This is a genomic window from Thermodesulfobacteriota bacterium (assembly GCA_026415035.1).
Taxonomy (GTDB): Bacteria; Desulfobacterota; BSN033; order BSN033; family UBA1163; genus RBG-16-49-23.
The window spans coordinates 115343-222263 of record JAOAHX010000003.1; the positions used below are offsets into that span (position 1 = coordinate 115343).

Here is a 106921-nt window from a genome sequence, read left to right on the forward strand (position 1 = left end):
GCAACCGAAGAGGTTTTTGACCCCCAAGGTGAGAAGCATCTGGCCATGGGTCTTCCATTTCGGAAGGTTGATCACGACGTCCGCCTCGAAGACGGCCTGGTCGATCTCGATCTTCTTGAAGATCCTTCCGATCCTTTTCGAAGGGGGAACAGGCCGGTTGAATTCGATGATGGGACACCCCATCTCTTCTGCAACCCTTTGGATCCCTGCCTTCTCGGCCACGCTTTTGGCACTGCCGATGGCCGGGCTGTCCCCGAGGAAGGGGAGTCCTCCTGCCTCCTGGACCAGTTGGATGACGGCCTTGATGATCGAGGGGTGGGTCGTCACGGCACATTCGGGCCGCTTCCCGTAGAGGAGATTGGGTTTGAGGAGGACCCGGTCTCCCCTATGGACGAACGTCCCCATCCCTCCCAGAAGGTCGATGGATCGCCTGAGAGCCTTTAGGACCTCGGCCTCCTCATAACGATGACATCGAACGATCGATACCCTGGCCATGGCCTAATCGAGCTTCTCTTTTCCCGTCATCTCCTCGATCGATATTTCGACGATCGCCGTCTTTTTCAACTCCGCCGGTGGGATGGGACCATATCCGCCCTCCGGTTGATACTTTTCCATCAACCGTTGAAGGACCCTCTGCTTCTGGGCAGGGTCCTTCAAGAGTTTGGCCTTCCCCTTGACGAAGACGCTTCGATAAAAATATCCTGCCCAACAGGCATGGCCTGAGGCGGGGGCGTAGGCGATCGGTTCGTCCAGTTCGAAACAGACAGGACTCCCCCTCCGGAGGTCTGCTATCTTCTCCCCCCGGGGAGAGGAGTGGAGATAGAGCTTCCCCTCCATATAAATGAAGTTCACCGGTTTGATGACCGGATAGCCCGCCCGGTTGATCGTGGCCAGCCTTCCGACCGAGGATCGTCTTAAAAGGGATTGGAGGACCTTCTGGTCCATCCTTCTCTCCGGTCTTCGCATCGGCTTCTCCTGTTCCCTTCGTCCCTCACCCAAGGGGCCGTATCGCCCCTTCTCGAAAGACGGGGACGACTTCGGTCACGTCGATCCGGGCGCAAAAGGGAAGGTCCTCTTCGAAACCCCGGCCGATCAGATCCCGACCATGGATGGAAAGGCGGAAGGCCTCGGTCAAGTCGGCCTCGAACCTCCGGTAGAGGATGAGGGCCGCTTGACCGGCATCCGTGAGCTCGGCCTTCTCCCCGAGGGAGAGGATTCGGTGGATCAACATCCCCCCACAGACGACATCCTCGAGGGAGAACCGTCCTGTGTCGCCGGAGGGATAGATCAGGAGATCGTCTCCGGTGGCGACACAGCGTCTGGCCACCGCCCCGATATTGAAGAAGGCGCCGGCCAAGACCTCCTTCGCTGACATGACCGAATAAAAGGCCCGCGTCCCGTTGGTGGTCGTGAGGACAATCCTCTTGCCCCGGACCTTCTCCGGAAGATACTCCTTGGGCGAGTTTCCCAAGTCGAACCCATCGATCTTCCGGCTCCCCCGTTCCCCTCCCAAGAGGACGGTCCCTTCGGGAAACGTGCTCCCGCGCCGAAAGGCCTCCTCCACGGTGATCACAGGGAGGATCTCAAGGGCCCCCTGGGAGATCGCCTGGACGATCACGGAGGTGGCCCGGAGGACGTCGATGACGACCACGGTCTTTCGGCTCAGGGAGGAGGCAGGAACCGGGATGGGGAGGAGCTGGACATCGATCTGCATAGGACAAAAGGGGCTCAAAGGGCGAAGATCGATGGGCCGGAGGGTCCGATCAAAATCATCCCTGAAGAGACCAAAGCCTGAAGATCTGATCCAGGATCTCCTTCTTCCTCTTCAGCATCTCCTGTTTCGACCTGCACCGGACCTGACCGGCTGCGGCCCCGGGGTGACCATCCCCGATGTTGAGGGTCCGCATGATCTCGCCGATGTTCTTCTTCCCGTCTCGATTGCCGTGGATGGAGAGGGACATCGAAAACCCCAAGTGGTTCGTCTTCACCCTCTGTTCGATCAGGTTGTAAACCTCCAGGATCCCCTTGGCCTCTGGATAGAGCAGGAGGGCGAGGTTCTTGATCAAATGGGGCCTCCGTTGATAGGGCGTGAGATCGATGACCACGATCTCCTTCTTTGCATCCTGATCGAGGAACGAGGAGGAGTCTCGAATGATCTTGAGCATCCTCTCCTCCTCCTCCCGATACTGGACGAGCCTCTTTTGGACCACCTCGAGCCGGGAGACCGCTTCGATGGGACGGTCTCGGAGTTCCCGCACCAAGAGTCTCAGATAACCATTCTGATCTTCAACGGAAGGGAATTGGGCCTTCAAGCTCCAATCGATCCTTTTGCCAGGGGTCTCCCTCCTCCAGTCTTCGACGGAGGCATAGGTGAACCCATCGATGACATCGGCCTCCTCCACCGCCTGGAGAAAGTAAGAGGGAAGCTCCATCCTCTCGGAGAAGTACTCGAAGACGACCCGGCTGCAGCTCAAGGCCGGGGCGAACCGGCCCGGGATGGAGCGTGGATCGATCTTTCGGTATTCCAGCTCTTGGAGGTTTCCCTCATGGTGGTCGAACCAGAGCCCGCATTCGAGGGGGTAAGGGAGGTCGCAGACCACGTCCCTATCGGTGATGGTGATCTGGGAGCGTTGGATCGCCAGGGGCCCAGCGAAAAGGACCTTGCCCACGCCGAGGGCTCGGGCGCAGAGGGCCGCGCTCACGATGCCGTCAAAATCGTTGTGGGTGACGATCTTTTCAAAGGACTTCGTCCCGTCCCGATCCGGTCCGTTTCCCATAGATCCAAATCTAACAGAGTTGACAGGAGGGGTCAATGGCCTGCGGTCTTGACAACCCCCCGGGGGGGCCTTAAAATGAAATTGAAATTCAATTTCAATTGGGAAGCCGGCCAAGCCGTTCCCTTAGGAAGCGAAGGTGGGGATGAAGTCCAACCGATGGAGGGCCCTGATTTCGGGAGAGGGGTTGAAGTCCACCCATCAACGGGCGGAGATCTTCGAGGTCTTCCTAAACTCGGAAGGGCATAAAAACCTGGCCGAGATCCATGCCCTGGTGGTGAAACGCAATCCGAAGATCGGCTACACCACGGTCTACCGCACCCTCAAACTCCTCACCCGACTCGGATTGGCCGCAGAGCGAAAATTCGAGGGAGGGGAGACCCGATACGAGCCCATCCAACGAGGGGGACACCACGACCACCTGATCTGTCTCCGGTGCGGAAAGATCGTCGAATTCAGAGACGAGGGCCTTGAGGCGATCCAGAACCGGATCGCCAAAGGCCATGGATTCAAGATCTTCCACCATCGGATGGAACTCTACGGGTATTGCAAGCCCTGTCTGGCCCATCGAAGTTCTCTCAAACACCCCGGAGAAGCGCCCTGATTATGAAGAAGAACCCAGCTCCCAACCCCTTGGAAGGCCGGATCATCCTGATCGGCAATCCCAATGTGGGGAAATCGGTCATCTTCAACTACCTCACCGGGAAATATGTCACCGTCTCCAACTACCCCGGGACGACCGTAGAGGTGGCCACGGGAACGCTCTCGCTCAGGGGGAAGAAATTCCAGGTCATCGACACCCCCGGGATCAATTCCCTCATCCCGACCTCCGAGGACGAGAAGGTGACGCGGGACATCCTCCTCCAGGACGTCCAGGAAGGGCCCTGCCATCTCGTTCAGGTCATCGACACCAAAAACCTTCGAAGGGGGCTTCTCATCTCCCTCCAGTTGCTCGAGATGGGGCTCCCCTTTACGGTCGTCCTCAATATGTGGGATGAGGCCAAAAGCAGGGGGATCGAGATCGACCTGAAGACGCTCTCCAGAGAGTTAGGCCTGCCGGTCCTGAGGGCCGTGGCCACCCGGAAAAAAGGGCTGGAGAAGATCAAGGAGCATGTCCAACAACCTGGGCCGGTCAACACCCCCTCCCTGAGTTACACGGATCTTATCGAAGAGGGCATCTGCCGGATCCTTCCCCTTCTGCCCGAAACCCCGATCGCGAAAAGGTCGTTGGCCTTGATGCTCCTCTCCGGAGATGAGAGCCTTGTGCAATGGCTCCATCGCCACCTCTCCCCGGAGGAGATCGCCAAGATCGAGAGGATCCGACAGGAAGTTCAGGCCTCATATCAGGACCCCATCGGATACCTCGTCAACCAGGTTCGCCTCAAAAAGGTGGACGAGATGCTTTCCCGGGTCCAGACCTCCTCCGAGGTCGTTCCGAAAACCCTCTCCCTCTTCCTCGGAAGGTTGACCATCCACCCCCTCTGGGGCATCCCCGTCCTCCTCGTCGTCCTCTTCCTCCTCTATCAATTCGTGGGGGTATTTGGGGCAAAGATCAGCGTCGACTTCCTGGAGGAGACGCTCTTTGGGGAGTGGTTGCTCCCGCCCTTGATCGAGTTCGTCCGACGAACCCTGCCCATCCAGTGGGTCCAGGACCTGCTGGTGGGGCCCTATGGTATCTTCACCATGGCCCTCACCTATGCGATCGCCATCGTCCTTCCGATCGTGGGCTGTTTCTTCCTCTTCTTCGGCCTGATGGAGGACTCCGGTTATCTGCCGAGGCTGGCGGTCATGACAAACCGCCTCTTCAAGAAGATGGGGCTCAACGGCAAGGCTGTCCTTCCCATGGTCCTGGGCCTCGGTTGCGATACGATGGCGACCATGACCACCCGGATCCTCGATACCGAAAAGGATCGGACGATCGTCACCCTTTTGCTGGCCCTCGGGGTCCCCTGTTCCGCCCAGCTGGGCGTCATCCTCGGAATGTTCACGGGCCTTCCGGCCTTTTATGTCCTCCTCTGGGGGGGGCTGATCGCCACGGTCATAATCGTGGTGGGATATTTAGCGGCCAAGGTTCTCCCTGGAGAGGGCTCCGATTTTATCTTGGAGCTCCCTCCCCTTCGTCTTCCCACCCTCTCCAACATCCTCGTCAAGACCCTCGCCCGGATCGAATGGTATCTGAAAGAGGCTGTCCCTCTCTTCGTCTTGGGGACGCTCCTCCTCTTTCTCCTCCATCAAACCGGTGGGCTGACCTTTCTCGAAAAGGTCTCCACCCCCCTGGTCGTCCACCTGCTGGGCCTCCCAGCCAAGGCGACCGAGGCCTTCATCGTCGGCTTCCTCCGGAGAGACTATGGCGCGGCCGGCCTCTACATGCTGGCCCGAGAGGGACTTCTCAATCCCCGCCAAATCCTCGTCAGCCTGGTGACGATCACCCTCTTCATCCCCTGCGTCGCCCAGTTCTTCATGATGATCAAAGAGAGGGGGCTGAAAACGTCTCTCTTCATCACGGGCTTCATCCTCCCCGTTGCCTTCGGGGTGGGTGCCCTGCTAAACTTCGTGATGGCCCTGGTGGGGCGATGAAAATGAAAGGTACCCCCTCCACACGCTGTCCCCTTTGCGCTCAGCCCTTCACCCCGGGAGAAGGCCCCTGTAGAGGGTGCCTCTTCTCGAAGGGCTGTGACCTTCTCTGCTGCCCCCACTGCGGCTACTCCTATCGAGAACGCTCCGCTCTGTTGGAGCTGTTCAAATCTCTGTGGAGGAAGGTGAAGCAATGAAGCACGACGAATCCCATCGAAGCAAAGGGCCCCATCGAAGGGGACAGGGAGATCCGCAGGCCTTCCATCCTGACCGGATCGATGAGGTCCTCGAACTCATCTGGACGTTGAGGGAGAAAGGGATCTCCGGCCTCGATCAGCTTCTGGCAGAGGTCAACGACCTCGAAGCCCGATCGATCCTCCGACAGATGGTCAAAGATGACCTCTTTGAACTCAAAGACAACCGGGTCCTCTTAAAGGACCGGGGAGAGGAAAAGGCGAGGGAGATCATCCGCCGCCATCGTCTGACCGAACGACTCCTCTCGGAGATCTTCGAGATGTCGGAGGAAGAGGTGGAGATGGAGGCCTGCAAATTGGAGCATATCCTCAGTCCCGGGGTGACCGACAGCGTCTGTACCTTTCTCGGCCACCCTCCCACCTGTATCCATGGCAAGCCAATTCCGAGGGGGGAGTGTTGTGCCAAATTTAAGAAGGAGGTGCCTCCCCTGGTCATCCCCCTCTTAGACCTGGGGTTGGGCGAGGAGGGGCGGATCGTCTTCATCGCACCCAGGTCCCACCCGCGGCTCCACCGATTGAGCGCCCTGGGCATCGTTCCGGGAAGCGTGGTGCGGATGCATCAGAAGAACCCTTCTTATGTGCTCCAGATTGGAGAGACGACCCTGGCCCTCGATGAGGAGGTGATTAAGGACATCTATGTGAAGAGGGGTTCTAAAGGGGTGGGTTAAAATGGGGGGTCAGCTTTGGGATCCCCCTTCTTTTTTGCCCTCGCCCTCCAGGCGGCGGCGTTCCATCTCTTCCTGGATGAGCGCGCCGAGGCTGTTCAAGCTCCCACTCTGATTCGATAGGTACCGTTCGACCTCCGACTTCTCCATCCTCTCCTTCAGGCCCTTCAGGCTCAGCCCGATCCTCCGCTCTTGGGGATCGACGTGGAGGACGAGGGCGGTGACCGAATCGCCCGATTTGAGGACATCGGAAGGCCTCTCCACCTTCTCTCGACTGATCTCGGAGACATGGATCAGCCCCTCGATCCCTTCTTCGAGTTCGACAAAGGCGCCGAAATCGGTTACGTTCGTCACCCTTCCATGGACGATCTCGCCCTTCCGATAACGCCGGCTCACCTCTTTCCATGGATCTGGGGCCAACTGTTTGATGCTCAGGGAGAGGCGCTCGTTTTTCGGATCGACGCTCAGGATGACGGCCTCGACTTCCTGTCCCTTCTTAAAGAGTTCGGAGGGGTGTTTGACCTTCTTTGTCCAAGACATTTCCGAGACGTGGACCAAACCATCCACTCCCTCTTCCACGCCGACGAAGATCCCGAAGTCGGTGATCGTCTTCACCTTGCCTGAGATGCGCATGCCCGGGGGGTATTTCTCTGCGATCACCTCCCAGGGATTGGGGGTGACCTGCTTCATCCCGAGAGAGATCCGGCGCTTCACCGGATCGCAGTCGAGCACCATCACCTCCACCCGATCGCCTTGGCGGACGACCTTGGAGGGATGCTTCATCTTCTTCCCCCAGCTCATCTCCGAGATATGGACCAGGCCCTCGAGGCCTTCCTCGAGTTCGACGAAGACCCCGTAATCCGTGATATTGACGACCTTCCCCTGGACCCGTGTGCCCGGAGGATACTTCTCCAGGGCCGTATTCCAAGGATCCGGAAGGGTCTGTTTCAGACCCAACGAAACCTTCCCTTTCTCCCGATCGAAGTGGAGGACCTTCAAGGTCAGCCGGTCTCCAACCGAAAGTTTCTCTGAGGGATGTCCCACCCTTCCCCAGCTGATGTCGGTGATATGGAGGAGGCCATCCAATCCGCCCAGATCGACGAAGGCGCCGTAATCGGTCAGGTTTTTAACGACCCCCTCCACAAGCTCTCCCTCCTGGAGTCGATTCAGGGTCTCCTCTCTCAGGATCCTCCGCTCCTCCTCCAAGAGGACCCGCCGGGAGAGGACGATGTTATTTCGCTTCCGGTTGAACTTGATCACCTTGAAGGGGAACCTCTGGCCGATCAGTTCGTCCAAGTTTGGGACCGGTTTCAGGTCGATCTGGGACCCGGGCAGAAAGGCGTGGATCCCGCCGATGTCGACCGAGAGCCCTCCTTTGACCTTGGAGACCACCTCGCCCTCGATCACCTCGCCCTCTCGGAAGGACCGCGTCACATCCTTCCAGATGTTGATCCGGTCCGCCTTCTCCTTAGAGAGGATGAGAAATCCTCCCTCTTCATCCTTCTTCTCTAAATAGACATCCACGGAATCGCCCACCTTGAGGTCCACCTTTTTGTTCCTCTTTCGAAACTCCTCCATCGGGATCTGGCCTTCGCATTTGTACCCCACGTCCACGGTCACATGGTCGGGCGTGATCTCGATCACCGTCCCTCTCAAGATCTGGCCTTCCGTGATCTCCTTGAAGCTCTCCTCATAAAGGGTTTTAAAGTTTTCCGTCTCCTCCCTGCGATGGTATGGGGTCGCTCCTTCCTCTGGTCCCTTCTCCTCCTGAGGACCCTCTTTCAAAGCTTCCATTGCAGGTGCCGATCCATTCTTCTCCATTCAAAAAAACCCCCTTCTCGCCAAAGTTCAGTTGTTTATACCACACCTATAAAAAAAAGACAAATCGTCTATCTCCCTTTCCGATGGAGATTCCTTAAGGCCCTCACCACCTCCTCGATCACCCAGGAGGGGGTGGAGGCCCCTGCCGTCACCCCGATCTTCTCTTTTTTATAGAGCCATTCGGGGCGGATCTCGTCCGCGGTCTCGATGGCGTAGGTGGCGGGTTGAACTTCGCGGCAGATCTCTCCCAGCCTTCGGGTGTTGGCGCTGTTGTATCCCCCGATGACGATCATACAGTCGGCCTTTCGGGCGATCTCCACCGCCTCCTTCTGCCGGAGGGTTGTGGCATGACAGATCGTATTGAAGACCCTGACCTCCTTGGCCCTCGATAGGCTTGCCCGGACGACGTCTCGAAATCGGTCGAAGGACTGGGTGGTCTGGGCGATGACGCCCAGCTTCTTCCAGGGCCCCATCCGGCTCACTTCTTCGGAGCCCCTGACGACGACGACCTCCCCATCGAGGTAGCTCTGGATGGCCTCGACCTCCGGATGGTCGGGGTCCCCAACGATCATGAGGGCATAACGATTCCTGCAGAGAAATTTCGCATGGAGGTGGGCCTCCTTCACGATAGGGCAGGTGGCATCGACGATCCGGATCTTCCTTTTGGCCTTCAGGCGTTGAAGATCGGTCAAGGAAACCCCATGGGATCGGAGGATGACGGTCCCCTGGGCGATCTCTTCGACTCGATCCCTGACCTCGATTCCGAAGGTCTCCAGATAGGAGACGGCTTGTGGATTGTGGATCAAAGGCCCGAGGGTATAAAGGGGAGGGCGATGTCTCCGGGTGGCCTCCAGGGCCATCTCCATCGCCCGCTTGACACCGAAACAGAACCCCGCCGACTTAGCGATGAGCAGCTTCACCCGACCCTCGCTTTTCGTGAATCACGCGGACCATCACCTCCACAACCTCCTCTACCGAACGGTCGGTGGAGTCGATCAGGTAGGCATCATCGGCTTTTCGAAGGGGTGAATGGGATCGGCTCATATCGCTCCGGTCCCTCTCGGTCACTTCCCGCAGGGTCTCCTCGAAACCGACCGAGAGGCCTTTCCCGACAAGCTCCTGGTGTCGCCTCCTCGCCCTCTCCTCCGGGAGGGCGTCGAGGTAGAATTTCACATCCGCATCGGGAAAGACGACCGTCCCGATGTCCCTGCCCTCCAAGACCACGCCCCCCATCTGCCCCATCTCCCTCTGAATTCGGACCAGGGCCTCCCTCACCATTGGGCTTCGAGAGATCTCCGAGGCAAACCGGCTGATCTCCGGGGTGCGGATGGCCTCGGTGACATCCTCCCCGTTACAGAGGAGACGATTCCCCTTCCCGTCGTTCAGAAAGGAGAGACGGATCGAAGCGAGCAGCTGGGAGAGGCCTCTTGTGTCCTCCGTCCCGATGGCCCTTTTTCTCATCTCGAGGGCGACGGCCCGGTACATGGCACCCGTATCGATGTAGAGGTAGCCCAACCGTTCTGCCAGCGCTTTGGCGGCCGTGCTCTTGCCCGCTCCGGAAGGCCCGTCGATGGCGATGATCATTCGCTTCTCCGCACACATGTCCAGCCAAACCTGAGGAGGGAAGAAGGGATGTCAGGTGCTCTCAAAACAAATCGGGTTTACCACATCGCGGAACAATTTTCAAGGATGGGGCGCCAAGGGATCGGACCCGCAGGTCCGCCCGAAACCCTGGGCGAAGGCCTCTCAGAGGCTCTCTCCCTGAATCCGGTTGAGGCCCTTGCTCAAGGCCTCGTCCGTCTCAAGGGCCAGCTCGCAACCAAGATCCGCGATCTGCAGGAGGTAGGGGAAAGGGGCATTGGGGTCCACTAACGTTGACGTCCTGGGCAACCCCCCTGGAATATCGGCCGTACGGTAGTAGATCACCCCTCTTTCAACCCATGAGGGAGGAGCCTTCTCTGCTCAGGAGGCGCCTTCCCACCCATTCGACCATCTCTTCGGTGGCCTTGGAGAATTCCCTCGCCGTGGCGATCATGGCCGGATGGGAGATAAATTGGTCCGGCGTGTAACCCTCTTCGTCATATGCCCTCTCGAAATACGGGATCCTACGGAGTTTATCGAGGACCGCCCGAGGCACCTCCGCATCGATCTGGGGGGTGAAGGTCACGCCCTCGAGGTTATCGAAGACGGCCTCGATGAAAGGAGGCGGACAGGTGAAGACGATGTCCCCGCCGGCCAGCTTCTCGAGGTGCCAGCAGTGCTTTCTTCCGTCGACCACCGGACCGATCCTCATCGAACAGATCAGCATTTTGCTCGGGTAACCCCTCTCTTTGAGGAGCCAGTAGGCCTTCTTGAAGATGGCGATCTCTGCCCACCGGACATCGGCCTCGGTGAGATCGATCTTCAAGGCCTCCGCCTCCCTGCGAAGGTCTCCGAGATCTCCGTAACGAGCCGTCATGTGGGTGATGACGGATCGCCACCGGGACAGATCGACGCCGTTTTTTTTAGCTATCTCCAGGCCCTCCTGGACCGCCTTCGCACAGGCCATCAACTGGGGAAGCACGAAGGTGAGGGTATTGTTGGTGGGGATGCCCAGGGATGTGAGAAAACGGATCACCTCATAGCCTTCCTTGGTCCCCGGCACCTTGATCATCACATTGGGCCCGAGGCTTGCCAAGTCGAGGGCCTCCTCGATCATCCTCTTCGCATCGGTGAGATGCCTCGGATCGACCTGGCCGGAGAGGTAACCGTATCGAAAGCCCGAGCGTCTGAACACCTCTAAAAACATCTCGGCCCCTCTCCGGATGATCTCCTTGTAGGTCATCCAGAAGAGCGACTCCCGATCAAGGGTCCCGTAGGTTTCCAGGAGGCGATCCACGATCTCGTCGACGTAGGGGCCCCTCGCCTTCATCACGTTTAACGAAAGGGGCGGATTCGTGGTCACCCCACGAAAAAGGGTATCGCCTGGACGATCGGAATCGAAAAGCCGCTTCAGGCTCTTTTGCAGGGCTTCAGCCCTCTCCGGGCCGACCCGCTGCAGAAATCCCTCGGCCCAGCGGTCATAAATCAGCGGCGAGGAATCCCACCAGATCTCCGCCCCGGGGTGGGTCTCCATCAATCTTTCAAAAGGCGTTGGCTGGGTCATGCCTCCTTCTCCCCACGCCTCTGCTGGATGAAACGCCGGAGGGCCTGGACACAGAGGGCGTTCTCTTCCTGCGTCCCGACACTGATGCGGAAAAGCCCCCCCCTGCCGCGGAAGGGCCCAAAGGGTTTGAGGAGGATTCCTGCCTCTTCCAGCAGGTGCTCCACCACTTCTTTCCCCGTGACCCCAGCCTCCGTCGCATCGACGAGGACATAATTGCCGTGAGAGAAATAGGGCCTCACCCCCGGGATTTTTGAAAGCTCCTCGCAAAGGTATTGGACACCGGCATTATTATAGGCGGCCTTCCGCCTCATCTCCTCCATATCATCCAGGACGGCTTCGGCCGCGGCCAAGGCGAGGAGGCTCGTGTTCCAGGGGAGCTGCATCTTCCGAAAATACCCGATCAGGGCCTCGTCGGCTAAGGCATAGCCCAACCGGATTCCCGCGATGCCGTAGGCCTTCGAAAGGGTATGGGAGACAACGAGATGGGCATATTCCCGGACCAGGGGGGCCTTCGATTCATGCTCTGGATGATATTCGAGGTAGGCCTCATCGATCAGGAGGGGAATCCCGAGTTCCACGAGCTTCATGAGGTCCTCGTCCGGGATGAAATGGCCGGTCGGGTTATTGGGCCTGCAGACCACCATCAATTTGGTCTTGGGGGTCACCGCTCGGAGCATCGCCTCCACATCGTATTGAAAATCCGGGGTCAGGTCGACGGAGACGACCTGACCTCCCACCGCCCGGGTCCGGAGGGCATAGAGGGAGAAAGTGGGAGAGGGAAGGACCACTTCATCCCCCGGGGCGACGAAGAGGCGAACCACCATGTCGATGATCTCGGATGACCCGGAACCGAGATAGACATTTTCCGGACCGAGGTCATAAAGTTTCGCGATCTTTGCCCGGAGGCGGGGTCCGTTATCGGGATAACGATTTCCCATCTTGGCTGCCTCAAGAATCGCCTGAAGAACCCTCTCGGAGGGGGGGATCGGGTTCTCGTTGACCATCATCCGTTTGAGTTCAGGTCTCGACCAGGCGAGCGTCAGGTCCTCGGTATCGTAGGGGTTCACCTGGTCCATCCAAGGAACGAGATAGCGCTTGAAGTCACCCATGCGTCCTCCTGTCCGTTCGGTCCGTTTCCATAGAAACAGAAACTCGCCCTTCCGATTTGAGGCCGGCAGGCCTCCTCGCGGGGGTCAACCCTTCTACCTGTCTACACAGGTAACCAGAGGAAAAGCTCTTTGTCAAGAGGGCCTGTCCTCGAGATCGCACCGGTACCTCCCCGATTCCACCTCGAAGACATATTTGTCCCCCCGGTGATAGGCGTGGAGGACCTCCACCGGTATGTTCTTCGAATCATAGATCACGCTTTCGAGGAAAATGGCGGGCGAGTGGGGCGGGACCTCGAGCCATCGGGCATCCTCCGGGGAGAGGAGGACCGCCCGGAAGGTCTGGATCGAACGGTGGAGGTCGACGCCGAACCTTTTGGTCAGGAGATGGTAGAGGGAACCCGTTAAGCGCATTTTGAGTAGGGGCCGGTACTCCTGATAGGGCAGGTAACTCCGTTCGATCACCAGGGGGAGCCGATTGCCCAACCGGAGCCTCTCGGTGAGGATCACCCGCCTCTCCCGACCCAGCATCAATTTTTCGGCCACGTTGGGAGGCGCCTCGATCACGGCCTTGTGAATCAACCTCGTCTTTGGGGTGATCCCCATGCGGATCATATCGTCGGTAAAGCTGGAGATGTTCTGGAGGGAATATTTGACCGGTTGGACCGCCCGGCCGAGGACGAAGGTTCCCACGCCGTTCTTTTTCTTGACGATCCCCTTGGCCACCAAATCCGCGATCGCCTGCCGGACGGTATTCCGGTTCACCTGGAACCACTCCGCCAGTTTCGATTCCGAGGGTAATTTGTCGCCGGGCTTAAAACGGCTCTTCTGGATCATCTCCATCAACCAGTGGCTGATCTGGAGATATTTGGGAACGCCCGATTCGAGCGAAAAGGTCTCGGCCATCCCCCCTCCTTTTTTCATTTCGGGGAAACCATCCCTCCCAAGGAAGACCGCCCGGTCACCAGCCGAATCGTGAGCAGGGCGAGGACCACGATCCCCACGACCACCGTGCACATGGCGTTGGCACTGGCCGTTCGGCCGTCCACATCGAGAAAGATGATCTCAATGGCCGCCAGCTTGATGGTGGCGGAGACTAGGAAGATGACCGCACTGATGGTGGTCATCGCCCTCATGAAGAAGAAGGTGGCGGTGGAGAGAAAGGCCACCTTCGACAGGGGAAACACCACCCGGGTGAACGTGGAGATAGGGCCAGCCCCCAGGCTGACGGCCGCCTCCTCCACCGATCGATCGATCTGTTTCAGGTTGGCGATGCTGGTGAGCACGCCCAGTGTGAAATTGCAGACGATGATATTGATGATGATGAGCCAGATCGTCCCGTAGAGGAAGAAGTAGGGTTTGTTGAAGGCCAGGACATACCCCAGTCCCATCACCACCCCGGGGATGGCGGCGGGCAAGACGCAGAGGGTATACAACATCTGCTCCCCTCGGGGTCGTTTCTTTTCGAGGAGGTAGCCTGCCAGGAGCGTCAGAAACCCGCCTGCGATGGCCACGACGATTGCCACCAGGAAGCTCGTCCAGATCGGAGCATATTTATAACTGATCATGGTCCGGAGGGTTCCCTCCGGCAGGATCGAGGCCCAGAAGTCCGTCCAGAGAGGGGCATGGGCGCCGAGGGAGGGAAAATCGAAATGTTTCAGGGTAAGGGAAAAATCGTAGGGCCACGTCCGAACGAAGGAGCCGAGAAAGACCGTGGCGAAGACGAGCAGGATGCAGAGACTGATCAGGCTGCAATAGAGGGTAAACCCCCATTTCTTCAAAGGCCTGGAGGGGGGCAGAAAAGGACGGGCCTGTCCGCTGATGAGGGCATAACTCTTTCTCGACAGGTAGTAATTGAGGGCGAAGGCCGTGATGGAGGGAACGAGGAGGATGACGCTGATGGTCGCCCCCAAGTCGAAACGCTGAAGCCCAAAGACCTGAGAGACGATCTCGGTCGCCAGGACGGAGTAATTCCCTCCGATGACGACCGGGATACCAAAATCCGTGATCGTGAGATTGAAGGTCAAGGCCGCCGCACTGGCGATCCCGTACTTGGCCGAAGGAAGCGTCACTTTATAGAAGGTCTTCCATGCCGATGCCCCCAGGCTTTGAGCCGCCTCGTCCAGCCGGGTATCGACCGCGGACAGGGTCGTGTAAAGGATGAAAAGGGCATTGGGAAAACAGTAGAGGCACTCCCCAACCACAATCCCCGTGGCCCCATAGATATTCCAGCCGGTGTCGAGGAGGTGACGGGTGATCAGACCATTTCGGCCGAAAAGGAGGATCAGGGCGAGGGCCTGAATGATCGTGGGGGCGATGAGCGGGAAGGTGGAGATCGTATAGAAGATGCCCTTACAGGGGATGGTCGTCCGGGTCAAACCATAGGCGAAGCCGAAGGCGGCGACGGTCGTGATGGCCATGGTCAGGAGGGAGACGTAGAGGCTATTGGTCAACGATCGGAAGATCCTCGGGTTTGAGAAATAGGTGACGTAGTGTTCGAGGGTCAGTCTCCCCTCTTTGAAGAAGCTGAGCCGGCAGATATCCACAAGGGGGTAGAGCAGAAAGAGGATGAGGAAGCCCGTGAAGAAGGCAAAGGCGATTCCGGTAAAGGCCCGATCGGCCGTGATCCGACCCGGAGACAGGGACGCCACCAGGGAAACGGGACGGAGGGGTCCAGCCCGATTCACCGCTCTTCCTCTGGATAGATCAGAAAGGACTCGGGAGGGAAATGGAGAAGCACCTCCTCCCCCTGCCTCAATCCTTTCTGCTCGAAGACCTTCTCGATCACGTCGGCGATCACTTCCTCTCCTCCCGTCTCGATCACGAGTCGAACCGCTGCCCCCAGGAAGGTGATCACGTCGATCTTTCCGGGGAGGAGATTAAAGGGGATCGCAGAAAGCATCGGGTCGCCGGGCCTGAAGATCTCGATCTTCTCCGGACGGATGGCCAGGATCACCTCTCCCTGGGCTGGCCCCCCTGTCGGACTGACCTTCAAGCTCCATCTTCCGGTATCGACCACATCACCGATGCGACGCCCTTTGAAAAAGTTGGAGGTCCCGATGAAATCGGCCACGAAATTGGAATTTGGAAATTTATAAATCTCGATGGGCCTTCCCACCTGCCGGACCTGGCCGCCTTCCATCACGACCACGCGATCGGCAATCGAAAGGGCCTCCTCCTGATCGTGGGTGACATAGATCATCGTCTTCCGGAGCTCCTGTTGGAGCCGTTTGATCTCGGCTCGCAGCTTGACCCGGATCTTGGCGTCGAGGGCGCTCAGGGGTTCGTCCAGGAGGAGAACCTGCGGATTGGGTGCCAAGGCCCGGACCAGGGCCACCCGTTGCTGCTGACCCCCGCTGAGCTGGGCAGGGTAGAGGTTTTTCCAGTCCCGGAGGCCTACAAGGTCCAGCATCTCGTCGACCCGCTGGGCGATGGCCTGCCGGCTCATCTTTCTCATCTTCAGTCCGAAGGCGATGTTCTCCTCCACCGTCATGTTGGGAAAGAGGGCATACGACTGGAAGACGATGCCGAACTCCCGCTTCTGGGGGACGAGGTGGTTGATCACTTTTCCCTCGAACAAGATCCTTCCTTCGGTTACGGTTTCGAACCCCGTGATCATCCTCAGGATCGTCGTCTTCCCACACCCACTCGGACCGACGAGGCAAACCAACTCTCCTTCCTCGATCTCCAAGTTGACCCGATCCACCGCGGTCAGGGCGCCAAACCGCTTGGTCAGGTCTTCCAGCTTGAGGTTTCTTCCCATGCCTCCAGGTCACCTTTCCCCAATGCGATTTAATGAATTTTTCGACCGATGTCAATAAAAAAGGGCATCCCACCCTAAAGCAGGATGCCCTTTCAAACCCTCTTCCCTTTCATCGCAAGAAGAGGCTCTCCCATTTCTTCAAAATCTCATCCCGGTGTTTGGCCTGCCAGGCAAAGTCCATCGGATAGAGTCTGATCTCGGACAATTTGGGAAGATCGGGTCGGGTGGGAATTCCCGGAAGGGTGACGCCATACTTATATTTTGCATACTCCCTCATGGCGCTTTCGCTGATCGCCCAATCCAAGAACTTCTTGGCGGCGGCTACGTTTTTGGCCCCTTTGAGCAGGGCGTTGGCCTCCACTTCGTAGCCAGCCCCTTCGATCGGGAAGACGAACTCGACCGGAAAGCCCTGCTTCTTCTGTTCGGCCACCACATAATCGAAGGAAGCGCCCACCGCGAATTCACCCTGGGCCGCCATTTTGGCCGGTCTCGAACCGCTCTTGATATACTGGCCGATATTCTTATCGAGTTTTTTCAAAAATTCCCAGCCGTCTTCCTTCCCTTCCTTGGCCCCGTACATCTGGAGGATGCTCGAGACCTGAAGGAATCCCGTTCCGGAGGCCACCGGATTGGGCATGGCGATCAGTCCCTTGAACCTCGGATCGAGCAGGTCGTTCCAGCCTCGCGGCATGGGCAACCCCTTCTCCTTCAAGACCTTCGTATTGACGCAGAAGGCCGCGATGTACATATCGATGCCGACATATTGAAATTCAGGATGGACAAATCGCTTCTCCAGCTTCTCGACCCCCCTGGGTTTATAGGGTTCCAGCATCCCTTTGAGGATAAAATCCTCCATATTGGTTACGGCCCATCCCCAGATGAGGTCGGCCTGGGGGTTGGCCCTTTCGGCCAGCATCCTGGCCCCTAACTCCCCTGTGGAGAGTCGAATGATGTGGATGTCCAAGCCGGGGAGTTCCTTTCGGGCCAGTTTCAGGTACTCGGCCACCTCATCGGTCTCAAGGGAGGTGTAGACCACCACCCTCTCCTGCGCCAGGCCGGCACCGATGAAAAAGGTCAGGACGATCCATACCGCTCCTCCAATCCACCCGATTCGTTTCATAAGCTTCTCCTCCTTGCTCCCCCTTGAATTTCAGGTGACCTTGATATGTCCCGAAGGGGACCTTTTCTCCTTCTTCCTTCGCGTCGCCTCCCGTCTTCTTCTATATCTATCGAAACCCACCCCTTTTGTCAATTCCCCTTTTTCGGGGTTCTCCTCAAATCCCGAAGCTTCTCGGATTCAGGCATGAGGGAGGAAGGCTCTTCCGAAAAGGCCTTGGCCGATCTCGATCTTCAAGGTTGCACTGGCGATCTGCATCGCTTTTACATCCCGGAGGTAGCGCTCGAGGGGGAGTTCCCTTGAGTATCCCATCCCCCCGAAGACATCCATCGCATGATCCACAACCCTATAGGCCACCTCCCCGCCCAGCAAATTGGCCATCGCCGCCCACACCGAGGCCTCCTCAGTCCCCCTCTCGATCATTGAGAGGGCTTGAAAACATAAGAGCCGTGCCGCTTCGAGGGAGGTTCGATCCTCGGCCAACCTGAATTGAATCCCCTCAAACTTGCCCAGAGGTTTCCCGAAGACCTTCCGGACCTTGGCGTAGTTGACCGCATCCTCCAGGGCTTGTCTTGCTGTCCCAAGGGCGATTAATCCTGTAAGAGACCTCTGCTCCTGGACGGTTCTCTTCAACATCAGGAGGGCACTCCCTTCCTCCCCGATGAGATTCCCGTGAGGGATCTCTACCTGCTGGAAGGCCACATTGCCCCACTGGGTTCCCCTCCATCCAAAACCCTCAAGCCTCTGAATATCGATCCGGTTCCGGTCCCTTTCAATAAAAAAGCAACTGATGCCCTCTTTCGCCTCCGTTTTGGCCAACACGATGAATCCCTGGGCGACTCCGGCAAAAGTGACCATCGACTTTTCGCCCTCGATCACCCAAAGACCCTGGTGCCTCCTCGCCTCTGTCCGGAGGGCACCGAGATCGGACCCCGCCTCCGGTTCCGTAGCCCCGAAGGCCAAGACATATTTCCCTTTCACCAATTCCGGGAGAATCGTCTTTCGGATCGATTCTGAGGCATTAAGGAGGACCCGGCCGGTGATGTTCGAACTGCAGAGGACGATGGCGCAATTGTGGTCGAACCGGGCAACCTCCTCAAAGGCGAGGCCACAAGTGACCAGATCCACCTCCGAGCCTCCGTAAATTTTAGGCAACCGCAATCCGGTCAACCCGATTCCGGCCATCTTCTCCAGGCTCTCCCAAGGAAACGCCTCGGAAGCATCCCAGTGAGCGGCCAGGGGGGCAAGCTCCTTGCTTGCAAATTGATGGATACTCTGCTGGATGAGCTTCTGCTCCTCATTCAACTCGAACATCCGTCTCCTCTCCCGACGCCTTTCTGCAAAAAGATGTGGAAGGGATCCCAATCGGGCTGGAACGGGCAAAGCCGACCCATGGCGGCTTCATTGGATGAGGCCATGTTACGTGGAATCGCTCCCCTTGTCAAGCAACCCGCAAGGGGAGGAAGCGGACCCTAAAGTAATACAACCAAAAAAGCGATAGACCTCCTGTTGAAAACCTTGCTATTTTTCTGACATAATTCGTCCATAAAAGTGCCTTTTTTTGGTAGGGGAGGGTTGCTTTTTTCAGATATTTTATGAAATTAGGAGTCAAAGTTTTTTTGGCATTTTAATTGCTAAAATCACAAAAAGGGACCAATCTCTTGATCCAAAGGGCAACCCTTGGTGAGGGGAAGGTCTGAGTTTAGGTCTTATGAAATATAGCAAAGGGCTATCTCCGCAGGCTAAGAAGGTAGAGAACTTCGCGATTACCCTTTTGCAACTGATTCGGGGCGTCCGCGTCTACCCGGCAAAGCATCCGACCATCATCGAGGCAGCCCAGAGGGTCCTTCGGTCCATACCCTGGGAGGCTACCGGTACGCTCACGATCGGGGTCACCCCAAAAGAGTTGATCGTTTCGGGAGAATTTATCGGCCATAAGGCCAGCGAGCTCGCTTCCTTCCTCCATGAGAAGAAGATCCTTCAGGTGAGCTGGACGCATGGAGTGACCCTCGACGATCTCTGGGCCTTTGCCCGGGTCGTTTCCACTCCAAAGCTTGAAGGCGAGTTGTTACGAGAAAAACTCCGAAACGAAGTCCCTACGATCGACATCCTCCCCCTAAACCTCCGCGAGATTCATCGGGAGACGATGGACACACCGCAGGATCCCCAGGCCACCTCAGAGGAGAGAAGGCGCCGGGCCTGGCTCGTCCTGATGAGTCAGGATTCGTCGGCGGACCAGTTGGCGTCGGTGATCACCACGGAAGAATTCTGGAATGCCGCAAAGGAGGAGTGGACCCGAACAGGCCTCGGAGACTCCGAGGGGTTTACGGAGTTTCTTCTGAGGCTGGGCGAACGCCTTGAAGAGGCCCTGGCCCTTCTGCCTCCCTCTCAACGCGAGGTGATCCTCAATTACCTGGCCCAAATGGGCAGGTGCCTCGCCATCCGGGACCTCGTTCGGATCGTCGGAAGGGAGGGCGAAGAGTCGAAAAGGCTCGGCCTCGTGAGATCGTCTTTGTTGAGGGATCTCGATCTGGAGCGTTTCGTCGACCTCCTCGCAGGCCTGGCCGCGATGGGAGAACGGGGAACCCAGCGATTCGTCGAGATCTATCGCCGTTTCCTCCCGGTGACGGACCCCCAAGAAGTCCTTGCCCTTGTGCGTTCCAAGATGGCCCAATCCGAGGCGAGCGGGATCTCCCCAGAGGTCTGGAAGACCGTTGAAACCTTGATCCTGAATCTGACCGAAAACCCCTTCATGGACTCGGAATATTCCGATTCTCTCAGATCCTTTATGGAGGCCTCCAAATCGTCTTCGATGGACGAAAAAACAGACCTCCCCTTAGAATCTCCGGATTATTTTTTGGATTTTCTCTATCTGGCGTTGGGCCTCGAGGAGGAGCAACTGTTCCAGACCAAGCTGATCGAAAGGATCAAAGCCAGGACCGAGCAGCTCGGTCCCTTCGGCGTCTTAAGCTTTGTGGCGGCTGTCGATCGCACCTTTCCGAGGCTTCTTGACTCCCACGCCTACCTCGTTCGGTCCCTCTTCGAGAAAGGGCTCTCGGCCATCGGAAAGGCCACCTTCAAGGAAAGACAGAGTTTCATTCGCTTCGCCCTCACCCACGAAAAATGCCTCCTCGACACCGCCCTCAAGGCCTTGGCGGAGGAGAGGAAGATCTCCACCCGTTTCTTCCTCGTCAATCTCCTCTCCTGCTTCTCCTTTTCCTCGACCCCCGTATTCATCTCCAAATCGAGGACCGGGCCTTGGTATCTCGCTCGGAATCTCGCGATCGTCCTCGGCCAGCAGGGCTTTCCCCAGGTGCTTCCTCACCTGCGCGCCTTGACCCACCATCCCCATCCCAAGGTGAAAAAAGAGGCGGTCCACGTCCTGAAGAGGTTTGAATCTACGGGTGAGGAGACCCTCGCCCTCGAAATGGATCCGCTCCCCCGGTCTCCGATGAGATCCTGAAAGGGCTCCCGAAAGATGTTTCAGGACGTGCTCACATATTTCCTCAACAATCTCGGCAGCCTCTATCGAATGCGCCGCATCTATCCTCAGGGCAGCAAACAGGTCTTGCAGACAGCCAAGCAGGCCCACCAGAGGCTCTCCGAATGGGGAAAACCGGTAAGGATCACCCTTCTCGGACAGGATCTGATCCTCGAGGACCGGAGGATCGATCCCATCCCCGCCACCTTCCAAGCGCTCTTTCAGGCCCTTCAGCAACTGGGATTCGAGAGAATCCAGATCGATGCCGAGGCCCAGGTGGAGGATCTTCTGGATTGGATCGAGCATATCTTCTCGAAACAACGGACCCCCTACCAGAGTTCCAAGATCTTAACGGGATGGATGAATCTTCAACACCGGACGTCCCCGCAATCCCTCTTCACCCGTTCCATCATGGGCTATCTGGGATTCCTCGCTGAAACCCAGGGAATCCTCACGGATCTCGAGGCCAGAAAACCCGAAGGGATCGTCCGAGCCCGGGAGGTCGTCTGCACGATCGTCTCCCGATTGACCATTGTGCGGGAGTTGTTTGAACCGATTCGGGAGCTCAAAAATTTTGATGACTATACCTACACCCACGCCCTCAACGTCTGCATCCTCTCCTCGGCCCTGGCCAGGGCCCTCCGCTTCAACGAGGAGGTGGTCAACACCGTGGCCATGGCGGGTCTCTGCCACGACCTCGGGAAGAAGGAGGTTCCCAAAGAGATTCTGAATCAGAAAGGGACCCTTCGGTCAGAGGATTGGAAGCTGATGGAAAAACATCCCTACTGGGGGGCGAAACTCCTTCTCGAGATTCCGAATGTGGAAGCGAACCATCCCCTTCTTCCCGTGGTGGCCTTTCAGCACCATATGGGGTATGACCAGTCCGGATACCCGAAGGTTCAGCCGAGGATGCCCTTTTATCCCCTCCACATCGCGAGCCAGCTGGTCGCCATCTCGGATGTCTACGATGCCCTGAGGACCGTCCGGCCCTACCGGCCCGCCCTTTCGGTCGAGAAGGCGGCAACCTTCCTCATCCGGGATGCCTGGTCCGGAAAACTGAACCGGGAATTCGTCTCCGCTTTTCTCCTCCTTCTGAACGTCCTTTCGGCGGGGAGGAGAGTCGTCCTCTCCGATGGGACGCGAGGAAGGATCGTCGAAGCCCACTCGGACCGCCCCCTCTGTCCCATGATAGGGGATGAGCAAGGCCGGATCTTCGATCTTTCGGATCCCGCAGCCCCCCGGATCTGGGAGATCGAAGAGGAGGTGGCCGAAGGCGATCAGCCAAATTAGATTGAGGGAGTTGATCTGAAAAATAAATGACGAGGCCCGGAAGAGCAACGCCCCGGGCCTCATTCTTTATCTTTGGGTCGAGGGTTTCCGCGCGTAGAGGTGCCTCACCTCACGTCGGACCATTTCCCGTACCTTTCTCTGAGGATGCGGTGGAGGATCTTTCCGGTGGGGGTCATGGGCATCTCCTCATCCTTGATGAAATCGACCGACTTCGGGATCTTGTAGCCTGCGATCTTTCCCCGGCAATAGTCGATCAGTTCCTTCTCCGATACCGTCTGCCCCTGATGGAGGGTTACCACGGCCTTCACCGCCTCTCCCCATTTGGGGTCGGGAACGCCGATGACCGCCACATACTTCACGGCAGGGTGGGAACCGATCACGTTCTCGACTTCCGACGGGAAGACGTTCTCGCCACCCGTGATGATCATATTGGCCTTCCGATCGACGAGGACGTAATAACCATCCTCATCCTGATAGGCCATATCGCCCGCGGAGAACCACTCTCCCCGGAAGACCGATTTCGTCTTCTCCGGGTCCTTCCAGTATTCCTTGAAGATGTGGGGTGTTCGGGAGTAGAGCTCTCCCACCTGACCTCGCGGCACCTCATTTCCGTTCTCATCAAGGATCTTGATGCGGTCGGTCCCCCAGATCTCTCTTCCGATCGAACCTAACTTTTTGAACTGTTCCTCCGGACGGAGCAAGGTCACCAGGCCCGCCTCCGTCGACCCATAGGCTTCCCAGAGCTCGGCATTTTTGAAGTATTCCATGATGGCCAGTTTGGTGTCCCTTCGGGCCGGGGCCGAAGAGATGAGGAGCTGGCGGATGGAGCTGACATCGATGCTCTTCTTCACCTCGTCTGGCAGCGAGAGCATCATGATGTAGTGGGTGGGAACGAGGGAGGTGAAGGTGATCCTCTCTTTTTCGATCGTCTTGAGAAGATCGAGGGGATCGAAGCTGATCATATTATAGACGAAGACCCTGGCGCTCACATAGGTATAGGTGAAGGAATAATAAATGGAATTGATATGGCACATGGGCATGACCAGCATCACGCAATCATCCGGCCTAAGCCCCATGTTGATGGCATTCAAAATGTATTGAGAGACGTTCCCCTCATGGGTCCTGACCACCCCCTTCGGCTTTCCTGTGGTGCCGGAGGTGTACATGATGTTCCACATATCCTCCGCATCCACGATCACATCGGGCTCCTCGGGGGAGGCCTTCGCCAGGAGTTCTTCATAGGATTGGTAGCCTTCCGGGGTCTTATCGTCCCCGAAGTAGATATAATTTTCAGGGGGAATATTGGGGAGCTTGCTCCGAATCGAGTTGACCAAGGGGACGAATTCTTTGGCCACGATGAAGGCCTTTGAGTCGGAGTGGTTCACCACGTATTCGATCTCAGGAGGAGCGAGCCTGAACATGACGGGGACCGTCACTTGGCCCCCTTTGGCGGACCCCGCATAAAATTCCATCCATTCCACACAGTTATAGGCGAGAATGGCGAACCGGTCTCCTTTCCGAATGCCCAATTGATTCAGGGCGTTGGCAAAGCGACAACTCCGTTCATTCCACTCCTTAAAGGTCATTTTCCGGAATTTGTCCCCCGCTCCTGGTTTGTCGGGGTAATGCATGGCCATCATCTTGAGGACGGTTCCCGCGGTCATCCATTTACTGATCGTCATAGGTACTCCTCCTTTTCCCTTTGATTCACCCCTTGAGGCAACACATGAAGCTTGTGATTTTTTTTACATCCTTTATCATCCTTGGAAGGTTTTGTCAAGCATTTGTTTTTCTGTTAAATATTTCAAAAGGTTAGGTGACGTTCCTGTGCCAAGGGTAAACGCGTCCCCAGCTCCAGGTCCGTCTCAGGACCCCTCTTCTAACTCTCGTAAACAAGGGTGAGTCGGAACGTATTCGCCTGAAATCCTGTTCCAAGCGATCGGCCTTCTTCTTATCCGGCCTGGTGTTGTTTGACCCTATCGGCGATGACGGTGATCGATGAGGTGAAGATATGGAGAAATTTCGAATGGGGGATATAGACAAACCATACGAGGCAAGGGATGACGTGGGCATACCATAAGAAGTGGGGATTGATCGTGATGTCTCTCAGAAAAAAGGACAAAAAATATCCGAAGAAGGAGATCCAGTTGTTGGCGCTCGGCGGAGTAAAATCGGCCATGTAGACCCGTTCGGCCACCACCTCTGGGTGAGCGATCCGGTATCCCTCGATGAAAAATCCCGAGGCCACCATATAAAAGATGAAGACGAGGGTGACAATATCCTCCTCTTCCGTCTTCAATTGATCGGGCTTGAGGAAGAATCTCCGGATCATAGCTAGCACACAGCCGACGAGGATCAAAAAACTGAAGAATTCGAGAAAAAAGTCGAGAAACGGCCGGATGGGTCCGGTCTTAAAGGCATGGGCAAAGGAGAGGATGGGAAAGGAAGGGCTCCATGCGGCGAGGTAACCGGTGGTGAATCCCTTGATCATATCCACGACGAAGGTCGCGACAAAACCGAACACGAGAAGGGTGTGGGCGAGCCATCGGTAGAAAGATTGAGCGTAAAGCTTCTTATGGAAGATCACATCGGTCAGGACCGTCTTGATATACCAGCGAGGTCTCTTCCGGAAGCCCTTCCAGCCTCTTTTGGCCAGGGTGACGAATTTCTCCCAGGAGGTCGCCTGTTCCATTCCCTTCAAGGTCCCCTGAAGATAGAAACCCGCCCGAAACCACATCCCCCAGAGGAAGAGGATCATCGTGGGAATGAACATCAGATAGAAGATGAGGTGCTTCTCCATTCCGATATCCTCCCCGTCGCCGAGGACCGGGGATCCTTAGGCCAAATATTTCAGGACGAACTCAGAGATATACATCACCTTTAACGGAACCTTCATCCTCCTGGCGGTGGACTGAATCGTCCGGACACACTGCTGGCAGGCCGAGACAACGACGTCCGCGCCGGTCGCCTGAATCGACTTGATCTTCTCCTTGGCCAGGGCGATGGAGAGCTCTGGATCCACCATCTCCAAAAGTCCCCCTCCCCCACAACATTTGCTCTGTTCCCTGTGGGTGGCCAACTCCACCAACTCCACCCCTGGGATCGATCGCAGAACCTCTCTCGGTTCCTCGTATATGCCGCTATGGCGGCCGAGGTCGCAGGGGTCGTGATAGGTCACCCTCACCTTCTCTCCCTTAAATCTGAGCTTCCCCTCTCGGAGGAGGTGGAGAAGAAACTGGGTGGAATCGTAGAGGTGGAAATCGGTGTGGTACTCCTCGTGCCAGGTATGGTAACAGGAGGGACAGGAGAAGACGACGCTGTGCGCCCCTCTCTCTTTCACCCCTTCGATATGGTGACGGATGAAACCCTCGACCTCTTTTCTAAACCCAGCCCCGATGAGCGGAAATCCGCAACACCACTCCTCTCCGCCCAAGAGGGTGAAATCCACCCCTGCCCTGTCCAGGATTTGGGTGAAGCTCTGGGGCACTTTATAAGCCATCGGAAAATAGGCTGAGACGCAGCCCACGAAATAGACCACCTCTGCCCGCTCCTTTTGATATCGGTGTGCGGGGAGCCCCTCCAAGCCGTCAAGCCAGTTCGTCCTCGAGCTGTTGGCCTCCCCCGATATGTTATACTTCCCGAGGACGTTCTTCCTCATCATCCCAACATTCTTGGGAAAATGGCCAAGATCGACCAGCACCTCTTTTAAGGCCAGCCAAAGGGTTCGGGAATCGATGGAGACCGGACATTGAACCGCACACTCTCCGCAGAGGGTGCAGCGATAGACCATCTCCGAAAAGCGCTCCAGTTCCGCCTCGTCCAATTTGGGTTTGCCAAAGATCCTCGCCCAGAGACCGTACTGTTTCTGGAGGAACTTCTTCAGGGCCTGGATCTTGCCACGGGGGGTGATCCCCTCCTCGGCCCTCTGACCATAAACCGGGCAGAACCGGAGGCAGTCTCCACACCGGGTGCAGGCATCGATTTCAAGGAGTTGTTTGGGAGAGAATCGTGAAAGGTCCACCTTCCTCAGGATCGCTTTGCCCTGGAGGCCCCCAAGGGTCTTTCGGCCCCCGTTTGGCTCACCTTTTGAGATTTTTATAACCGAAGTTTCCTGGGTTGTCAACAAATTTATATTGGTCTGACCATTTAACTTTAAAATTTCACCCATTTTTCGATAATAAAAAGAGAGGGCGTTTTTCCCAACGCCCTCTCTTCACATTGGTCATGCCTTTAGACTATTCCTTCGTCTTCTTCACCCGCTCGATCTCCGACTGGATGAACTCCCCTAACGTGTCGACCCTCATCAGGTTCTTCAGCTCCGCCTCTAAATTGGAAGGGCTCACCTTGAAGATCCATCCCTTGTCGTAAGGGCTTGCATTGATCAACTCAGGCGAGTCCTCAAGCTCCTCATTTGCCGAGACGACTTTTCCTGAGACGGGCGCATAGATCCTCCCGACCCATTTCCCCGATTCAAGGGAACCGCAGGGTTTCCCTTGTTCGACCGCTTTACCTGGGGAGGGAAGCTCGACATAGACGATGTCGCCCGCCAGTTTCTGGGCAAAGTCAGTTGTTCCGACCGTCACAATCTCTCCCTCCACCCTGGCCCAGAAATGTTCTTTGTGATAGTAGAGATCGTCCGGAAATTGGTACCCTTCGATTTCCATGAAAATGGCCTCCTTTCTTTTTTTCCAGGCTTTATACTACAAAATTCGTTCCTTCACAAGTCACCCAGCCCTTCTACCCCTTGACCGCCCAGAGGAAATCTTTTATATTTCTGCCATATTTAAGAAAAATTTCACAAAACGGCTCAGAAGCAGGGGCCAATTATACACTAACTTATTGATTCCAAAAGCATAATTGGTTTTTGACTTTTTAGCTTTTCTATTGCATCTTTAAAGTATGATCCACGCGAAAGATCTCGACCCCGGGTTTAAAGACCTCATAGCAAGAGAACCGGGGGGGCAGCACATCAAGAAATGCTTTGCCTGCGGGACCTGCACGGCAGGTTGTCCGGTCAGGCAGATTACGGAACGTTATAACCCGAGGAAGATCATCCGGATGGCCCTCCTGGGGATGAAGAAGGACGTCCTCTCCAGCCCGTTCATCTGGCTCTGCTCTTCCTGCTACACCTGCTACGAACGATGCCCCCAAGACGTGAGAATCCCCGAGCTCATGAACGCCATCAAGAACATTGCGGTGCGAGAAGGGCATATCCCTCCTCCGATTAAAACCCAATTGGAACTCCTCTCCACCTTCGGTCGCCTCCTGGAGATCTCCGATTTTGAAAATGAGAAGCGAAGGGAATTCGGCCTCCCCCTGGTTCAAGGCCGGACCGAAGAGATCCAAAAGATTTTGAAAGGACTCGGGCTCTGTCATGAAGAAGAAAGAGGACCGGTCTAAGGAAAGCTCCTATACCCTATTTCTTGGTTGTACGGTTCCGGTCAGGGCCTTAAATTACGAATTGGCCTCGAGGAAGGTTGCCGGTGCCCTCGGTCTAACCCTTCATGACATCCCTGAGTTTACATGTTGCGGCTATCCCGTCAAATCGATCAGCCACCATGCCTATCTCCTGATGGCGGCCAGGAATCTGGCCCTCGCTGAGGCCAAAGGGCATCCCATTTGCACCCTCTGCAGTTCCTGCTGTGGCTCTCTGGCGGAGGCCAACCGAGAACTTCTCGAGGATCCGAGCCTCCGGAAAAGGATCAACGAAGAGCTCTACCGCTGGGTGGGATTCCGTTACGAGGGCGAGGTGAAAGTCAGCCACCTGACCAGAATCCTTCACCGGGAGGTCGGAACGAAGAAGATCGAAAAGGAAGTCCGCGCCGACCTCTCCTCCCTTAGGGTTGCGGCCCATTATGGCTGCCACTTTACCAAACCCTCGGACCTCTACCGAAGGGCCGATGATCCCGAAAATCCCAAAAGTCTCGATGAGCTGATCGAAGCGACAGGGGCCCAATCCCTTGCTTACGAAGAGAAACTCTCCTGTTGCGGTGGCGGGGTGCTGGCGATCGACGAACAGGTCGCCTTGGGGATGGCCCAGAGGAAGCTCGATCATATCCACGCCCAAAAAGCGGATGCCATCGTCCTGATCTGTCCTTTTTGCAGCGTGATGTACGAATCGAACCAGAAGAAGATCGAAAAGGCCTTCGAGAAGGATTATAAACTTCCCGTCCTTTATTATCCCCAACTCCTCGGCCTGGCCCTTGGGATCGATCCGGACGAGCTGGGCCTGAAGATGAACCGCATCAGGACCTCAGACCTCTTGAAGAAGATAAGGAGGCCGGCCTGAGATGACGACTTCCGACAAACCGACCGGTGCAGTCCTCGTGGTGGGAGGCGGGATCGGAGGCATCCAGACCTCCCTCGACCTGGCGGAATCCGGGTTGAAGGTCTACCTCCTCGAAAAGAGGATGAGCATCGGCGGGACGATGGCCCAGCTCGACAAGACCTTTCCCACCAACGACTGCTCCATGTGCATCATGTCTCCCAAGCTGGTGGATGCTGGCCGCCACCGGAACATCGAAATCCTGACCAATGCACGCGTGGAGAGGGTGGAGGGGGGCCCCGGCCATTTCAGGGTTCACATCCATAAAAAGGCTCGCTATGTCACCCTTGAAGATTGCAAGGCCTGTGGGGAGTGTGCCAAGGTCTGCCCGATCAAGATCCCGAACGACTATGAACAGGGCCTGGTCACCCGTGCGGCCATCTACCAGCTCTTTGCCCAGGCCATGCCCAGTGCGTACGGGATCGAGAAGAGGGGCGAACCGCCCTGCAGGGCCGCCTGTCCGATCCACGTCAATGCCCAAGGTTACATCGCCCTGATCTCCGCAGGGAAGTTCGAGGAGGCCCTCGCTTTGGTGAGGGCGAAGAATCCCTTTCCCGGGATCACCGGCCGGATCTGCACCCACCCCTGTGAAACGGCCTGCCGAAGAGGAGAGGTTGAACAGCCGATCGCCATCGATGGCTTGAAACGGTTCGTCGCCGACCTCGAAATCGAGGACAAAACCGATCTCTCCGTGCCGCCCGAAAACGGAAAGAAGGTGGCGATCGTCGGCTCTGGCCCTGCAGGCCTTCTGGCCGCATGGGATTTGAGAAAGAAGGGTTATGGGGTCACCATCTTCGAGGCCCTTCCTGTGGCCGGGGGTATGCTCGCTGTGGGGATCCCGGAGTACCGTCTGCCCCGGGCGGTGTTGAACAAAGAGATCGATTACCTCAGGCGGATGGGCGTCGAAATCAGGCTCAACACACCCGTTGGGAAAAATCTCACCCTCCGAGGCCTTAAGGAACAGGGCTACGAGGCCATCTTCATCGCCACAGGCGCCCATGTGAGCCGGAAACTGGGGCTCCCGGGAGAGGAGGCCTCGGGCGTCCTCCATGCCGTGGACTTTTTGAGAAAAGTGGCCCTTGGCCAACCCGTCCAGGTGGGCGAGAGGGTCGTCGTCATCGGGGGAGGAAACGCAGCGATCGATGCGGCCAGGACCGTTTACAGGCTCGGGGCCAAAGAGGTGACCATCGCCTATCGGAGGACCCGAAACGAGATGCCCGCCCAGGCCGAGGAGATCGAAGAGGCGGAGCATGAGGGCATCCGGATCGAGTACCTCACGGCACCCGTCAGCCTCCTGGTCGAAAACGGAAGGATCAAGGGAGTCCAATGCCAGCGGATGACCCTTGGAGAGCCCGATGAATCCGGAAGGGCAAGGCCCGTGCCCGTCCCAGGCTCGGAGTTTGTCCTACCGGCCGACACCCTCATCCCTGCCATCAGCCAGGAACCTGACCTCTCCTTCCTCGACCCGGAGGACGGGATCAAAACCAGTCGATGGGGGACGATCGAAGCCGATCCCCTCACCCTCCAGACCTCGGTGGAGTGGGTCTTCGCTGGAGGTGATGCGGTCACGGGTCCGCAGACTTACATCGATGCCATGGCTGCAGGACGGAAGGCCGCCCTCTCCATCGATCGGTATTTAAAAGGGGAGGACCTGAGAAAGGATCGAGAGGGTGAAGGGCCTCAGAAGGATTACATCCTCGTCGACATCGACGGGGTCGAGTACCGGCCGAGGGCGCCCATGCGCTCGATCCCGCTCGGGGAGCGGAGAAGCTTTGCCGAGGTCAACCTCGGACTGGCCGATGCAGAGGCCGCCATCGAAGAGGCCAAACGCTGTCTCCAGTGCGCAGGGTGTTCGGAGTGTCTCGAATGCCTCAAGGCGTGCGAGGCCAAGGCCATCGATCACCGGATGAGAGACGAACGCCTCGAGATCGAGGTCGGGGCCATCGTCCTCTCCCCCGGCTTTGAGGAGTTCGATCCCTCGATCAAGAGCGAATACGGCTACAAGCGGTTTCCCAACGTGGTCACGAGCATCGAATTCGAACGCTTCCTCTCCGCCTCAGGCCCTTTCAAAGGCGAGGTACGCCGGCCTTCCGACGGAAAACATCCCAAAAAGGTGGCCTGGATCCAGTGCGTGGGATCGAGAGATCCCCATATCGGAAAGGGCTACTGCTCCTCGGTCTGCTGCATGTATGCCACCAAAGAGGCGGTCATCGCCAAGGAACATGCCCCGGAGCTCGAGGCCACCATCTTCTTCATGGACATGCGGGCCTATGGAAAGGACTTCGACAAATATATCGAGAGGGCCAAGAGGGACTACGGGGTCCGCTATATCCGCTCCAGAATCTCCCATCTTCGGGAAGCGCCCGAGACCCGAAACCTGATCCTCCAGTATGAGACGGAGGATGGGGCGATGGCCTCCGAGGAATTCGACCTCGTCGTCCTCTCGGTCGGGCTCGAACCGGCAAGGGAGCATCGGGAGCTCGCCGAGGTCTTCGGGGTGGAGCTCGATCCCTTCGGATTCGTGAAGACCGACGCCTATTCTCCTCTCCTGACCTCCAGGCCCGGCATCTACGTGAGCGGGGCCTTCTCGGGCCCGAAGGACGTCCCCGAAACCGTGGCCCAGGCCTCCGGAGCGGCTGCCGAGGCCTCCTCACTCCTTGCCCCTGCAAGGGGCGAGCTGGTCACGGAAAAGGAGTTCGTCCCTGAGAGAAATGTCAACTACGAAGGACCCCGAATCGGGGTCTTCATCTGCCATTGCGGGATCAATATCGGGGGCGTGGTCGATGTCCCTGCAGTTGTCCAATATGCCAGGACCCTGCCCCATGTGGTCTATGTGGCTGAAAACCTCTACACTTGCTCGCAGGACACCCAGGAGGCCATCAAGAAGGCGATCGAGGAGCATCGCCTCAACCGGATCGTCGTCGCCTCCTGCACGCCGAGGACCCACGAGCCCCTTTTCCAGGACACGATCCGGCAGGCCGGGCTGAACCGTTATCTCTTCGAGATGGCCAACATCCGGGACCAGTGCAGCTGGGTCCACATGCACCAACCCGAGGAGGCCACTGAGAAGGCCAAAGACTTGGTCCGGATGGCCGTGGCCAAGGCCGCCCTCCTCGAACCCCTCTCCACCCAGATGGTGGAGATGAACCAGAAGGCCCTGGTCATCGGAGGGGGCCTATCGGGGATGGCGGCCGCCTTGAAGATCGCCGAATCGGGGTTCGAGGTCTACCTCGTCGAAAAAGAACCGCAACTGGGGGGGAAGGCGACAAAGATCCACTACCTCCTCGACCGGGATGACCTACAGTCCTTCCTCGAACGGATGATCCGTCAGGTCGAGAAGAACCCCAAAATCCACCTCTACAAAGGAACCACCATCGAGAAGGTCGAAGGGTTCGTGGGAAACTTCAAGACGACGGTCCGAAACGGCGAGGGGACGAGCGTGATCGATCACGGGGTCGTCATCGTCGCCACCGGGGCGGACGAACACCGGCCTCGATCCTATCTCTACGGCCAGGATCCCAGGGTGATCACGCAGAAGGAGCTCGAAGAGAGGATCGCCCTCTCTCCCGGGTCGTTACGATCTCTCAAGAACGTCGTCATGATCCAGTGCGTCGAGTCGAGAAACGAGGAGAGGCCCTTCTGTAGTCGGGTCTGCTGTTCCGAGGCGATCAAAAATGCCCTGAAGCTCAAATCGATCTGCCCGGAGGTCAACCTCTACATCCTCTACAGGGATATCCGAACCTATGGCCTGAAGGAAACCTACTACGAAAAGGCAAGGGAGGAAGGGGTCCTCTTCATCCGTTACGAGCCCGAAAGACCGCCCAAGGTGGAAAAGGGCGATGAAGGAGTTTCGGTCACCGTCCACGAGGCCATCCTACACGACGACCTCCTCATCGAGGCCGACCTCCTCGTGTTGAGCCCGGGCATGGAGGCCCCCCGGGAAGAAAACGAGCGCCTCTCCAAGATGCTCAAAGTCCCCCTCAATCCGGATGGCTTCTTCCTCGAGGCCCACATGAAATTGAGGCCGGTCGACTTTGCGACGGAGGGCGTCTATCTCGCAGGCCTGGCCCATGGCCCCAAATCGATCGAAGAGAGCCTCGCCCAGGCCAATGCCGCGGTCTCGAGGGCCCTCACTCTCCTGACGAAGAAGCAGCTCGAGACGATCGGCACCGTTTCGGAGGTGAACGAAAGGACCTGTGTGGGCTGCGGCCTCTGTGAAAGTCTCTGCCCTTACCAGGCCATCGAGGTCGTGTCGAAGCGGACCATCGTGGGCGAAAAACGGGTCGCCCAGGTCAACAAGGTCCTCTGCAAAGGATGCGGCGTCTGCACGGCTTCCTGCCGTTCCGGGTCGATCGATTTAAAAGGCTTCAGCACCGAAGAGATCTTTTCCCAGATCGTTCAGTTGGCCGCGAGTTAGAGCATGGAAAAGCATTGGGAACCGAAGATTCTCGCCTTCCTTTGTAACTGGTGCTCCTATGCGGGAGCCGACCTCGCAGGCACCTCGAGGATCCAGTACCCCCCGAACATCCGGGTCATCCGGGTCCCTTGTTCGGGACGGATCAATCCCCTCTTCATCCTCAAGGCGCTCCAAAGCGGGGCCGACGGCGTCTTGGTCTCGGGATGTCACCCTGGAGACTGCCACTATCTGTCCGGAAACTATGTGGGAAGGAGGAAGTCCGCGACCTTAAAGCGATTCCTTGAATACCTCGGATTGGAGGAAGGCCGGGTGCAGTTTTCTTGGGTCTCTGCGGCCGAAGGCGTGAAGTTTTCCCAGGTCATCCATGAGGTGACCGAGGACGTGAGGCGATTGGGGCCCCTGAGGAAATTTAGAAGGTCGATGGGATCCGACGGCCAGCCTCTGCACCCATGAAGAGCCAAACGATGGATCAGCTCAAGATTCAAGAAAAGCTTAAAGCCGTGGCAAGGGACCTCCTGGCCAAGAAGGAGGTCGACCTGATCATCGGATACCGGACCTGGACCCTGCCTTTGAGGACGACACCGGTCTTCATCCGGACGCCGGAGGGCACCGAGAGCCTGGTCTGGAACTCCTTCTGCGAGAACAACCTCTCGACCTACCTCCACAAGTTCCGAGGGGTCAGGGTGGGATTGATCGTCAAAGGGTGCGATGCCCGTTCTGTCGTCGCCCTGGGCCTCGAAAAGAGATATGTGGATCATCCTCCTATCCTCATCGGCGTCCCCTGCCACCGGATGGTCGATCGAAAGAAGGTGAAAAAGGCGGTCAAAGGCGAGATCCGGGAGGCGATCGAGAAGGGAGACCATCTCGTCGTCAAGGGGGATGGCTTCGAAGTCACTCTCAAACGGGACGACTACCTCTACGCCTCCTGTTTAACCTGCACCCATCGAACACCCACCCAGGCCCATCTCCTCGTAGGAGATCCGGTGGAGGAAGCCCCCCTGGTCGAGGTCCATCCCGAGGTGGCCGATTTTGAGAGGAGGCCTGCCGAGGAACGGTGGAAGTTCTTCGAGCAGGAGACGAGCCGCTGTATCCGCTGTTACGCCTGTAGAGAGGCCTGCCCGATGTGCTACTGCTCCGAATGTTTCGTGGACTCCAGCCGTCCCAGGTGGCTCGGCAAAAGCCTCTCGTCCCAGGACCTCACCTTCTACCACATGGTTCGGGCCTATCATCAGACCGGAAGATGTTCGGGGTGCGGCGCCTGTGAGCGGGCCTGCCCCATGGAGATCCGCCTCACCTATCTCACACAGAAATTGAACCAGGAGGTGAAGGAGCTCTACGGATTTGAGACGGGAGTGAGGCCGGAGGTCCCTCCGCCCCTTTCGACCTTCAACCTGGATGATGAACAGGGATTTATCAAATGAAGTTCAGGCTGAAAAAGAAGGATTTCGAAACCTTTCTGAAGGGATTGATCGAGACCTACGACCTTTTCGCACCGGTGAAGCTGGCCGAAGGGGTCTCCGTCTTCAAAAGGGTTGAAGATCCCAGGGAAGTGAACCTCGACCAGTTGGTTCCTCAAAAGCCAGCCAAAGAGGCCTTCTTCCCCCAAACCGAGGTGATGTTCCGCTTCGACCGGGCGGAGGGTCATGGCCAGGTGCGATCGACCGAACGGCTCGAGAGGGACAGGGTCCTTCTGGGCGCCCGACCCTGCGATATGGCGGCGCTCTCCATCGTCGAAAAGGTCTTCGACTCTCCCGAATATACCGATGTCTACTTCGCCGAGAAGAGGCGAAAGACGACCCTCGTGGGCCTGGGCTGCAATCGCCCCCTCTCCACCTGCTTCTGCGTCTCCACAGGAGGCGGCCCTTTCGAGAAGAACGGGTTCGATCTCTTCCTCACCGATTTAGGCGAGGCCTATCTCGTCGAACCGCTAACCGAGAAAGGGACGGTCCTCACCCGGAGTCCGATCTTCCAAGAGGCCTCTCCGGAAGAGGAGGAGCGGGCGGGGGAGCTGGCGCAACAGGCGACGAAGAGCGTGGACGGATCGCTCCCCGTGGAGGGGATCGAAAAACGGCTCGACCTGATGATGGAAAGTCCCTTCTGGGACCGGGTCCACGAAAAGTGCCTCGGATGCGGGGTCTGTACCTTTCTCTGCCCCACCTGCCACTGTTTCGACATCTCCGACGAGGCGACCAATACCCGGGGGGAGCGGGTCCGGTGCTGGGACTCCTGCCTCTTCCCCATCTATTCCTTGGAGCCCTCCGGCCATAACCCCCGCCCCACCTGCAGGGAACGGACCCGGCAGCGGTTGATGCACAAATTGAATTACTATCCGAAAAACTTCGGCAGGGTCGCCTGTGTGGGCTGCGGCCGTTGCATCCAATTCTGCCCGGTTCAATTCGACATTCGGGAGGTCTTGGTCTACACCTCCGCCAAGCAACGAAAAGAGTCGAAAGAGAGGTCCGGATAACCGATCTATGAAGAACCCGTACCTTCCCATCCCCATGATCCTGAAGAGGGCCAGGATCGAGACGACGGATCGAATGCTCCGAACCCTCGAACTGGCCTTCAAGAACAAAGAGGACGAAGAATCGTTTCGATTCATCCCTGGCCAGTTCTGCGAGCTCTCCGTTTTGGGAAAGGGGGAGGCGCCCTTTGGAATCGCCTCCTCCCCCCTCGAGAAGGGCACCCTCACCTTCACGATCAATAAGGCCGGCCTTGTGACGACGGCGCTTCACCATCTGGAAGAAGGCGCCGAGATCGGCATCCGGGGTCCCCTCGGCAATGGTTATCCCATCGACCTCTTTGAGGGCAAAAACCTCCTCGTCATCGGCGGGGGGTTTGCCTTTACCACCTTACGCTCCCTCGTCGCCTACTACCTTCACCCCGAGAACCGACCGAAGGTGAAGAAGATCACCGTCCTTTACGGGGCGAGGATGCCCGGCCTGCTCCTCTATAAGGAGGAGCTCGAGGCCTGGCAAAAAAGGGACGACCTCACCCTGGTCATGACCGTCGATTGGGGAGACAAGGACTGGAAGGGGAAGGTGGGGCTTGTCCCCAACGTCCTCGAAGAGATGGCCCCTTCTTCTGACGAGACCTACGCCGTCATCTGCGGCCCGCCGATCATGATCAAATTCACCTTTCCCAAGCTGGTCGCCCTTCGCTTTCCCAACGAGCGGATCTTCACCTCCCTCGAAAAGCGGATGAAGTGCGGCATCGGCAAATGCGGTCGGTGCAACATCGGCCATCTCTACGTCTGTAAAGATGGGCCGGTCTTCAGTTATGCCCAGTTGGAGAAACTGCCCAAAGATTATTGATGGAGGAGGACCCCATGGACATCGTCAAGGAATTGAGACAGATCGTCGGCGAAAAGAACGTGAGGACGGATCAGATCGAGCGGCTCTGCCACTCCCGGGACATGTCCGTCCATGAAGGCATTCCCGATGCCGTCGTCTTCGCCTCATCGACCGAAGAGGTCTCCAAGATCCTGAAGTTGGCTTACGAGAACGATATTAAGGTGATCCCCCGGGGGTCCGGAACGAGCACCACGGGCGCGGTCCTGGCTTGCTTCGGGGGCATCATCCTCGACGTGAGCCGGATGAACAAGATCAAAGAGATCCAGAAGAAGGACGGCTATGCGGTCGTCGAGCCCGGGGTCATCTGCGCCCAGCTCAATGCCGCCCTCGCCCCCACCCATTTCTTCCCCCCGGACCCTGGAAGCGCTACGATCGCCTCGATCGGCGGGATGGTCGCCACCAATGCGAGCGGAAACCGCGCCATCAAATACGGGACGACCAAGGACTACGTCATGGCCATGGAGGTCGTCCTGGCCGATGGCCGGGTCTTCCGCACCGGCTCCACCGCACCGAAGACCTCCTCCGGATACGACCTGGTCCATCTCTTCGCCCGTTCCGAGGGGACCCTCGGGGTGATGACGGAGATCACGGTGAAGATCCTTCCGATGCCGGAATATATCGCCTTTGCCCAGCTCTGGTTCCCCGAGGTGGAGGACGCCGGAAAGGCAGCGGAGGGCATCCTCGGCTCCGGCATCCCTCTCTCCTCCTGTGAAATTTTGGACCGGGTCTCCATCGAGGTCGTCAATAAGGCGATGGGGCTCAACATCCCGGAAAACGTCGGCTGTATCCTCTTCATCGAGATCGACGGCAACCGGCAGGCCGTCAAGGAGAACATCGAAAAGATCAACCGGATCTCGAAGGAGTGTAACAGCCTGGGCGAGCAGTGGGACGACGATCCGGCCAGACGGTTGAAAATGTGGGCAGGCCGTCAGGGCCTCGTCCCCTCCCTCTCCAAATTGCGAAGAGGGGCCAAGCTGGTCCCCCTCGTCGAGGACTTCGGCGTGCCCATCTCCAAGATTCCCGAGACGATTCGGAAACTCCAGGCCATCCGGGACAAGCACAACTTTCCCATCCCGATCTTCGGCCATATCGGCGATGGCAACCTCCATGCCGTTCTGATCATCGATGGGAGGAAGAAAGAGGAATGGGAGGTCGCCAAAAAGATCGCCCAGGACTTCATCGACCTCACGATGGAGCTGAAGGGCACGCTGACCGCGGAACACGGGATCGGCATCGCCAAGGCCCCCTACATCCACCATGAACTGGGCATCGGCCAGGAAGTGATGCGTGCAATCAAGAAGGCCCTCGATCCCAAGAACATCCTCAATCCAGGGAAACTAGGGCTCGACGATGAAACCAAGGACATCTATGCCTTCTTCACCTACAAGGAATTCGTCGAGACGCCGGAGAAGATCAAAAGTTTCGGCCCCGAGGTGGATAACGAGATCTTCGCCTGCATCAACTGTGGCTTCTGCCGGGCCGGTTGCACGGTCTACGCCCGCACGGGCCTCGAATCGGAAAATGCCAGGGGCAGGGTGATCCAGGCCTACTACATGATGAAGGGCTTGCTTGAGCCCTCCAAGGAGGTGGCCGACAAGTTCTACCTCTGCACCACCTGCCTCAACTGCAAGGCCACGTGTCCCGCTGGCGTGGTCGTCTCCGAGATCGTGGAGGCCGGACGCCGAAAACTGGTCGAGGCAGGTTTCCTCCCGGAGATTCACAAAACCCTGATGGAGAACCTGAGGGCGACGGGAAATCCCTTTGGAGAACCGAGAGAGAAAAGGACCGACGTCTATCCCTCTACCTTCAAGCCCAAGGAGGGGCCGGTCGATGCCCTCTTCTTCCCGGGATGCGTCGCCTCGTTCCAAGACGTGAACATCGTCCCCAACCTGATGAACATCTTTGAGAAGGCCGGCATCTCCTATACCGCGCTGGGAAAGGACGAGAACTGCTGCGGCTACATCTCCTATCTCGTGGGGACCGAGGAGTTCAAGGAGGTGGGGAAGAAGAACGTCGAGGCCATCTCAAAGGTTCAACCGAAGCAGATCGTCACCACCTGTGCCGGCTGTTATAAAACCTTTAAAGAGCTCTACCCCAAGTACCTCGCCTTTCAGACGCCGGTCGTCAATGCCATCGAATACCTTGACCAACTGCTCCAGAACGGGCAGTTGAAGTTCAAAGAGATCCCGCCGGTCAAAGTCGCCTACCACGACCCCTGCGACCTGGGACGCCACCTCAACATCTTCGAGCCCCCGAGGGACCTCCTGAAAAAGATCCCAGGGGTGACCCTCATCGAATTCAAAAACAACCGACTCCTCGCCAAATGCTGCGGGGGCGGCGGGGGCATGAAGGCCTTCAACACGGAGCTCTCCGGCGAGATCGCCTATCAGCGGATGCTCGAAGCCCTCGAGGTGGGAGCCGAGACCGTCGTCTCGGCCTGCCCGGCCTGCAAGGCCAACCTCCAGGTCGCTGCGGCCAGGCTGCGAAAAGAGAAGAAAGGGAAGATCAAGGTGATGGACATCACCGAACTGGTCGCCGAGGCCCTCGCCTGATCGACCCGGCCTCGATCGAACCCCGATCCTGCCCTTGTCCTCCTCAGGGGCAGGATTTTTTATTTCAAGAAGTAGTCCTGCCAGAGCTCCTCGATCTGCTCGATCTTCTCTCGGAACTCGTAAAGGAGACAGAGCTCGTCAAGGTAATCTTCGAGGGAGGTGGTGCTCACCTCGACAAAACGTTCGCATTTGGTCAAAAGGGTGGGTTGAGGTTGATCGCATCCGAAGGACTGAGCCCGGTCCTCCTCAAGGGGAAGGATGCGATAGGCCCGCTCTGACCGATCGTAGAACCGCCCGTGAATGCAGCGGAAGCACCGTTTTCTCCTCAACTCGATCGCCCGTTCCACCTCTTCCTCCACCGCCTCCTCGATCGCCTTGCGGAGGATGGCATTCCGCTCCTTAGGATCAAGGGATCGGATCAGGCGAACGATGCTCCTCTTCGTCTCTTCGACCGACTGGGCGATCCCTTCGCGAAGGATCTCGGGAGAGCAAACCTGCCTCAGCTTGAGGGAACGCACCTCCTGGCAGACCAGCGTCCCGATCTCCCGCTTCAGATGCCTATGCAACTCTTTGTCCATGGCCACGGTTCTCTTTTACACCAAAAAGGGAGAGATGGCAATATCTCCCGTCCTTCTCTTGAAAAAGGGTTTCTTCGGGTGTTACGCTCGATTTTTAAGATGAGACTACGGGTTGGGACCAACTGGGATTTCGGTCTTCTGGATGCCCTTCAGGGGACAGCGGTCGATGCCCTCTTTGGGAAACTCCCTTTCGATATCATCGGCGGGGCCCGGCCGGGATTCGTCCTCCCACAGGTCGATCGAAAGTATGTGGAACGGTACATCCGGGCCTGTCACGAAAAGGGAATCGAGTTCAGCTACCTCCTCAACGCCCCCTGCCTCGGAAACCTTCAATATTCGAAGAAGGGGTATAGGCAGATCGTCGATTTGATCGAATGGATCGACGAAGCCGGAGCCGATTCGGTCGTGGTCGGGGTCCCTTACCTCATCGACCTGATCCGGAAACGATTTCCGAGGTTGAAGGTGAAGGCCTCCACCACGGCGAGGGTCAACACGGTGAGGAAGGCCCTCCAGTATGAGGACATGGGGGTCGAAGAGATCATCATCGACGAGCACATCAACCGGGACTTCAAAACCCTCGAGGCGATCCGGAAAGCGGTCAAATGCAACCTCGAAATTCTGGTCAATAACATCTGCCTCTGGCAGTGTCCTTATAATTACGAACACGTCAACCACGATGGCCATGCCTCACGGGAGGGAGAAGAAGAGTCCCATTGCTACCTCCAATATCCTGGCTATCTCTGTCTCCACCGAAAGTTGACCGAGCCGGTGGAGCTCCTCAAATCGCCCTGGATCCGGCCGGAAGACCTGCCCCATTACGAAGCCCTCGGCTATGACCGGTTTAAGATCACTGAGCGCTTTAAGCGAACCCCCCTTCTCGTGGAGCATGTGAAGGCTTATGAAAACCGGCGGTACGAGGGAAATCTCCTCGACCTCTTCACCCTTCCGAGAAAAGGGGCCTTCACCCCCCTTCACCTCGAATACTTCATCAAACCCGAGCATGTGAACATCCTGAAGATCTCGGAACTCGAAAAGGTCTTCGATCTCGAGGTCCGGCAGCTCATCCAGATCGAAAACCGAAAACTCGATGGATTCATCGAGCACTTTAAAAACGTGGACTGCAATCAGACCCCCTGTTCCCAATGCCTTTATTGTGAACAGATCTTCGAGAAAGTGGCCGTCGTGGATCGCGAAGGCATTGCCCAGGCCTCGAAGAAGGTGAAGGACTTCGCCGACAAACTCCTCACGGGAGAGATCTTCGAAATCCCCCGGTCCCATCTCCTCTTTCGGATCCCCCTCGCCAGACCTCTTTTAAAGCGCCTCGTCCGGTGGCGTGTCAAGAGAGGACAGCCCATCCATTCCTGAGGGACCCGAAGCGATGCGTTTTCTCCTCATCGATCCCCCCCATAAGATCTGGACGATCCTCCGGGCCTGGGTCCCCTCACCGGGTTGCCTCCAGCTGCTGGCCTATCTCGAACGGGAAGGGTTCGAGGTCGAATTCATGGATTGCACCCTGAACGAGAACCCCTGGAGGGATCTCGAGGAGAAGATCCGGAGGGAGAGGCCCGAGGTGGTGGGCATCTCGGTCATCTGCACGGCCTTCATCTACGACGGGATGAACGCAGCCAACCTCATCAAAGCGGTCAGTCCCAAAACGACGATCATCATGGGCGGAGAACACCCCTCCTTCATGGCCGAAGAGACTTTAAGGGATTGTCCGGCCGTCGATTACATCTGCGTGGGCGAAGGGGAGGTGACCCTGACCGAATTCCTGAGGGCCTTCGAAAAGAAGGAGGATCTCTCCAAGGTCTTGGGCCTGGCCTATCTCGACGAAGAGGGAAAGTTCATCTATACGGGTGATCGACCTTTCATCGAAGATCTCGATACCCTTCCCATGCCGGCCTACCACCTGGCCAAGATGGAGCATCCCTTTGTGGGGCTGCCTTCCGAGGGCGAGCGGGGATTGGTTGTCAATTTCTCGAGGGGTTGCACCTTCGACTGCTCCTTCTGCTCGGAATCGGTCTTCTATAAAAGGCGGTGGCGGAGGAAAAGCCCGAAATGGATCGCCGACGAACTCCAGCTTTTGAAGGAGAAATACAACCGGACCATCTTCTATGTCGGAGACAACACCTTCAATGTGACCCGGGAGCAGGGGATCGGCTTCATCGAGGAGATGCTGAAACGGAAGACGAATCAGCGTTTCTGGCTCCAATCGAGGGCCGATCTCATCCTCCGGGACGAAGACCTGCTCGATGGTTTTCGGGAGGCGGGGGTCTATCAATTCATGCTCGGCCTCGAATACCACACGGACCAGGTCCTGAAGGACATCCGCAAGCGCCATTCCGTAGAACAGGCGGTTCAGGCGATGAAGCTCTTAAAGAAACATAAATTGATGGTGATGGCCACCCTCCTCATCGGCCACTGGGAGGAGACCGAGGAGGATCGCGACGCCTTCCTGAAGTTCTTCGGAAAGTATGTGGACCACTTCGGCCTCAACATCCTCACCCCTCTTCCCGGCACTCCGCTCTTTAACCAGATGAAGGAAATGGGCAGGATCAAGGACTGGGAATACCGGAACTACGACTACCTCCATGCCGTCATGCCCACCCGGGAGGTGGACGACCTCGAACAGCTCAACTTCATCTACAAGAACCTGATGCGGCGCTACTACTGGAGGCCCCGGGAACTTCTCAAACTCTTCTCCCGAAACCCGATCCTCCGGCACCACCATCGCTACTACATCACCAAGGTGGCCTTTAACATCATGATGCACGAGATCTTCGGGACGCCGATGTGGGTCCAGCCCAATTACCAGGAGTACCGGGATTATTTGGTGGAGAGGGGAGAGGCGTTACCTGCCGAATTGATGCGGCTGGCCAAATAATCGTACCAGACTTTTTGAAGGGCGATCCTCCGGCGGGGGATGATGGCCACCGGGGCAAACCTGAGGGTAAAGGTTTTTTCATCCTCGTCTCGAAAGGTCAAGTTGAAGAGCACCGTATCCGATCCATAGTAATTATCCCGGGTGAGAAAGACCTTCTCCATTCGGCTAAAGGGGATCCGTAAGTCGATCCTTTCCCCGTCCTTCCCAGCGGGTACATGGAAATAGATCCCCTTTTCCTCCAGCCGGAGCCGGCCCTTTCTCCTGGCCCCCCTGACCGGAAGCCCTCCGTAGTAATAGGCTTTACAGGGTTTGGGAATCGTTTCCATTCCATCCATTCCTTTGGCTACCATCCCTTCCACCCAAATCTACCAGATCGTATCGTTTTGATTCTATTTTACTCCATCTTACAGGGTTTTTAAAGCAACCCGGTCAAATCCTCTTCTATAAAGATGCCAACGGGAATAAATCCGTCAAGAAAATCCTAACCGCAGGTTCCATCCTATAGGTGTCTATTTTAGATTGAGAACCAGGGGGTTGGAAGGAATCGATGGGGCAAAATCGCTTGAAGGTTTCCACGAGAAAAGACTGCCGATTCCTGCAGGCGCCTAAAGATTCAGGAGGAAATGCTTAGTATTTTGGGTCGGGAGGTTGATCTGGTGAGTAGCCGAGGGATTGAGTCGAGTCAGAACTTTTTACGTCGAAAGGCCATGCTGTTCTCTGGGAAGGTCATCTATGTCTCGTGAAAGCGCCTTCTTAGTCGACCTATTCAGGCCCCCTAAGATAGCTATAAGTTATCTGGAAGGTAAAACAAAGATGAATTTAATGGGGACATCTAATGCCATGATGCTGTGGGTCGGAGGTTGGAGATTATTGGCGAGGCGGCAAAGGGAGTTTCTTCAGGGATCATGGCTGAACTTCCTGATTTACCCTGGAAGAGAATGGTCGGCATGCGTGACATGATGATCCGCGAATACGACGATGTCGATTCGGCTATTGTATGGGATACGGTGAAAATCGATGGACCCCTCTGATTGCCCTGCTTGAACCAAGCACCCCCCAAGAAGAATAAATGATGAAACAATGATTCTCTTTCGTCTTCCACCCATTCTTGACCGGAGAGGAAGGTTGTCCGTATAATGCCTTGGGAGGTTCAAATGAAATCTGTCAGGGTCCCTAAAGAGCTTCTCTGGGACTACAAGTCTTTGGCTCAGGTGAATCTAAGAAAGTCTCCGAGGGAGCCAATCGCCTTCCTTTAAAAATGAAGACGGATAAAGGAGAGATCGAATCTCTATTCAGCAGGCAGATAAAGAAGATGGTCGAGAAAGAAGTATAAAAGGCTCCGGATGAAACCTCTGGTCATCGTCTCAAAAGGGAGAGAGCCCTACGACACGGCGCGAAGGGCGCTGAGGCTTCTTCCGCTCCCCGATCTCAAAGATAAGCAGATTCTCCTCAAACCTAACGCCGCCCGTGTGGCCTTGGCCGGAAGCGGGGTCACCACCCACCCCCTTGTGGTGGCAGCCACCATCGATCATCTGAGGGAGAAAGGGGCAAGGAATATTTCAATTGGCGAGGGCTGTTTGGTGGGTGTGAACGCTCAGGCCGCTTTTGAAAAGACGGGGCTCAGGGAGATTTCGGCGTTGAAGAAGGTGCCTTTGATCGATCTGGACCGATTCGACCCGATGGAGAAAACGATTCACGAAGGGAAACTCCTGAAGAAGGTGAAGGTCTCATCCGCCCTGTCCAAATTCAACTGGATCGTCTCCCTCCCGGTGATGAAGACGCACATGCATACCCGGGTTACCCTCGGCATCAAAAATATGAAAGGACTCCTCTGGCGTAGAGAAAAAGCCAAGCTCCATCAACTCCCTTCTGACGCTAACGGGAACCAAGGCCATAAAACCCTCGACCTCGCCATTTCGGAGGTAGCTGAGGTCTTGAGGCCCGATCTCTCGATTATTGATGGCACAGTAGGCATGGAGGGAATGGGACCCTCTTATGGAAGGCCGAAGACGTCTGGGATCATCGTCGCCAGTCTCCATGCCCTCTCGGCGGATGCGGTGGCCTCCCGGCTGATGGGATTTGACCCAGAAAGCATTCCCCACCTCAAACTCTGCTCGGAAAAAGGCTTAGGGGAGATTCACCTCCAAAACCTATCTGTCCAACCCCAAAATTACCTCCGATGGGAAGACCCTTTCGAACCTCCCCCTACAAAGTTCTCCATTCCCTATCCCGATGTCATCGTCTACGATGAAGGGGCCTGCAGTGCCTGCCTTTCCACCCTCATCGTCTTTCTTCAAAAATACCATCCCGAGCTCAACCCCTACCGCCTCGAAGACCGAAAGGTCCATATCGGCATAGGGAAAAAACTGGACCGGTGCCCGAAAGGGGCTCTCTTCATCGGAAATTGCACTTCAAGGAGAAAGAAGGAAGGCCTCTTTATTCAGGGGTGCCCTCCGGTGGCCTCCCATATCGCCAGAAGACTATTCGGAGAAACCAAAGGGAGGGGAGGCTCTCCCAGAACGCTCCCCTAAGGATGCGTTTAAACACAGGATGTTTTATGATTGGCTTTAATGTTTCAATGCCTATCGAGGAGGAGACATGCTTATGATCCGGAGAATCTTTTTATATCTCTTCGTCGTCTTTGCCTTCGGTCTCTTCGGGGACAATGACGTTCAATCTCAGACCCGGCTGGTGGTGAAGTCCGCCCGGGCCGGGACCTCCTACTACTCTTTTGCCATGGGAATGGCGAAGGCCATGATGACCGTCCCGGGCCTCGAGGTTTCGGTCGAAGAAAGCCTCGGCTCGGTGGCCAACGTGAAAGAGGCAAGGACTCGAAGCCAGTTCATCTTCACCTCGACCTCGGACCTCATCGCCCAGNCCTTGAAGAAGGCCAAACCCTTCGAGGAAGGGGGCTACGAGAGGATCCGAACGCTCTGGGCCATCCCTGGTGTCACGGTTCACTGGGTCGTGAGGGAGGATAGCGGGGTGAAGACGATTCGAGACCTCGAGGGCAAGAGGTTCATCCCCGGAGGGATCGGCACGGCCACGGAACGATTGACCAAACTCATTCTAAAGATTTACGACCTCGAAGGGAAGGTCGATCTCCCCGCGGTCGATCTGAAGGAGGGCGTCGATGCCGTGGTCAACCGCAGGGCCGTGGGTTTCACCACGGGAAGCCCCTTTCCGACTCCCATGGTGATGGAGATCACGGCGACCACCCCGATCCGCCTCTTAGAGATGGGGGAGGCGGAGTTCAAGAGGCTTTCGGAGATCGATCCCACCTACTCCCTGACGACGATTCCGGCCGGAACCTACAAAGGGGTCGACTACACGGTGAGGACCGTCTCCTCCCCTGTGCTCACCTATACCACGGATGACCTCCCCGAGGAGATCGCCTACAAAATCACGAAGGCCTTCTGGGAGAACGGAAAGATCCTCGCTGAGGCTCACCCCATCGGCAAGGTCCTCGACATCAAAGGGGTGAGATACGGCGTGGCCAGGGTCCATCCCGGAGCCCTTAAATACTACAGAGAAGTCGGGGTGGAGATCCCGGCCTCGATGAGGTAGGGCGATGGCAAAGCTCTATGACGCTGATTGATAAACTCACCTCTATCTTTGTTTTAATTTTTTCCGTCCTTCTTGCCCTCTTCTCCCTTCTCCTGCCGGTTTACGCCTTTCTTCCCAATCTGATCGAGAGATCGGTCCATCTGGGGCTCGTCCTCCCGATCATCTTCCTGGCACGAAGAGATACCGAGAAGGGATGGAGGTTCTTTTTAAATCTGCTCATCACGCTCACAGGGATCTCTCTCTGTCTCTATATCATCCTCGACTTCGAAGCCATTCTCAACCAGTTCGGAATCGTCAAACACCCGGTTCAGACCTACATGGGACTGGTCATGGTCCTGATCATCCTGGAGTCTGCCCGGAGGATGATCAAACCCGTACTCCCAGCCATTACGCTCCTCTTCTTGCTCTACGGCCTCTACGGCCATCACATCCCGGGCTACTTCGGCCATGTCAAATATGACTTCTCCCAGATCATGGGCATGCTCTATCTCACGACCGGAGGCATCTGGGGCCAGCTGGCCGGCATCTCCGCAAACATCATCGCCATCTTCGTCTTTTTGGGTGCCCTCATTGGGGCAACAGGCGGGGGGACAGGGTTTACAAAAATCGCTTTGAGAGTGGCGGGAAGATTGCGAGGAGGCCCTGGCAAGATGGCAGCGGTCTCGAGCGCCCTGTTCGGGACCATCTCAGGGAGTGCCTCGGCCAATGTAGTGGTGGACGGGCCTTTCACGATCCCATTGATGAAGAGGGCGGGATTTAAGCCTCCCTTCGCTGCGGCAGTGGAGGCGGTCGCCTCTACAGGGGGTCAGATCATGCCTCCGATCATGGGAGCAGGGGCCTTCGTCATGGCCGAATTGACCCAAACCCCCTATGTCAACATAGCGATTGCCGCCACCCTTCCGGCCCTCATCTACTTCTTCACGGTCTGGATGGGCATCCACTTCTTCGCCAAAAGGGATGGGCTTAGGGGCCTGGAGCCAGAAGAGATCCCTCCCTGGCGGGAGACCTTCAGGGCAAGCAGTTTCTTCGTCCTTCCTCTGGGCGTCCTTATCTTTCTCCTCCTCCGGCACTATACCCCCCAGTACGCGGCCTTCTGGGCAGCCCTGAGCGCCCTTCCCCTGGCCTTCTTCACGCCGGATTGGAGGTGGGACCCATCCTTTTTAAGGAAGATCAAGGAGGCCACCCTCGAAGGGGCCTCACAGGTGGCCATGATCGCCAGCATCTGCATCTGCGCCCAGATCATCATCGCCATCCTCTCCTATACCGGTCTCGGGGTGAAGATCTCCACCTTCCTCATCGACCTGAGCCAAGGCGCCCTCTTCCTCACCCTCGTCCTCACGATGCTGACCTGCATCGTCCTCGGCATGGAGGTCCCGACCACCGCGGCCTACATCATGGCCGCAGTCGTGGCCGGTCCGGTCCTCATCAAATTGGGCATCCATCCTGTGGCTGCCCACCTCTTCATCTTCTATTTCGCCATCCTCTCCGCCATCACCCCGCCGGTCTGCGGCGCGGTCTTCATCGCCTCCGGAATCGCCCGGACCGACTGGGTCGAGACGGCGCGGTATAGCCTCAGGCTGAGCTATGCAGCTTTTCTACTCCCCTTCGTCTTCATCTACGACCACTCCCTCCTATTCCTTCAAGGAAATCTCTTCACCACGATCCTCTGCCTCTTCCGTACGACGATGGCGATGATCCTTCTGAGCGCCGGATTCATCGGACACTTCCGCAAAGAGCTCAACCTCTTGGGACGGCTCATTATGCTCGGCCTGGGGATCCTCTGGATCGTGAATCACTGGCTCTGGGACTTGGGAGGTTTGATCGGGACGATCCTCATCCTCCTGGACCGGAAGTGGATCTACAAAAACAAGAGAGGATTTTGAGAAGGGTTCCGGACAAGCCATCTCGACAGGTCAAGCAACGGGTTCGTTCCCTTCCCTCGGGTCGCGGTATCGAGAAAAGGTTCGAGAAAAAAAGAGATCAAAAAGGGGAAGGCGGATAAAACGGGGCACTTCCTCCGGGAAGAAGAGAAAGCGAAGAGGGATTCGTGTAGTTTGGATGGGAGGGAGAAGGCAAGAAGAACCTCAGCGTGCCACACGGACTACCGTTAGGTTCAATAATCTCACAAGGTCCTTAGGGGACATCTCACATAGAAGCCCTCTTTTCCCGCCATTGATATAGATCACGGGAAGGCTGAGGATGGTCTCTTCGACATAGACCGGAAGTCTCTTCTTCGTCCCGAAGGGAGAGATTCCTCCCACCACATAGCCCGTATGTCTGTGAGCCGTCTCGGGAGAGCAGGGGGTGATCGACTTCACCCCGAGGATCCTCGCCAGCTCTTTCGTGGAGACTTCTCTGTCTCCGTGCATGAGGACGATGAGAGGCGACTTCTTTTCATCTTCCATCACGAGGGTCTTGACGGTCAGGTGTTCATCCACGCCCAGGGCCCTCGCCGCGACTTCCGTGCCGCCTCCCTCCTCGTATCGATAGGGTCGCTCGACGAATTCGACCTGATGTTGCCTCAAAAAACGGATGGCATGGGTGGCCGAAGATCTCTCTTTGGTCACGCTTCTCCCCTCAAAGAAGATACTTCTTTTTGGCCCTCCTCCTTCTCTTCGCCTTCTGCTTTCGGATCCTCTGGATCTCCCGGTCCTCTTCTCCTCCTTTGCCCGTCAACTTCTCGATCTTCCTCACGAGTTCCCGCCTCGCCAGAAAGCGATTAAGGGCCTGGCTCCGCTCGGTCATCCACTTCACCTCGATCCCCGTGGGGAGGTGTTTGAGGTAGACGCAGCTGGAGGACTTGTTTACTTTCTGGCCCCCTCCCCCCGCCGATCGGACGAACTTCTCCTCGATATCCTTCTCCAAAATCCCGAGGGCCTCCATCCTCTCGGCAAGGGCTTTTCGTTTCTCCTCGCTTACCGGGAACGTCACCGAGGCCTTCATTTCCCCTCCGGATCCTCACACCAGCAAAGCAACCCGCCGTCGATGTTCTTCACGTTCTCGAATCCCTGACGCTGGAGTTTGAGACAGGCCATATAGGAACGAAGGCCCGACGCACAGTGGACGGCGATCTCTTTGGTCCTGTCCAGTTCGCCCATCTCCTTCTCAATCCTCCAGAGCGGAATCCAGGTCGACCCCGGAATCCGCCTCGCCTTGACCTCTTCTTCCTCCCTGACATCGAGGACCTGAAAGGATTCTCCGGCCGTCTTCAGTTTCTGCTTCACCTCTTCGATCGGGATCCCCTGGACCCTCCCTTCAATCTTGTTCGTGAGCACATTGGCCGCCACGATGACAGGGGAAAGGGCCGGACTGTAGGGAGGGGCATAGGCCAGATCCACATTGGCCAGCTCCCAGCAGGTCATCTTGCCGTGAAGGGCCATGGCCAGGATGTCGATGAACTTATCCGAAGGGCCCTCGCCGATGGCCTGGCCGCCGAGGATACGGCCTGTGGCCTGATCGGCGATCACCTTGAGCACCGACTCCCTTCCCCCGGGATAATAATGGGCCCGGTCATACCCCCTGACGATCGCCTGAACAGGCCGGAACCCCTCCTTCTCGGCCTCCCTCATGCTCAACCCCGTTTTGGCCACATTGAATTCGAAGGCCTTGAAGACCGTCGTCCCCATCACCCCGGGAAAGACGGCCTTTCCTCCGCAGACGTTGATTCCGACCACCCGGCCCTGCTTGTTGGCGGTGGAGCCAAGGGGGATCCACACCCTTTTTCCCGTGACGAGATGGGTCGTTTCGGCACAATCGCCTGCGGCATAAATCCCCTCGACACTGGTCTCCATCCTCTCGTTTACCCAGATCGCTCCGGTCTCGCCGATCCGAAGCCCTGCCTTTCTTGCAAGCTCCACCTGGGGCCGGATCCCGAGGCTCATCAGGACCATATCCGTCTCGAGCTCCCGGCCGGTGGTCCGGAGGTGTGTCACCCTCCCGTCCTTTCCTCTCAGACTTTCCACGCCCTCCGAAGTGAAGATCCTCACCCCTTTCTTCTCCAGGTATTGGCGAAGGATATTGGCAAAATCCCCGTCGAAGAGGGTGAGAATCTGGGGCGCCAATTCAACGATCGTCACCTCTTTTTTCAACTGGACGAGGGACTCGGCCATCTCCAGTCCGATATAACCTCCTCCCACGATGACGACCCGCTGAACCTGGTCGGACCTCGCCCTCTCCACAAGGCGATCGGCATCGAAGATCGAGCGAAGGTAGAAGATGTTGCCGAGATCGAGGCCTTCAATCTTCGGTTTAATGGGCTGGGCCCCTGTGGCGATCACCAGCCGGTCGAAACGGTCAGAGAAGACCTCTCCCGAGGCCATTCTCCTCCCCCGGATCGTCCTGTTTCCGGGATCGATCTCTTCGATGAGGTGGTTCTTCAGGACCTTAATGCCGTCCTGGGCAAATCTGCCCGGGGTTCGAGAGATCAACTCCTCCCGGTTTTTTATCACGCCACTGATGAAATAGGGAAGCCCGCAACCCGCATAAGAGATCTCCTCCTCTGCCTGATAGATTACGATCTCCATCTCGGGATCGCACCTTCTCGCCTTGGCAGCCGCCTTCGGCCCGGCGGCCACCCCTCCGATGACCAGTAGCCTTTTTGCCATCCTCTTCTCCTTTAAAATTTTTGTCTCTTCGTTTCACCGGTCCTTGAGGAGAAGGATCGACCATCTCCCCATGTCTTCGATCTTTTCCAGCCCCCTGACCTCCTCTACAATCCGCCGGCGCCTCTCCCTGGACAGGAGGGGTCCGCTCAGATCATCAAACTTCTCGATCAACTCTTCCCAGGAGAGGGGATTCTCGGGATCACCCTTTGGATATTCGATCTTTCTAAGATATCGCCTTCCATCGCGAGTGAGGATCTCTGCCGTGGCCCCCCATTGCCGGGGATAGGCCCGATCCAGCTCGGGGTCGACCGTGCACTCCACCTTCCTCATCAGGGCCCTAACCCTGTCGGACTTCATCTTCGAAGGTTGAAATTCCCTCAACCCGGCCCTCCGGTAGAGGATGGCCACGGCCGCCCCGAAGGGCATGCTGAACTGGGCATCGACGGGGGTCTGAGGAGCGTACTTTCTATCAGGCGGCTCTGCGATGAGTCGGAAGCCCGCGCTTAAAAGCCCCAGTTTCACCCTCTCGATCTCCTCGGGCACGAGGTCCTCCTCCGCCATAATTTTCAGAAGACCGTCGATCGGGGGCTGCATATATCGACAGCAGGCATGAGGTTTGACGGAGGTTCGGAGGATTTCGAATCCCGATCCGAGGCCTTCCAACACCCGATGGGAATCGGAATGATCGGAGTAGGCATGGAGGAACCCATCCCTGCCCTCGATGATCGAGGCCGGCCCTCGAAATCCTTTTTGCGAAAGCATAGCTGCTATCATCCCGCTGTGAGCCGCCCATCCCGCATGGAAACGCTTTGTCCACGCCCCTTCTGCGAGAAACTCCATCGAGCCCGCCGCCTGGCTACCGGAGATCCCCATGGCGCTCGCCATCCGACTGGCTCCCAGGCCCAGGAGTTTCGAGGCCGTCACACTCGATCCGAAGGTTCCACAGATGGCAGTGGGATGAAACCCCCGGCGGTAACAGCCGGAGGGGCCAAGGCCCTTCCCCAGACGGACCATCACCTCGTAGCCCGCCACGACCGCCTCGATCAATCTCCGACCGCTCGCCCCGGTCATCTCGGCGGTGGCCAGGGCCGTCGGAAAGATGACCACGCCCGGATGGAGGGAGGACTCGTTGTTCACATCGTCCATTTCGATGGCATGTCCGGCCGTTCCGTTGGCGAGGCAGGCGTAGGTAAAGGGAGCCCGGTCTTTCGTTCCGATGAGGACCCCTCTTCCTTTCCCCCTCTCCCTGATAAAACGGTAGATCGATTTTGAAGAGGTTGCCAACGACCCCCGGCTGGCGACGCCGATGAAGTCGAGAAAGAGGGATTTGGCCCGATCAACGACTTCGGGAGGAAGCTGAGGAAACTTCAATCCCGTGCAGAAGGAGGCAAGCTCCAGGGCGATGGCCATTCAGGAACCTTCCTTGGATCCTCAACAGCATCCTGTTTTTTCAGGGCCACAACAGGCACCCGATCCACCTTCGGAGGGTTCGAGACAACAGCAGGAGGCATTCCTCCTCCCCAGCACGGAGTTGATGACGGCAGCGGCACAACCCACCCCGGATCGTACGCTGATGGCCTCCACGGGACAGTTTCGGGCGCAGGCCCCGCACTCCATGCAGGCATCCCGGTTAAGGATCTCCGCTGTCCCGTTCGGCAAATGAAAAACACCATGGGGGCAGACGATCAGGCACATGCCGCAGCCCACGCATCTTTCGGTATCCAATTTGAGCGTCACCACATCTCGAAGATAGACCAACGGATTCATGAGCAACTCCCAGCGCTAAATCCATTGCGACCCCAGCCAGAGGGAAAACCCGATGAGGCCGGCCGCGACCTGGAAGGGGACAGCCCACCGCATCTCCTTTTTGACCCCGGAAAGGGAGGTGAAGGTCGAGGCGCCCGTGAAGTTCATCGCCAGAAAGGCAGAAAGGGCGGGGATGATAAGAAGCCATGCGACCTTCTCCATCGAACCGGACCACGCCGCCGTATGGCCCCATCGAAGCCAAAGGAAGGGGAATGCGGTTACCCCCCCCATCAGAGCCCCTTTTACGGAAAAGGCCCTGCCCGGAAGCCAGGGCAGGAGAACCGGTGTCAAGACCGCCCCCGAAAGGATAGCGACCAGTATCGCCTGGGCCGAGGAATAGACCTGGTCCAAGGCTTCAAACCAACCTTCGGCCCCCCTGACTAAAAATGAAATGATCGAGAGGAGGATTAGGAGCAGGGCTCCACCCTTCATCGCTGCAACCAGTTCGATGGGGATTAGGACGATCCTCTCCCGGATCGAAAAGGTTTTGATCCTCATCTCCGGTGTGGCCTTAAAGCCCGAATCGAGGAAGGCCGGAAGGTCCTCCGCCCGGATTGGGCCATAGATGACTTTAAACCCCGACCTTTTCTTCACCTCATGGGCGGCCACCCCCGGTCCTGCCAGCTGGGGCAGGATCAACTCCCGATGGGATACGAGGCCAGAAAGCCCGCTCGATGCGATCCGGCTGACAAGTTCCTCCGTGCCGAAAGTCCCCTTCCCCGCAGCGCACCAGACATTGATCCCCTTCGTCTCGAGGACAAGGATCCACGCATTCCTTCCATGAAGGGCCTGCCGGAGCCTATCGAAACTCATCTTGTAATTGGCCGTGACCATGACGGGAGATCCACCATCTGGCCTTCCAACGGCATAGAGGCCGGGTTCTACGGTGTAACTCATCCGGCCGATCCCCCAACGGACCTTGAAGGTCCCCAGATGGTCTTTCAAGGTCAGGGAGGAGGAGACTTGAGGAACCGGGCCCATCGGGGTTTGAAGGATACCGACTATAAAAGGCCTTTTTAAATCTGGAAGGCTCCCCTGAGCCTTAGCTTTAGGAGGTCAACAGCTTTGGGTCTGTGCCGTATTGCAACTCGAGGTCATTACGGATCGATCCCTTCCATCCATTCCCTTCTCCTAAACCTCTCCCATCATGGGGCCAAGGATATCCTTCACCCGTTCGCCGAGGGAGTCCGCTTTGATCAGATAGAGACAGCAGACCTCTCCCTCTCTGGACCAACTGAGAAGGGCCAGTTTTTGTCCTGGCCGGATCTTGGCCCTCTCCCTCAACTCCTTGGGAAGAACCATCTGGCCCCGTTCATCCACGCTGACGATGGATTCGACCCTACAACAGGACATACCCCTTTCCGTGGGCGAACAGGTCAGCTCCCCTTTTTTCCGCCTTGCCAATGGCCGGCCTCCTTGGGAGGGTTTTCCGATTATGCTGATAAATCAGAATTTTCTGAACAATCCCTTTTTAACGCATTTCTCCCTTTTTTTCAAGTCCATTTTCGATCCAAGAAACTTGACAAATTGTACATTTTTGGTAAAAAAGGGTTATAAGAAGGGGGGAATTAGGCTGGGCCGTTTAAATTTCATTTTTAATTTCAAAAGGTTAGCTTTTTAAAAATCGGCATGCAAATTGCTTTTTAACCCCGTTTGAAAATAGAAAATCATATAAACCACCCTTTATGGAAGAAACCCCTGGTCGTCTTTTAAAAAGAGAAAGGGAAGAGAGGAAAATCTCCTTAGAAAAGGTCTCCTTTCTCACCAAAATTAGGCGTGAATACCTTCACGCCCTCGAGGAAGACCGATATGATCAGCTGCCACCGCCTCTATATATCAGAGGGTATCTCAGGAGTTATGCAAGATGCCTCTCCCTTGATGAGAAAAAGGTATTGCTTCTTTACGAAGATCATTTGAAGAACCTTCTCCCTCCTCAACCCCTTCCTCCAGAACCTCCTTCTCCTCGTAGAAAGATTTCTTCCTTTCCCCTTGCCCTCTTCGGCCTTGCCGTCTTCCTCTCCTCTTCGCTAATCCTTCTCCACATCCTGTTTTGGAATTCGAGTGAAGAGCAGACAGCCCCCCCTCCCTTACCCTTCAAGCCTGTGACCGCAATCCACCGGGTAACACAGGAAAAGCCCCATGAAATTGCCCCTCCCATAGAGGAGGTCCCATTGAAAACCATGGAGAAGGTCAATCCCTTTCTTACGCAAACCCTCTTCGAAATAGTCGAGGCGGCCCTCGGAACGGAGATCGAAAGAAGGGACGAACACCAGTTCATCAAGGGGAAGGTCTCGGAATTTGCCTCGAACCATCAGAGGGGCTACTTCTTCACCAGGGTGAGGACCCCTTCCTCCGGAAAGATTGCCCATGTCTGGCTTTTTGAGGGGAAAGAATATCACCGGATTGAAATGGAGGTCCAACCTCCCACCTGGTCGGTCTTCAGTTATCTGACCTTCCGGCCCCAGCACGTCGGAAGCTGGACCGCGGAGGTGAGGGACGGAGATATCGTCCTGGCCAGCCTCAACTTCAAGGTCGTTCAGTAACCATTCCTTCCGAGGGATTCGACTCAGGTCTCCAAAAGGATGAGGTCGGGGTCTTCGAGACGGGCGATGACGGTATTGAGGAATCGCGCGGCCTCCGCCCCATCCACAACCCTGTGATCGAAGGAGAGGGAAAGAGGAAGGAGCTTCCGGACGATTATTTTCCCATTCCTCACCACCGGCACCTCCCTCATCTTCCCCACGCCGAGGATCGCCACTTCGGGGTGGTTGATGATGGGGGTTCCAAAAATCCCGCCCAAGGCACCGAAATTGGTGATGGTGAAGCTCCCCCCTTTAAGGTCGGCAAGGTCGATCGTCCGGTTCCTCGCTTTCTCCACGAGCTGGGTCAGCTCCTGGGCAATCTGAAGGATCGACTTGTCCTTTGCATTCTTCACCACGGGGACCATCAGACCTTCCGGAGTATCGGTCGCGACCCCGATGTTGTAGTATTTCTTCAGGACGATCTCCTCTTTTTCGTCGTCGAGGGTCGCATTGAGATAGGGGTGCTCCATCAAACCGGCGATCACCGCCTTTACGATAAAGGGAAGGAGGGTCAGTTTAATCCCTTTTTTGTCGGCAACCTTTTTCTCCTTCTCCTTGATCTTCCACAGTTCGGTGATATCGGCCTCGTCGACCGTGGTGACGTGGGGGGCCGTATATTTCGATCTCACCATCGCCTTTGCGATGGAGCGTCGCACCCCCCTCAGGGGGATGCGCTCCACGTATCCGTAAAGGTCGTACTTCTTGACCTTGGTGACCTTTGGGATCTCTTCGGCGGGTTTGCCCAATCTGGCCGCATACTCGCGGACGTCCTTTTCGAGCACCCTTCCCTCAGGACCGGATCCCTTCACCTGATCGATATCGATGCCTAACTCCTTTGCCAGCCCCCGAACCGCAGGCGTGGCCAGGGCATGTCCGCTCACGAAGGGCTTGGCGGGTTCAACCTTTGCAAGGGGTACAGCCGGCTCTTCAGGGGCCTCCTCAAGCTCGCCCACCACGCCCACAGACCTGGGCCTCTCAGGAGGCGCGGCAAGGGACTCCCCCTTCTCCCCGATGATGACGATGACCTGTCCGACCTTCACGATCTCTTTCTCTCTGGCCAATATTTTGAGGATCACCCCTGTTCGGGGAGAAGGGAGTTCGGCGAGAGCCTTATCCGTTTCGACCTCCACCAAGGGCTGTCCCTCCACCACCTCATCTCCCTCCTTGACCAGCCAGCGGACGATTTCGCCCTCGGTCAAGCCTTCACCAATGTCGGGAAATTTAAATTCGAAAGCCATCTCAGACCCCCTTTGGTCGATTCGAGGTTCAGTTTCGGTCTCCCCTTATTAAAACGCCATCACCTTCTTCACGGCCATCACGATCCTTTGGGGATTGGGAAGGTAGAAATGTTCGGCCTTGAGCAATGGAACGGGAATATCGAATCCGGTCACCCTTTCGATGGGGGCCTGGAGCGAGAGAAACGCCTTTTCGTTGATCAGGGCGATGATCTCTGCGCCAAGCCCGCAGGTCCTGGGCGCCTCGTGGACGATGACCGCCCTGCCTGTCTTCTTCACCGAGGTAATGATCGCCTCCACGTCCATGGGTGAAATCGTTCTGAGATCGATGATCTCGGGGTCGATGTGATCGCTTTTCAACACCTCCGAAGCGGTTACGACCTCCCGGACCATCGCCCCCCATGCCACGACCGTCACATCCCTGCCCTCCTGAACCAATCGGGCCTTCCCCAGGGGAATGGCATAATCCCCTTCGGGCACCTCCTCCCGAATCGCCCGATAGATTCGTTTCGGTTCAAGAAAGATGACAGGATCCGGATCACGAATCGACGAGAGGAGCAGGCCTTTGGCTTCGTAAGGGGTTGAGGGGATCACCACCTTGATCCCCGGCGTATGCGCCAGGATCGCCTCTGGGCTTTCCGAGTGATGCTCGGGCGCATGGATACCTGCACCATAGGGCACCCGGATGACAAGGGGACAGGAGAAACGCCCCCTCGAACGGTTACGAATCCTACCGATGTGGTTGGTGATCTGATCGAGACAGGGGTAGAGAAAGCCATCGAACTGGATCTCGGCGATCGGCCTCAATCCATAAAGGGCCATTCCCATGGCGACGCCCACAATTCCAGACTCTGCCAGGGGTGTATCCACGACTCGCTCTTCGCCGAATCGTGCCTGAAGCCCGTCGGTCACCCGGAAGACCCCTCCCTCCCGGCCGACGTCTTCTCCAAGGATGACAATTCGATCATCCCTCTCCATCTCTTCCCGTAGGGCCAGGTTGATCGCCTCTACCATATTGAGTCTCGCCATACCCGCACCTCTTCCTAAATTCACCTCGTTTGGCCACGTTGCCAAAAATTCAAGTCCTTCGTTTGGATCGATCTTTCCTTAAAAAGAAGGCCCCTCCCTCCTCCCCGCCTAAAAGGGGGATGAGGAAACAATTTACCCTCACGAAATTTGTAGGGCGGTTCTGAGGGGGAGCGATCCAGCTTCACAGAGTTCCTTTCAAATACGCCATCTGTTCTTTCAAAGCGGGCGTCATTTCGGCATAAACATATTTAAAAATGTCCTCCACCTCGGGCGCTGGAATGGCCTCGGCCTCCTTGACGGCCTCATCGATCTCCTTCTTGGCCTCCTCGGTGATCCGGTTCTCAACCTCCTCGGTCCACAACCCCCTCTCCCTCAGATAGGACCGCAGCCTCACCAAAGGGTCGAGGGGCCTCCAGGGTTCGATCTCCTCTTCGCTCCGATATTTGGTCGGATCGTCTGCCGTGGTGTGGGGGCCGAACCGATAGGTGACGGCCTCGATCAGCGTCGGCCCTCCCCCTGAGCGGGCCTTCTCGACCGCCTCCTTCGTCACCGCATAGACTGCGAAGAGGTCGTTTCCGTCCACCTGGATGCCATCCATCCCATAAGCGATCGCTTTCTGGGCGATCGTCTCAGAGGCGGTCTGAATTCTTCTCGGAACCGAAATGGCAAACTGGTTGTTCTGACAGAAGAAGAGGGTCGGCGTCTTGAAGACCCCTGCGAAGTTCATGGCCTCGTGAAAGTCGCCTTTTGACGTCGCCCCGTCTCCAAAATAGGCGATGGTCACGACCTTCTCTCGCCGGATCTTGGCCGCCCAGGCCGTTCCGACCGCGTGGAGGGGATGGGTCCCCACAGGGATGGAGACGGGTAAGACGTTGACCCCCTCCGGGGCCTGGCTTCCCAACTCGTTCCCCATCCAGTAGAGGTAAATGGTTTTAAGAGGGACGCCCATCATCAAGGTCGCCCCGAGCTCTCTGAAGGCGGGAAAGACCCAGTCCTCTTTTTGAAAGAGGATTGCGCTTCCCACCTGGCAGGCCTCCTGGCCCCAGATGGGCGCGTAGGTCCCCATCCTCCCCTGCCGTTGAAGCATCAGCGCCCTCTGATCGGCCAGCCGTATGAAGACCATCTTCTGATACAGGGCGAAGACCTTCTCGTCGCTCAGAGGAGGTTCGGCGCCCGGCCGGAGGGTCCCATCCGGTTTAAGAATCTGAAACATCTCCCCCTTCAAAGGGTGGAACTCCTCGAAAAGCCCCATCTTCGACTCCCATCTTCTTTTTTCTAAAGCGGAATTTGCATTTTCAATCTGAAATTTTGAATTTGAGATGCTTCGTTTTCGTCATTCGGTCGCCCATCTCTTGAGCCGTTCGTAGTCCGCAGAGCCGCAGATCCACTTGCCCGTCTTTGTATTGTAAAAGAAGGGAACCCCGCCACAGCGGCCCTGATCGTACTGCTGCATCAGCCGGGCATTGGCCTCGTTGTGCCAGACCTCAAGCCTTGCCACCTTCACCCCTTCTTCTGCCTCCAGCCTCTCCACGAGAGGCTCCATCCGATGGCAATGGGGTCACTCCGCGCCGGTGAACTCTAAAAGATAGAACTCCTGCTTTGTCATACCAACTCCTCCTTTCTCAAAGAGAATAAGGCGTCCAAGACCAATTTTGCAATGGGAAGGTAGAGGACCGCCAAGGTCAAACACGGAAGCAACGATGAGACGGGATCCTCCCTTTGGAAACCCACGACGGTATAGGCGACGATGAGGAGGATCGCCGTAAAATTGTGGGTACAGATCATCCCGAGGTTGGCAGGGGCCATCCTGGAAGGGTCCTGATAGGATCTCCTCAAAATAAAGATGGTCTTGAGGGCGATGGGAAGGGTCGATCCCGAGATCAGTCCCACCGGGGGGATCCACCCCAAAAGGATTCCCAGGAGGATAGCCCCGTAAGCCGAAAGAAGGCTCACGATAAAGAGCTTGACCCCAACCTCCCGCCCGTACCTGGCAACCAGGTTCAACTTCCCAGCCCGCCGGTCATCGAGATAATCGGGGATCTCGTTGATCGTAATCATCGAAAAGAGCATGATCCCGAGGGGAAGCGTCCCCCAGAAGGCCTCCCAGGAGATTTTCTGGGCCTGGACGTAGTAGGCGCCCAGGCCGATCCCAGGGCCGAAGCAGAGGAGCTGGGCGATCTCCCCAACCCCCCTGTATCCGAACCGTATCGGGGGAGCGGTGTAGAAGAAGGCACAGAAGAAGCCGAAGGCCAGAAGGAGATGGACGAAGGGGCCTCTTAAAAACCCAAGTAAAATTCCGATCCCGATGGCGAGAACATAGAAGGTGGCGAAGACATTGCGCATCCGATCGGGCAGGATGAGCCCCTTCGAGAGGGCCCCGCTCCCTCCGGAATAGGGGTTTCCATGGGTATCGAAGGCATCGACCAGGTGTTTGAAGTCGTAATAGTCATCGGTGAGGTTGAGGGCCAGATGATTCAGGAGGAGGCCGAGAAGGACCAAAAAGAAGTATTCGAGATAGAATTGGCGCTCGTAGACCCAGGCGATCAGGCTGCCTAAAATCCCGGGCATGAAGCTGGCCGACGTGTAATGAAAACGGAAGGCCTTCCACCAGACCTGCCAGCGACCAGGCCTCATCTCAATTCCGCTTCTTTCGAAGGAAGTAGTCGAGGCTCAATCTCCCCGGCCCCATGGAGAGAAGGAGAAGGCAGCCTCCGAACATGCTCACGTTCTTCATGAACATGATCATCTGGATCCGGTCGCTGAAATTGGTATGAAAGATGAGGGTGGTGGGAACGAGAAAGATGAGGAGAAGAAGGGCTCCCAACCGGGTATAATAGCCTAAAATGGCGCAGAGGCTTCCCACCAATTCGAAGACGATGGCCCCGAAGAGGAAGAAATGGGGATAGGGCATGCCGAATTTGGCCATATACTGGGCCGTCCCCTCAAAATTTCCGATCTTTCCGATCCCCGAGTTTAAAAAGATGACCACGAGGAGGATCCGCCCAGCCAGAGTGCCGAACGCCTTCAGCCATTCCATGGGCCAACTCCTTTCCTCAAAAACCCGCCTGGGCTTCCTGAAACAGAAGGAGAATGGAAGGGGAGATGACGGTCAGAGGTCCAACCTCAAATCTCCGTGCTTCTTCACGTGTTCGACGAGCCCCCCGTCCTCTAAGATCCGCTTCATCACCGGAGGAATCGGGACGAAGGAGAGAGTTTGGTTCCGGGTGTGGTTAACGATCTTTCCCTCTTCAAGGATCAGCTCGATCTCGTCTCCTTCGCTCAACCCTTCCGTGTCGCAGATCACGGCAGGAAGCCCGTTGTTGAAACAGTTCCGATAAAAGATCCGGGCGAAGCTTTTGGCAAGGACGGCCTGAATGCCGTTCATCTTGATGACGATGGCCGCATGTTCCCGGCTCGACCCCTGGCCAAAGTTCCGACCCGCGACGAGGAAATCGCCTGGCCTCACCTTTTCCACGAATCCTGGCCGTTCGTATTCGAAGAGATGTTTGGCCAGCTCGGGAAGGTTGGAACGGAGATAGAAATATCGTCCGGGGATGATGTGGTCAGTGCTGATGCCATCGCCGAATTTCCAGACCCTTCCCCTCATGCTCTCCTCTCCTATAGGTACTTTCTCGGGTCGGCGATCTTCCCCTCGATCGCGGTCGCTGCAGCCACGGCAGGTGATCCTAAATAGATGAAGGAATTCGGGCTCCCCATCCTCCCCTGAAAATTCCTCGGCTGGGTCGCCAGACAGACCTCCCCGTCTCCCAGGACCCCTTCATGCAAACCCACGCAGGCCCCGCACCCGGCGGGCAGGACCATGGCCCCGGCCTCGAGCAGGGCCTGAAGGGTTCCGTCCTGGAGGGCCTCCATATAAACCCTTCTGGAGCCCGGAGTGACGATCATCCTCACCTTCGGGTGGATTCTCTTCCCCCTTAAAATCTTGGCCGCAATCTGGAGATCCTCCAGCCTTCCGTTGCAGGAGGTCCCGAGATAGACCTGGTCTACCTTCACCTCCCCGATCTCATCGATGGTCAGGGTATTGTCCACCTGATGGGGACAGGCGATGGTGGGCTTCAACCGTTGCCCATCGATCTCGATGACCCGTTCATAATTGGCGTCTGGATCGGACGAAAGGGGTTTGAAATCTCCGGGCCTGCCCATCCTTAACAGCCAATCCCGGGTGACCTCGTCGGAAGGGAAGAGGCCGACCTTGGCTCCGGCCTCCACGGCCATGTTGGCGATGGTCATCCTTCCGGCCATGTCCAGTTGCCTGATCACATCGCCCTCAAATTCGAGGGCCTTATAGGTGGCACCGGCCGCTCCGATTTTGCCGATGAGGTGGAGGATGATATCCTTGCCAAAGACCCCTTCGGGAAGCTTCCCCGTCACCACCACTCGAAACGTTTCAGGCACCCTCAACCACACCTTTCCCGTCGCCATCGCCACGGCTGCATCGGTCGAACCGACGCCGGTGGCAAACGCTCCCAAGGCCCCACCGGTGCAGGTGTGCGAATCGGCCCCGATCACAACATCCCCTGGCTTCACCTCCGTCTCCGCAACGACCTGGTGGGAAATCCCGTTTCCCACCTCGGAGATGCGGCAACCTGTCTTTTCTGCGAATCCTCTCAGGAAATTATGATCGTTGCTCAGCTCGAACCTCGGGCTGGGGGCGGCGTGGTCCAGAAAGAAAAAGGTTTTGGGAGGGTTGAACACCCTTTGGAAGCCCATCTCCTCGATCTTTCGTACGGCGAGAGGACCGGTTCCGTCCTGGGCATAGACGAGATCGGCCCGGACGATCACGATCTGGCCGGGCTTGACTTCCCGACCCGCATGCTCGCTAAGAATCTTCTCCGCCAAGGTCCTTCCCATAGCAATCGCCTCTACCCATCGCTTTTAAAATCTATAGCATAAAACCGGAAGGGTTTCACCTTGAATTTTCGTGATGCCGTTTCTATATTTAAGGTGTAGAGAAAGGAGGTGCTCTTATGAACGAGAAAAGACAATTTACACCCTGCGCCTGCTTCTCTCACGACGACAAAGCCGGTCGTCTTAAGATTGAACTGGAACTTCCGGGGGCGAGAAAGGAGAGTATCTCCCTGGATATGCGAAAGGATAGTTTCTGCGTCACGGCCCCCAGAGGCGATGACGTCGAGTACGCAGGTTGCTACATGCTGGCCCATGAGATCCACCCGGATAAGGCCGAAGCCAAATTCGAAAACGGCCTCCTGAGGATCTATGCCCCTCTGAAGGACTGGGAGTACAAGGTGAGCATCCCGGTTCAATAACCTCGGGGGTTTTCCGTTGAAAAAGCCCTCCCCCGTGGGAGGGCTTTTTAATTTCAGTAGGGACAGAGGCCAGCCGGACATCCCCCTGAATATTCGGTCTCCACGAGGAAGGGCCCTCCCAGAGGTTGATCCGCATCCCCTATCACGGTGTCGAAAGAAAGGACTTGCCCTTTCTTCGACCCATAACGGTAGACCGTGATCCCCTTGCATCTTAGCCGATAGGCCTGAAGGTAGATCTTCTTGATATCCTCTACGGTTGCCTCCGGAGGGAGGTTGATCGTCTTGGAGACCGAATTGTCCGTATGGCGCTGAAAGGCCGCTTGAAGCTTGAGGTGCTGGTCGGGTTGAAGATCGAAGGCAGTCACAAAGAGCCTCCTCACATCGGAAGGTATCTTTTTCATACCTTGGATGGATCCCCGGCCCGCAATCTCCGCCAGAAGTTCCCGGGTGAAAAATCCTTTCTCCCGGGCCATGGCCTCGAAGATCGGATGGACCTCAAAGAGTCTCGTCCCCGAAAGGACGTTCCTCACATAGGTCACGGCGAAGAGGGGTTCGATCCCGCTCGAACAGCCGGCGATGATGCTGATCGTCCCAGTAGGAGCCACGGTATTGACCGTAGCATTTCTCAACCGAAGTCCCTTCCCGGGATAAATGGACCTTTCGTAATTCGGGAAAACCCCCCGCTCTTCGGCAAGGGCTTGAGACGCCTTCAAGGACTCCTGGTGGAAGAAACGCATCAATTTCGATCCGAAGGCATAGGCCTCTTCCGATCCATAAGGAATCCCGAGGAGAATGAGGAGGTCGGCAAACCCCATCACCCCCAACCCCACCTTTCGATTTCCCATCGTTATCTCCCGGATCTCCGGAAGAGGGAAACGATTGACCTCGATCACGTCGTCGAGGAATCTTATCCCCCAGACGATGGTCTCTTTTAATTTCTCCCAATCCATCCGATTTCCCCTGACCATCTTGGCGAGATTGATCGAGGCCAGGTTGCAACTCTCGTAAGGGAGCAAAGGCAGCTCCCCGCAGGGGTTGACCGATTCTATTTTGCCGATCTCCGGTGTGGGGTTTCTTCGGTTGATCTCGTCCAAAAAGATCACCCCTGGATCGCCCGTATGCCAAGCGGAATAGGCGAGGAGGTCGAAGACGGGCTTGGCCTTGATCCTTTTCTTCTGGCCAGTTCTCGGATGGACGAGGTCATAGGAACCGTCTTTAATCACGGCCTCCATAAATCGATCGGTGATCCCAACGGAGAGATTGAAGTTGGAAAACCTCTCCCCCTTCAGCTTGCATTCGATGAATTCCACGATATCCGGATGATCGCACCGAAGCACGCCCATGTTTGCTCCCCGTCGCCTTCCACCCTGGACGATCACTCCGGTGGCATGGTCAAAAATGGACATAAAAGAGACCGGGCCTGAGGCCTCACCCTTGGTCGTCAAGACCAAATCTCCCCTTGGACGCAACCTCGAAAAATCGAACCCCGTTCCCCCACCCGTTTGATGGATGATCGCCATCTGGCTGAGGGCCTTGAAGATGCCCTCGATGGAGTCCTCCACGGGGATCACGAAACAGGCAGAGAGCTGGCCGAAGGAGGTCCCGGCGTTCATGAGGGTAGGAGAGTTGGGAAGAAACTCGAGACCCCTCATCATCAGATAGAATCGATCCTCTACCTCTTGAACCTTATCCAACGAGTTAAACTCCCCTTCTGCCCGGGCGACATGGGAGGCCACCCTGCGAAACATCTCGCTCGGGGTTTCGATGACCTTCCTCTGGTCGTCTTTCAGGAGGTATCGCCTCCGTAGGACCTCCATGGCGGGAATGGAGAGCTTAAGGTCGTCAACGACCCTCAGCGCCCGTTTTGTCATCCGGATATCACTTCGCCTCTCTCGATAGAGGATGTAGGCCCGTGCGATTTGGATATACCCCTCCTCCATCAAGACGGTTTCTACAAGGTCCTGAATCGCCTCCACGCTTGGAACGCGATCTCCCGTGGGGGCCTCAAGCCTTTTTACCACCTTTTCCGATATCGAAGAGGCGACCCGCTTCGATCGTTCCCCGTCCTTGAGCACCTCCAGAGCCGCCTTCTCAATAGCGGCCTCGATCCTGCTCGGATCAAACGGGGCCAAAGAACCGTCTCTCTTTTTGACCTGCTCAGGTCTCATAGGGTTCACCTTCTTGCCCGGGGTTTCGCTCCACGGTCAGTAATCGATGCCAGGCTGTGGCTCTATCCCTTGCCGGTAGGCATGTTTTACCTCAAGAATTTCGCTGACGGTATCCGCCAGCTCAATCACCCGGGGATGGGCATCCCTCCCCGTAAGCACCAGGTGCATATGAGGGGGTTTTTTCCGGATTATCTCCAGAACCTGATCCAGGTCCACCAAATGGAGTCGAAGGGCATTGTTGATCTCATCGAGGATGAGTAGATCGATCTCTTCGGAATCGAGCTTCTGGTGAACAAGCTGTATTGCCTCCTGGGCACTTCGCCGATGCTCTTTAAAGGGGTAGGGATTTCCCTGAATCCCGCAAAATCCCTTTCCCGTCGGAATCAATTCGACGGGGCAATCCATCTTTTTGACGCCATCCCACTCCCCGGTGTAGAGATCGCCCTTCATGAACTGGATGATCACCACCTTCATCCCGTGCCCGCAGGCCCTTATCGCCATTCCTAAGGCCGCAGTCGTCTTTCCCTTCCCCTGGCCTGTAATGACGACCACCAGGCCCTTTCTCTCCTTCGGAGTCAACCGGTTCACGTTCATATTTCGTTTCCCTAAACTTAAAATAATGCTTTTTTGGGCAGGGGTCAAACAGAGAGGGACCATGCCATATTCCACTTGAAAGATGCCTTGGGATGCTTATTTTTAGATTGAAAGGAGTGATGAAAGATGAAACAAAGGGTCAAAAAGAGGGAACATAAAACGAAAAGTCCGGTGTTGACCTACTACGACTGCTGTTGGTTCGGCCCTGCCCAACATAGGGTCTGTTGCGGAGGTTTTTGTGGTCCCCAATGGGGTAGATAATTGGTAAATCTACCCGCGGAGAGGAGGCCCAAATCAAAAGGGGTTGGGTTTAAAATCAGATAAGGTAGGGAAAAAGGCAATCACTTCACCCTAACAAAAGGAAAGGCTTCTTTCATCGCCTTGGTGATCAGACTCACGCCTGCCCAGTTGGCGATCGTCTCGATCACGACAATCATTTCGGGATCTCGGAAGCTCACGTGGGCTTCCTTCCCGAATTTTTCAAGGTTTTCGATCAGAAATTCGGCGATTCCCTTCTCGACTTCCTGGCTGGAAAAATCTCCTTTGTGTCCCCTCCTTCTCACTCTCACATAGAACCTCTGCTCCCCTATCCTCTCGACATAGGGAAGGAGGACCTCTTTCAATCGATCCATAAATTGAGGAAGCTCGAAATAGAAGGTTCGCTCTAACGGCACGATCTGACTGATAAAGTTAATCCGTTCGGGCTCCTCCTGCCTCATCCTCTCCATCTTTTCGAGAAAGAGGTTCACATCTTCCACATGGCCAAGGAGGACATCCTTGAACCCGGATCTCTTGAATTCACCGTGTTGGCTCAAGAAATGGAGGGCCTTCTTTTCTTGTCCCCAATAGGTAGAAATGAGAAGGTTCGATTCTTTCACCGACTTTTGCACCCCCTTTTCCTTCGACTCCGGTTTTCACCGCCTTGGGCTCTTCAGTCAATCCCCGTCCCTTCGCTCCAACGATCAATGCAGGGAGATGACGTACCTTTCGGTCAGCATCACCCTCACCCCGAATCTCTCGCCCTCCCTGTTCAAAAGATGGGTCAACCAAACCCTTTCCTCCTGAGTAGTTAGATTGACCCGGAGGGATCGGATCCGGGTGGGAACCATCTCAAGACGGAGCAACTTTCCCGTGGAGGGATCTAATCTCGGAAGATAGATGAGGCCCAGATCGGCCCGGTAAGAGGCGTACCCACCGATCCCTTCATAATCGTTTAAAAAATCGCCGCAACCATAGAGGATGAGCTTTCCTTTATAGACCTCGAATCCCTTTACGTGGTGGGAGGAATGGCCATGGATGAGGTCCACGGCCGCCTCATCGATCAGTCGATGGGCAAAATCGATCTCCCTAAGAGGAATCGAATACCCCCAGTTTCCACCCCAATGGATCGAGGCCACGACAATATCGCCCTTCTCCTTCACCCACCTGACCTCTTCCCCGATCCGTTCAAGAATCTCCTCCGAATAGGATGGGAGCAGATTGACACCAGGGCTTTTATCAGAGGCGGCCCACTCCAAGGGGATCCCGCTCGTGGTCGACCCGAAAGAGAAGACGATCACCTTCCCCCTTCCTTCGATCTCGATAATAGCCGGCCTTTGGGCCTCTTTAAGGTCCATCCCTGCACCGGCGGTCTTTATCCCTGCCTTCCGAAGCGTCTCAAGGGTCTCTTTGAGCCCTGTGTAACCCCAATCGAGGACATGATTGTTGGCAAGGACGCAGAGGTCGATCTTGGCCGTGGTGAGGACCCCGATATTTTCTGGGTGCATTCGATAATGGACCTCCTTTCCCCGCCAACAATCGTCGCTTTGGGTGATGCTCGTTTCGAGGTTGATCACCCTCAGATCGGGGCCCATCCGCTGAACCACCTCCAAGATGTCTCCCCAAATATATCGGGGTGAAACGGGACGGGGGATCGGGCCGCTTGCCTCCTCAGCGAGGGCCACATAGACCCTTGCGTCTTTGACATAACCCTCGTGTAACGTCGGATCGCTCGGATGGGGAAGGATCTGGTCGATTCCCCTTCCGGTCATGACATCCCCTGTTAGAAAAAGGGTGATGGAGTCGGACATCTAATCCCTCCCAATTTTATTTTAAATAGGCTCTTCGGATTAGGGCAATATCCGATCTTCTATTAGGAGGAGATGAGAGGTGGACAAAGAAGCCCTAAAACGGTATGATGAGTTGAGGGCTTTCGAAAAAGTTCCGGTTTGTAGGTCTGAGGCTCAAGAGGATGCCCAAGGCTTCCAAGGTGATTGTCCGTTTGAGGGTCAATGGGGAAGATCACCGGATCGCCATCGACCCCCGCCGGACCCTTCTCGACCTGCTCAGAGACGATCTCGAATTGACCGGGGCCAAGAGGGGATGCAACGAAGGGACATGCGGGGCCTGCACCGTCCTCCTCGATGGCCAGGCCATCTATGCCTGCATGACCCTTGCGATCGATTGCGAAGGGAAGTCCATCGAGACCATCGAGGGGCTCGAAAAGAACGGGAGGCTCCACCCGGTCCAGCAGGCCTTCCTCGACCACGATGCCCTTCAGTGCGGTTTCTGCACCCCGGGTCAGATCATGTCTGCTGTGGCCCTGCTCCGGAAATATCCCGTGCCCACCGTGGAGCAAATCGAAGGCCACCTCTCGGGAAACCTTTGCCGTTGCGGCTCGTATCCTAAAATCCTCAAAGCCGTCCTTCAGGCTGGTGAGGTCCTTCGGAGGGAGAAAAGGAGAGATGGCCAAGGTCATTAAAGTGGAAAGGGAGTTCGAAGGCCACCGCTTCGAAGAGTATGCGGTGTTCGAAAGAGAGGAGCTCCGACCCTGGGGATCTGAAAGCGATCTCAAAATCGTCAGCAAGCAGCAGAGGCGGATCGACGGTAGGAAACGGGTCACCGGCCGCGCGATCTATACGGCTGACATGAAGCTTCCCCGGATGCTTTACGGAAAGATCCTCCGAAGCCCTCTTCCACACGCAAAGATCAAAAAGATCGAGACCCGGAAGGCCGAGAGCCTTCCGGGCGTCCGCCTCGTCCTCACCTTCAAAAATGCCCCCAAAATCCCATTTTACGACGGACAGTCCTTCCTTTTCGATAGGACGCTCCGGTATGCCGGCGACGAGATCGCCTGCGTCATCGCGGAGGAAGAGGAGATCTGCGAGGAGGCCCTCGGGCTTATCGAGGTCGATTACCTCCCCCTCCCCTTCGTCCTCGACCCCGAGGAGGCCCTCAAACCGGGCGCTCCAAAGATTCATCCCAATGGAAATCTCTTCAGGGGCGAGCCCGAAATTTATGAACGCGGGGACGTAGAAAAGGGGTTGAAGGAGGCGAGCATCGTCGTCGAGGACGTCTTCAGGACCCAGACCGCCCTCCACAACTCCCTTGAGACGCACGGAAGCCTCGCCCTCTGGGAGGGGGACCGTCTCACGGTCTGGGATTCCACCCAACACATCTTCGGGGTCCGGGAAGCCCTCTCGGAACTTCTCCAACTACCTCTCCACAAAGTTCGGGTCATTCAGAACCATATGGGAGGCGGTTTCGGAAGCAAGACGCGGCTCGGAAAGTATACCCTCCTTGCGGCCATCGCAAGCCGGATGACCGACCGGCCCGTGAGGATCCTCCTCGACCGCCATGAAGAGAATCTTTCCACGGGCAACCGGCCCTCGAGCCTCCAATACCTAAGGATCGGCGCCAAAGAGGACGGAACCCTGACCGCCATCGATCTCAAGGTGATTTCAGCAGGAGGGGCCTACATCGTCTGGCCTCCTGCCGTGGGTGGGCCGGTGAGGCAGCTCTATGCCTGCCCCAATGTGAGGACCGTTCAGTATACCGTCTTTACCAATACGGGACCCATGTCGGCTTTCAGGGCTCCAGGTTATGTAGAAGGGACCTTCGCCCTCGAATCCTTAATGGACGAGTTGGCAAAGAGGTTGGGGATCGATCCCCTCGACCTCCGATTGAAAAATTACGCCGATCATGATCAAGTGACCGGAAGGCCCTACTCCTCCAAAAACCTGAGGGAGGCCTACCGGATCGGTGCAGAGAGGATCGGATGGCAGAGGCGAGAAAGGACGATGGAAGGGCCCAAAAGAAAGGGCTTCGGAATGGCCTCGCAGATCTGGGGGGGAAGCGGAGGGCCTCCTGCCCATGCCCTGATCAAGATAAATCCTGACGGAACAGCCACCGTCATTGCCGGCACACAGGAGATCGGAACCGGCACCCTGACGGCCTTGGCCCAGATCGCTGCAGAAGAACTGGGCTTTCCCATCGAAAACATTTCGGTGGAGATCGGCGATACCCAAACCGGCCCCTACGCTCCGGTGAGCGCAGGGAGCATGAGCCTCGCAAGCGTTGGGCCAGCCGTCCGTCAGGCGGCCCACGACGCTCGCAACCAAATACTCGACCTCTTCTCCCAATTGCTTAACATCCCTCCGGAGTCCCTCACCATCCAGAATTCCAGGATCCATAGCCCTTTCCTCAAGGAACCGATCCAGGTGAAGGACCTCCTCTCTCCCCTGGGGGACTACATGATCATCGGCCGCGGAAGCCGCAGCCCAAATCCCCAGGACGTTAACGTCAATACCTTCGGGGCCCAGTTTGCCGAGGTCGAGGTGGATATCGAGATGGGAGAAGTAGAGGTGAAGAAGATCGTGGCCGTCCACGATTCTGGAAGGATCGTCAACCCCTTGACCTGTTCGAGTCAGATCGAAGGGGGAGTCCTTCAGGGAATTGGATTCGCCCTGACGGAGAATCGCATCGTCGATCGGGTCACAGGTTCGGTGCTTACCGGAGATCTCGAAAATTATAAGATCCCAACCCTATCCGATTGTCCTGAATTGGTGGTGGAGATGATCGATTCACCAGATGCTCGCGCAAATAATCTGGCTTCAAAAGGGGTGGGAGAACCCCCGATCATTCCAACCGCGGCCGCGATCGGAAATGCCGTCGCAGACGCCCTCGGCTGCCGGATCAAGGAACTTCCCATTACGAGGGGAAAAGTGCTCTCTATAATTCAAAAGGGTCGGAGATGAGGCCCTTCGAATTCTTCACCCCTTCCACGATCTCCGAAGCGATAAGGCTCTTAAACAAGCCGCACTCCTATCCTCTCGCAGGGGGGACCGACCTTTTGGGAGAATTGAAGAGGGGAATTCGGAGGGTCGATCGGATGGTCAATCTCAAGGCCATCCCTCGATTGAAGAAAATCGTTGAAGGGAAAATGGTGCGAATCGGTGGCCTCGTTACCCTCGCAGAGATCGAGGAGGCCCCCCTTTTTGCCAAAAGCTTTCCTTTGCTTTCCCAGGCCGCCTCCCTCGTTGCGTCTAAGCAGCTTCGAAACCTGGGCACCCTGGCGGGTAATCTTCTCCAGCGCCCCCGATGCTGGTATTACCGGAACGCCCCCTTCCATTGCTGGCTTAAAGGGGGAAGGGCCTGTTTCGCCATCGGAGGCGAGAATGCTTACCATGCCATCTTAGGAGCCGGTCATTGCCAGGCGGTCCATCCCTCGGACCTGGCCCCAGCGCTGATCGCTTTGGATTCCGAGGTGGAGATCGTGGGACCGAAAGGGAGGCGGAGAATCCCCCTCGAAGCGCTCTACCGGAATCCAACTGAAAGGGATCGTCAGGTGACCCTCCTGAAACGGAACGAGATCATCACCGCCGTCCTCTTGAACCGGCCTTTTAAGGGTTCTAAGGGGATCTTTCTCAAGGCCGGTGATCGAAAGGCCTGGTCCTTTGCCCTTGTGAGCGTCGCGGCCTTCCTCATCCTCAAGGGTGGGAAGGTTTCGAGCCTTCGCCTCGTTTTGGGCGGGGTCGCACCCTATCCTTGGAGGGTAAAGGAGGTGGAAGGGTTCCTCGAAGGAAAGCAGCCCTCGGAGGAACGGATCAGGAGGGCGAGCGAAATGGCCTTGGCGAAGGCGAGGCCCTTGAAGGAGAATGGCTATAAGATCCCTCTGGCCAAGGCCTTGATCGAGAAGGCCTTGACCTCCCTTCTCTGAGCGAACCCAAAGAAAATTTTCCCTCGAGGCCTTAGCCCCCGATCTTTGACAGGAGGAAAGGAGGCTCCACCTCCTGAAGAAGCCTTCTGGCGATGATGAGCCGCATGATCTGGGCCGTTCCCTCGTAGATCTGGATCACCTTCGCATCCCTCATCAATTTCTCGACGGGGTGCCACTTCGTATATCCCATCCCCCCATAGATCTGAACCGCGTCGGTTGTCACCTTCATAGCCATGTCCGAGGCAAAGGCCTTCGCCATGGCCGCCTCCTTTGAGTTGGGCATCCCTCGATCGGCGAGCCATGCGGCCTTGTAGACCAGAAGCCTTGCCGCCTCGATCCCCATCGCCATCTCCGCGAGCATGAATTGAACGGCCTGGTGCTGGGCGATCGGGACTCCGAATTGAACCCTCTTTTTGGCATAACGGGTGGCCAATTCCAAGGCGGTCCTGGCAAGCCCGACCGCTCCCGAGGCGATCATGGGCCGGGTGAGGTCGAGGGCGATCATCGCCTTCTTAAAGCCATCCTCTTCCCCTCCCAAAAGGTTCTCCCTGGGGACCCTCACCTCCCGAAAGAAGACGGGCGTCGTGTTCGAGGCCCGCTGCCCCATCTTGTCGATGGGCTTTCCAGGGCTCACCCCTTTAAGTTCGGATGGGACGATGAGGCAGATGATCCCCTTATGCCTCTTGCTCGGATCGGTCGTTGCGAAGACGAGGTAGAGGTTGGCCACGCCCCCATTGGTAATCCACATCTTGTTCCCGTTGAGGAGGTAGTGATCCCCAGCGTTAACGGCCGTGGTCTTCATGGAGGCCGGGTCGGAGCCGACCGTCACCTCGCTCAGGCAGTAGGAGGCCAGGCTGAATCGGGAGCAGAAGGGCCTGAGAAACCTCTCCTTCTGGTCAGGGGTTCCGAACCGGATGATGGGGTAGAGGGCCAACGTGCTGACGAAGATCGAGACATAGATCCCCATGCAACCCGCGGCCAACTCCTCCGACATGATGCAGGTATCGAGCACGCCCAATCCCTGTCCCCCATACTCCCTCGGAACGAGGGGAGTGAGATAGCCCTCCTGGTGGGCCTGTCTCATGACATCGATGGGAAAGGTGCCCTCCCGATCGTGTCGTTCGGCCACGGGAAGGATGACCTCCTCAGCGAAGCGCCTCGCCTTCGCCTGGAGCTCCTTCTGTTCCTCGCTCAGTTCGAAGCCGATCATCGTCTCCCTCCCTCGTAGCGGTAGAATCCCCTTCCGGTCTTGACGCCTAAATATCCTGCATCCACATACTGCTGGAGGAGCGGACAGGGCCGGTACTTATCCCCAAAGCCCTCCTGGAGGACCTTCATCACGGAGAGAACCGTATCGAGCCCCACGAAGTCTGCCAGCTCCAGCGGCCCCATCGGATGGTTGGCGCCCATCTTCATGATGGCGTCGATCTCCTCGGCCTTCCCCAGGCCTTCGTAGAGGGCGTAGATGGCCTCGTTCATGTAGCTGAAGATCAGACGGCTCGAGACGAAGCCCGGAAAATCGGCCGCCTCCAGGGGGGTCTTTCCCAGCTTCAGGCTCAACTCCTTCGTGATCTGAAAGGTCTCTTCCGAGGTCGCAAGCCCCCGGATGATCTCGATCAGCTTCATCACCGGCGCTGGGTTGAAGAAGTGCATCCCGATGACCCGATCGGGATGATGGGTCACCGAGGCGATCTTCGTAATCGGGATCGAGGAGGTGTTGCTCGCCAGGATGGCCTGGCGCGGGATCACCTCTTCGAGCCTTTTAAAAATCTCCCACTTTAAAGGGAGATGTTCCGTGGCCGCCTCGATGACGAAATCGCATCGAGAAAGATCCCCGATCTCCACCGTCGTGGAAAGTCTCTGAAGACACCTCTCCTTCTCCTCCTGGGCCATCTTTCCCTTCTCGACCCTCCTTGCCAGGTCGGCCACGATCCTCCCCTTTCCCTTCTCGAGTGCCTCCTGGGTGACATCCCGCATCACGACCTCATATCCCGAGGTGAGCGCCACCACGGCGATGCCGCTGCCCATCTGGCCTGCTCCGACCACTCCGATCCTCTTGATCTCCATCTCCATCACCCCTTTTTACGTTTTTTAGGAATTATAACCCGGCTACAACGAATTCAAAACCGTCCGCTTTGGAAGGTTGCGGAAGAGGCCCCTCTTTGTTATATTGATTTCATTTATTGGGGGGAAAAATCTGTAAAGAAAGAGGGAAAAGAAGATGAGAAAAAGGATGGTGGGGTTATTATTCATTTTTTTGTTCCTTGGAACCCTCGGGGTCTACGCCCAGGAAAAGGCGAAAGTGGCCTATCCGGAAGGTTACCGGGATTGGACCCACGTGAAGTCGATGCTCATCTTCGACCCCAAACACCCTCTCTTCAACTCCTTCGGCGGGATCCATCACATCTATGTCAACAAAAAAGGGCTGGAAGCTTATAAGAAGGGCGGGGCCTTCCCGGATGGCGCCGTCATCGTCTTCGATCTCTTGGAGGCAACGGTCGATCAAGGAGCCTATGTGGAAGGGCCAAGGAAATTCATCGGCGTCATGCAGAAGGACTCGAAAAAATTCAAAGAGACCGGCGGTTGGGGATTCGAGGCCTTCGAAAAGGATACGAAAAAATCCTTCGTGAAAGACGGGGGCAAGAGCTGCTACGACTGCCACCTCGGCCAGAAGGAAAAGGATTACGTCTTTTCGAAGTATCGTCCCTGAAGGGCCTTCATTCTTCGACAAGGGGAGATTGAATCCTTAAGGGAGCGGGAGTCGTTTAAATCGTATGTCTGTTCAAGGGGGAGGTGGCCTCTTTTTTGCGATACTCTTGGGGTTCGTTTTCATCCTCCCTCCCTCCCTCCTTTTTTCTCATACCGACCATCCCCCACAAACGCCTGTGGCCCCACCGGGGGTAGGGATCGACGAAAAACTGGGTCAGGCGCTCCCTCTCCATCTCGCCTTTAATGACGAAACAGGAAGGCCCGTCACCCTGAAAGAGGTGATCCATAAACCCACGATCTTTACGCCCGTCTTTTACGCCTGCCCTGACGTCTGTAACTTCCTCCTCTCCAACCTCGCCAGCGCCCTCAACCGTCTGCCTTCCACTCCGGGCGAGGACTACCTCGTCCTCTCCGTAAGTTTCGATGAGACCGAAACGCCCCAGCTCGCCTCCGAGAAGAAGGGGCTCTATCTCAAGATGATCGAAAGGCCCTTTCCGGAGACGGCCTGGAGGTTTTTGACGGGCGAGAAGGAGAACATCCTTCGGTTGACCGATGCCGCGGGGTTCCATTTCAGACGGGAAGGGAAGAATTTCCTCCACCCTGTTGCCGTGATCGTCCTCTCTCCTGAAGGGAAGATCACCCGGTATCTTTACGGTACCGAAATCCTTCCCTTCGATTTGAGGATGGCCCTCCTCGAGGCCTCTGAGGGAAGGACCGGCCCGACCATCGCCAAGGTCCTGAGGTTCTGTTTCAGTTACGATCCGAAGGGTCGCCGGTATGTCTTCAATACTTTAAAAATCACGGGGATCGTCACGTTGACCTTTGCTCTGTCCTTCGTCCTCTTCCTCTTCTGGAGAGGGAGGAAGAGAAGGGCCTCGAAGGCGGATTAATTTTATGAAGAGTTTTTACGAAGAGGAAGGGAGATTTAAAGGGATCGGGGCCTGGATCTTCTCCACTGACCATAAGCGGATCGGATTGCTCTACCTCGTCTCGATCCTCTCCTTCTACGGGGTCGGAGTCCTCTTGGGCTTTCTCATGCGGCTCGAACTGATCGCGCCCGGTCCCACGGTGATGAGGCCCCAGACCTACAATGCCATCTTCACCCTCCACGGCGTCATCATGATCTTTCTCTTCGTCATCCCGGGGATTCCGGCCATCTTCGGGAACTTCTTCCTTCCCATCCAGATCGGCGCAAGGGATGTGGCCTTTCCGAAAATCAACCTCCTCTCCTGGTGGGTCTACATGCTCGGGGCTGCCTTAGCCCTCCTCTCCCTTTTTACGGGCGGGGGTCCCATCGACACCGGCTGGACCTTCTATGTCCCTTACAGTCTGAGGACACCCGTCAACGTCCCCCTGGCCGTCCTTGGCGTCTTCGTCCTCGGATTCTCGTCGATCCTGACCGGGATCAACTTCGTGACCACGACCCATCAGCTCCGGGCACCCGGGATGAGTTGGTTCCGCCTTCCCCTCTTCGTCTGGGGGATCTATGCCACGGCTTGGATCCAGATCCTCGTCACGCCCGTGGTGGGGATCACCCTCCTCCTCACCCTGATGGAGCGGTTGATGGGCGTGGGCGTCTTCGACCCGACCAAGGGAGGGGATCCCCTTCTCTACCAGCACCTCTTCTGGATCTACTCTCATCCAGCGGTCTACATCATGATCCTTCCGGCCATGGGGATCATCTCGGAGATCCTTCCGGTCTTCGCCCGGAGGACGATCTTCGGGTACAAGGCCATCGCCTTCTCCAGCCTCGCCATCGCCCTTGTGGGCTCCTTCGTCTGGGGACACCACATGTTCGTGAGCGGCCAGAGCGACGTGGCCTCCGTCGTCTTCTCGCTCTTGACCTTCTTGGTGGCCGTCCCGAGTGGCGTGAAGGTCTTCAACTGGGTCGCCACGCTCTACAAGGGTTCGATCGAGGTCGCCCCGCCCTTCCTCTTCGCCCTCAGTTTCATCTTCCTCTTCGCCATTGGCGGTCTGACCGGCCTCTTCCAGGGAGCCCTCGCCACGGACGTCCACCTCCACGACACCTACTGGGTGGTGGGACACTTCCATTACGTCATCTTCGGCGGGACGGGCTTTGCCATCTTCGCCGCGCTCCACTACTGGTTTCCGAAGATGTTCGGAAGGATGTATCATAAAAAGGTTCCCTATGTCGCATGGGCCCTCCTCTTTTCCGGATTTAACCTGCTCTACTTCCCGATGCTCCTTCTGGGCTGGCAAGGGATGCCGAGGAGGTACTACGACTACCTCCCTCAGTTCCATTCTTTTCAGCTCATTTCTACGATCGGTTCCTGGATCCTGATCGGAGGGCTGATTCTGATGTTCGGAAACCTCCTCCGCTCCCTCTTCAAAGGGGAGAGGGCGGAGGAAAATCCATGGGGAGGGGCCACGCTCGAATGGCAGATCCCCTCGCCTCCCCCGAAGGAAAACTTCGAGACCATCCCCCATGTGGAGACCGGACCCTATGAGTTTAGAAGATAGAGAGGAGATCGGCTCGACCCTCGGGATGTGGCTCTTCCTCCTTTCGGAGGTCCTCCTTTTCGGAGGGCTCTTCATCCTCTACTCGGTCTACCGTTTCAACCACTCCCATATCTTCCATCTCTCCGCCGAAGCCCTCGATCGCCCCATCGGCGCCCTCAATACGGTCATCCTCCTCACCAGCAGCCTGACCATGGCCCTCTCCATCTTCTTCTTAAAAAAGGGGCAGACGCGAAGCTCCCTCACCTTTCTCGCCCTGACCATCTCCTTAGGGTGCCTCTTCCTCCTCATCAAGGCGATCGAATGGTCATCCAAGATTCATCACGGGGTCTTTCCCAATGCGCCGGCCCTTCTCGAAAGGGAGCGGGGGGAGGTCCTCTTCTACGGCCTCTACTATTCGATGACAGGCCTTCACGGCCTCCATGTCCTCGTCGGTGTGGGTGTCCTTATCGTCATGGCCTTCTTGATCGTCAGGGGAAGGGTGAACCCCCAAAGGTTCCTCCCTCTCGAAAATGCAGGGCTCTACTGGCACCTGGTCGATATCCTATGGGTCTTTCTCTTCCCCCTCTTCTATTTGATCACCTGAGCGGAGGAAGGTCGGAGTGGAGACTTACGTGCGGGTTTGGTTGATCCTCATCGTCCTCACCGGGCTTGCCGTCTCCACGGCAGGGATGGATATAGGGAAAGGGGGACTGGTCCTCGCCCTTTTCATCGCCTTCGTCAAATCGGGTCTGATCCTCAACTACTTCATGCATCTCAGGGAAGGGAAGAAGATCCGGTTGATCCGGTGGATGATCCCGGGGATTTTGGCCCTTTTGGTCCTCTTCATCGGCATCACCTTTCTCGATATCGCTCTACGTTAGACGTTTGATCGCTTGGGGAGATCATGGTCCGCGGCTTGACAGGCCTTTCCGAAGAGATCGTTCAGAGCGTCTTCCTCTACATCGCGGTGATCTCCATCGCCATCCTGGTCCTGATCACCTCCCTCATGATTTACTTCACCTATCGATACCACCGGAGGAGGAACCCGAACCCCCGAGACATCCGGGGAAACCTCTGGCTCGAGATCCTCTGGACCGTCGTCCCCACCCTCCTCGTGCTCTCCATGTTCTATTATGGATGGACGGGGTTCCATGCCCTGAGGAAGGTGCCGGAAGGGGCCCTCAAGGTAAAGGTGAGCGCCCGGACCTGGTCCTGGCTCTTCGAATATGAGAACGGCCTGAAAACGACCGAACTCTTCATTCCAGAAGGGAGGCCCGTTCACCTCCGGCTCTCCTCCCTCGATGTGATCCACAGTTTTTACATCCCGGCCTTCCGGGTCAAACAGGATGCCGTGCCGGGCATGACGACCTCCCTCTGGTTCAGGGCGAAAGAGGCCGGAACCTACGACGTCCTCTGCGCCGAATACTGTGGCCAACAGCATGCCTACATGCTCACAAAGGTGAGGGTCCTCAAGGAGGAGGAGTTTAATCGCTGGTACGAAGATAAAGGAAAGGAACTGGAAAAGGAGAGGCGGGCAGGCCTTCCAAGAGGGGAGCGTCTGATCCTCGAGAAAGGGTGCCTCGCCTGCCACAGCACCGACGGAACGCCCAGGGTGGGGCCGACCCTCAAGGGCATCTTCGGAAAGACCGTGACCGTCATCACGGAGGGAAAGGAGAGGCAGGTCCGGGTCGACGAGGCCTATCTCCTCAGGTCGCTGCTCGAACCGAACGCCGATCTGGTCAAGGGGTTCCAGCCCATCATGCCCAGCCAGAAGGGCATCTCGACCGAAGAAGAGCTAAAGGAACTGGTCCGGTATATGAAGGAGCTGAAATGAGGTCCATGCTCGCCCTTCTCTCCCTGTTGGCTGATCTCACGAAGTGGAAACTCTCTCTCTTCGTCGCCCTCTCCGCGGCCACAGGTTACCTTCTGGCCGATCGGACAACCCCATTGGAGATGGTCCCGATGCTTCTGGCCACCTTTCTTCTCGCCTCGGGCGCCTCAGGCCTCAACCAGTACCAGGAAAGAAGGGAGGATGGTTTGATGGAGAGGACGAAAGGCCGGCCCATTCCTTCGGGAAGGCTCTCTCCTGAGGCGGGCCTATTGATCTCCATCCTCCTCCTCTTCTTCGGGTCAATCTCGCTCCTGTTGGCCGCAACATGGAAAACCTTCCTTTTGGCCATGTCGGCGCTGTTTCTCTATAACGCCGTCTACACACCTCTGAAGAAGAGGACGCTCCTTGCCATCGTTCCAGGGGCATGGGTCGGAGCCATCCCTCCTGCCATGGGCTGGACGTCGGGAGGCGGGGGCATCGAACCCCAGATCTTGGCCCTCTGCACCTTCCTCTTCCTCTGGCAGTTTCCCCACACCTATTTTCTGCTTCAGAGCTATCGAAAGGACTACCTGAAGGCCGGCTTCGCCCCTCTCCTTCAAAGGGGGGAGGATCTCCTGCCGGAGAAGGTTCTTTGGGTCTGGATCATGGCCACGGTGGTCTCGAGCCTCCTCATCCCATTTTTTGGGAGCGATCCTTCCCTCTGGAACCTTTTCGTCCTCACCTCGCTGGGTCTCCTCCTCATCTACAAGACGACGAGGAGGCTCCTTTTCGGGGTTCCGAGAGGCTCTTTGCGTTTCGCCTTTCGAGCGGTTAATCTTTATATGTTGTCCGTGTTGTTGCTTCTGAATCTGGACCGGATCGTCAGGATCGGCTAAGTCGACCTTTCCATGAGAAAAAAGATCGGGATCCTCCTCGGCCTCCTCCTCTTCCTCCTTCTCTCCATCGTGGTCTACCACCGCCTTCAGGTTCAGACGAAAAAGGCCTTCTTCGCCCTCTTCCCGATCTTCTCCTACGCCTCGGTCCCGCAACCCGTCCTCTTCAATCACCCCATCCACAAAGAGAGGGCCAACCTCGACTGCACCTTCTGCCATCGCTACGTGGAGAGTCACCGGGTGGCAGGAATCCCCAACATTGACCTCTGTCGGGCCTGCCACTCCACGGAGGCCCTCAGCAAAAGGGCAGAGGCCCTCAAAGTGGTCAAGTACGTCCAAGCGAACCGACCCATCCCCTGGAAGAGGATGTACGAGATGCCCAAATTCGTCGTCTTCCCCCACTGGGTCCATGTCCAGAACGGGGTGGAATGCGCCGTCTGCCATGGCCTGACGGCGATCAAAGAGAGGCCGGTCAAGATGGTCGATCGAAACTATATGGATTGGTGCCTCGACTGCCATCGGAGGAGAAATGCCAGCATCGACTGCTATGCTTGTCACTCCAGCTGATCGTTGGAAGGAAACGGGCCATAATTAATCTCGAACCATGAAGATTAACAGGCGGCAACTCTTGAAGATGATCGGCGCGGCCACCTTCGGGATGGTCCTTCCCGAGGAACTCCTCCACGCCCTTCCGGAGGAAGGGGAATGGATCCCTTACGAAGAATACTGGACCAAAGGCGTCTGCCTCCAGTGCCCGAGCGGCTGCGGCCTCAGGATCCGTCTCGTCAACGGCTGGCCGGTTAAGATCGAGGGAAACAAAGAGTATCCCATCAACCGAGGAAGGCTCTGCCCCAAGGGACAGGCAGGCCTCCAGGTCCTCTACGATCCCGACCGGATCCGTAATCCCCTCAAACGGAAGGGAAAGCGAGGAGAGGGCCTCTGGGAAAGAATCTCCTGGGACGAGGCTATCGGCCTTCTGACCCGACGTCTGAAGGAGCTTCGGGAGAAGGGGCAACCCCATCGCCTCCTCCTCCTCGGAGGAAGGTCCCGGGGCCATATGACCGAGTTGATAAAGAGATTTATGGAAGCCTATGGTTCTCCCAATCTCCTCTTGAATCCCTCCCGCGGGTCGGAGGGGATCTTGAAGGGACATCTCTTCACCATGGGCGAGAGAGACTTCCTCTCCATCCACTGGCCGGAGACACGGTACGTCCTCTCCTTCGGGGCAAGCCTTCTCGAGGCCTCCAGATCATCGATGCTCAATCTCAGAGGATATGGATGGCTGAGGCGGGGAAGGCCGGGACTGAGAGGGAAACTCGTCCAGATCGAACCGCGATTCTCGGTCACCGCCTCGAAGGCGGATCAGTGGGTCCCGATCGAGCCGGGAACGGATGGGGCCCTTGCCCTCGGCATCGCCCACTGCCTCGTCAAAGAGAAGCAATACGACGAGGCATTCGTCACCCGCTTCACCTTCGGCTTCGAGGACTGGAGAGATCCCGATGGGAGAGGCCATCTCGGGTTCAAGACGCTCCTCCTGAAGGAGTATCCTCCTCAAAAGGTTTCCAAGATCACCGGTGTCCCGGAGGAGACGATCCTCCAGCTGGCCCGGGAATTCTCTTCCCATCGACCCTCGATCGCCCTCTCCGGAAGGGGAGCGGGGATGCAGACCAACGGCACTTACACCCAGATGGCGATCGACGCCCTCAATGCGCTTGCGGGTTCGATCGATACGCCAGGAGGGCTCCTCCGGCAACTCCCTCCTCCCTTCCAGAGGTGGCGGCCCCCTCTCAGAGACGGGATTGCGGAAAAGGGCCTCTCCAGACCGCGGATCGACGGAGCAGGAGACCTACCCTTCCCATTCGCCCAAGAGGTTCCCTACCTGCTTCCGGAGAGACTCGAAAGAGGAGAGCCCTATCCCATCGATACGCTCCTCCTCTACTATACCAATCCCATCTTCAGCCTTCCCGCTTCGATCAGATTTAAGGAGGCGTTGGAGAAGGTCCCCTTCATCGTGAGCTTCTCCCCTTTTATGGACGAGACCACAAGGATGGCCGACCTCGTCCTTCCCGACGGCACCTATTTCGAGCGGTGGCAGGACGACCTGCCCGAACCGGGGCCGGGATATCCGGTGATCGGGTTGAGACGGCCCGTTTTGAGCAGACCCCTTCAGGATGTCCGCAATTCCGGCGACGTCCTGATCGGGATCGCAAAGGGATTGGGTGGGACCGTGGCCGCTTCTTTTCCTTGGAAGGACATGAGGGAGGCCATCGCCGAGGCCCTTCAAGGCCTCTTCCGTGCCAAACGGGAATCGTTTGGGAAAGAGAATTTTGAAGAATTTTTGAAAGCCTTGGCAGAGGCGGGAGGATGGTGGGAGGAATCCTATCCCTTCGGCCGGTGGCGGCAGCGATTCGATACGCCCTCGGGAAAGTTCGAGTTCTACTCCCTTGCCATGGAACGCGGCCTCAGGGAGGTTTCGAAGAGACGGTCGAGGCCGATCGATTCGATCCTCGAAGAATTGAAGATCGAGGCAAGGGGAGATAGGGTCTACCTTCCCCACTACGAAAAACCACGGCTCGTCGGAGACGAGAAGGAGTTCCCCTTCCGCCTCATCCACTACAAGCTGATGACCACGGCGGAGGGAAGGGGGGCCAACCAGCCCTATCTCCAGGAGATCTTCGGCCCCCATCTTAAGGAGAAATGGAATGCCTGGGTGGAGATCCATCCGGAAACCGCTCGCGGCCTTGGAATAGAAGATGGGGATCTCGTCTGGGTGGAGTCGATGGCCGGTCGATTCAAGACCAAGGCAAGGCTCTTCGCCGGGACCCACCCGGGATGCGTTCAGATCCCTTACGGTCAGGGCCATCGGGCCTATGGTCGTTGGGCCGAAGGGAGGGGGGTAAATCCAAACGACCTGATCGTCAGGGAGTACGATTATCTTGGCGGATTTTTGTCGCCCTTTGCCACGCGAGTGAAGGTCTACAAGGCCTAGATGCCGGGTCCATAAAAAGGGACTGGCAAGGAAAAGGAGTGAGCATGTACCGATGGGGGATGGTGATCGATCTGGATCGTTGCACAGGCTGCCAGGCCTGTATGGTCGCTTGCCGCCAGGAGAACAATATCCCCTTCGCCGGGGAGAGGGAGGCGAAACTGGGCAGGGCCAAGTTCTGGATGAACCTCATCTCCGAGGTGAAAGGCACCTACCCCGACGTGAAGATGCACTTCATCCCCATCCCATGTATGCAATGTGACAACCCGCCCTGCACCATCGTCTGTCCTGTGGAGGCCACCTACAAGAATCCAGAAGGGATCGTCGCCCAGGTCTACCCACGATGCATCGGTGTCCGGATGTGCGTTTCGAATTGCCCTTACACGGTCCGGTATTTTAACTGGCATGCCCCCCGGTGGCCGGACGAATACAAGAAAGGGAGAAACCCCGACGTCTACAAGAGGAGGAAGGGGATCACCGAAAAGTGCAACTTCTGCATCCAGAGGATAAGGAGGGCCAAGGAGATCGCAAGGAGGGAGAACCGGAGGATCCGGGACGGGGAGGTCGTCCCGGCGTGCGCCGAGACGTGCCCGACGGAGGCCATCACCTTCGGCGATCTGAACGATCCGAAGAGCCGGGTCTCCCGGCTCTCAAAAAGCCGGAGGGCCTTTCGCCTCCTCGAGGAGCTGGGGACCGAGCCAAAGGTCTTCTATCTCAAAGAAGGGGATTGGACGGATGGATAGCGAAGCTCTTGCCATGAAATACGATCCGATCCTGAAGCCCATGACCCGGGCGGGCTGGCCTTTCTGGGTGACGCTCGTTCCGCTTGCCCTCATCTTTCTCTGGTCCTTCTTCGCCTTCGGCTGGCAATACCAGTGGGGCCTCGGCGAGACGGGCATGGGCCATCCCATGTCTTGGACCCTCTACTTGGTCAACTTCGTCTTCTTCATCGGGATCAGCCACGCCGGGGCCTTGGTCTCTGCCGTATTGAGGATCACCCATGCCCGCTGGGGGACCCCCTTCGGAAGGGCTGCCGAAGCGGTCACCGTCTTCGCCTTGGCCGCAGGCCCGACCAATATCCTCTTCGACCTCGGACGATCAAGCCGCTTCTACTGGGTGCCCCTCCATGGCCAGCTCAAGTCCCCTCTGATCTGGGACTTCACCTGCATCATGACCTACTTCACGGTCAGCGTCATCTTCCTCTACGTCCTCATGGTCCCGGATATCGGGTTGCTCAGGGAGCGTTTTCCAGGGAGGAGATGGCTCTACGGGCCCCTCTCCCTCGGATGGAGCGGAACGGAAAATCAGTGGAAGACGATCGAAAAGACCATCGGATTTCTCTGCGTGGCCGTCATCCCCATCGCGGTCAGTGTCCACACGGTCGTCTCCTGGGTCTTCGGGTTGCAGACCCAGCCCATGTGGTTTAGCACCATCTTCGCCCCCTACTTCGTCACGGGGGCCATCTTCTCTGGGATCGCCACGATCGTCATCGTCACCATCGCCTTGAGGCGACTCTACCGTCTCGAAACCTTCCTGACTCCTTACCATTTCAACAATATGGGCCTCCTCCTCCTGGTCTTCACCCTCCTCTGGGCCTACTTCACTTTTGCCGAACACCTCACCGTGGCCTACGCCGGCGGAAGCCACGAACTCGAAGTCCTCTGGAGCAAACTGACAGGGAGGTATGCCCCCCTGTTCTGGCTCATGGTGGCGCTCTGCTTCGTCATCCCCTTTCCGCTCCTCGTCTACAAACGGACGCCCCCCTTCCTCCTGCCCGCCTCGATCTCCGTGGTGATCGGGATGTGGCTCGAACGCTTCCTCATCATCATCCCATCCCTTGCCCATCCAAGGCTCCATTATCCCAGAGGGGCTTACATGCCCTCCTGGGTCGAGTGGTCGATGATGGCAGGTCTCTGTGCAGGGTTCACCCTGGCCTTCATGCTCTTCTCGAAGTTCTTCCCGGTCCTCTCCATCTGGGAACTTGAGAAGGAGGAGAGGGCCCACGAACCCTCTCAGAAGAAGGAGGTCCTATGAAGCGGTCAATCGTGACGTTGGTGGTCGTATTCTCCCTTGCCGTGCCTTTCTCCTCCTTCGGCCAGGCCTCAAAGCCTCCTCCGAAGAAGAGCCCTGAGCTGCTGAACCAGGGGAAAAAACTCTACGAGCAGTACTGCCTCACCTGCCATGGTGCCACAGGGGATGGAAAGGGCCCTGTGGGGACGGCCCTCAAACCTCCTCCGAGGGATTTCAATCTACCCCTTAGCCAGTGGCCCCATGCGAAGGGAGATATCAGAAAGGTCTTCGAGGTGATTTCCAAGGGGATTCCCAACACCTCCATGGTCAAGTGGGACCATCTCTCGGAACAGGAGCGGTGGGCCATGACCTATTATGTGGTGGAATTCGCAAAACCCAAAACCCCGGTCAAGAAGAAATGACAGATGCGAGGAGAGGGATGAGGGAATTTACTCCGGAAGAGTTGAAGGAGATGGACGGAAAAGACGGCAAACCTGTCTACGTCGCCTTTCAGGGAAAGGTCTACGATGTGACCCAGAGCCGCCTCTGGGCCAAGGGCCTCCATATGAACCGCCATCTCCCAGGAAGGGACCTGAGCGGAGAGATCGCCGCCGCTCCCCACGGCCCGGAAGTTCTCGAACGCTATCCTCAGATCGGGATCTTGAAAAAGGGACCTCCAGAGGAGCTAAGCCATCTTCCGGCCGCGCTTCAAACGATCCTCCAGAGATTTCCGATGGCCAGACGCCATCCCCACCCCATGGTCGTCCATTTTCCCATCGCCTTCTTGATGGCCTCTTCCCTCTTCTACCTCCTCTATCTTTTTCTCCTCTATCCCTCGCTCAAGACGACGAGCACCCACCTCTTTGCCCTCGGGACGCTCGCCACCCCCTTTGCCATCGCAACGGGCCTCCTCACCTGGTGGGTCAATTACCGGCTTAAAATGACCCCTTTCATCAGATGGAAGATAATCCTTTCGGCCTTTCTCCTTGCCACCGAACTCGCTGTCGTCCTCTTCTGGGTTGGGGAGATCCAGGTCTCCCACGCCGTCTATCTCGTCCTGATCCTCCTCGTCACCCCCCTGGTCGTCCTCCTGGGCTACTTCGGAGGCCAGATGACCTTCCCATCGGAACAGTAAAATTGACAACGGGTGGGGATCGAAGGGGCTTTATCGTTTAAGGCCTGCGGCCTTGGAGATCTTTTCGGTATCGAAATTCAAGGCCTCGGCAAGAGGAATCAGGTTGGAGGGGATGGGCATCGGGGCAGCGAAGCCCCACAAAGACTCCTCGAGATGCCTCAGGGTCTCGTTCAGGATCTCACCCATCAGATCCTGGGCCATCAAGAGGTCGAGTTTGAAGCCCCAACGGCTCGATGCCGAAAGAAGGCCGAGGATCTCTTCGATCATCGCTTCCTGGTCCTGAAGGTCGGAGGGTCCGATCTTCTTGAGCGAGGCCATCTTCTCATAGAGGAGCTGACTTAAGAGGTTCGATGGGGTCTCCTGGTTCAACGAGCACCCGCTCTGATTCGCCTCCTTTAGGATCCGATCGACCTCCCCTCGGCCGATCCCCGAACGAAGATCCTCCCTCAACCTCAGGATCTCCTGTTGGAGGCGTTGGTTGAGTGTAAACTCGGCGGCTAAACGGATCCCGTAAGGGATCGGAATCCCTTCTTTGGTCAGCACCTCGAGGACAGGTTTGGCCTGGCGGTAGATCTTTTCGTAAATGCCGGAGGGATCTCCGACCCTCTTCTCGATCAGGGGTCGAAAGACCTCGTCGGATCGCTCTTTGATCACGTGGCCGATCGTGAAGGCCTGATGGTCCGGAAAGCTCTGGAAAAGCCATTGGGGTCCTCCCTCCCCTCTCTCCAAGGCCTCCCTCCCCTTCTGTCTCAACCGATCGAAATCGGGCCCGGTCCCCTCTTCGAAGACCCAGGTGTTCCCAAAGCTCTTATTCGAAGAGATTAACAGGAAGAGAAAGGATTTCGGTTCTGGGATACGGTCAGCACGGAGGGTCACCTGACCGAGGAGGAGGGTCGTCTCCCCCTTTTCCCAACGTTCTTCGCGATTCGTCTCCAGATGGAATGAAAAGATTTTCCGGGTTCTTCTTTCCCCATCGGAGAGGGAGGCAAAGGCATGGTGGTTGACGATCTGGGCCAAGGAGACCTGCCGGGGCTTCACCAGACGTTCATAAATCTGTCGGCCATCTCCCATTCCGGGCACGTTGCTTCGACCCTGAGAGAGCAGGTCGAGGAATCGTTTTTCGAGAGGCCGATCTGTAAATTCCGTGGCGAGGTCGATGGCCCTCGCGGCATGCTGGAGGATGAGTTGGGTCTCCAACCCCGCCAGATCGGCGAAAAACCACCCGCAGCTGGTGAACATCCGGAGGCCGTGGCGTTGCATCTCGAGGAGCTTGATTCCCCTGACCCAGTCCTTTGGGTCGAGGTCTCGGTGGCCGTACTCCTCGAAAAACCTCTCAATCCGTTCCGGAGACCGATCCATGATCAGATCGATGTATCCGTCTCTCGCCCTCCAGGGATCGGGAAAGAGCTTCCTCCCCTCTTCCTCGTAAAGTTCGGCCAGATCGTCTCGGAGGAGGTTGAGGGCCTCACGAAGGGGAGCCCTCCACCTCTGGTTCCACCCAGGCCGTCCGCCTGTCGAGCAGCCGCAGTCCTCCTTCCATCTGCCAACGCCGTGACAGCAGCTCCAGGAACTTCCTTCGCCCTTCGGTCCCTCATCGATCTCCACCTCCCACACCGGAGGCGACTTTTCTAAAAAGGCCCCGTAATTGGTCAGGGTCAATCCCTGCCTCGCTATCCCCCTGCTCAGGGCATAAGCCAGGGCCATCTCGCCGAAGACTTTGTGATGGCCAAAGGTCTCGCCATCGGTCGAGAGGTGGATGAGCTGGGGTTCCCTCTTGGAGGGCTGATAGGCCTGGGCCAATCTCAGGCAGAACCTCTCCCCATCTTTGAGGAGATCGCCGAAGGCCACCTCTTTCGAGATGGCCCCATCGTAAAAGAAGAGGTCAATATACTCGGAATATGATTTTTTCCCCGACCGATCCCTCAGAAAGCACCGGTAGGGCTGGGTCGTATCGATCTTGCCCTGGGAGACATCGGTCCATTTTCCGCCGGTAAAGGACCTCGTCCTCAATGCCTGAAAAGGGCTCAGGATGAGGTAGCGCATCCCGTGCCTGAAGAGGACCCGAAGGACCGAGGAATTCACCGCCGTCTCAGGAAGCCACATCGCCTCGGGCCTCCTCTTAAAGTGCTTCTCGAAGAACTTGATCCCCCAGACGACCTCGGTCTCCTGGTCCCTCTCGTTGGCCAAAGGCATAATGAGGTGATCGTAGACCTGGGCGATGGCATTCCCGTGGCCCAGCCGTTTCAGGCTCTCGCGGTCAGCCTCGATGATCTTCCGATAGACCCGGGGTTCCTTCTGCTCGAGCCAGGAAAGCAGCGTCGGGCCCACGTTGAAGCTGAGGGAGGAATAATTGTTGAAAAGATCGAGGATCCTCCCCCTTCCATCGACGATTCGGGCATAGGCATTGGGTCGGTAGCACTCGAAGGTGATCCGCTCGTTCCAATCATGAAAAGGGGAGGCGCTCTCCTCACGTTCGATCTCATCCAGCCAGGGATTCTCCCTCGGAGGCTGATAGAAATGGCCATGGATGGCGACGAAGGCATTCCTCATCCTCGCTCCCCGCTTTTCCGCTTCGTCTCGTAAACCCTTCGCTTGATCTGGCCGATCTGCCGGGTGACCGGGATCTCTTTGGGGCAGACCTCCGTGCATTTCCAGTGGGTCCGACAGCCCCAGACCATCTTCTCCTGGTCCAAGAGTCGGAGCCTCTCCTCCGTCCCTTCATCCCTCGAATCGAAGAGGTAGCGAAAAGCGCGGACCAGGGCAGCGGGTCCCACGTAATCGGCCGTCTCTGGGCTCTGATTGACCGGACAGGCAGCCGTGCAGCAGGCGCAAAGGATGCATCGAAGGGCCTCTTCAAACAGGCGGTGCTCCTCCGGAGACTGCCTCCTTTCCGAATCCTCTGGAGGTGGGGTTCGGACGATGAGATAGGGTCGGACCGAGGCGTACTTCTCGAAAAACGGATCGAGATCGACCACGAGATCTTTGATGACCCTGAAAACCGGAAGGGGTTCGATGAGGACCTCTCCCCCGAGATCCCTGACGAGCTTCTGACAGGCCAGGCCACAGATGCCGTTGATCTTCATGGCATCCGATCCGCAGACTCCGTGACCGCAGGACATCCGGAAGGAGAGGGTCGGGTCCTGCTCCCACCGGATCCTGTTCAAGCAGTCGAGGAGGCGGTCCATCGGATCGGCCTCCACCTCGTAGGTCCGGTACCAGGGTTGTCTGTCCTTAGAGGGATCGAATCGAAAGACCTTCAGTTTAAGGTGCATTCCGTAGCAATGGGTTGTTCTCAGGGTTGATGGGTCCCCGAACTCAATAGACCCTCGCCTCGGGTCGGACCCGGGTGATCTTTACCGGTTTTGGCCTCACCTCGAGCCCTTTCTCGGTCCGAAAGACCAGGGTGTGTTGAAGAAATTGGCTGTCCGAACGCTCCGGGTAATCCTCCCGCCAGTGAGCCCCCCTGCTCTCTCTCCGGTAAAGGGCACTATGGAGGATGACCTCCGCGAGGTCGAGTTGATACCCCAGCTCGAAGGCCTCCATCAACTCGTAATTGAAGGCCTTCGTCCGATCGGCGATCTTGATCTCCCGGTACCGCTCCCTCAGGGATCGGATCTCCTCGATCCCTTTTTTTAGACCCTCCTCGGTCCTGAAGACCGAACCGAAGGCCATCATGGCCTCCTGCATCCCTTTTCGTATGGAATGGGCCTCTTCCTTCCCCGTTCCTTTCAAGTAGGCCTCCACCCTCGATTCGACCCGTTTGATGGGTTCCTCCGTGAGGTGGGGAGGGTCGAGCTCGGCGATCTCTTTCTTCATCGCCATCCCGCTTCGCCGTCCGAAGACGAGCAGATCGAGGAGGGAATTACAGCCCAACCGGTTGGCTCCGTGGACGGAGACGCAGGCACACTCTCCAGCCGCATAGAGGCCCGAGACGATCCTCCCCTTTTCGTCCCAGAGCACCCTTCCATCCGCATCCGTGGGGATTCCGCCCATCAGGTAGTGACAGGTGGGTTGGACGGGTATGGCTTGGGAGGCCGGATCGAGGCCGAGGAAGATCCTGACGAAGGAGGAGACCTCCCAGAGCCGCCTCTGGATCGTCTCGGCTCCGAGATGGGTGAGGTCGAGATGGACATAGTCCCTTCCGTCGATCCCCCTTCCTTCTCGAATCTCCGTGAGGATGGCCCTCGAGACCACGTCCCTTGCGGCGAGTTCCTTGACCGTCGGGGCGTATCGCTCCATGAACCGTTCTCCGAGGCGATTTCTCAACACCCCGCCCTCTCCCCTGGCCGCCTCGCTCACCAGGATGCCGAGGGGATATAGGCCCGTCGGATGAAATTGAACGAACTCCATGTCCTCCAGGGGGATCCCCCAACGGAGGGCGAGGCTCAGCCCATCTCCGGTTGAGGCATACCCATTCGAGGTGGTCTTGTAGATCCGTCCGCACCCCCCTGTCGCCAAGAGGACCGCTTTCGCCCGAAGAAGGTGGATTTCACCTGTGGAGAGATCGTAGACGACCGCGCCCTGGCAGCGGCCCTGGTCGAAGGCCAGGTCGAGAAGGTAATGTTCGGAGTAGAATTTGACCCGGTGCCGGAGGCACTGGTCATAGAGGGTATCGAGGATGACCCTACCGGTCCGATCGGCGGCATAGCAGGCCCTTTTGACCGGTTTTTTGCCAAAGTCCCGGGTATGGCCGCCGAAATACCGCTGAGCGATCCTCCCATCGGGCATCCGGCTGAAAGGGACGCCCATGTGCTCGAGCTCGTAGATCACCCTCGGGGCGTCTTTCACCATGATCTCGATGGCATCCTGGTCGCCCAGATAGTCCCCTCCCTTGACCGTGTCGTAGAAATGCCACTCCCAGCGGTCCTCTTCCTCGTTTCCGAGGGCAGCCGTGATCCCCCCCTGGGCCGCGCCTGAATGGGAACGGGTCGGCAGGACCTTGCTCACCACGGCCACATCCCAAGCCTCGACGCATTCCACCGCGGCCCGAAGGCCGGCAAGCCCAGCACCTACGATGACGATGTCATGGGAGAGGATCATCTCGATCGTTCTTCGAGGGGGACATAGGGGCAGGCTTCGGTCCCGCAATAGGTCCCGACATAGTCTGCATCCGGCCGGTAGAGTTCGGGTTTGGGCTGGGCCTCGGCGAATTTCTCTTCGATGATGTGGGCCGCCCATCCCGAGATGCGAGAGAGGGCGAAGACGGGGGTGAAGAGGTCGGTCGGGATCCCCATCATATGGTAGACCGAGGCGCTGTAGAGATCCACGTTGGCATAAATCTCCTTCCCCTTCAGCTTCTTGAATTCGGTCTTCGTCGCCTCCTCGATCGCACGGGTCATCTCATACCACTTCCGCTCTCCCGTCCGTTCGGCCAAACGCCGGCTGATCTCGCGGAGGATCGTGGCCCTCGGGTCTTCGGTGCGATAAACGGCATGGCCCATGCCCATAATCTTTCCCCCCTTCCCGAGCCTCTCGGCGACCCAGGACGGAACCCGGTCGAGATCGCCGATCTCCCGAAGCATCTTCATCACCTCGCTGTTGGCGCCACCGTGGAGCTCTCCGGAGAGGGCGCCGATGGCGGCGGCCACCGATGCGTAGATGTGGGCATGGGTAGAGGCCACTTCCCTTCCCGCAAAGGTCGAGGCATTGAAGGAGTGCTCGGCATGGAGGATGAGGCAGATGTCAAACTCCCTGGAGGTCGTCGGGTCGGGCAAGGCCCCTTTGAGCATGTAAAGGAAATTCCCTGCGTGAGAGAGATCGGGATGAGGGGGCAGGGGGTCTTTCCCGTTCCGGATCCGGTCCCAGGCCGCCACCACGGCCGGCAATCTCGAGATGAGCCGGATCGCTTTGCCCAGGTTCGCTTCACGAGTCTCGTCATGGAGCTGGGGATCGCAGCTTCCAAGAACCGGAACCATCCCCTGGAGGACATCCATCGGATGGGCCCGCTTCGGGAAGACGGAAAGGGCGTTGATGGCCTCATCGGGGAGAGCCCGCTCAGAGGAGAGCCTTTCTTGAAATCCCCTCAGCTCTTCCCGCGAAGGAAGGCGATCGTGGAGAAGAAGGAAGGAGACCTCTTCGAAGGTGGAATGCTTGGCGAGGTCGACGATGTTATAACCCCGGTAGATGAGGACCCCCCTCTCGCCGTCCACGTCCGAGATGCGCGTGTCGGCCACCTTCACCCCGCGAAGTCCGATATTCTTTACCTCCATCGGTCCTCCCCTCCTTGACGGGCATAATTGAGCAACCCTCCGGCGAGGACGATCTCGACCTCCCGATGGTCCAAACCATGGAGGGCTTCGAAGGCCGTGCCCTTCGTCACATTTTGGATGACCAGGACCTCCTCCTTTCGGAGGCGGTCGCAGACCTTCTCCATCCGAATTCGGTCTCCCTGTTCGACAAGGTCGTAATCCTTTCCATCCTTGAAAAGAAGCGGAAGGATCCCGAAGTTGATGAGATTCGAACGATGGATACGGGCATAGGATTTTGCGAGCACTGCCCGGATGCCGACGAACATCGGCGCAAGGGCTGCATGTTCCCGGCTGGAGCCCTGGCCGTAATTTTCGCCCCCGACGATTATTCCACCGCCCCGCTCCATGGCCCTTTCGTAAAATTCTGGGTCGACCTTCTCGAAGAGATATCTCGAGATGGCAGGAATATTGGATCGGAGGGGGAGGACCTTCGAACCTGCAGGAAGGATGTGATCCGTTGTGATGTGATCCCCTACTTTGATCAGCACCTCACCCTCAATTTCATCCTCCAAGGGGGCCTTGGTGGGCAAGGGTTTAATATTCGGTCCCCTTTCGATGACTACCTTCTCAGGATCAGGAGAGGGGGAAAGGATCATGCCGTCATCCACGATAAACCTCTTCGGCATCCGGACCCGGGGGGGATGGCTGCCGAGGTCTCTCGGATCGGCAATCGTCCCTCTCAAGGCAGAGGCGGCCGCTACAAAAGGACTGGCTAAATAGACGCGGTCATACGGGGTCCCGCTCCTTCCCTGGAAATTGCGATTCATCGTCCGGATCGATATCGCACCCGAGGGTGGCGCCTGCCCCATACCGATGCAGGGGCCACAGGCGGCCTCGAGGATCCGAGCCCCGGCCTGGATGAGGTCGGCAAGGACGCCGTTTCTGGAAATCATCTCGAAGACCTGCCTCGACCCAGGGGTGACCGTAAGGCTCACATCGGGATGGACCCTTTGACCTTTAAGGATTTTTCCCACGTGCATCAAATCGAGAAAGGAGGAGTTGTTGCAACTTCCGATGCAGACCTGTCTGATCTCCCGGCCTACGACCTCCCTGACGGGGACGACATTGTCAGGGCTTGAGGGCTGGGCAATCAAGGGCTCCAGGGTGCTCAGATCCATCTCGATGACGGAATCGTACTCCGCATCGGGATCGGGCTGAAGGGGCATCCAATCCCCTTCCCTCTGCTGGGCCCTCAAGAACTCCAGGGTCCGTTCATCGCTCGGGAAGATGGTCGTGGTCGCTCCCAGCTCGGCCCCTAAATTGGCGATCGTCGCCCGCTCAGGCACGGATAAGGTTCTAACTCCCGGGCCTCCGAATTCGAAGATCTTTCCGATGCCTCCCTTCACGGTGAGCCGCCGGAGGAGTTCGAGGATGATGTCCTTCGATGAAACCCAGGGCTGAAGCCTACCTTTTAAGCGAACCCCGACGACTTCCGGCATCTTCAGAAAATAAGGTCCACCTCCCATGGCTATGGCCACGTCGAGGCCTCCAGCACCGATGGCGATCATCCCCATGGCGCCTGCATTGGGCGTGTGGCTATCCGAGCCTAAGAGGGTCTCCCCAGGTTTGGCAAAACGCTCCAAATGAACCTGGTGACAGATGCCATTGCCAGGTCTTGAAAAGAGGATTCCGTATTTGGCCGCAAAGGTCTGGAGGAAGCGGTGGTCGTCCGCATTTTCGAACCCAGTCTGGAGCATATTGTGATCGACGTAACTCACAGAGAGTTTCGTCTTCACCTTGGGGATTCCGAGGGCTTCGAACTGAAGATAGGCCATCGTTCCAGTGGCATCCTGGGTAAGGGTTTGGTCAATCGAAATGGCGATCTCCTCGCCTGCCTTCAGGGTCCCCAATACGAGGTGGGATTCGAGGATTTTGTGAACGAGATTCTTTCCCATGGAAAAATCTTAATGGATGAAACTTTCCTTTGTCAACGCAAAGGGCCTTTGACATTTTGTCTAAAAAGATAAATTTTTTCATGATTCATCCAACTTATCATCTCGAAAAAGGCACCCATCCCTCCCTCATCCATTTCAGAAAATATTTGGAACGACCTAAAGTCTTTAGAATTTTTCTCTCCATGGCCTTCGAATTGAATTTTTGGTATGCCTTTTGCTCATTTTCCTCATCGGGGAGGTTACTCCATGAAAATCTATTTTAAATCCGAGGGGTTTAGCCTCATTGAAGTACTGGTCGCCCTCGTCATCCTTGCCATATCGCTCCTGGCCTTGGCAGGGCTCATGAACATTACGACGAAAAATAATGCCTTCGGTGGGAGTATGACCGAGGCAGCGACCCTTGCACAGGATAGGATGGAAAGTCTCCGTGTGACCCCTTGGGACAATATAGTAAGTGGCAGTGATGTCGTCCAGATTAGAGGCGTCGACTATAATCGGTCTTGGAGGGTCGTCCTCGGCCCGAATAGCCCTGCTCCCCCATTCGACAACGAGAAACGCATCACCGTCACAGTCAATTGGAATGACGGAATAGACCGATCCATCAACTTCCTTACAGTGATCACGAGATAAAAGGGCTTGGGGGAAATCGATGAAGCAGCCTCGTGCCAACATGCATGGCCTCACCTTGATCGAACTTTTGGTGGCCCTCGTCATCTGTGCCATGGGAGTGGCCGGTATTTATCGGCTCTTCATCGCCCAGAGCAGGGCCTATGTGGTCCAGGACCAGGTCGCCGAGGTCCAACAGAATATCCGAACCGCCATGGAGATGATCGTAAGGGATGTTCGGATGGCGGGGTTCGATTATGACAACTCGACCTCCCTCGTGAGAATTGAGGATTATAAACCGAGGCCTCCCTACCTCATAACGGGGAACTCCATCACGGTCTGGTTCGAACATTATCGGCAGGGTTCGCCACCGGTCTCGGAAGTTCACGCCGTGAGGTACGTCCTGAACGGAACCAAACTCGAAAGACAGCTCACGGTCAACGGAAATCCACAGCCTTCGGAAGTCCTTTTAGAAAATGTGACCGCGTTTCAACTCCTCTGCGGCCGGGATGGCAGAATCGGAGCCGAAGAAACTCAAGACGGGGTCGTAAACGATTGGGTCGATTGCGGAACGGTCAATAACAATCAAGATAAAATCATCGCCGTACGCGTGACTTTGACCACAAGGCCCGAACAGACCAATCCCCAGGATGACCGTTTTAGAGAGATCTCCCCGAGAAGCCTGACCTCTACGGTCGCTTTGAGAAATCTGAGCTTGAGAAAATTATGAGAGGAGGAATCGTTGGATGAGGAAAAGGCCGTCCGCTTTGACCAATGAATCCGGAATGGCGTTGGTGATCGCCCTTGTGATGATGGTGGTCCTCACATTGATCGGCTTGGCAGCGACCTTTACCTCGAACTTCGAAATCCTTCTCTCGGGGGAAAAACGCCGCTCCACCGATGCCTTTTTCAATGCGGACAGCGGGGCCAATGTCCTCATCACCCGTTTTCAAAATTTCGTCCCGAAAAGGCGCAATTACAATCCCTTCACCGACCCGGCCAATACCAATCCTACCAATGTCACCGCCATCATCGACTACGATCCCTTTAAAATGGGACCGCCCGAAGGGGGTTCGTATCATCGGGAGTATGCCTACTTTTGGGTCGAATCGAGAGGGTCTGACCGGACGGAAATGGCCGTCCGGTCTATGGCCACTGTCCAGGTGAACGTCTATCGAGAAATCGTCCAATCCGATTCCATCACCGAGGTCGTCGTCGACTGAAAAGGAGGAAGGATGAAAAAACGCGCCTTATTTTTCATTGGATTATTGATTCTCTTTCCTCTTTCTGATGCCCGGGGGGCGGATACCGACCTCTATGTCCTCGACCAGACGATCCAGCAGGTCCCTCCGGACATCTTGATTGTTCTCGACCTGTCCGGAAGCATGCGCTGGACTCCAGCCGGTGAAAGGATGTATATCACCTCGTCAAATAAAAACGACTGCCGGCTCCAGAATATCCCCTTTTATGCCACCTCCCGGGGGGGCACTTATTGTGATGTCCCCGATGATACGAATGACTACAACTCGAGTACGAATGACTATCCGATCTACAGCAATAGCGCCTGTTCTGGACCCTTCTATAAAACCTACAGCAGTTCGGACCCGAACCGAAACACCAACTGCAGCCGGGTCGAGATCGCCAAGAGGGCCATCAAAAGCATTCTCGATGCCAACGACGACGGCCAAATCACTTCAAGGGACCAGGAAATTCTCAGCATGAGAATGGGATATATGAGATTTTACGACTGCGGGAGCGATACGGGAACGGATTACAATTCGGGTTGCAATCGGTTGGTTCATCCAATTAACACTCCCTACGCAACGATATGGGACTCCATCAGCAATGCAGGGGGCAAAGGCGGGACCCACCTGGCAAATGCCTTAAAAGAGGCCAGGCTCTACCTAAACGCCCATAAGGCAGAGGATAACGCGAGAAATTGTCGAAAGAAGTTCGTTATATTGATCTCGGATGGCGAGGATACCCTGGCCTGCAATGGCAATGGATCCGAAGCCCAATCGGATCAGTATAAACGGAGAAGAGAAACGATTGCGGCAGCAAGGGCTCTGGCGAATGACGGATATAAAGTCTTTGTCATCGGATTCGGAGCTCCCCTGCCCCTGAGCCTGCGAAATACGTTGAACTGGGCGGCTTACTATGGCGGCACCAACAACAGGGAGGCAGCGGATTCCATTTCGGGGACTTACCTCATCCCACCCGGACAACTCTACCCTGCGGGGATGAGCAGCTGTTCGAACCATACATATGATCCCGGGAGCCAAAATATCTCGGGGTATGCTTACTTCGCCGAAACCCCATCCCAACTGGAGCAGGCTTTGTTTGACATCCGGGACTATATCCTCAACCTCCTTGCGGAATCCTCCAGTTATGTGGCCCCGGTGGTTCCCATCAGCCAGATGGAAAGCTACAGTTCCCAAAACCGGATGTATCTGGCGATGTTCAAACCCACCCTCAAAAGCCTATGGCTGGGAAACATCAAAAAATTTGGAATCGCCGATAGGTCATCAGGGAACATCAAAAAGGGGGATATCCTCGATGTTTTAGGCCGGCCCGCCATCACCACCTTGAACGAAATTGATAGAACCGCCCGTTCCTACTGGAGTTCAGGAGAAGACGGGGGAGAGGTGGTCAGGGGAGGGGTTGGAGAACAGCTGGCAAACCGGGACCTGTTAAATGACCCTCGAAAGATCTACACCTATGTCGGGATATCCGAAAAGAAACTCCTGACGGAACCCGAGAATGCCTTCACGGTGGCGAATTCAAATATTACCTATTCCATGCTGGGCCTTTCGAATGACCCTGTGAGGAGAGAGAAGATCATCAAATTCGTCCATGGATTCGACTCCTTCGACTGGGACGAGAATACGATCACAGAGGAAAAGCGCAAGGCGTCCTATCTCAACGAGGTGGGCCAGGAGATCACGGTACCCTGGATCCTGGGAGCTTTCATCCATTCCCGACCTCTGGTCATTCACTATCCAAACCGGTCTGTCATCTTTGCCGGAGCCAATGACGGGATGCTCCATGCCTTCGATGATGCGACGGGAAGGGAATTGTGGGCTTTCGTACCGCCCAGTGTACTTCCCAAATTGAAAGACTTCGAGACCAATCTCACCCTTCAGACCTCTGTCGACGGCTCCCCCAAGGCTTATATCGAAAGGAATTCCAACGGGACCATCACGAAGGCCATTCTTATCTTCGGTCTTAGGAGAGGAGGGGACCGTTACATTGCCCTCGATGTGACCAATCCCGAAGCCCCAAGGTTTCTCTGGGAGATAGGTCCATCGACTTCCGGTTTTGAAAGGTTAGGCCAGACCTGGTCCACGCCCGTACTGAAACCAGTAGCTCATGGGGATGGGAAGAAGGTCGTCGCCTTCGTCGCTGGAGGATACGATCCCTGCAACGATCCCAATATGAGTTGCGGATCGGGAGACCAGAAAGGAAATGCCATTTACGCCATCGATATTTCGAACGGTCAACTCCTATGGCAGTTTTCGAAGACGAACGATTCTCGGATGGTCTATTCCATCCCAAGCGATATCAGCGCCATCGATATCAACGGAGACGGGAAGATCGACCGCCTCTACGTGGGAGACATGGGAGGCCAGCTCTGGCGGTTTGACATCGGGAATTTGAACAACCTCTCAGCCTGGACCGGAAAGGTGATCTTCAGAGCGAACAGTTCCTCGGCGGACAAAAGGAAGTTCTTCTATCCCCCCGAAGTTTCGCCGGGGCCAGGATTTCAATGGGTTTTCATCGGCACCGGAGACAGGGAACACCCCAAACAGGAAACCGGCACATCCGCTTTTCCCACTCAAAACCGCCTCTATGCGATCAAAGATTCTAACCCTTCCACCCCTCTTTCCGAATCCAACCTGGTCGATGTGACCAGCGACATCCTCCAGAAACCGAACCCCACAAGCGACGATCTGGTCCTTCGGGAACAGACGAGAACCCAACTGGCCAATTGGAGCGGTTGGTTTATCACGCTTGAAAATAAGGGCGAGAAATGCCTCGCCTCTCCTCTCATCTATTCCAGGACGGTTTATTTCACAACCTTTACCCCCTCTTACCCCAACGAAGGGGACATCTGCTTTTTAGGGGAAGGTACCGGTAGGGTCTATGCGCTCCAGTTTCAAACGGGGGCGGCCATGTTCAATTATGATTTGACCAATGATCTCCCTGGACAGCCCCCAACGATATATAAGACGGATCGCTCCATGATCATCGGAGCTGGAATTCCCTCCCAGGTGGTCATCTCCATCATTGAAGGGGATGTGGTGGGATATATCGGCGTGGGAGGAGGGGTTTTCTCGCCAGAGGAACTGGGCGGCAAGGTCATTCAGGTCCTCTACTGGAGAACGGTCCATTAAACCCCATTTCGTCGAACCCCAAGAATTTTGAGACCCCGCTCCTTCGAGAGGGAGCGGGGTCTTGTTTATTTCCCCCTCACCTTTAAAATCGTCTTGGCCAGGGCCTCGCCGTTCCGGTCCATCGCATACTCCACGGTATCCTCCGACCCCGTGGAGGTCGTCCGGAGATCCGTCTCATAGACGACCTTTCCGGTTTCCTTATCCACGAACCGATATCGTGCCGCAAAGGCGGCGGTTCCCGTGAATTCTCCTCCCGGAATAAAGGAGCGACCGATCCGCCTTCCCACCGTGGCCCGGGTGTACTCCCTCACCTCGCCCTGAAGCACGAGGACCTTCTTCCCGGGAGGAATTTCTTTTGCCCCCTTGCTCCCCTCCTTCACGATCGTTTCGAAGAGAGGATACTTCTCGGAATATCTCTTCAGCTGGTAGATCGCCTTTTCGGCCATCTGCGACCCTGCGGATTCGGGGGCGGGTGACCCAGAAGGAACCTCAAGGTCCTTGACGATGAGCACCTGATAATCCTTCAGACTGGATTCCTGGGCGGAAACCCAAAAGGGCAATCCCAACACCAGGCCAAAGAGGGTTGTGGCCAATATAAAAAATTTTGATCTCATAAAAATCCTCCTTTTGTTAAATAGGGGTTACCTTCCTGTCTGATAAACCCTCTTGATATATTCTACGCAGTAAGTCGAGATGCGATCCACCCCCTGGCTCAAAAACACATACCCTTCTCTCGCTCCCAAACCCCCGCCTCTCATCCCGCTGGTGGGCCTCAGATGATGGGCGAGCAAGATCTTCTTTTCCTCCGCTGGACTGGCATAGGTTTTGATTTCGGCCACGGCTTTCCCAGCCCCCATTCCTACCCAGAACCTCGCTGCCGCTGAGCCCGGGTGCATCGTCAGGATGTCCCCCCAGATGACCAGTGTGTTCGGACCCCTTGCCTTTGAAAGGTCGTCCGTCACTTCTTTGAATATACCCGCAGCGGCCAACTTAGTCCTGAGCTGCACCCTGTAGGTATCTCGGTATTCTTCCAATTTTCCAGGTCCGATTTCTGGAAGCCCTGCGATGGAGAAATCTCCGATCACCACGGTATCGAAGATTTTTAAATCCACTCCCGGTGCCAAGAACACATATCCCGTGGGATCCTTGGTGAAGGTGATCTGGGACTTATCGACAATGCCCCCCTCCTGAGCCTGTCCGACCTGCATCGATGCAAAAAGGAAGACTAAAATCCATCCGCCCACCCTTACCATCTTTTGATATCCCATAGCCTTGCTCCTTCAGGGATATTAAATCAATCTTAATTCCAACGAGGTCAATTTTCAACCCTTGTATTTTTAAGCAGAATGGGATAATTTATCCCCAACCGTTCTAATTCAAAATTGAACGCACGGTGGGTGGAGAGTTTTCCATGGAAAAAGAACTGGTAGCGGTGCTTGGAGGAGGAAACGGAGGCCATGCCGTTGCGGCAAATCTTGCCCTCAACGGATACAAGGTCAACTTCTTTGAGCTCCCACAGTTTGCCGAACCTTTTGAAAAGGTCCTGAGGACAAAAGAGATCCGAATCGAGGGCATCTCCATCGACGGCGTCGCAAAACTAAATCTGGCAACCACGGACATCTCTCAGGCGATCGAGGGTGCGGAGGTGGTCTTCGTCATTACTCCTGCCTTCGGCCACAAGGCAATGGCTGAAGTCTGTTCCCCATTCGTTCAGGATGGGCAGGTGTTTATATTGATGCCCGGCTCCGGGGGGAGTCTCGAATTTGCAAAGATCTTCAGGCAGAAGAGGGTGAGACGGGAGGTGGTCCTTGCCGAGAGCTGCACCCTCCCTTATGGGGCCAGGCTCAAGGGCCCTGGTCACGTAGCGGTCTTCATCCACGCGGTCATCTTACCCACAGGCGTCTTCCCAGCGAAGAAGACCGAAGAGGTCATCCCGAAACTGCAAAAATTTTACCCCACCATCATTCCTGCTAAGGATGTCCTCGAGGCCGCCCTGAATAATCCCAATCCCATTGTCCATCCAGTGGCAACCCTCCTGAGTGCCACCCGTATCGAGCATTCCAAAGGAGAGTTCTACCTCTATGCCGAGGGGATGACCCCATCCGTCGCAAGGGCCTTCGAATCCTTAAATGAGGAGAGGCTCGCGCTGTGCGAGGCCCTGGGATACAAGCTCTATCATTGGGACAACCTCGACTTCAAAGGTTACAACCTTGGCGAGACCGAAGAAGAATGTCGCTATCGGATCCTCAATACCAGCATGGATGCCGCCTTCGGAAAAGATGGTATCTATGCAGGGATGAAGATGAAAGGGCCTGAACATTTGAAGGACCGATACATCACCGAGGACGTCCCCTACGGAATGGTCCTCGTCTCCACCCTGGGAGATCTCCTCGGAATTCCAACCCCCACCCACGATGCTGTCATCCAGCTCTGCTCGGTCATCAACCGGACCAATTATTGGAAAACAGGCAGGGGAGTAAAAGAGCTTGGTCTTCAAAATATGAACAAAAAGGAATTGAAAAAATTCCTCCTCCAAGGTAAGAGATGACCGTTGCCTGAAAAACTCCAACGCAAAATCGTTCTTCTCATCAAATGACATAAAGTAAAAAAGCTTGTAGCATCAATAAGTTATACCAAGAAAAAGCAGGCCTCCCCAGTGGATGAAAAAAATATACCACTTGTATGGGTCAAGCCGGCCTTTTTATCAGCCCATCAGCACAATTTTTTTAAATATTTTTAATAGGTTAAAAAAGAACAGTAAACTACCTTTCTTGGCACAAATTTTCCCTTGACAAAAAAGATCCATTATATTAGTATCGATGCGACCTTGTGATTGTTGTCACATAATAGGCCTACTTACTAATAAATCCTCATAAAATTTTAAAAATTTTGCAGAAAGGGGGGAGGCTCAACATCCTAAATTCTTTAAGAAAATTCAAATCATTTAAAAATTTTTAGAAAGGAGGACTATTAGCGATGCCCTTTAATATCTCCCAAAAGTACATTGATGCCGATCCGAGAAAACTTGCTGACTGGCAGATCGCTGAGATTGCGGAAGAGAATATGCCCACCGTGGACGAATGGCGGGACAGGCTGGGGCTTCAGAAGGACGAGGTCATCCCCATGGGGAAGTTATGCAAACTCGACTTCATGAAGATCATTAATCGCCTAAAGGACAAACCCGATGGGAAGTATATCGAGGTGACCGCCATTACGCCCACCCCTCTTGGCGAAGGAAAATCGACGACCAGCCTCGGATTGATCGAAGGACTGGGAAAAAGGGGAAAGAATGTGGGAGGAGTGCTCAGGCAACCATCCGGCGGACCCACCATGAATATTAAGGGAACGGCCGCAGGGGGTGGAAAAGCCCTCCTCATCCCCATGACAGAATTTTCGCTGGGTTTGACGGGCGATATCAACGACATCATGAATGCCCACAACCTCGCCATGGTCGCCCTGACGGCCAGGATGCAGCATGAAAGAAATTATGACGATGCCGAGCTGGCCAAACGGGGTCTTCGGCGACTCGATATAGACCCCACCAACGTGGAGATGGGCTGGGTGATCGACTTTTGCGCCCAGGCTTTGAGGAATATCATCATCGGAATCGGCGGTAAACAGGACGGCTATATGATGCAGTCCAAGTTTGCCATCGCCGTCAGCTCGGAGTTGATGGCCATCCTCTCCATCGTAAGAGACCTCAAAGACCTCCGGGAGAGGATCGGCAACATCACCGTGGCCTATGACAAGAGGGGAAACCCCATTACGACGACCGATCTCGAAGTGGCCGGCGCCATGACCGCCTGGATGCGCAATACCATCAACCCGACCCTGATGTGCTCGGTCGAATATCAACCCATCCTCATCCACGCGGGACCCTTTGCGAACATCGCGGTGGGACAGTCCTCCATTATCGGCGATCGAATCGCCTTGAAGATGTTCGATTACAACGTGACCGAAAGCGGGTTTGCGGCCGACATCGGATTTGAAAAGTTCTGGAATGTGAAATGCCGTCTCAGCGGCCTGACCCCGCATGTCTCCGTCCTCGTGGCGACGGTCAGGGCGCTGAAGATGCATGGCGGTGGCCCCACGGTGGTCCCGGGGAGGCCGATCCCAGAGGAGTATACCAAAGAGAACGTGGGCCTGGTCGAAAAAGGATGCGCCAATATGGTCCACTTGATCAACGTCATCAAGAAGGCAGGGATCAACCCGGTGGTCTGCGTCAACGTCTTCCATACAGACACGAAGGACGAGATCGCTGCGGTCCGAAAGGCCGCTGAGGCAGCCGGCGCCCGGGTTGCGACCTCCGAGCATTGGCTCAAAGGGGGTGAAGGGGCCCTCGAACTTGCCGATGTGGTTTTGGATGCCTGCAACGAAAAGCAGGAATTTAAGTTCCTCTATCCCCTGGAGACCCCTTTACGGAAACGAGTTGAGATCATTACAAAAGAAGTTTACGGGGGAGACGGAGTCTCATGGACTCCTGAGGCCGAGGCCAAAGCCAAAAAGTTCGAAGCCGACCCCAAATACAATGATTATATGACCATGATGGTGAAAACCCATCTGAGCCTTTCCCACGACCCGACAAGGAAGGGCGTTCCGAAGGGGTGGGTCCTCCCCGTCCGGGACATCCTGGTCTTCTCCGGTGCCAAGTTCCTCTGCCCGATGGCAGGCACCATCAGCCTGATGCCAGGGACTTCCTCGGACCCTGCCTATCGAAGGGTCGACATCGACGTCGAAACGGGAAAGGTCAGGGGGCTCTTCTAAACTCCAAAATAAGGCACGGCTCTGCCGTGCCTTATTTTTTGAAGAAGAACAGCCTTTCGAGAAGGCCCGAAAAGAGGAATGGAACCTCAGAGACCGAACAGAGTGGATCGGCTTTGGGCCCTGGGGGATGAAGACCCAAAAGGAGGAAATGAATTTCCTCTCTGATGCTGCGAAAGCCAAGGCCTTATGATCATCGACTTTAACGGAACAGCCACTGTCGGAAAGTGGGAGCCAACCCTCGACATCTCTAAGAAGATCTTTTGGTTATCCCCAACCGATATCCTAAAGAGAGACGACCGATCCTTAACAAACATGCCTAAGGAGCAAAAGGTCCCATGAGGAAGTGTTAACCCTCAGACAAGAAGAAGTCACTTTGAAACGTGATCGACTCGAATTGGCCTTTCAATTTTTGAGCAAGGAGGGGAGAGAACGATGACCGCAAAATTGATCAACGGAAACGAGATCGCCGCGCAGATTCGGGAGGAACTCAAGCAGGAAGTGGTCCAGCTCAAAGAGAAGTATAACGTGACGCCCGGCCTGGTCACCATCTTGGTGGGCGAAAACCCCGCCTCTGTCAGCTATGTCACGGCCAAGCAGAAGACCTCCAAGGAGTTAGGATTCTATTCCGTTCAGGACAACCAACCCGAATCCATCACGGAGGCCGCCCTGCTCAACCTGATCGACCAGTACAATAAGGACCCGAAGATCCATGGGATTCTGGTTCAACTCCCATTGCCCAAACACATCAATGAGACGAAGGTCCTGTACGCCATCGACCCCAAAAAGGACGTCGATGGGTTCCATCCGGTCAACGTAGGGAAATTGATGATCGGTGAGGCCGATTTCCTCCCCTGCACCCCCGCGGGCATCCAACAGCTACTGATCCGCTCCGGAGCCCAGATCGATGGGGCAGAGGTGGTCGTGGTGGGCCGTTCGAATATCGTCGGGAAGCCGATTGCCAATATCCTTCTCCAGAAACAGAAGGGGGCCAATGCCACGGTAACGATCTGCCATACGGGGACGAGGGATATGGCCTTTCATACGAGAAGGGCCGAGATCCTCATCGTCGCGGCGGGAAAGCCCAAAGCGATCACGGCGGATATGGTCAGAGAAGGGGCAGTGGTCATCGATGTGGGGGTGAATCGGATCGGGATGACTCCCGAGGGGAAGGCAAAACTTTGCGGCGATGTCGATTTCGATGCGGTCAAAGAAAAGGCGAGCATGATCACCCCGGTCCCGGGCGGCGTCGGGCCTATGACCATCACGATGTTGATGATGAATACCGTGAAGGCGGCCAAGATCGCCGCAGGGATTAAATAAGAGTCCGAAGGAAAAACGATGAAGATCGCGGTCTCCGGAAAAGGGGGAACCGGGAAGACCACCCTCGCGGCCCTGATCCTCCGTTACCTTCTCCGGAAGAACTACAAACCCATCTTGGCTGTGGACGCCGATCCTAACGCCAATCTCGGCGATGCCCTCGGCGTAAAGGTGGAGAGCACGGTGGGGAAGGTCCTTGATCAATTCTTAAAGGAGAAGGAGAACCTCCCGCCCGGGGTGGTCAAGGAGTCTCTGCTCGACTATAAATTGGCAGAGATCCTGATCGAGGAGAAGGGCTTCGACCTATTGAGCATGGGCCAGGGCGAAGGCCCGGGATGTTACTGTTACCCCAACACGGTGATCCGGAATTACATCGAAAAGCTCGCCTCCAATTACCGATATGTCGTGATCGACAACGAAGCGGGGATGGAGCACCTTTCGAGAAGGACGAACGGAAACCTCGACCTCCTCCTGCTCATTTCGGATCCCTCCATGAAGGGGATCCGGACCTGCAAGAAGCTGGAGGACCTCGTTACGGAATTGGGGCTCAAGGTCAAAAAGACCTATCTCCTCGTCAACCGGGTCTCCAATGCGGTTCCTCCCCAGATCGAGAAGGAGGTTAAGCGCCTGAATCTCCATCTCCTTGGGACGATCCCGGAGGACAGCCATATCGTGGACCATGAATTGAAGGGCATTCCCATGCTCGATCTCTCGGAAGACAGCCCATCCGTGATCGCCCTCGAAGAAGCGATGAAAAAGGTGGTGCCTTAATGCGGAAGAGGAAATCTGTATTGGCAATCCTCGAATAAAATTTTACAATGATAATTGTGAAATATTTCCAAAAGGAGGGGGAGCATGATCATCATCGGCGAGAATATTCACATCCTTTCCAAGGTCGTCTCCGAGGCCATCAAATCGAGAAACGAAAAACCCTTGCAGGAGCTTGCAAAGAGACAGGCAGAGGCGGGCGCGGATTACATCGATCTTAATGTCGGGCCTGCCAAAAAGGACCCGGAGGTCCTAAAATGGCTGGCCGAGGTCGTTCAGGAGGTCGTCAACAAGCCCCTCTCCTTGGATACGACCAATCCTGTAGCCATGGAGGCAGGCCTCTCGGTCTGTAAAATCCCCCCTCTCATCAACTCGGCCTCCGGCAAGCAGGAGAGCAAAGAGAAAATGCTTCCCCTGGCGGTGAAATATAACTGCGATGTCGTCCTCTCGGTGCTGATCGATGCAGGAATCCCCTCCGATTCCTCCTCCAGGGCCGAGGCGATTATGGAATCGGTGGCCTATGCAAACGAGATCGGCATTCCCAACGAGAGGATCTGGGTGGATCCCATCATGATGCCCATCTCGGTCGACCAGCCCCAAGTGGTGGAACTATTTGAATTTATGAAAATTCTCCAGGACATCTGCCCTGGCGTCAAATCGACGCTCGGCCTCTCCAACCTCTCCAACGGCACACCGGAACACCTGAGAGGCATCCTGAATCGGGTCTGTCTGGTCATGCTCGATCGGTACAACTGTTTTTCGGCCATCGCCGATAGCTTCGACGAGGAGTTGATGAAGCTTGCCAAAGGGCAACTGCCCGAAATCAGGGAATTGATCTTCAAGGCTATGGACGAGGAGCTCGATCCTTCGAGTTACCCCAAAAAGGAGGCCGATATCATCAAGACGGTCAACGTGCTCATGGGAAGGACGCTCTATTCCCACTCTTGGCTCGAAACCTGATGTGAGAGATTAGCACCAAAGGAGGGAAACGATGCAATTGAGTGACTTTTTCGAACCCTATAAAGGCGAAATCAAGGAACTGTTGATCGGATCTCCGGATAAGGCGGTGAAGATTGGGGGTGAAAAGACCCTTCCCTTTCATGCCTTCGAAGGCCAGGAGGGAGCACCTGTCCGGTTCGCCCTCGAGGTCTTCGATACTCCTCCGGAGGGTTGGCCTGAACATCTCAGAGAACCCTTTGCCGATGTCCTTTCTGACCCGATTGCATGGGCGAACAAATGTCTGAAACAGTATGGCGCTGACCTCATCTCCCTCTATCTCGCAAGCCTCGACAGTGAGAATGCAGACATCGCCAAGATCGCGGAGAACGTGAAGAGGATGGCCGATCAGATCCCTGCCCCCCTGATTGTCATGGGAGTCGGGGATAAGGACAAGGATGCCAAAGCCCTCGTGGAGATCGCAAAGGTCTGCAGCGGAAAAAACCTCCTTCTCGGCCCTCTGGTGAAAGAGAACTACGAGGAGATCGCCAAGGCAGCCCTGGAGGGAGGCCACGCCATCATCCCCCAGAGCCCCCTCGACATCAACCTCTGCAAAGAACTGAACGTCAAGCTGACCAAATTCTTCCCGAAAGAGAAGATCGTCGTCGACCCCATGTCCGCGGCGGTCGGCTATGGCATCGATTACTCCTTCTCCATCATGGAGCGCGTCAAGCAGGTCGGCGTCATCCACAATGACGAGATGATGAAGGTGCCCATCATCGCCAACATCGGAAAGGAGTGCTGGAAAACGAAGGAGGCCAAGGAGGACAAAACTCAGGGCGTCCTCTGGGAAGCCCTCACCGCATTTACCCTGATCCTCGCGGGAGCCAACCTGGTGGTCATGCGGCATCCCGAGAGCTTAAAACAAGTTAAAAAATTGACTTCTTGAAAGGAGTTCGAAATGAGCAAGGGAAAAGTGAAAAGCGAAGAGATCAAGAAGATCATTCGTGCCGAAGACAATTGGGAGCCCGTAGGCCCCAC

Annotated in this window: 98 protein-coding genes (1 of these 98 only partly in view); 49 read left to right on the top strand and 49 right to left on the bottom strand. The window is 56.5% G+C overall.

Annotated features, from left to right (window positions below):
• The 4 genes in view from N3G78_03155 to N3G78_03170 are tightly spaced (at most 55 nt apart) and all read right to left on the bottom strand, a layout consistent with a single transcriptional unit that may run on beyond the window.
• A protein-coding gene (locus N3G78_03155; GenBank protein MCX8116917.1) for a DUF362 domain-containing protein crosses the window boundary here: on the bottom strand, positions 1 to 495 show its 5' end (the start). The gene continues 669 nt to the left of window position 1, outside the view; the window shows 495 of its 1164 coding nt (coding positions 1-495); its start codon is at positions 493 to 495; its stop codon lies off the left edge, out of view.
• Between the two features lie 3 nt (positions 496 to 498).
• Positions 499 to 966 carry a pyridoxamine 5'-phosphate oxidase family protein gene (locus N3G78_03160; GenBank protein MCX8116918.1) on the bottom strand — a complete coding sequence of 156 codons (468 nt, stop codon included), beginning with the start codon at positions 964 to 966 and terminating at the stop codon, positions 499 to 501.
• 25 nt (positions 967 to 991) lie between these two features.
• Positions 992 to 1714 carry a 2-phosphosulfolactate phosphatase gene (locus N3G78_03165; protein MCX8116919.1) on the bottom strand — a complete coding sequence of 241 codons (723 nt, stop codon included), beginning with the start codon at positions 1712 to 1714 and terminating at the stop codon, positions 992 to 994.
• Between the two features lie 55 nt (positions 1715 to 1769).
• Positions 1770 to 2777, bottom strand: a complete 1008-nt coding sequence (locus tag N3G78_03170) for a hypothetical protein (protein MCX8116920.1) — start codon at positions 2775 to 2777, stop codon at positions 1770 to 1772.
• 142 nt (positions 2778 to 2919) lie between these two features.
• Here N3G78_03170 and N3G78_03175 point away from each other — a divergent pair, with 142 nt between their 5' ends.
• Genes N3G78_03175 through N3G78_03190 form a run of 4 tightly spaced genes read left to right on the top strand, consistent with a single transcriptional unit; the run spans position 2920 to position 6270 of the window.
• Complete coding sequence (locus N3G78_03175; protein ID MCX8116921.1) at positions 2920 to 3378, top strand: transcriptional repressor; 459 nt, start codon at positions 2920 to 2922, stop codon at positions 3376 to 3378.
• A gap of 2 nt (positions 3379 to 3380) precedes the next feature.
• Positions 3381 to 5351: a ferrous iron transport protein B gene (gene feoB, locus N3G78_03180; GenBank protein MCX8116922.1), complete on the top strand. Its 1971-nt coding sequence runs from the start codon at positions 3381 to 3383 to the stop codon at positions 5349 to 5351.
• A complete protein-coding gene (locus N3G78_03185) occupies positions 5348 to 5545 on the top strand; it encodes a hypothetical protein (GenBank protein ID MCX8116923.1) in 198 nt (65 codons plus the stop codon). The genes feoB and N3G78_03185 overlap by 4 nt, the downstream gene beginning before the upstream one ends.
• Positions 5542 to 6270, top strand: a complete 729-nt coding sequence (locus N3G78_03190) for a metal-dependent transcriptional regulator (protein ID MCX8116924.1) — start codon at positions 5542 to 5544, stop codon at positions 6268 to 6270. Before N3G78_03185 ends, N3G78_03190 begins: the two co-directional genes overlap by 4 nt.
• Positions 6271 to 6279: 9 nt before the next feature.
• Here the strand turns inward: N3G78_03190 and N3G78_03195 are convergent, their stop codons facing one another.
• The 11 genes from N3G78_03195 to N3G78_03245 all read right to left on the bottom strand — a co-directional run bounded on the left by N3G78_03195 (position 6280) and on the right by N3G78_03245 (position 18533).
• On the bottom strand, positions 6280 to 8061 hold the full coding sequence (locus N3G78_03195; GenBank protein MCX8116925.1) for a 30S ribosomal protein S1: 1782 nt from the start codon (positions 8059 to 8061) through the stop codon (positions 6280 to 6282).
• A gap of 95 nt (positions 8062 to 8156) precedes the next feature.
• Positions 8157 to 9008 carry a 4-hydroxy-3-methylbut-2-enyl diphosphate reductase gene (ispH, locus tag N3G78_03200; GenBank protein ID MCX8116926.1) on the bottom strand — a complete coding sequence of 284 codons (852 nt, stop codon included), beginning with the start codon at positions 9006 to 9008 and terminating at the stop codon, positions 8157 to 8159.
• Positions 8989 to 9690 carry a (d)CMP kinase gene (cmk, locus tag N3G78_03205; GenBank protein MCX8116927.1) on the bottom strand — a complete coding sequence of 234 codons (702 nt, stop codon included), beginning with the start codon at positions 9688 to 9690 and terminating at the stop codon, positions 8989 to 8991. Before cmk ends, ispH begins: the two co-directional genes overlap by 20 nt.
• A 144-nt stretch (positions 9691 to 9834) precedes the next feature.
• Positions 9835 to 10014: a hypothetical protein gene (locus N3G78_03210; protein MCX8116928.1), complete on the bottom strand. Its 180-nt coding sequence runs from the start codon at positions 10012 to 10014 to the stop codon at positions 9835 to 9837.
• 7 nt (positions 10015 to 10021) lie between these two features.
• On the bottom strand, positions 10022 to 11233 hold the full coding sequence (locus N3G78_03215) for a transaldolase (protein ID MCX8116929.1): 1212 nt from the start codon (positions 11231 to 11233) through the stop codon (positions 10022 to 10024).
• On the bottom strand, positions 11230 to 12342 hold the full coding sequence (gene hisC, locus N3G78_03220) for a histidinol-phosphate transaminase (protein ID MCX8116930.1): 1113 nt from the start codon (positions 12340 to 12342) through the stop codon (positions 11230 to 11232). Before hisC ends, N3G78_03215 begins: the two co-directional genes overlap by 4 nt.
• A gap of 132 nt (positions 12343 to 12474) precedes the next feature.
• The gene (locus tag N3G78_03225) at positions 12475 to 13245 is read right to left on the bottom strand and encodes a GntR family transcriptional regulator (protein ID MCX8116931.1); all 771 of its coding nucleotides are present in this window, start codon (positions 13243 to 13245) and stop codon (positions 12475 to 12477) included.
• A 14-nt stretch (positions 13246 to 13259) separates the two neighbouring features.
• Positions 13260 to 15026, bottom strand: a complete 1767-nt coding sequence (locus tag N3G78_03230) for an ABC transporter permease subunit (GenBank protein MCX8116932.1) — start codon at positions 15024 to 15026, stop codon at positions 13260 to 13262.
• Positions 15023 to 16102 carry an ABC transporter ATP-binding protein gene (locus N3G78_03235; protein ID MCX8116933.1) on the bottom strand — a complete coding sequence of 360 codons (1080 nt, stop codon included), beginning with the start codon at positions 16100 to 16102 and terminating at the stop codon, positions 15023 to 15025. Before N3G78_03235 ends, N3G78_03230 begins: the two co-directional genes overlap by 4 nt.
• A 109-nt stretch (positions 16103 to 16211) precedes the next feature.
• On the bottom strand, positions 16212 to 17222 hold the full coding sequence (locus tag N3G78_03240; GenBank protein ID MCX8116934.1) for an ABC transporter substrate-binding protein: 1011 nt from the start codon (positions 17220 to 17222) through the stop codon (positions 16212 to 16214).
• A gap of 177 nt (positions 17223 to 17399) precedes the next feature.
• Entirely contained in the window at positions 17400 to 18533 is a 1134-nt protein-coding gene (locus tag N3G78_03245) for an acyl-CoA/acyl-ACP dehydrogenase (GenBank protein ID MCX8116935.1), read from the bottom strand.
• A gap of 397 nt (positions 18534 to 18930) precedes the next feature.
• On the opposite strand from N3G78_03245, the gene N3G78_03250 reads away from it, so the two are divergent.
• Together N3G78_03250 and N3G78_03255 are read left to right on the top strand one after the other, a co-directional pair.
• Positions 18931 to 20682 carry a HEAT repeat domain-containing protein gene (locus N3G78_03250; GenBank protein ID MCX8116936.1) on the top strand — a complete coding sequence of 584 codons (1752 nt, stop codon included), beginning with the start codon at positions 18931 to 18933 and terminating at the stop codon, positions 20680 to 20682.
• 15 nt (positions 20683 to 20697) lie between these two features.
• Positions 20698 to 21990: an HD domain-containing protein gene (locus tag N3G78_03255; GenBank protein MCX8116937.1), complete on the top strand. Its 1293-nt coding sequence runs from the start codon at positions 20698 to 20700 to the stop codon at positions 21988 to 21990.
• Positions 21991 to 22094: 104 nt separating this feature from the next.
• Here N3G78_03255 and N3G78_03260 read toward each other — a convergent pair whose 3' ends face one another.
• The 4 genes from N3G78_03260 to gcvH form a co-directional block, all read right to left on the bottom strand.
• On the bottom strand, positions 22095 to 23672 hold the full coding sequence (locus N3G78_03260; protein ID MCX8116938.1) for an AMP-binding protein: 1578 nt from the start codon (positions 23670 to 23672) through the stop codon (positions 22095 to 22097).
• A 269-nt stretch (positions 23673 to 23941) separates the two neighbouring features.
• A complete protein-coding gene (locus N3G78_03265) occupies positions 23942 to 24790 on the bottom strand; it encodes a respiratory nitrate reductase subunit gamma (protein MCX8116939.1) in 849 nt (282 codons plus the stop codon).
• 36 nt (positions 24791 to 24826) lie between these two features.
• A complete protein-coding gene (locus N3G78_03270) occupies positions 24827 to 26011 on the bottom strand; it encodes a (Fe-S)-binding protein (GenBank protein MCX8116940.1) in 1185 nt (394 codons plus the stop codon).
• A 214-nt stretch (positions 26012 to 26225) separates the two neighbouring features.
• A complete protein-coding gene (gcvH, locus tag N3G78_03275; protein ID MCX8116941.1) occupies positions 26226 to 26654 on the bottom strand; it encodes a glycine cleavage system protein GcvH in 429 nt (142 codons plus the stop codon).
• 235 nt (positions 26655 to 26889) lie between these two features.
• Between gcvH and N3G78_03280 the strand changes: the two genes are divergently transcribed.
• Genes N3G78_03280 through N3G78_03315 form a run of 8 tightly spaced genes read left to right on the top strand, consistent with a single transcriptional unit; the run spans position 26890 to position 38637 of the window.
• Positions 26890 to 27390 carry a 4Fe-4S dicluster domain-containing protein gene (locus tag N3G78_03280; GenBank protein ID MCX8116942.1) on the top strand — a complete coding sequence of 167 codons (501 nt, stop codon included), beginning with the start codon at positions 26890 to 26892 and terminating at the stop codon, positions 27388 to 27390.
• Positions 27365 to 28279: a CoB--CoM heterodisulfide reductase iron-sulfur subunit B family protein gene (locus tag N3G78_03285; protein MCX8116943.1), complete on the top strand. Its 915-nt coding sequence runs from the start codon at positions 27365 to 27367 to the stop codon at positions 28277 to 28279. Before N3G78_03280 ends, N3G78_03285 begins: the two co-directional genes overlap by 26 nt.
• Position 28280: 1 nt before the next feature.
• The gene (locus N3G78_03290) at positions 28281 to 32732 is read left to right on the top strand and encodes an FAD-dependent oxidoreductase (GenBank protein ID MCX8116944.1); all 4452 of its coding nucleotides are present in this window, start codon (positions 28281 to 28283) and stop codon (positions 32730 to 32732) included.
• Positions 32733 to 32735: 3 nt separating this feature from the next.
• Entirely contained in the window at positions 32736 to 33185 is a 450-nt protein-coding gene (locus N3G78_03295; protein ID MCX8116945.1) for a hydrogenase iron-sulfur subunit, read from the top strand.
• A gap of 11 nt (positions 33186 to 33196) precedes the next feature.
• Positions 33197 to 34153, top strand: a complete 957-nt coding sequence (locus N3G78_03300) for a 4Fe-4S binding protein (protein MCX8116946.1) — start codon at positions 33197 to 33199, stop codon at positions 34151 to 34153.
• On the top strand, positions 34150 to 35199 hold the full coding sequence (locus tag N3G78_03305) for a 4Fe-4S dicluster domain-containing protein (GenBank protein MCX8116947.1): 1050 nt from the start codon (positions 34150 to 34152) through the stop codon (positions 35197 to 35199). The genes N3G78_03300 and N3G78_03305 overlap by 4 nt, the downstream gene beginning before the upstream one ends.
• Positions 35200 to 35206: 7 nt before the next feature.
• The gene (locus N3G78_03310) at positions 35207 to 36046 is read left to right on the top strand and encodes an FAD/NAD(P)-binding protein (GenBank protein ID MCX8116948.1); all 840 of its coding nucleotides are present in this window, start codon (positions 35207 to 35209) and stop codon (positions 36044 to 36046) included.
• A gap of 14 nt (positions 36047 to 36060) precedes the next feature.
• Complete coding sequence (locus tag N3G78_03315; GenBank protein ID MCX8116949.1) at positions 36061 to 38637, top strand: FAD-binding oxidoreductase; 2577 nt, start codon at positions 36061 to 36063, stop codon at positions 38635 to 38637.
• Between the two features lie 59 nt (positions 38638 to 38696).
• On the opposite strand, the gene N3G78_03320 is transcribed toward N3G78_03315, so the two are convergent.
• A complete protein-coding gene (locus tag N3G78_03320; protein ID MCX8116950.1) occupies positions 38697 to 39215 on the bottom strand; it encodes a hypothetical protein in 519 nt (172 codons plus the stop codon).
• A gap of 99 nt (positions 39216 to 39314) precedes the next feature.
• Between N3G78_03320 and N3G78_03325 the strand changes: the two genes are divergently transcribed.
• A complete protein-coding gene (locus N3G78_03325) occupies positions 39315 to 40580 on the top strand; it encodes a U32 family peptidase (protein MCX8116951.1) in 1266 nt (421 codons plus the stop codon).
• 13 nt (positions 40581 to 40593) lie between these two features.
• The gene (locus N3G78_03330) at positions 40594 to 42099 is read left to right on the top strand and encodes a B12-binding domain-containing radical SAM protein (GenBank protein MCX8116952.1); all 1506 of its coding nucleotides are present in this window, start codon (positions 40594 to 40596) and stop codon (positions 42097 to 42099) included.
• On the opposite strand, the gene N3G78_03335 is transcribed toward N3G78_03330, so the two are convergent.
• Positions 42042 to 42449, bottom strand: a complete 408-nt coding sequence (locus N3G78_03335; protein ID MCX8116953.1) for a hypothetical protein — start codon at positions 42447 to 42449, stop codon at positions 42042 to 42044. The two genes, N3G78_03330 and N3G78_03335, sit on opposite strands and share 58 nt — an antisense overlap.
• Positions 42450 to 42947: 498 nt before the next feature.
• Between N3G78_03335 and N3G78_03340 the strand changes: the two genes are divergently transcribed.
• The 4 genes from N3G78_03340 (at position 42948) to N3G78_03355 (ending at position 47549) form a co-directional block, all read left to right on the top strand.
• Complete coding sequence (locus N3G78_03340; GenBank protein ID MCX8116954.1) at positions 42948 to 43130, top strand: DUF86 domain-containing protein; 183 nt, start codon at positions 42948 to 42950, stop codon at positions 43128 to 43130.
• Between the two features lie 312 nt (positions 43131 to 43442).
• Positions 43443 to 44630, top strand: coding sequence for a DUF362 domain-containing protein (locus N3G78_03345; protein MCX8116955.1), 1188 nt, complete (start codon positions 43443 to 43445; stop codon positions 44628 to 44630).
• Positions 44631 to 44703: 73 nt separating this feature from the next.
• Positions 44704 to 45666, top strand: a complete 963-nt coding sequence (locus tag N3G78_03350; protein MCX8116956.1) for a TAXI family TRAP transporter solute-binding subunit — start codon at positions 44704 to 44706, stop codon at positions 45664 to 45666.
• Positions 45667 to 45683: 17 nt separating this feature from the next.
• Entirely contained in the window at positions 45684 to 47549 is a 1866-nt protein-coding gene (locus tag N3G78_03355) for a TRAP transporter fused permease subunit (protein MCX8116957.1), read from the top strand.
• Positions 47550 to 47750: 201 nt separating this feature from the next.
• On the opposite strand, the gene ybaK is transcribed toward N3G78_03355, so the two are convergent.
• The 7 genes from ybaK to N3G78_03390 all read right to left on the bottom strand — a co-directional run bounded on the left by ybaK (position 47751) and on the right by N3G78_03390 (position 53429).
• On the bottom strand, positions 47751 to 48233 hold the full coding sequence (ybaK, locus tag N3G78_03360; GenBank protein MCX8116958.1) for a Cys-tRNA(Pro) deacylase: 483 nt from the start codon (positions 48231 to 48233) through the stop codon (positions 47751 to 47753).
• Positions 48234 to 48243: 10 nt separating this feature from the next.
• Complete coding sequence (locus tag N3G78_03365; protein MCX8116959.1) at positions 48244 to 48609, bottom strand: peptide chain release factor-like protein; 366 nt, start codon at positions 48607 to 48609, stop codon at positions 48244 to 48246.
• Positions 48606 to 50270 carry an FAD-dependent oxidoreductase gene (locus N3G78_03370; GenBank protein MCX8116960.1) on the bottom strand — a complete coding sequence of 555 codons (1665 nt, stop codon included), beginning with the start codon at positions 50268 to 50270 and terminating at the stop codon, positions 48606 to 48608. The genes N3G78_03365 and N3G78_03370 overlap by 4 nt, the downstream gene beginning before the upstream one ends.
• Positions 50271 to 50303: 33 nt before the next feature.
• Positions 50304 to 51680, bottom strand: a complete 1377-nt coding sequence (locus tag N3G78_03375) for an MmgE/PrpD family protein (protein MCX8116961.1) — start codon at positions 51678 to 51680, stop codon at positions 50304 to 50306.
• A 21-nt stretch (positions 51681 to 51701) separates the two neighbouring features.
• Positions 51702 to 52037, bottom strand: a complete 336-nt coding sequence (gene hgcB / locus N3G78_03380; GenBank protein ID MCX8116962.1) for a mercury methylation ferredoxin HgcB — start codon at positions 52035 to 52037, stop codon at positions 51702 to 51704.
• Between the two features lie 15 nt (positions 52038 to 52052).
• Positions 52053 to 53057, bottom strand: a complete 1005-nt coding sequence (gene hgcA / locus N3G78_03385; GenBank protein ID MCX8116963.1) for a mercury methylation corrinoid protein HgcA — start codon at positions 53055 to 53057, stop codon at positions 52053 to 52055.
• A 150-nt stretch (positions 53058 to 53207) separates the two neighbouring features.
• Entirely contained in the window at positions 53208 to 53429 is a 222-nt protein-coding gene (locus N3G78_03390; protein ID MCX8116964.1) for an HgcAB-associated protein, read from the bottom strand.
• Positions 53430 to 54256: 827 nt separating this feature from the next.
• On the opposite strand from N3G78_03390, the gene N3G78_03395 reads away from it, so the two are divergent.
• On the top strand, positions 54257 to 54619 hold the full coding sequence (locus N3G78_03395) for a DUF2914 domain-containing protein (GenBank protein ID MCX8116965.1): 363 nt from the start codon (positions 54257 to 54259) through the stop codon (positions 54617 to 54619).
• Positions 54620 to 54642: 23 nt separating this feature from the next.
• Here the strand turns inward: N3G78_03395 and N3G78_03400 are convergent, their stop codons facing one another.
• The 8 genes from N3G78_03400 to N3G78_03435 all read right to left on the bottom strand — a co-directional run bounded on the left by N3G78_03400 (position 54643) and on the right by N3G78_03435 (position 61794).
• On the bottom strand, positions 54643 to 55896 hold the full coding sequence (locus N3G78_03400; protein MCX8116966.1) for a 2-oxo acid dehydrogenase subunit E2: 1254 nt from the start codon (positions 55894 to 55896) through the stop codon (positions 54643 to 54645).
• 48 nt (positions 55897 to 55944) lie between these two features.
• Entirely contained in the window at positions 55945 to 56922 is a 978-nt protein-coding gene (locus N3G78_03405) for an alpha-ketoacid dehydrogenase subunit beta (protein ID MCX8116967.1), read from the bottom strand.
• A 181-nt stretch (positions 56923 to 57103) separates the two neighbouring features.
• On the bottom strand, positions 57104 to 58135 hold the full coding sequence (pdhA, locus tag N3G78_03410) for a pyruvate dehydrogenase (acetyl-transferring) E1 component subunit alpha (GenBank protein MCX8116968.1): 1032 nt from the start codon (positions 58133 to 58135) through the stop codon (positions 57104 to 57106).
• Positions 58136 to 58255: 120 nt separating this feature from the next.
• On the bottom strand, positions 58256 to 58465 hold the full coding sequence (locus N3G78_03415; GenBank protein ID MCX8116969.1) for a hypothetical protein: 210 nt from the start codon (positions 58463 to 58465) through the stop codon (positions 58256 to 58258).
• A 59-nt stretch (positions 58466 to 58524) separates the two neighbouring features.
• Positions 58525 to 59556: a prenyltransferase gene (locus tag N3G78_03420; GenBank protein MCX8116970.1), complete on the bottom strand. Its 1032-nt coding sequence runs from the start codon at positions 59554 to 59556 to the stop codon at positions 58525 to 58527.
• Between the two features lies 1 nt (position 59557).
• On the bottom strand, positions 59558 to 59959 hold the full coding sequence (locus tag N3G78_03425) for a DoxX family protein (GenBank protein ID MCX8116971.1): 402 nt from the start codon (positions 59957 to 59959) through the stop codon (positions 59558 to 59560).
• 72 nt (positions 59960 to 60031) lie between these two features.
• A complete protein-coding gene (locus N3G78_03430; GenBank protein ID MCX8116972.1) occupies positions 60032 to 60529 on the bottom strand; it encodes a 3-isopropylmalate dehydratase small subunit in 498 nt (165 codons plus the stop codon).
• Positions 60530 to 60540: 11 nt separating this feature from the next.
• The gene (locus tag N3G78_03435; GenBank protein MCX8116973.1) at positions 60541 to 61794 is read right to left on the bottom strand and encodes a 3-isopropylmalate dehydratase large subunit; all 1254 of its coding nucleotides are present in this window, start codon (positions 61792 to 61794) and stop codon (positions 60541 to 60543) included.
• A 116-nt stretch (positions 61795 to 61910) separates the two neighbouring features.
• On the opposite strand from N3G78_03435, the gene N3G78_03440 reads away from it, so the two are divergent.
• Positions 61911 to 62210 carry a hypothetical protein gene (locus N3G78_03440; protein MCX8116974.1) on the top strand — a complete coding sequence of 100 codons (300 nt, stop codon included), beginning with the start codon at positions 61911 to 61913 and terminating at the stop codon, positions 62208 to 62210.
• 53 nt (positions 62211 to 62263) lie between these two features.
• Here N3G78_03440 and N3G78_03445 read toward each other — a convergent pair whose 3' ends face one another.
• Positions 62264 to 64378 carry an adenosylcobalamin-dependent ribonucleoside-diphosphate reductase gene (locus N3G78_03445; GenBank protein ID MCX8116975.1) on the bottom strand — a complete coding sequence of 705 codons (2115 nt, stop codon included), beginning with the start codon at positions 64376 to 64378 and terminating at the stop codon, positions 62264 to 62266.
• A gap of 36 nt (positions 64379 to 64414) precedes the next feature.
• Positions 64415 to 64972 (bottom strand): cob(I)yrinic acid a,c-diamide adenosyltransferase, encoded by a 558-nt coding sequence (gene cobO, locus N3G78_03450; GenBank protein MCX8116976.1) that lies wholly within the window; start codon positions 64970 to 64972, stop codon positions 64415 to 64417.
• A gap of 126 nt (positions 64973 to 65098) precedes the next feature.
• On the opposite strand from cobO, the gene N3G78_03455 reads away from it, so the two are divergent.
• Positions 65099 to 65233: a hypothetical protein gene (locus N3G78_03455; protein ID MCX8116977.1), complete on the top strand. Its 135-nt coding sequence runs from the start codon at positions 65099 to 65101 to the stop codon at positions 65231 to 65233.
• 80 nt (positions 65234 to 65313) lie between these two features.
• Here the strand turns inward: N3G78_03455 and N3G78_03460 are convergent, their stop codons facing one another.
• Both N3G78_03460 and N3G78_03465 read right to left on the bottom strand, forming a co-directional pair.
• Positions 65314 to 65850, bottom strand: coding sequence for a THUMP domain-containing protein (locus tag N3G78_03460; GenBank protein ID MCX8116978.1), 537 nt, complete (start codon positions 65848 to 65850; stop codon positions 65314 to 65316).
• Between the two features lie 84 nt (positions 65851 to 65934).
• Positions 65935 to 67041, bottom strand: a complete 1107-nt coding sequence (locus N3G78_03465; protein MCX8116979.1) for a CapA family protein — start codon at positions 67039 to 67041, stop codon at positions 65935 to 65937.
• A 161-nt stretch (positions 67042 to 67202) separates the two neighbouring features.
• On the opposite strand from N3G78_03465, the gene N3G78_03470 reads away from it, so the two are divergent.
• Genes N3G78_03470 through N3G78_03480 form a run of 3 tightly spaced genes read left to right on the top strand, consistent with a single transcriptional unit; the run spans position 67203 to position 70949 of the window.
• On the top strand, positions 67203 to 67712 hold the full coding sequence (locus tag N3G78_03470) for a (2Fe-2S)-binding protein (GenBank protein MCX8116980.1): 510 nt from the start codon (positions 67203 to 67205) through the stop codon (positions 67710 to 67712).
• Positions 67696 to 69987 (top strand): xanthine dehydrogenase family protein molybdopterin-binding subunit, encoded by a 2292-nt coding sequence (locus N3G78_03475; protein ID MCX8116981.1) that lies wholly within the window; start codon positions 67696 to 67698, stop codon positions 69985 to 69987. Before N3G78_03470 ends, N3G78_03475 begins: the two co-directional genes overlap by 17 nt.
• Positions 69984 to 70949, top strand: coding sequence for a xanthine dehydrogenase family protein subunit M (locus N3G78_03480; GenBank protein MCX8116982.1), 966 nt, complete (start codon positions 69984 to 69986; stop codon positions 70947 to 70949). Before N3G78_03475 ends, N3G78_03480 begins: the two co-directional genes overlap by 4 nt.
• Positions 70950 to 70980: 31 nt before the next feature.
• Here the strand turns inward: N3G78_03480 and N3G78_03485 are convergent, their stop codons facing one another.
• Positions 70981 to 72159, bottom strand: coding sequence for an acyl-CoA dehydrogenase family protein (locus N3G78_03485; protein ID MCX8116983.1), 1179 nt, complete (start codon positions 72157 to 72159; stop codon positions 70981 to 70983).
• Complete coding sequence (locus N3G78_03490; GenBank protein MCX8116984.1) at positions 72156 to 73016, bottom strand: 3-hydroxybutyryl-CoA dehydrogenase; 861 nt, start codon at positions 73014 to 73016, stop codon at positions 72156 to 72158. Before N3G78_03490 ends, N3G78_03485 begins: the two co-directional genes overlap by 4 nt.
• A gap of 154 nt (positions 73017 to 73170) precedes the next feature.
• On the opposite strand from N3G78_03490, the gene N3G78_03495 reads away from it, so the two are divergent.
• The 13 genes from N3G78_03495 to N3G78_03555 all read left to right on the top strand — a co-directional run bounded on the left by N3G78_03495 (position 73171) and on the right by N3G78_03555 (position 84952).
• Positions 73171 to 73659 carry a cytochrome P460 family protein gene (locus tag N3G78_03495; GenBank protein MCX8116985.1) on the top strand — a complete coding sequence of 163 codons (489 nt, stop codon included), beginning with the start codon at positions 73171 to 73173 and terminating at the stop codon, positions 73657 to 73659.
• A 64-nt stretch (positions 73660 to 73723) separates the two neighbouring features.
• Positions 73724 to 74548, top strand: coding sequence for an SCO family protein (locus N3G78_03500; GenBank protein MCX8116986.1), 825 nt, complete (start codon positions 73724 to 73726; stop codon positions 74546 to 74548).
• 4 nt (positions 74549 to 74552) lie between these two features.
• Positions 74553 to 76139 (top strand): cytochrome c oxidase subunit I, encoded by a 1587-nt coding sequence (ctaD, locus tag N3G78_03505; protein ID MCX8116987.1) that lies wholly within the window; start codon positions 74553 to 74555, stop codon positions 76137 to 76139.
• Positions 76123 to 76722, top strand: coding sequence for a cytochrome c oxidase subunit 3 (locus N3G78_03510; GenBank protein MCX8116988.1), 600 nt, complete (start codon positions 76123 to 76125; stop codon positions 76720 to 76722). Before ctaD ends, N3G78_03510 begins: the two co-directional genes overlap by 17 nt.
• A gap of 16 nt (positions 76723 to 76738) precedes the next feature.
• Positions 76739 to 76999 carry a cytochrome C oxidase subunit IV family protein gene (locus N3G78_03515; protein MCX8116989.1) on the top strand — a complete coding sequence of 87 codons (261 nt, stop codon included), beginning with the start codon at positions 76739 to 76741 and terminating at the stop codon, positions 76997 to 76999.
• Between the two features lie 23 nt (positions 77000 to 77022).
• Positions 77023 to 77952: a cytochrome c oxidase subunit II gene (coxB, locus tag N3G78_03520; GenBank protein ID MCX8116990.1), complete on the top strand. Its 930-nt coding sequence runs from the start codon at positions 77023 to 77025 to the stop codon at positions 77950 to 77952.
• Positions 77949 to 78824: a protoheme IX farnesyltransferase gene (locus N3G78_03525; protein MCX8116991.1), complete on the top strand. Its 876-nt coding sequence runs from the start codon at positions 77949 to 77951 to the stop codon at positions 78822 to 78824. The genes coxB and N3G78_03525 overlap by 4 nt, the downstream gene beginning before the upstream one ends.
• Positions 78825 to 78836: 12 nt before the next feature.
• Positions 78837 to 79388, top strand: a complete 552-nt coding sequence (locus N3G78_03530) for a cytochrome c family protein (protein ID MCX8116992.1) — start codon at positions 78837 to 78839, stop codon at positions 79386 to 79388.
• Between the two features lie 37 nt (positions 79389 to 79425).
• Positions 79426 to 81810 (top strand): molybdopterin-dependent oxidoreductase, encoded by a 2385-nt coding sequence (locus N3G78_03535; GenBank protein MCX8116993.1) that lies wholly within the window; start codon positions 79426 to 79428, stop codon positions 81808 to 81810.
• Positions 81811 to 81854: 44 nt separating this feature from the next.
• The gene (locus tag N3G78_03540) at positions 81855 to 82550 is read left to right on the top strand and encodes a 4Fe-4S dicluster domain-containing protein (GenBank protein MCX8116994.1); all 696 of its coding nucleotides are present in this window, start codon (positions 81855 to 81857) and stop codon (positions 82548 to 82550) included.
• Complete coding sequence (gene nrfD, locus N3G78_03545) at positions 82543 to 83841, top strand: polysulfide reductase NrfD (protein MCX8116995.1); 1299 nt, start codon at positions 82543 to 82545, stop codon at positions 83839 to 83841. The genes N3G78_03540 and nrfD overlap by 8 nt, the downstream gene beginning before the upstream one ends.
• The gene (locus tag N3G78_03550) at positions 83838 to 84239 is read left to right on the top strand and encodes a cytochrome c (protein ID MCX8116996.1); all 402 of its coding nucleotides are present in this window, start codon (positions 83838 to 83840) and stop codon (positions 84237 to 84239) included. The genes nrfD and N3G78_03550 overlap by 4 nt, the downstream gene beginning before the upstream one ends.
• Before the next feature lie 17 nt (positions 84240 to 84256).
• Entirely contained in the window at positions 84257 to 84952 is a 696-nt protein-coding gene (locus N3G78_03555; GenBank protein MCX8116997.1) for a cytochrome b5, read from the top strand.
• 30 nt (positions 84953 to 84982) lie between these two features.
• Here the strand turns inward: N3G78_03555 and N3G78_03560 are convergent, their stop codons facing one another.
• The 5 genes from N3G78_03560 to N3G78_03580 are packed head-to-tail and all read right to left on the bottom strand — an operon-like array spanning position 84983 to position 93095.
• Positions 84983 to 87502: a DUF3536 domain-containing protein gene (locus N3G78_03560; GenBank protein ID MCX8116998.1), complete on the bottom strand. Its 2520-nt coding sequence runs from the start codon at positions 87500 to 87502 to the stop codon at positions 84983 to 84985.
• The gene (locus tag N3G78_03565) at positions 87499 to 88224 is read right to left on the bottom strand and encodes a succinate dehydrogenase iron-sulfur subunit (GenBank protein ID MCX8116999.1); all 726 of its coding nucleotides are present in this window, start codon (positions 88222 to 88224) and stop codon (positions 87499 to 87501) included. The genes N3G78_03560 and N3G78_03565 overlap by 4 nt, the downstream gene beginning before the upstream one ends.
• A 43-nt stretch (positions 88225 to 88267) precedes the next feature.
• The gene (gene sdhA, locus N3G78_03570) at positions 88268 to 89992 is read right to left on the bottom strand and encodes a succinate dehydrogenase flavoprotein subunit (protein ID MCX8117000.1); all 1725 of its coding nucleotides are present in this window, start codon (positions 89990 to 89992) and stop codon (positions 88268 to 88270) included.
• Positions 89989 to 91161: a citrate (Si)-synthase gene (locus tag N3G78_03575; protein ID MCX8117001.1), complete on the bottom strand. Its 1173-nt coding sequence runs from the start codon at positions 91159 to 91161 to the stop codon at positions 89989 to 89991. Before N3G78_03575 ends, sdhA begins: the two co-directional genes overlap by 4 nt.
• Positions 91152 to 93095, bottom strand: a complete 1944-nt coding sequence (locus N3G78_03580) for an aconitate hydratase (protein ID MCX8117002.1) — start codon at positions 93093 to 93095, stop codon at positions 91152 to 91154. Before N3G78_03580 ends, N3G78_03575 begins: the two co-directional genes overlap by 10 nt.
• 246 nt (positions 93096 to 93341) lie before the next feature.
• Between N3G78_03580 and N3G78_03585 the strand changes: the two genes are divergently transcribed.
• Genes N3G78_03585 through N3G78_03600 form a run of 4 tightly spaced genes read left to right on the top strand, consistent with a single transcriptional unit; the run spans position 93342 to position 98095 of the window.
• Positions 93342 to 93725 carry a prepilin-type N-terminal cleavage/methylation domain-containing protein gene (locus N3G78_03585; GenBank protein MCX8117003.1) on the top strand — a complete coding sequence of 128 codons (384 nt, stop codon included), beginning with the start codon at positions 93342 to 93344 and terminating at the stop codon, positions 93723 to 93725.
• Between the two features lie 19 nt (positions 93726 to 93744).
• Positions 93745 to 94431 carry a PilW family protein gene (locus tag N3G78_03590; protein ID MCX8117004.1) on the top strand — a complete coding sequence of 229 codons (687 nt, stop codon included), beginning with the start codon at positions 93745 to 93747 and terminating at the stop codon, positions 94429 to 94431.
• 16 nt (positions 94432 to 94447) lie between these two features.
• Positions 94448 to 94924 (top strand): pilus assembly PilX N-terminal domain-containing protein, encoded by a 477-nt coding sequence (locus N3G78_03595; GenBank protein ID MCX8117005.1) that lies wholly within the window; start codon positions 94448 to 94450, stop codon positions 94922 to 94924.
• A 12-nt stretch (positions 94925 to 94936) separates the two neighbouring features.
• Entirely contained in the window at positions 94937 to 98095 is a 3159-nt protein-coding gene (locus tag N3G78_03600) for a PilC/PilY family type IV pilus protein (protein ID MCX8117006.1), read from the top strand.
• A 65-nt stretch (positions 98096 to 98160) separates the two neighbouring features.
• On the opposite strand, the gene N3G78_03605 is transcribed toward N3G78_03600, so the two are convergent.
• Both N3G78_03605 and N3G78_03610 read right to left on the bottom strand, forming a co-directional pair.
• Positions 98161 to 98709, bottom strand: coding sequence for a hypothetical protein (locus N3G78_03605; protein MCX8117007.1), 549 nt, complete (start codon positions 98707 to 98709; stop codon positions 98161 to 98163).
• A gap of 27 nt (positions 98710 to 98736) precedes the next feature.
• Entirely contained in the window at positions 98737 to 99363 is a 627-nt protein-coding gene (locus N3G78_03610; GenBank protein ID MCX8117008.1) for a DUF4410 domain-containing protein, read from the bottom strand.
• 143 nt (positions 99364 to 99506) lie between these two features.
• Between N3G78_03610 and N3G78_03615 the strand changes: the two genes are divergently transcribed.
• The 6 genes from N3G78_03615 (at position 99507) to N3G78_03640 (ending at position 106829) form a co-directional block, all read left to right on the top strand.
• A complete protein-coding gene (locus N3G78_03615; protein MCX8117009.1) occupies positions 99507 to 100643 on the top strand; it encodes an NAD/NADP octopine/nopaline dehydrogenase family protein in 1137 nt (378 codons plus the stop codon).
• A 428-nt stretch (positions 100644 to 101071) separates the two neighbouring features.
• Positions 101072 to 102859, top strand: coding sequence for a formate--tetrahydrofolate ligase (locus tag N3G78_03620; GenBank protein MCX8117010.1), 1788 nt, complete (start codon positions 101072 to 101074; stop codon positions 102857 to 102859).
• A gap of 432 nt (positions 102860 to 103291) precedes the next feature.
• The gene (locus tag N3G78_03625) at positions 103292 to 104179 is read left to right on the top strand and encodes a bifunctional 5,10-methylene-tetrahydrofolate dehydrogenase/5,10-methylene-tetrahydrofolate cyclohydrolase (GenBank protein ID MCX8117011.1); all 888 of its coding nucleotides are present in this window, start codon (positions 103292 to 103294) and stop codon (positions 104177 to 104179) included.
• Between the two features lie 18 nt (positions 104180 to 104197).
• Positions 104198 to 104947, top strand: a complete 750-nt coding sequence (locus tag N3G78_03630) for an AAA family ATPase (protein MCX8117012.1) — start codon at positions 104198 to 104200, stop codon at positions 104945 to 104947.
• Positions 104948 to 105031: 84 nt separating this feature from the next.
• Complete coding sequence (locus N3G78_03635) at positions 105032 to 105904, top strand: dihydropteroate synthase (GenBank protein ID MCX8117013.1); 873 nt, start codon at positions 105032 to 105034, stop codon at positions 105902 to 105904.
• 31 nt (positions 105905 to 105935) lie between these two features.
• Complete coding sequence (locus N3G78_03640; protein MCX8117014.1) at positions 105936 to 106829, top strand: acetyl-CoA decarbonylase/synthase complex subunit delta; 894 nt, start codon at positions 105936 to 105938, stop codon at positions 106827 to 106829.
• Positions 106830 to 106921: the final 92 nt, after the last annotated feature.

What these genes read in the sequence shown, in the direction of transcription:
- N3G78_03300 (MCX8116946.1), top strand. Translation starts at nt 33,197, where the DNA reads ATGGATCAGCTCAAGATTCAAGAAAAGCTTAAAGCCGTGGCAAGGGAC.
- ctaD (MCX8116987.1), top strand. Translation starts at nt 74,553, where the DNA reads ATGAAGAGTTTTTACGAAGAGGAAGGGAGATTTAAAGGGATCGGGGCC.
- N3G78_03425 (MCX8116971.1), bottom strand. Translation starts at nt 59,959, where the DNA reads ATGGAATGGCTGAAGGCGTTCGGCACTCTGGCTGGGCGGATCCTCCTC.
- N3G78_03185 (MCX8116923.1), top strand. Translation starts at nt 5,348, where the DNA reads ATGAAAATGAAAGGTACCCCCTCCACACGCTGTCCCCTTTGCGCTCAG.
- N3G78_03625 (MCX8117011.1), top strand. Translation starts at nt 103,292, where the DNA reads ATGACCGCAAAATTGATCAACGGAAACGAGATCGCCGCGCAGATTCGG.
- N3G78_03590 (MCX8117004.1), top strand. Translation starts at nt 93,745, where the DNA reads ATGAAGCAGCCTCGTGCCAACATGCATGGCCTCACCTTGATCGAACTT.
- N3G78_03245 (MCX8116935.1), bottom strand. Translation starts at nt 18,533, where the DNA reads ATGTTCGAGTTGAATGAGGAGCAGAAGCTCATCCAGCAGAGTATCCAT.
- N3G78_03640 (MCX8117014.1), top strand. Translation starts at nt 105,936, where the DNA reads ATGCAATTGAGTGACTTTTTCGAACCCTATAAAGGCGAAATCAAGGAA.
- N3G78_03525 (MCX8116991.1), top strand. Translation starts at nt 77,949, where the DNA reads ATGAGGTCCATGCTCGCCCTTCTCTCCCTGTTGGCTGATCTCACGAAG.
- N3G78_03600 (MCX8117006.1), top strand. Translation starts at nt 94,937, where the DNA reads ATGAAAAAACGCGCCTTATTTTTCATTGGATTATTGATTCTCTTTCCT.
- pdhA (MCX8116968.1), bottom strand. Translation starts at nt 58,135, where the DNA reads ATGTTTCAGATTCTTAAACCGGATGGGACCCTCCGGCCGGGCGCCGAA.
- hgcA (MCX8116963.1), bottom strand. Translation starts at nt 53,057, where the DNA reads ATGGGCCCGGTTCCTCAAGTCTCCTCCTCCCTGACCTTGAAAGACCAT.
- N3G78_03370 (MCX8116960.1), bottom strand. Translation starts at nt 50,270, where the DNA reads ATGGCAAAAAGGCTACTGGTCATCGGAGGGGTGGCCGCCGGGCCGAAG.
- N3G78_03615 (MCX8117009.1), top strand. Translation starts at nt 99,507, where the DNA reads ATGGAAAAAGAACTGGTAGCGGTGCTTGGAGGAGGAAACGGAGGCCAT.
- N3G78_03375 (MCX8116961.1), bottom strand. Translation starts at nt 51,680, where the DNA reads ATGGCCATCGCCCTGGAGCTTGCCTCCTTCTGCACGGGATTGAAGTTT.
- N3G78_03490 (MCX8116984.1), bottom strand. Translation starts at nt 73,016, where the DNA reads ATGGAGATCAAGAGGATCGGAGTGGTCGGAGCAGGCCAGATGGGCAGC.
- N3G78_03500 (MCX8116986.1), top strand. Translation starts at nt 73,724, where the DNA reads ATGTCTGTTCAAGGGGGAGGTGGCCTCTTTTTTGCGATACTCTTGGGG.
- N3G78_03240 (MCX8116934.1), bottom strand. Translation starts at nt 17,222, where the DNA reads ATGAAACGAATCGGGTGGATTGGAGGAGCGGTATGGATCGTCCTGACC.
- N3G78_03475 (MCX8116981.1), top strand. Translation starts at nt 67,696, where the DNA reads ATGGCCAAGGTCATTAAAGTGGAAAGGGAGTTCGAAGGCCACCGCTTC.
- N3G78_03580 (MCX8117002.1), bottom strand. Translation starts at nt 93,095, where the DNA reads ATGGGAAAGAATCTCGTTCACAAAATCCTCGAATCCCACCTCGTATTG.
- N3G78_03445 (MCX8116975.1), bottom strand. Translation starts at nt 64,378, where the DNA reads ATGAGACCTGAGCAGGTCAAAAAGAGAGACGGTTCTTTGGCCCCGTTT.
- N3G78_03510 (MCX8116988.1), top strand. Translation starts at nt 76,123, where the DNA reads ATGAGTTTAGAAGATAGAGAGGAGATCGGCTCGACCCTCGGGATGTGG.
- N3G78_03630 (MCX8117012.1), top strand. Translation starts at nt 104,198, where the DNA reads ATGAAGATCGCGGTCTCCGGAAAAGGGGGAACCGGGAAGACCACCCTC.
- N3G78_03610 (MCX8117008.1), bottom strand. Translation starts at nt 99,363, where the DNA reads ATGGGATATCAAAAGATGGTAAGGGTGGGCGGATGGATTTTAGTCTTC.
- N3G78_03175 (MCX8116921.1), top strand. Translation starts at nt 2,920, where the DNA reads ATGAAGTCCAACCGATGGAGGGCCCTGATTTCGGGAGAGGGGTTGAAG.
- N3G78_03280 (MCX8116942.1), top strand. Translation starts at nt 26,890, where the DNA reads ATGATCCACGCGAAAGATCTCGACCCCGGGTTTAAAGACCTCATAGCA.
- N3G78_03260 (MCX8116938.1), bottom strand. Translation starts at nt 23,672, where the DNA reads ATGACGATCAGTAAATGGATGACCGCGGGAACCGTCCTCAAGATGATG.
- N3G78_03320 (MCX8116950.1), bottom strand. Translation starts at nt 39,215, where the DNA reads ATGGACAAAGAGTTGCATAGGCATCTGAAGCGGGAGATCGGGACGCTG.
- N3G78_03285 (MCX8116943.1), top strand. Translation starts at nt 27,365, where the DNA reads ATGAAGAAGAAAGAGGACCGGTCTAAGGAAAGCTCCTATACCCTATTT.
- N3G78_03400 (MCX8116966.1), bottom strand. Translation starts at nt 55,896, where the DNA reads ATGGCTTTCGAATTTAAATTTCCCGACATTGGTGAAGGCTTGACCGAG.
- N3G78_03535 (MCX8116993.1), top strand. Translation starts at nt 79,426, where the DNA reads ATGAAGATTAACAGGCGGCAACTCTTGAAGATGATCGGCGCGGCCACC.
- N3G78_03390 (MCX8116964.1), bottom strand. Translation starts at nt 53,429, where the DNA reads ATGTCCTGTTGTAGGGTCGAATCCATCGTCAGCGTGGATGAACGGGGC.
- N3G78_03595 (MCX8117005.1), top strand. Translation starts at nt 94,448, where the DNA reads ATGAGGAAAAGGCCGTCCGCTTTGACCAATGAATCCGGAATGGCGTTG.
- N3G78_03255 (MCX8116937.1), top strand. Translation starts at nt 20,698, where the DNA reads ATGTTTCAGGACGTGCTCACATATTTCCTCAACAATCTCGGCAGCCTC.
- N3G78_03305 (MCX8116947.1), top strand. Translation starts at nt 34,150, where the DNA reads ATGAAGTTCAGGCTGAAAAAGAAGGATTTCGAAACCTTTCTGAAGGGA.
- feoB (MCX8116922.1), top strand. Translation starts at nt 3,381, where the DNA reads ATGAAGAAGAACCCAGCTCCCAACCCCTTGGAAGGCCGGATCATCCTG.
- N3G78_03290 (MCX8116944.1), top strand. Translation starts at nt 28,281, where the DNA reads ATGACGACTTCCGACAAACCGACCGGTGCAGTCCTCGTGGTGGGAGGC.
- N3G78_03265 (MCX8116939.1), bottom strand. Translation starts at nt 24,790, where the DNA reads ATGGAGAAGCACCTCATCTTCTATCTGATGTTCATTCCCACGATGATC.
- N3G78_03365 (MCX8116959.1), bottom strand. Translation starts at nt 48,609, where the DNA reads ATGAAGGCCTCGGTGACGTTCCCGGTAAGCGAGGAGAAACGAAAAGCC.
- N3G78_03555 (MCX8116997.1), top strand. Translation starts at nt 84,257, where the DNA reads ATGAGGGAATTTACTCCGGAAGAGTTGAAGGAGATGGACGGAAAAGAC.
- N3G78_03495 (MCX8116985.1), top strand. Translation starts at nt 73,171, where the DNA reads ATGAGAAAAAGGATGGTGGGGTTATTATTCATTTTTTTGTTCCTTGGA.
- N3G78_03465 (MCX8116979.1), bottom strand. Translation starts at nt 67,041, where the DNA reads ATGTCCGACTCCATCACCCTTTTTCTAACAGGGGATGTCATGACCGGA.
- N3G78_03605 (MCX8117007.1), bottom strand. Translation starts at nt 98,709, where the DNA reads ATGAGATCAAAATTTTTTATATTGGCCACAACCCTCTTTGGCCTGGTG.
- N3G78_03430 (MCX8116972.1), bottom strand. Translation starts at nt 60,529, where the DNA reads ATGAGGGGAAGGGTCTGGAAATTCGGCGATGGCATCAGCACTGACCAC.
- N3G78_03530 (MCX8116992.1), top strand. Translation starts at nt 78,837, where the DNA reads ATGAGAAAAAAGATCGGGATCCTCCTCGGCCTCCTCCTCTTCCTCCTT.
- N3G78_03540 (MCX8116994.1), top strand. Translation starts at nt 81,855, where the DNA reads ATGTACCGATGGGGGATGGTGATCGATCTGGATCGTTGCACAGGCTGC.
- N3G78_03315 (MCX8116949.1), top strand. Translation starts at nt 36,061, where the DNA reads ATGGACATCGTCAAGGAATTGAGACAGATCGTCGGCGAAAAGAACGTG.
- N3G78_03355 (MCX8116957.1), top strand. Translation starts at nt 45,684, where the DNA reads ATGACGCTGATTGATAAACTCACCTCTATCTTTGTTTTAATTTTTTCC.
- N3G78_03335 (MCX8116953.1), bottom strand. Translation starts at nt 42,449, where the DNA reads ATGGTAGCCAAAGGAATGGATGGAATGGAAACGATTCCCAAACCCTGT.
- N3G78_03235 (MCX8116933.1), bottom strand. Translation starts at nt 16,102, where the DNA reads ATGGGAAGAAACCTCAAGCTGGAAGACCTGACCAAGCGGTTTGGCGCC.
- N3G78_03225 (MCX8116931.1), bottom strand. Translation starts at nt 13,245, where the DNA reads ATGGCCGAGACCTTTTCGCTCGAATCGGGCGTTCCCAAATATCTCCAG.
- N3G78_03165 (MCX8116919.1), bottom strand. Translation starts at nt 1,714, where the DNA reads ATGCAGATCGATGTCCAGCTCCTCCCCATCCCGGTTCCTGCCTCCTCC.
- hgcB (MCX8116962.1), bottom strand. Translation starts at nt 52,037, where the DNA reads ATGAATCCGTTGGTCTATCTTCGAGATGTGGTGACGCTCAAATTGGAT.
- N3G78_03620 (MCX8117010.1), top strand. Translation starts at nt 101,072, where the DNA reads ATGCCCTTTAATATCTCCCAAAAGTACATTGATGCCGATCCGAGAAAA.
- N3G78_03345 (MCX8116955.1), top strand. Translation starts at nt 43,443, where the DNA reads ATGAAACCTCTGGTCATCGTCTCAAAAGGGAGAGAGCCCTACGACACG.
- N3G78_03560 (MCX8116998.1), bottom strand. Translation starts at nt 87,502, where the DNA reads ATGAGGAATGCCTTCGTCGCCATCCATGGCCATTTCTATCAGCCTCCG.
- N3G78_03395 (MCX8116965.1), top strand. Translation starts at nt 54,257, where the DNA reads ATGGAGAAGGTCAATCCCTTTCTTACGCAAACCCTCTTCGAAATAGTC.
- sdhA (MCX8117000.1), bottom strand. Translation starts at nt 89,992, where the DNA reads ATGATCCTCTCCCATGACATCGTCATCGTAGGTGCTGGGCTTGCCGGC.
- N3G78_03325 (MCX8116951.1), top strand. Translation starts at nt 39,315, where the DNA reads ATGAGACTACGGGTTGGGACCAACTGGGATTTCGGTCTTCTGGATGCC.
- cobO (MCX8116976.1), bottom strand. Translation starts at nt 64,972, where the DNA reads ATGAACGTGAACCGGTTGACTCCGAAGGAGAGAAAGGGCCTGGTGGTC.
- N3G78_03575 (MCX8117001.1), bottom strand. Translation starts at nt 91,161, where the DNA reads ATGGAGGTAAAGAATATCGGACTTCGCGGGGTGAAGGTGGCCGACACG.
- N3G78_03565 (MCX8116999.1), bottom strand. Translation starts at nt 88,224, where the DNA reads ATGCACCTTAAACTGAAGGTCTTTCGATTCGATCCCTCTAAGGACAGA.
- N3G78_03585 (MCX8117003.1), top strand. Translation starts at nt 93,342, where the DNA reads ATGAAAATCTATTTTAAATCCGAGGGGTTTAGCCTCATTGAAGTACTG.
- N3G78_03190 (MCX8116924.1), top strand. Translation starts at nt 5,542, where the DNA reads ATGAAGCACGACGAATCCCATCGAAGCAAAGGGCCCCATCGAAGGGGA.
- N3G78_03435 (MCX8116973.1), bottom strand. Translation starts at nt 61,794, where the DNA reads ATGGGAAGGACCTTGGCGGAGAAGATTCTTAGCGAGCATGCGGGTCGG.
- cmk (MCX8116927.1), bottom strand. Translation starts at nt 9,690, where the DNA reads ATGTGTGCGGAGAAGCGAATGATCATCGCCATCGACGGGCCTTCCGGA.
- nrfD (MCX8116995.1), top strand. Translation starts at nt 82,543, where the DNA reads ATGGATAGCGAAGCTCTTGCCATGAAATACGATCCGATCCTGAAGCCC.
- N3G78_03310 (MCX8116948.1), top strand. Translation starts at nt 35,207, where the DNA reads ATGAAGAACCCGTACCTTCCCATCCCCATGATCCTGAAGAGGGCCAGG.
- gcvH (MCX8116941.1), bottom strand. Translation starts at nt 26,654, where the DNA reads ATGGAAATCGAAGGGTACCAATTTCCGGACGATCTCTACTATCACAAA.
- N3G78_03455 (MCX8116977.1), top strand. Translation starts at nt 65,099, where the DNA reads ATGAAACAAAGGGTCAAAAAGAGGGAACATAAAACGAAAAGTCCGGTG.
- N3G78_03415 (MCX8116969.1), bottom strand. Translation starts at nt 58,465, where the DNA reads ATGGAGCCTCTCGTGGAGAGGCTGGAGGCAGAAGAAGGGGTGAAGGTG.
- N3G78_03440 (MCX8116974.1), top strand. Translation starts at nt 61,911, where the DNA reads ATGAACGAGAAAAGACAATTTACACCCTGCGCCTGCTTCTCTCACGAC.
- N3G78_03470 (MCX8116980.1), top strand. Translation starts at nt 67,203, where the DNA reads ATGCCCAAGGCTTCCAAGGTGATTGTCCGTTTGAGGGTCAATGGGGAA.
- N3G78_03550 (MCX8116996.1), top strand. Translation starts at nt 83,838, where the DNA reads ATGAAGCGGTCAATCGTGACGTTGGTGGTCGTATTCTCCCTTGCCGTG.
- N3G78_03195 (MCX8116925.1), bottom strand. Translation starts at nt 8,061, where the DNA reads ATGGAAGCTTTGAAAGAGGGTCCTCAGGAGGAGAAGGGACCAGAGGAA.
- N3G78_03330 (MCX8116952.1), top strand. Translation starts at nt 40,594, where the DNA reads ATGCGTTTTCTCCTCATCGATCCCCCCCATAAGATCTGGACGATCCTC.
- N3G78_03480 (MCX8116982.1), top strand. Translation starts at nt 69,984, where the DNA reads ATGAGGCCCTTCGAATTCTTCACCCCTTCCACGATCTCCGAAGCGATA.
- N3G78_03160 (MCX8116918.1), bottom strand. Translation starts at nt 966, where the DNA reads ATGCGAAGACCGGAGAGAAGGATGGACCAGAAGGTCCTCCAATCCCTT.
- N3G78_03170 (MCX8116920.1), bottom strand. Translation starts at nt 2,777, where the DNA reads ATGGGAAACGGACCGGATCGGGACGGGACGAAGTCCTTTGAAAAGATC.
- N3G78_03635 (MCX8117013.1), top strand. Translation starts at nt 105,032, where the DNA reads ATGATCATCATCGGCGAGAATATTCACATCCTTTCCAAGGTCGTCTCC.
- N3G78_03250 (MCX8116936.1), top strand. Translation starts at nt 18,931, where the DNA reads ATGAAATATAGCAAAGGGCTATCTCCGCAGGCTAAGAAGGTAGAGAAC.
- N3G78_03405 (MCX8116967.1), bottom strand. Translation starts at nt 56,922, where the DNA reads ATGGCGAGACTCAATATGGTAGAGGCGATCAACCTGGCCCTACGGGAA.
- hisC (MCX8116930.1), bottom strand. Translation starts at nt 12,342, where the DNA reads ATGGGTGACTTCAAGCGCTATCTCGTTCCTTGGATGGACCAGGTGAAC.
- N3G78_03295 (MCX8116945.1), top strand. Translation starts at nt 32,736, where the DNA reads ATGGAAAAGCATTGGGAACCGAAGATTCTCGCCTTCCTTTGTAACTGG.
- N3G78_03420 (MCX8116970.1), bottom strand. Translation starts at nt 59,556, where the DNA reads ATGAGGCCTGGTCGCTGGCAGGTCTGGTGGAAGGCCTTCCGTTTTCAT.
- coxB (MCX8116990.1), top strand. Translation starts at nt 77,023, where the DNA reads ATGGTCCGCGGCTTGACAGGCCTTTCCGAAGAGATCGTTCAGAGCGTC.
- N3G78_03485 (MCX8116983.1), bottom strand. Translation starts at nt 72,159, where the DNA reads ATGATCGGCTTCGAACTGAGCGAGGAACAGAAGGAGCTCCAGGCGAAG.
- N3G78_03215 (MCX8116929.1), bottom strand. Translation starts at nt 11,233, where the DNA reads ATGACCCAGCCAACGCCTTTTGAAAGATTGATGGAGACCCACCCCGGG.